Here is a 115,343-nt window from a genome sequence, read left to right on the forward strand (position 1 = left end):
GGACGGCACGGCGACCGCACCGGCCGACTACCAGGCGGCGAGCGGTGACGTGACCTTCGCGCCCGGCGAGACGAGCAAGCCGGTGACCGTGCTGGTCAACCCGGACACCGTCGACGAGCCGGACGAGACGTTCACCGTGACGCTCTCGAACCCGGCAGGCGCCGGGCTGGTCGACCCGACCGGCGTCGGCACGATCGTCGACGACGACCGCGACGGCGTCTTCTCCTGCACCGGCACCGCCGCGAACGTCATCGGCATCACCGCGGCCGTGGCGAACCCGGCGAACCTGCCCTGCGCCGACGACAGCAAGAGCGTCCTCGACGCGACGCTCAACGCCGGCCTGATCAAGGTGCAGACGCACGCGCTGACCGCCTCGACCGACCTGGCCCCCGACGACCAGTCGGCGGCTCCGGCGGCCGGTGACCACGCGCAGGCGGCGGCCAGGATCGACAAGACGGTGATCAGCACGGTCGGGCTGACCATCGAGCTGGGCGTGATCCAGTCGCAGGCGGCGGCGACCTGCCAGCCGGGCCCGGGCGGGCTCGCCCCGGTGCTGACCGGCAGTTCGACCATCGCGTCCCTGAAGATCAACGGCGCCTCGGTCACGGTGGGCTCGGCGCCGCTGACGATCGCGCTGGTCATCGGCTCGCTGAAGCTCAACGGCCAGACCATCGTGAACGGCGTCGTGAAGCAGCAGGCGGTCGCGCTGGAAACCCCGCTGGCGAAGATCGTGCTGGCGGAGTCCCAGGCCGACGTGCACGGCACCGCCGCGCACCCGGCGGGCAACCCCTGCAAGCGCTGATCCGGTGAACCACCCGGGGCGGGCGGCCACCGCCCGCCCCGGCGTCTGCCGCGGCCGGTCGTGAGTGGTAAGGCGGGTTAGAACCCGCCTTACCACTCACGACCCCGGGCGTCACAGCTCGTGGGAGGTCGTGTCGTCGGTGGTGACCAGCAGGGCGCTCCAGGCCGCGGCCGGGCTGATGTTGAGCAGCACCGCCCGGCCGTCGAACTCGCCGGTCTCCCGGGCGGTGGAAAGGTTGAAGAAGACGTCGTTGGGCCCCAGGTGGCCGCAGCGGGCCAGGTTTTCGGAGCACGCCTTGGCGATCGGGACGCCGAGCGCCTCCGACCAGTTCCGGAACGCGGCCGTCGACAGGTTCTGCGTGAGGTAGCAGGGGACGTCCGCCGGGGTCAGGCCGTTGCGGCCGAGGAGCCGGGCGACCAGGTCCCGCAGCCGGTTGCGGGTCTCCACGGCCAGCCGGAACGAATAGCCCGCGGGATCGGTGCACTCCTCCCGCCAGCGCGCGAACTCCTCGTCGCGGTACTCGACGCGGAACAGGTCCGCGTAGGCGCCGTTCGTCTCCAGCAGGATGTCCCGGATCCGGAGTTCTCCCCGGCGGCGCACCAGAAGCGCGCCGCCGCTGTCGCCGTTGACCGTGACGGGGTGGCGGTAGCGGCCGGGGGTCGCGGGTTTGCTCCCGTGCAGCACGAGCACGTTCGCCAGGTCCGGATCGGCGTGCAGCAGCCCCCTGGCCGCGAGCAGCGCCGGGGTGAGCGACGCACAGCCGAGGCCGCCGACCGAGAACGCCATCGCCCGGTCCGCGCCGAGCACCGCCTGCAGCCGGGTGGCTTCCGAGCTGACCAGCGTCTGCGGCGCCCGCGGCTCCACGGTCAGCACGACGTCGACGTCGGCGGCGTCGAGGCCCGCGGTGGCCAGGGCGCGGCGGCCCGCCCGGGCGGCCAGGTCGGCCGCGGTGAGCGTGTCGTCGGCCGGGACCCGGTCGACGCCCAAGGCCGCGCAGGTCGCGTGTTCGGTCTCGGACAGCGTGGCCAGTTCGGGCAGCTCGGCCACGTTCACCGACGTCTCGGGCAGGTACCAGGCCGACGCGGCGAGCGCGATCACGGCAGTTCGGTGAAAGCGCGCACGATTTCGTCGGCGAGCGTGTCCAGGCGGGCCTCGCCGACCCCGCCCGCCACGGCCAGCCGCAGCGCGCCGTCCCGCACCGCGCTCGTCACGACCAGCGGGAACCACGACGCGACCGCGCGTTTCAGGTTCACCGACAGGTCCCAGCGGGTCCGCAGGAGGCGGACGCCGGAGTCGAACGCGGAGGTGTCGCTCGGCCCGTGGAGCACGAGGACCTCCGGTTCGGGCAGGGCCCGCAGCTGCGCGGTGCCGGGCGAGTCCGGCGACAGGTGGCGCAGCATGCCGTAGCCGACGCCGTCGTTCGGCACCGACCGCGCGCGGTCGGTGATCTCCGGCAGGCACGCGCGGGCCGCGGTGCCGGGCTCGACCGGCAGCACCAGCGGGTGCAGCGTGGTGAACCAGCCCACCGACGGGCCGCGCCCGGCCAGCCGGAACGGGTTCGGGGTGGCCTCCCCCTCGGTCATCACGAACGCGCTCGGCGCGTCCTGCCACCGGGCCAGGCCGCACGACACCGCGCACAGCGCCGCTTCCCGGCCTTCCGCGCCGCCGGCCGAGAGCAGCGTCGCCACCGCCGGGTCGTCGAGGGTCCGGACGGTGATGCCGTCGCCGGGCGAACCGCCGATCGTCCCGGCTGCCGCACCCGCCCGCAGGGTCGCCGTCCAGTACGTCAGCTCGGCCGACAGCTCGTCGGAAGCCGCCATCGCCTGCAGGTGCCCGGCCCATTCGCGCCACCGCGGCGGCCGGGGCGCGAGCGACGGCGTGCGGCCCGCCGTGAGGTCGCCGAGCAGGACGTCGAGGTCGTCGAGGACGACCACAGTGGACATGTTGTCGAAGACGAAGTGGTTGACCAGCAGCACGAGCAGGCCGCCGCGGGCGCGGCCGCGGTCGTAGTGGCGGACGCGGAACAGCGGCCCACGCGCGGGATCCATCTCCGCCTTCATCGCCTGGCAGTCGTCCGCGACGATCCCGAGTTCCTCTTCGGCGCCCAGCGGCGGGAGCACCTTCGTGTCGAACACGTCCGCCGCGGTGAGGTCCGCGACCTCGAGGCGGGCGCCCAGTGCGTTGCGCCGCAACCGGTAGCGCAGTGGCTCGTGCAGGGCCAGCAGGTGCGAGATCGCCGTCCGGATCGCGGCCGGGGCGACCTCGGGCGTGGTTTCCACCGTGTGCACGTCGACGAAGTCCCCGACGTCGTCGGGCATCCGGTGCAGGAAGCTGTGCATGATCGGCGTCGGCGGGATCCCCCGGAGCGGCTCCGGGACCGGCGCTTCGGACGGCGTGGCGGCGGGACCGTCGACGACCGCGGCCCGGGCCAGCTCGGCGAGCGTGCGGCACTGCAGCAGCTGCTGCGGGGTGAAGTGGACGCCCTCTTTCGCCGCCCGCGCGGCCACCCGCACGCCGAGGACCGAGTCGCCGCCGAGGTCGAAGAAGTTGTCCTTCGGCGAGACCGGGCCGCCGGGCAGCAGGTCCGCGCAGATCGCGGTGAGGACGTGCTCGGCGCGGGCGATCGGTTCACTGTCCACAAAGGAGGTTACGGTCATGGCGGGCTCACTGCTCCGGTGGGTGGGGGCGGGTTCCGGCTCGCCGTCGACGGCCGGGAGGTCGCCGAGCGGGCGGCCGGGGTCGCGCAGCACGGCGTCGAGCAGGCCGGGCAGCAGCCGGGCGAGCGCTTCGGCCGTTTTGCGGTCGAACAACGCCGTCGCGTATTCGAAGTAGCCGTCCATCGGGCCGTCCTGCTGGTCGATGACGCCGACGGTCAGGTCGAACTTCGCCGTGCCGGGCGCGATCCCGGCGATCGTGCCGCCTTCGGAAAACCGCGAGCAGCCGAGGCCGCCCAGCTCGGCGGTGTCCTGCGGGACGTTCTGGTAGGTGTAGGCGACGTCGAACAGCGGCTGGCGGCCGGGCTCGCGGGGGCCGCACACCGCGGAAACGATCTTCTCCAGGGGGATTTCCTCGTGGTCGAGCACCTGCGCGACGGTGTCCGCGCAGCGCCGCACCAGCGCGGTGAACGACAGCGAGCCCTCGACCGGGGTGCGGAACGGCGGCAGGTTGTTGAAGTACCCCATGAGGTCGTGCGTGCCCGGGTGCGTCCGGCCGGAGGTGGCCACCGCGACGACGACGTCGGTGAACCCGGCCCACCGGTGCAGCAGCGCGTCGACCAGGGCGAGCATGGTGACGAACGTCGTCACGCCGTGTTCGCGGCTGAACGCCCGCGCGGCCTCGGCCGCCGGTTCGGCCACGGTGAACTCCACGAGGTCGCCGTCGAAGGTCTGGGCGAGCGGGCGCGGCCGGTCCAGCGGCAGCTGCGCGGAAGGCGGCCCGGCCAGCCGGGTGCGCCAGAACCGCAGGCCGCGTTCGAGGGTCTCCCCCGTCAGGCGGTCCCGTTGCCAGGCCGCGAAGTCGGCGAACTGGAAGGGCAGGTCCGGCAGGTCGGGCGCGCGGCCGGCCAGCCGCGCCCGGTAGAGCTCGGTGAAGTCGCGGAAGAACACCGTCGGGGACCAGCCGTCGAAGACGATGTGGTGGTAGGTCCACAGCAGGACGTGGTCGTCGGCGGCCAGGCGCACCAGGGTGATCCGGACCAGCGGGCCGGTGGCCAGGTCGAACGGGCGCACGGCTTCGGCGTCGGCCAGTTCGTGCGCGTGCCGCTCGGCTTCGGGGAGCGCGCTCAGGTCGTGCACGACCAAGCGTGGCGAGGTTGGGGCGAGCCGGACGAAGGGAACGCCGTCGTCGTCGGGGATGCAGGTGCGCAGGATCTCGTGCCGGTCGACGAGGTCCTGCACGGCCCCGGCGAGCGCGCCTTCGTCCAACGGCCCGGACAGGCGGAGGTCGTGCGGGATGTTGTAGAGCGCGGTGCCGGGGTTCAGCCGGTCCAGGTACCACAGCTGTTCCTGGCCGAACGACAGCGGCAGCGGCCCGCCGCGCGGGAGCACCCGCACGGCGGGGACGGCCCCGGACCGGCCGCCCTCGGCCCGGACCGCCTCGACGCGGGCGGCGAAGGCCCGCACGGTCGGGTGGGCGTACAGGTCGGCGAAGGTCAGCTCGACGCCGAAGTCGCGTTCCAGGGTGCGCAGCGCGGTGATCGCGGCGATCGACGTCCCGCCGTGGGCGAAGTAGTCCGAAGCCGGGCCGAGCCCAGCCTCGCCGAGGGCGCGGGCCCAGACTTCGGCGACCCGGCGTTCGGTGTCCACATCGGACACCGCGGCGGGCGGGGCTGCCGGGGCCCGCGTCTCGACGGGCGGCGCGCCCGGCGGGCGGCACCAGCAGCGGACGCTTTCGAGCGGGTAGGCCGGTGCCTCGATCCGCGGTACGACGGCCCCGGCGTAGTGGCGGTCCCAGTCGAGCCGGACGCCGAGCCGGTAGAGCGTCGCCAGCTGCCGCAGCACCGCCCGCCGCCCGCCGCCGGCAACCAGCTCGACGCAGCCGAGCTCGGGCGCGAGGCGGCGCATCGTCCGCGACAGCACCCCGCTCGTGCCCAGCTCGACCAGCACCGCGCCGTCCCGGACGAACCCGCGGACCGCTTCGGCCAGCCGGGCGGCGTCGAGTTCGGGGCCGACGGGCCGGTCCGCGGCCGCCGCCAGTCCGTCCACAAGGGACAGTTCACCGCGGGCGATCCGGACCGACAGGTTGCCCGCACCGGACCCGACGAGGTGGGTGTCCGGGATGCCCAGCGACCGGGCCAGCCGGTGCAGGGCGTGCTGGACGGCGACCAGCCGCGGCGCCGGCTCGGCGGGCAGCGGCTCGTCGCCGAGGACTGGCCACGCCGCGCACAGCTCCCGCCAGACCTCCGGCTCGACCCCGCCGTCGCCGGAGAAGAGCAGCACCACCGGCGGGTCGTCCGCGACCGGCGCGTCCGGGACGGCGGCCGACCGCAGCGCCGCCGCGAGGCCGGCGGGCTCGGCGGCGACCACGGCGATCCGGAACGGGTGGTCGTCGCGGCCGCGGTTCATGGCGTGGCCGATGGTGCGGACGCCGTGCCCGCTCTCTTCGGCGAAGGCGGCGAGCCGGTCGCGGTAGGCGGCGAGGGCGGACGCCGTCTTCGCCGACACCGTGACCAGGTGGCCGGTCTCGGCCGGTGCTTCGGGCACCGCCTGCGGTGGGGCCTGCTCGACGACGGCGTGCACGTTGGTCCCGGTCAGGCCGAACGAACTCAGCCCCGCGCGCCGCGGCCCGTCGCCGTCCCACGGGCCGAACGCGGGGTTCACCCGCACCGGGCCGCCGAAGTCGATCAGCGGGTTGGGCGTCTCGAAGTGCGCGGTCGGGTACCGGACGCCGCGCCGCACGCTGAGCAGCACCTTGACCAGCCCGGCGACCCCGGCGGCGTTGTCCAGGTGCCCGATGTTGCCCTTGATCGAGCCGATCGCGCAGTGCGGGGCCGTCACGCCGGCGTCGAGGAACGCCTGGCGCAGCGCTTCGACCTCGACGACGTCGCCGAGCGGGGTGGCCGAGCCGTGGCACTCGACGTACCCGACGGTGGCCGCGTCGACCCCGGCGTCGCGCCAGGCCGCGGTGATCACCTCGGTCTGGGCCTGCCGGCTCGGCGCGCTCATGCTGGCCATCCGGTAGCCGTTGTGGTTGACGGCGATGCCCTTCAGCACCGCGTGCACGTGGTCGCCGTCGGCGAGCGCGGCGGGCAGCGGCTTGAGCACGACGATCCCGCCGCCTTCGCCGCCGACCGCGCCGGTGGCCCGCTCGTCGAACGGGCGGCACCGCCCCTCGGGCGACTCGACGCCGCGGACCGGGACGTGCCCGGCCTCGCGGATCGGCACCGGCCGCACGCTGATGCCGCCCGCCAGCGCCAGCTCGGCGGCCCCGCTGCGCAGCAGGGCGACGGCGTGGGCGATCGCGACCAGGCTGCCGCTGCACGCGGTGTCGAGGACGAGCGCGGGCCCGGTGAAGTCGTGGCGGTAGCTGATCCGCGCCGCCAGCGCCGCCCCGATGATGCCGAGGATCTGCTGCGGATCCTCCTCGTCGAAGAGGTCCTCGTAGTCGCTTCGCGAACTCCCGAGCACGACGGCGGTCCGGGATCCGCGCAGGGATCGTGGCGCGTAGCAGGCGTTCTCGAGGGCTTCGTGGGCCAGTTGCAGGATCAGCCGCTGGTGCGGGTCCATCCACGCGGCCTCGGCCGGCGGGACGCCGAAGAACCGGTGGTCGAACCGGTCGATCCGGTCGAGGTAGCCCATCGGCAGGTAGCCGGGGCCGGCCGCGAAACCGTTGTCCCGCAGCCGGTCCGGGTCGGGCTGCCCGGTCACGTCCCGGCCCGCGGCGAGCAGGTCGTGCACGGCGTCCAGCCCGTGGGCGCCCGGGAGCAGGGCGGACACCCCGATGATCGCCACGTCGTCGTTGCGCACCGGCTCCGGCCTCCTAGAGCTCGTAGTCCTGCGGCGGGTTCAGGCCCCGGTCCACCGCCCGGCCCAGTGCTCCGACCGTGGGGTGCTCCAGCAGCAGGGCCAGCGCCCCGACCGTGGGGTTGTCGAACAGCGCCCGCGGGGGCAGCGCCGCGCCGAAGTCCGCGCGCAGGCGGGCGGTGACGCGCAGGCACAACAGCGAATCCCCGCCGAGGGCGAAGAAGTCGTCGTCGACGCCGACGTCCTCGACGGCGAGCACCTCGGCCCAGATCCGGCTCAGGGTCCGCTCGGTGGCGGTGCGGGGCGCGAGGTAGGCGGCTTCGGTTCGCGCCGGGGCGGGCGGCGGGAGCGGGCGCGGCCGGGGCGGGGCGGCCGGCCGGGTGGGTTCCCGCAGCAGGTCGGCGAGTTCGCCGGCGAGGGCTTCGGCCGTGCTCGCGTCGAACAGCGCGGGGTCGTAGCCCAGCGACAGGGACAGGGGTTCGTCGGCGCGTGCGCTGCCGTGGGCGACGAGGGCCAGGGGGTAGTTGGTGATCTCGACGGCGGCCAGGTCGGCCACGTGCAGGCCGTGCGCGGCGAGTGCGTCCCGGTCGAAGGGGTAGTTCTCGAAGACGACGATGCTGTCGAAGAGGCCGGTGGCCGCGGGCAGCCCGCTCCAGCGGCGCAGCGTGGCGAGCGAGACGTGGCCGAAGCGGCGGGCCTCGGCCTGGTCGGCCTGCAGGCGCCGGAACCAGCCGGGCCGGTCGGCGCCCTCGGCGACGGTGACGCGGACCGGCACGGTGTTGACGAACATGCCGACGATCGCGTCCACGCCGGGCAGCTCGGCGGGCCGGCCGGACACGACGGCGCCGAAGCAGACGTCGGGGTCGCCGCCGTGCCGGGCGAGCAGCCGCGCCCACGAGCCCTGCACGACGGCGTTGACGGTCAGCCGGTGCCGCCGGGCGAAGGCGGCCAGGTCCCGGGATTCCGCAGTGGACAGTCGACGCTCCACTGTGGACCGCGAGCGGGTCCGGTGGGCCCGGCCGGGCGGGCGGTCGTACGGCAGCCGGGTCGGGGTGAGTCCGGAAAGGACCTTCCGCCAGTGTGTCTCGGCCGCGGTGGCGTCCTGCCGGGCGAGCCAGGCCAGGTGGTCGGAGAACGGGCGGCGGGGCTTGGCGGGCTGCCCGGAGAGGTGCGCGAGGACGTCGGTGAGCACCTCGAAGACGCTCCAGCCGTCGAGGACGACGTGGTGGAAGGTCCAGAGCACCCGGATCCGGGCACCGGGCAGCCGGATCAGCGTGACGCGCAGCAGCGGCGGCACGGCCGGGTCCAGCCCGGCGTCCCGGTCGGCGGCGAGCAGCGCGGCTTCGCTGCCCTGCTGCGATCGCCAGTCGTGCACGGTCACCGGCAGCGGCACGGCCCGGTGCACCACCTGGACCGGTTCGCGCACGCCGGTCCAGCGGACGGCGGTGCGCAGGGCCGGGATCTCGCCGACGACCCGCCGCCAGGCGGCTTCGAGGGCCGCCGGGTCGTCGGTGCCGGTCAGGGTGAAGCAGAGCTGTTCGAGGTAGGTGCCGGGTTCGGACAGGCTGTGGAACAGCATGCCCGCCTGCATCGGGGTCAGCGGGTAGACGTCCTCGACGTTGCGGCCGTCGCCGAGGAGCCGGTCGAGTTCGGCCTGGTCGGCGGCGGCGAGCGGGAAGTCGGACGGCGTCCCGCCCCCGGCGGCGGGATCGGCGCAGTGGGCGACGATGTCCGTCAGCGCGGCCAGGACATCGGCGGCGAGGCGGGCGACGGTGGGCTCGTCGTGCACGTCCGGGGAGTAGGTCCATTCGCATTCGAGTTCGCCGCCGGCGGTGACGGCCGCGGTGATGTCGAGCCGGGCGGTGCCGGTGACGTGCGGGGCGCGGGTGAGGCCGATCGCGGAGGGGGCGGAGCGGAACAGGTCGCTTTCCTCCTCGCCCAGGTCGAAGCGGCCGAGGTAGTTGAACGCCGCCACCGGCCGCGGCGCGGGGACCTCCGCGTCGCCCAGGTACCGCAGCACCCCGTACCCCAGGCCGCGGTCCGGGGCCGCGCGCAACGCCTCCTTCACCCCCTTCAGCACCGCGCCCCAGCCACCCTCGCGCGGGACCTCCACCGCGCACGGGTACAGCGTCGTGAACCAGCCGACCGTGCGGGACAGGTCCAGGTCGTCGAAGACGTCCTCGCGGCCGTGTCCTTCCAGTTCCAGCACCACCCGCTCGTGGCCGGTCCACTCCGCGAGCACCCGGGCGAGGGCGCTCACCAGCAGGTCGTCGATGCGGGTGCGGTACGCGGCCGGGGTTTCGCGCAGCAACGCCGCCGTCTCCCCCGCGCCGAGCCGGACGGTCACCGCGCGCTGCGGGCGCGGGTCACCGTCGGGCCAGGCACCGGCCCCTTCGGCCGCCCGGCGCCAGAACGAAAGCTGGCTTTCGACCGCGGCCGCATGCCCGGCCAGCCGGCGCGCCCAGTCGCCGAACGAAGTCGTCCGGGGCGGCAGCTCCACCGGCCGTCCCGCGCGCGCCGCCCGGTAGGCCGTGCGCAGGTCGGCGAGGAGGATCCGCCACGAGACGCCGTCCACGACCAGGTGGTGGGCGGCCAGGAGCAGACGCGAGCCGTCCAGGACGGCCGTGAACAACGCCCCGCCGTCCAGGTCGAAGAAGTCCATTGTGGACACCGAACCGGTGCGGAAGGCCGGCACCGGGTCCGTGTACTCCTGCCGCCACTCGCCGCCCACCCGGCGGAAGCGCAGCCGGAGCGCATCGTGGTGGCCGACCAGCGCCTCGACCGCCGTGCGCAGCGCCGTGCGGTCGGCGTCGGCGGCGAGCTCGGCCGACACCCACTGGCTGAAGTGGCCGGGCCGCTCGGTGATCGTCTCGAAGAACCAGTGCTGGATGGGCGACAGCGGCACCGGGCCCGAAGGCGGCGGCACCTCGCGCACCGCCGGTTCCGCCCACACGCCGGCCGCGGCCAGTGCCGCCGGGGTCTGGCGGAGGAAGACGTCCTTCGCGCTCAGGCGCAGCCCGAGTTGCCGGGCCCGCGCCACCACCTGGATGCCGAGGATGGAATCGCCGCCCAGCTCGAAGAAGTTGTCCGCCGTCCCGACGCGTTCCACGCCGAGAACTTCGGCCCACACCCGCGTCACCAGTTCCTCGGCGGGCCCGCGCGGGGCGGTGTGGGCGCGGGCGGCCCGCGTCCGCGGCGCGGGCAGCGCACGGCGGTCGATCTTGCCCTGCGGGGTCAGCGGGAACCGGTCGAGCAGCACCAGCGCGCCGGGGACGAGGTGCCCGGGCAGGCTCTTGGCGAGGAATTCGCGCAGCGCACCGGGCTCGATCGGGCGCCGCGGCACCACGTACCCGGCCAGCCGCTTGTGGCCCGGGGTGTCCTCGCGCGCCAGCACGACGGCCTCGCCGACGTCCGGGTGCCGCCGCAGCGCCGCCTCGACCTCGCCCGCCTCGATCCGGAAGCCGCGGATCTTGACCTGGTCGTCGGACCGGCCGAGGAAGTCCAGCACCCACTCCTCGCCGGCCCGCCAGCGCACGACGTCCCCGGTGCGGTACAGCCGGGTGCCGCACCCGAACGGGTCGGCCACGAACCGGTCGGCGGTCAGGCCGGGCCGGTCCAGGTACCCGCGGGCCAGTCCGCTGCCGCCGACGTACAGCTCGCCGGGCACCCCGGCCGGCACCGGATCGAGGTGGCGGTCCAGCACCAGGCAGGACGTCCCGGTGATCGGCCGCCCGATCGGCACCGGACGGCCGGCGTCGCGGTCGCGGACGCGGTGGCAGGTGGTGAACGTGGTGTTCTCGGTGGGCCCGTAGCCGTTGACCAGCTCCAGGTGCGGCCACCGCCGCAGGACCCGGGCGCACTGCTGCGGCGAAAGGACGTCCCCGCCGGACACCAGCCGCCGCAGCCCGGCGAACACCCCGGGGTCGGCCGCGGCCACCTCGTGGAACATCCCCGCGGTCAGCCAGAGCGAGGTGACGCCTTCGGCGCGGAGAAAGGCACCGAGGGCCTCGACCGACGGCACGTCGTCGGTGTCGACGGCCAGCCGCGCCCCGGACAGCAGCGCACCCCAGATCTCCAGCGTCGAGGCGTCGAACGACAGCGGTGCGTACTGCGTCGCGACGTCGTCCGGGCCGAGCCGGGCGTACGGGTCGGCGCACAGCCGGGTCACCGCGCGGTGCTCGATCAGCACGCCCTTCGGCCGGCCCGACGACCCGGAGGTGTAGAGCACGCAGGCCAGGTTCGCCGGCCGGGACCGGCGCTCCGGGGCGTCATCAGGCCGTCCCGTGTCCCACCCGTCGGCCAGGACCAGCACGGGGATCCCGGCGGGGACGCGGTCGCGCGCCGCCCGGGTCGTGAGCACGATCGCGGCGCCGGAGTCCTCGAGCAGCCAGGCCAGCCGTTCGTCCGGGTACCGCGGGTCGAGCGGGACGTAGGCGGCGCCGGCCTTCAGGACGGCCAGCATCCCGGCGACCGCCTCGGCGCCCCGGGGCACGCACAGGCCGATCCGGGCGTCCGGCCGGGCGCCGCGGGCGATCAGGTCGTGCGCGAGCCGGTTCGCCCGGGTGTCGAGCTCGCGGTAGGTCAGGGCCGCGCCGGCGCAGGTCACCGCGACCGCGTCCGGGCGCTCGCGGACGCGCTCGGCGAAGACGTCCAGCACGCTCAGGCCGGGTCCGTCCGCGCTCGATCGGCCTGCTTCGAGGAGCTCACGGCGCTGGGCCGCGGCCGGCCACGGCAGCCGGGACAGCGGCCGCCCGGGGTCTTCGGCGATGCCTTCGAGCAGGGCCAGGAGGTTCTCGGCCAGCCGCCGGATCGTCTCGGCGTCGAACAGGTCGGTGCGGTATTCGAAGGTGGAGCGCAGGCCGCCGTCGCGCGGCTCGAACTCGAGCGTGAGGTCGAACGGCGCCGACCGCCGGGGCAGGTCGAGCTCCTCGACCGCCAGCCCGTTGAGCTGCGGGGTGGCCGACGGCGCGTTCTGCAGCACCACCATGACGTTCACCAGCGGCGACCGGCTCGCGTCGCGGTCCGGGGCGAGCAGCTCGACCAGGCGGCCGAACGGGACGTCGTCGTGGGCCATCGCGTCGAGCACCGTCGAGCGGACGCCGGTGAGGAAGGCGGCGAACGACGGGTCGCCGTCGAGGCGGGAGCGGAGCACGACGGTGTTGACGAAGAAGCCGACGAGCCCGGCGAGTTCGTCCCACGAGCGCCCGGCGGTGACCGTGCCGAGCGCGATGTCGCGCTGGCCGGTGTAGCGGGCGAAGAGCACTTGCGCCGCCGCGATCAGCGTCATGAACAGCGTGGCGCCGCGCTCCCGGCCGAGGCCGGCCAGCCGGGCGGTGACGTCCGCGGGCACGGTGCACCGGTGCGTCGCGCCCGCCGTCCCGCGGACCGCCGGCCGCGGCCGGTCGGTGGGCAGCTCCAGCACCGGCACCCCGGCCAGCTGCCGCTCCCAGTAGGCGATCCGGTCGTCGAGGCCGGGACCGGCGAGCTGTTCGCGTTGCCAGGCGGCGAAGTCGGCGTAGCGCAACGGCAGCGGCGGCAGCCCGGCCGCCGTCCCGCCGACCGCGGCGGAGTACAGCCGGCCGAGCTCGTCCGCGAGCACCCCCATCGACCAGCCGTCGGTGACGATGTGGTGCAGCACCAGCACGAGCAGGTGGTGGTCCTCCCCCAGAGTCCACAGCGTCGCCCGGAACACCGGGCCGCCGGCGAGGTCGAAGGGCCGCTGCACCTCGGCGAGCAGCTCCCGCCCGAGGTCTTCGGGAACGCGGACGTCCGGCCGGACCGCCACCGGCGGCCCGACGACCTGGACACCCCGGCCGCGAACGGCCGGGAACGTGGTCCGCAGCGGCTCGTGGCGCTCGGCCAGCGCGGTGAGGGCGCTCGCCAGCGCACCGGGGGACAGCGGCCCGCGCAGCCGGAACCCGGCGCTGGTGTTGTACTCGGCGCCGCCGGGGCCGAGCTGGTCGAGGAACCACAGCCGCTGCTGGCCGGACGACAACGGCAGCGCGGTCGCCGCCGCGGTGGGGGCGGGTGCGGGCCCGGCGTGCGCGGCGGGGATCGCCGCCGCGGTGGGGGCGGGTGCGGGCCCGGCGTGCGCGGCGGGGATCGCCGCCGTGGTGGGGGCGGGTGCGTGCGCGGCGGGGATCGTTGGTGCGGTGCGGGCGGGTGCGTGCCCGGCGGGAGTCGCCGCCGCGGCGGGGGCAGGCGCGTGTCCGGCCTGCGCGGCGGGGATCGCCGCCGCGAGTCCGGCGATCGTGCGGTGCTCGAACACCGCCCGGGCGGACAGGGCCGTGCCCAGGCGCCGGTTGAGCGTGCCGGCCACCCGCATCGCGAGGATCGAGTCGCCGCCCAGCTCGACGAAGTCGTCCTGGACGCCGACGTGCGGCAGGCCGAGCGCGGCGCGCCAGATCCCGGCGACCAGCTCCTCGGTGGCGTCCCGCGGTGCGGCCTCGCCGGGGTGGTGGCCCGGTTCGGGCAGGGCCCGGCGGTCCACCTTGCCGGCGGCGGTCGACGGCAGCGCGGCCAGCTCGACGAACCGCGCGGGCACGAGGTGGTCCGGCACCCGGTCGCGCAGGAACGCCCGCAGCCGCGCGGGCGGCGGCGCCGGCGCGGTCACCGGCACGACGTAGGCGACCAGGTGGTCGGCGTCGCGCCCGTCCCGCCGCGCGACGACGGCCGCGGCGGCCAGTTCGGGGTGGCCGGCCAGGACGGATTCGGCTTCGGCGGGATCGACGCGGATGCCGCGGATCTTGACCTGGTCGTCGGTGCGGCCGAGGAAGTCGAGCAGCCCGTCGTCCCGGCGGCGCACCCGGTCGCCGGTGCGGTACATCCGCGAGCCGGGCGGCCCGGCGGGGTCGGCGACGAACGCGGCCGCGGTCGCCCCGGGTGCGCCGAGGTAGCCGCGGGTGAGGCCGTCGCCGGAGAGCCAGAGCTCCCCCTCGGGCGCCGGCCGGAGACCGGCGTCGAGCACCTGCGCCCGCGTCCCGGCGACGGGCTGTCCGACCACGACGTGCCCGCTTTCCGCGGCCGGGCACACGAGACTGTCCACAGTGGTCTCGGTGGTGCCGTAGGCGTTGTGGACGGTGACCCCGGCGGCCGCGAGGGCGACCCCGAGGTCCGGCTCGACGGGCTCCCCGCCGGTGAGGACGACCCGCGGCCGCGCGGGACCGTCGAGGAGCCCGGCGAGCAGCAGCATCCGCAGGTGCGACGGGGTTTCGTCGAGCACGTCGACCCGCGCGGCGGCGAGGGCGGCGACCGTGGCGCGCGGATCGAGCCGGTCGAGCACGTGCAGTTCGTGGCCGGCCAGCAGCCAGAGCAGCGGAACCCAGGACGCGTCGAAGGAGAGCGGAGCGGTGTGGGCCACGCGAAGCCGCCGGCCGGCGGCCCGGGCGGCGGGGTCGAAGATCCGCGCGCGGTGGGAGGCGAAGAGGCGCAGCAGGCCGCGGTGGGTGCCGAGGACGCCGCGAGGGCGGCCGGTGGAACCGGAGGTGTAGAGGACGTAGGCGAGGTTGTCGGGCCGGATCCGCGGCCGGGACAGCCTCGACGCGGCCGTTCCGCCACCATCGCCGAGCGCACGCGCCATCGGCCAGGTGCTGTCGCCGTCCCACCCGGGCGCCGCCACGAACACCGGCTCGCAGCCGTCCGGCAGCTCCCCCGCCCGCTCCGGGTGGGTCACCACCAGCCTCACACCCGCGTCGGCCAGCAGGGCCGCCCGGTGGCGCCGGGGGTGGCCCGGCTCGACCGGCACGTACGCGGCGCCTGCCTCGAGCACCGCGAACACCGCCACCACCAGGTCAACTCCGCGTCCCACCAGCAGCCCGACCCGGCTCTCCGGGCCCGCGCCGCGCTCCGTCAGGCGGGCCGCCAGCTCGCCGGTCCGGGCCGCCAGTTCCGCGTAGCTCACCCGGCTCCGGCCGCTGACCACCGCGGTCGCGCCGGGGTCACGGGATGCCTGCTGCGCGAGCAGTTCACCCACTGTTCCCGTCGTGGCAGTCATCTCCGGTTGTCCCCAGTGCTCGATGCGCGATGCCGGAACGTTTTCCCGCTTTTCCGGCGAGCGATCTTCCGGATACTTCCAGCGGCCGACCGGCAGCGGCAAGCCGCCGAACGAGGGATCGGGTCATTATTACGCGTAACCACAACAGAATTGATCGTCCACAATGGATAGACAAATCCGGCGAGCAAGGGATTACGCCGTTCGGCGCCGTCGGGCGCGCCGCCGGGCGTGTTAGCTTCGGGTGGGGGAATTCGGCGAGGGAGGGTGCGTGGCAGGCCAGCAGCCCGTGGGCGCGGAACCCACGGCCGAAGCGATCCTGGCGGAACTGTCCGGTTTCTTCGCCACCGCGACGGCCGGTCACGCCCCCGGACCCGACGAAGACTACTTCGCCCTCGGGCTGGTGAACTCGCTGCTGGCCCTGGAACTGGTGGCGCACGTCGAACGCCGGTACGGGATCGCCGTCGATGTCGAAGATCTCGACCTCGACAATTTCCGGACCCTGAACCGGGTCACCGGATTCGTGCTGCGAAAAAGATCGGCCGGGATTCGGTGACCACAGTGGACTCCGCCGCGTTCGCGGATTCGGTGCGGCCGGACGCGGCGGACTGGGACGCGCGCGGTGCGGTTCCGGCGGAGGTCGTCAAAGCCGTGGCGCACGCCGGTTTCCTGGCCGCCGACCTGCCCGCGTCCGCCGGGGGCGCCGGCCGCACCCCGGCCGAACTCGGCGAGCTGTGCGCCGATTTCGGCGGCGTCTGCAGCTCGCTGCGGGCCCTGGTCACCGTTCAGGGCATGGTCGCCGCCGCCGTGCTCCGCTGGGGCACCGACGGCCAGCGCGCCCGGTGGCTGCCCGCGCTCGCGCGCGGGGACGTGCTGGCCGGGTTCGCCGCCACCGAACCCGGCGCCGGCAGCGACCTGTCCGCGGTGACCACGTCCGCGGTGCGCGAGGCCGGGCGGGTGCGCGTCCGCGGGCGCAAGCTGTGGGTCACCTTCGGGGAGGTGGCCGACGTCTTCCTGGTGCTCGCCGCGTGCGCGGGCCGTCCCGTCACCGTGCTGGTCGAGGCCGGGCGGCCGGGCACCACCGTCGAGCCGGTGCGGGGCCAGCTCGGGATGCGCGCGGCCCGGCTCGCGCACGTCCGGTTCGACGACGTGACCGTCCCGGCCGAGAACCTGCTCGCCCCGCCGGGCTTCGGGCTGTCCCACGTCGTGGCGACGGCACTGGACCACGGGCGGTTCACCGTCGCCTGGGGCTGCGCCGGCCTGGCGGAGACCTGCCTGCGCACCGCCGCCGGGCACGCCGCGGACCGCGTCCAGGGCGGCACGCGGCTCGCCGATCTCCAGGCGGTGCGCGCCCTGCTCGGCCGCAGCCTCGCCGACGTCACGGCCGCGCGCGAGCTGTGCGCCCGCGCGGCCGCCTTGCGCGAAAACGGCGATCCGGAAGCCGTCGCCGGGACCGTGCTGGCCAAGTACGTGGCGGCCACGACCGCCGCCGCCGTCGCCGACCGGGCCGGGCAGGTCCTCGGCGCGGCCGGCTGCGCCGGGGACAGCCCGGTGGGCCGTTTCTTCCGCGACGCCAAGGTCATGCGGATCATCGAAGGCGCCGACGAGGTCGCCGAACAGCAGCTCGGCGAGTACGCCCTGCGGTGGCGGCCGTGAAGACGGTCAAGTGCCTGGTCTGGGACCTGGACGACACGCTCTGGGACGGCGTCGTGCTCGAAGGCGACCGGCCGCGCCCCTTCCCCGCCGCGCTCGAAGCCCTGCACACGCTGGACCGCCGGGGGATCCTGCACGCCGTGGCGGGCCGCGGGGAGCTCGCGCGCGCCACCGGGCACCTCGCCGAACACGGCCTGACGGACCTGTTCTGCGCGTTCGAGGTCGGCTGGGGCGAGAAGTCCGCGTCGATCCGGCGGATCGCCGCGGACCTGAACATCGGCCTGGACACCATCGCCTTCGCCGACAACGACCCGGCCGAGCGCGCCGAGGTCGCCGCCGCGCTGCCGATGGTGCGCTGCTACCCCGCCGAGCGCGTCGGCGACCTCGTGCAGCTGGCCGAGTTCCGGCCGGCGCAGGTCACCGACGAGGCGCGCCACCGGCGGCACCGGTACCTCGCCGAACGGGACCGCGCCGCGGCGGAACGCGCGTTCCCCGGCCCGCCGCCGGCGTTCCTCGCCTCGCTCGGGCTCACGATGACCGTGCGGGCCGCGACCGAGGCCGACTTCGCCCGCGCGCACGAACTAACCCTCCGCACCCACCAGCTCAACACCACGGGCCGCACCCTCGACGCCGCGCAGCTGCGCGGCCTGTGCGCGTCGGCGGACCACGAGGTGCTCGTCGCGGACGTGGCCGACCGGTTCGGCGCGCACGGCACCGTCGGGCTCGCCGTGCTGCGCGAGGTCGGTTCCGACGTCGTCCTGGAGCTGCTGCTGACGTCGTGCCGGGTGCTCAACCGCGGCATCGGCACCGTCTTGCTCGGTCACCTCGTGCGGGACGTCCTCGCGCGCGGACGGCGGCCGGTCGCCCGGTTCGTCCCGACGGCCGCCAACCGGATCATGCTGGTGACGCTGCGGTTCGCCGGGTTCGGGCCCGGCGCGGACGGCGAGCTGGTCTTCGACCCGCGACGCCCGCCGCCCGCCCCGCCCGGGCACGTCCGGATCGTGGACGGGAGGAGCCGGTGAAGATCGGGGTGGTGGGCGCGGGCGTGATGGGCACCGGGGTCGCCCAGTGTTTCGCCGCGGCCGGGCACGACGTCGTGGTCGCCGACCGCGACCCGGGGGCGCTGGCGGCCGGCCCGGACCGCGTCCGCGCCGGCCTGCGGCTGGCCGCGCTGCTGGGTGGCGCCCGCCCGCCGGCCGGGGTCGCCGGCCGGATCCGCTGGACCGGACGGCTCGGCGACCTCGGCGGCAGCGGGTTCGTCGTGGAGTGCGCCGCGGAACGGCTGCCCGTCAAGGAAAGCCTGTTCGGCGAGCTGGACCGGGTGTGTCCCGCCGGGACGGTCCTCGCCTCCTGCACGTCCGCGGTCCCGATCGGCAGGCTCGCCACCGCCACCGCCCGCGCGGACCGGGTGATCGGCACCCACTTCATGAACCCGGCCCCGCTGAAGGACACGGTGGAGGTGGTCCGCGCGGCGGCGACCGGCGACGACACCCTCCGCACGACGACGGACCTGCTGACGGCGATCGGCAAACGCGCGATCGTGGTCGCCGACGGCCCCGGCTTCGTCGCCAACCGGGTGCTGATGGCGACGATCAACGAGGCGATCGCCACGGTCGGCGACGGCATCGCCGACGCCGTCACGGTCGACCGCGTCTTCGAGAACTGCTTCGGCCACGCGATGGGCCCGCTGCGCACGGCCGATCTCATCGGCCTCGACGTCATCCTGGACACGCTGGTGGTGCTGCTGGAGTGCACCGGCAACCCGATGTACCGCCCGTGCCCGCTGCTGGCCGAGCTCGTCGGCGCCGGCAGGCTGGGCCGCAAGACCGGCCACGGCCTGCACGCCTACCCGGCGGGGTGAACCGGCAGCAGCTCCAGCGTCCCGGCGGCCAGCGCGGCCGCCCCGTCGCGCAGGTCTTCGTCCAGCTTCCGGAACACCGTCTCCGCCTGGATGGCCGGCCAGTCCCGCGGCAGGTGCCCGGCCGGCAGGTGCGGGTCCCGCCGGACCACGTGCAGCCAGTCCGTGTGCAGCATCAGCTGGCGCGTCAGGTCGTCCGGGAACGACGGCCTCCCCGCGTCCCACTTCTCCAGGAAGTCCTGGTAGCGCGAGGCGATCGTCTCGGTGTCGAACGCCTTGGCGACCAGCGAAGCCGCTTCCGTCGGCTCGGCCGGCTGCGCCGAGAAGACCGTGACGTGCCCGTCGAGGCCGAGCTGCTCGACGATCGCCGTGACGTCCCGGGCGCCCGGGGCGACCCACAACCCGTTCTGCAGCAGGCCGAAACCCGCCCACGTCAGCTGGCGGCGGAGGTCGTGGCGGTCGCCGCGGCGGGTGTCCGGGAGGGAGAACGCGACCAGGGTCCAGCCGCCGTTAGCCGACCGGTTGACCGCGCCGGTTTCCCAGATGCGCCGCCGGCCGTCCTCGAGCACCGCGGCGAGGCGCTCGCTCAGTCCGAAGTAGACCTTCCGCCCGTGCCGGTGCCGCGTCAGCAGCCCGGTGCCCGCCATCCGGGTCAGCGTCGAGCGGACCGCCTCTTCCGACACACCGACCCTGGCGAACACGTCGATCACGCTGCCCGAGTAGATCGCCACCGGACGGCCGAGCAGGTGGATGCCCAGGAAGGTGAGCATGACGGACTTCGGGCGGGGCCCGGAGCCGGTTTCGTCGAGGAGCGGCACGAGCGTCAGCGTAACCCGGGGGCCGCCCACTTGATGTTGTGCAGAATATTGACGGCCGTCATAGCTCTGACTAACGTTGGGGCCCGGTCCCCCGTCGTCCGCCCCGGACGAACCTGATCCCGCCGCACCGCCCCCATCGACGAGGGTGAGCCCCATGAGCACTCAGCTCCGCAGAGCGGTCGCGTCCAGCTTCCTGGGCAGCCTGATCGAGTACTACGACTTCCTCCTCTACGCCACGGCCAGCGCGGTGGTCTTCGGCAAGGTCTTCTTCGCCGACCTCGATCCGGCGCTGGCCACGGTCGCCAGCTTCGGCACGTTCACCACCGGTTACCTCGCCCGCCCGCTCGGCGGCCTGCTCTTCGGCCACTTCGGGGACCGCTTGGGCCGCAAGCGGATGCTCGTGCTGACCATGACCCTGATGGGCGTCGCGAGCTTCCTCATCGGCCTGCTCCCCGGCTACGACCAGATCGGCGCGGTCGCCCCGATCGGCCTGGTCCTGCTCCGCGTCGTCCAGGGCATCGCGGTCGGCGGCGAGTGGGGCGGCGCGGTGCTGATGTCCGCCGAGCACGCGCGGACGCGCCGCGGCCTGTGGGCCGGGTTCACCAACGCCGGCGCGCCGAGCGGCATGGTCCTTTCCACGCTCGTCATGTCCGGTACCGCCGCGGTCACCTCGGAGGCCGACTTCCTCGCGTGGGGCTGGCGGATCCCGTTCCTGCTCAGCATCGTCCTGCTCGCGGTCGGCCTGTTCGTGCGGTCCCGCGTCGAGGAGACGCCGGCGTTCCTGGCCGCCCGCACGGAAGCACGCCGCCGGATCCCCCTCGTCGCCGTGCTGCGCGACCACCCGCGGGTGCTGCTGCTCGGCATCGGTGTCGGGTTCGCCGCGTTCGTCGTCCAGGCCACCCTGACGACGTTCGTGCTCGCCTACGGCGTCCAGCACGGCCACCCGCGGCAGGAGGTGCTGAACGCGCTCACCCTGTCGTCGGCCTGTGCGGTGGCGGGCATCCTGCTGTGGTCCGCGCTGTCCGACCGGATCGGCCGCCGCCCGGTCGTCCTGGCCGGTGCGCTCGCGATGGCGGTGTTCGGCTTCGCGCTGTTCCCCATGGTGCGCAACGGAAGCGGCCTGCTGCTCGTGCTCGCGCTGGTGATCGGCCAGGGCGTGATCCACCCGATGATGTACGGCCCGCTCGCCGCCTTGTACTCGGAGCTGTTCAGCACCGGGAACCGGTACACCGGCGCGTCGCTGGGGTACCAGCTCGCCGGGCTCGGGGCCGGGTTCGCCCCGCTGATCTTCGCCGAGCTGCAGCGCGCCAACGGCCCGTCGACCACCCCCGTGTCCTGGACGATCGCCGCGTTCTGCCTCCTGTCCGCGGTCTGCGTCCTGGCCCTGCGGGAAACCCACCGCCGCGACCTGACCCCGGACGTGACGGCCCCCGAACCCGCGCGGCAGGAAGGAAACCGGGCATGACGCTCCGCCGCCTCGGCGTGTTCTTCGCGGCGACCCTGACCGCGTTCGGCCTCACCACCGCCGTCCCGGCGCACGCCGCCACCCCCGCGCACCACACCGGGCAGCTGCCGGACGGCGCGAGCTGGGTGGCGGACGTCCCGCCGGACTGGAACGGGACCGTCATCCTCTACAGCCACGGCTTCGGCCCGCTCGCGGCGCAGGACGCCCCGGACGCCGCGACCGGGCAGGCGCTGCTCGACGCCGGGTACGCGCTGGTCGGCTCGTCCTACAGCGGTCCTTCGTGGTGGGCGCTCAGCTCGGCCGTGCGCGACCAGTTCGCCTCGCTCGACGCGCTCGTGCAGCGGATCGGCGAGCCTCGCCGCACCATCGCGTGGGGCACGTCGATGGGCGGGCTGGTCAGCGCGCTCGAGGCGGAGTCCGGACACCGGCGGCTCGACGGCGCGCTCACCACCTGCGGCTTGGTCGCCGGCGCGCTGGACCTGAACGACTACCAGCTCGACGGCGAGTACGCGCTGTCCCGCCTGCTCGCCCCCGCGCAGCCGGTGAAGCTCGTCCGGTACGCGAACGCCGACGAGGCGTCCGCGGCGGGCGCGTCGCTGACGAAGATCGTCGCCGACGCCCAGGGCACCGCGGCCGGCCGGGCCCGGACCGCGCTCGGGGCCGCGCTGCTGAACACGCCGCCGTGGCTGACCGGCGCCACGCCGCCCGGCCCCGCCGACTACGCGGGCCAGGAGCAGCAACAGCAGCTGGCGCTGACGCAGTTCGTGCTCGGCTTCGTCATGTCCGGCCGCTACCAGGTCGAGCTCGCCGCCGGCGGCAACAGCGCGGCCAACGCGGGCGTCGACTACCGCGCGCTGCTGGCCGGCAGCCCGCAGGCCCGGCAGGTCCGGGCGCTGTACCGGGCGGCTGGGCTGGACCTCGGCGCCGACCTCGCCGAGCTGACCCGCCACGCGGACGTCACGGCCGACCCCGGTGCCACCCGCACGCTCGCCCGCACCTCGGTGCCGACCGGGCGGCTGCGCGTTCCCGAACTCACCGTCCACACGACCGCGGACCACCTGGTCCCGGTCGAACAGGAGAACCGGTACGCCCACCGGGTCCGCGCCGCGGGCCGGGAACCGTTGCTGCGCCAGGTTTTCGTCGACGCGGCCGGGCACTGCGCGTTCCAGCCGCCGGAGACCGTGGCCGCCCTGCACGCCCTCGAATCCCGGATCGGCACCGGCCACTGGCCCGACCTGCGGCCCGAGCGGCTCAACGCGGCGGCGGCCGCGCTCGGCGCCCCCGGGCGCTACCTGCGGTACACCCCGGCGCCGCTGACCGGCGCCCGCCACTGAGCCCGTGGCCGCGGTGCCCCGCCACCGGCACCGCGGCCACTTGCGTTGCGGTAAACCATCCCTTGCCGAGAAGGCATTTGAAGTCAACCGGCGGCGTCCCTAGCGTGGCCGGTATGCACCTCACGATTCTCGCGGCGGCCGGCCGGACCGGCCTCGCCCTGACCCGGAAAGCGGTGCAGCGCGGGCACACCGTGACCGCGATCGCCCGCGACCCCGGGCGCATCGACGTCCCGGACGCTCCCCTGCTGCACCGCGTGGCGGGTGACGTCGAAGACCCGGCGAGCCTCGCGGCCGTCATCGGCCCGGACTCGGTGGTCCTGTCCGCGCTGGGCACGGACCGGGCCGGCGTCCTGCTGGCCGGGGCCGAGGCCGTCGTCGCCGCCGGGCCCCGGCGGATCCTCTGGCTCGGGGCCTACGGGACCGGCCCGTCCGCGAGCTCTGCCTCCGAAGTGCTCGCGAAGGCGCTGGGCGACCGGCTGGGCGACAAGGTCGACGCGGACGGCACCATCCTCGCGGCGGGCGGCACGGTGTTCCACGCCGGGATGCTCGCCGACGGGCCGGAAAGCCCGCACCGGCGCACGGTGGGCCTCGACGCGGCGCCTCCCTTCGACCTCTCGGCGTCGATCAGCCGGGACACCGTCGCCGCGGCGATGCTCGACGAGGCCGAATCGCCCCGCTTCACCGGCGCGGTGGCCGTGCCGCTGGCCGGCTAACCGGCGGTGACTTCGTCGAAGGCGGCCCGCACCTGCTCGCGGAGCCAGGCGTGCGCGGGGTCGGAGTCGTACCGCTGGTGCCAGGTGCAGCAGATCTCCCCCGCCGGGGACGCGGCCGGCAGCGGCCGGGTGATCAGGCCGAACGCGTCGACGAGCGGGCGGCCGAGGACCTCGGTGCAGCTGACCAGGACGTCGCTGCGGGCCGCCAGCTGCAGGGCGGTGGCGACGGTCGCCACCGCCGCGACCACCCGGCGGCGCAGGCCCTCGGCGGCCAGCACGTCGTCGATCGGCGCGGTCAGCCGGCCGCGGCGGGAGACCAGCACGTGCGGCGCCGCGGCGTAGGACCGCAGGTCGAGCCCGGTGGCGCACGGGTGCCCCGGCCGCATGGCCACGACGAGCGGGTCGTGCCCGAGCACCGCCGACCGGAACTCGGGCAGGTGCGGCCGGCTCCCGCCGAGTTCCAGGTCGATGCGGCCCTGCCGCAGGTCGTCCGTGTCGGCGGAGTGTTCGGCCAGCACCCGCAGCCGCACGCCGGGCGCCCGGTCCTGGAGCCGGCCGACCAGCACCGGGACGACCGACGCGGTGAGGGCGTCGTGGCACTGGATCGTGAAGGTGCGGTCCAGTTCGGCGAGGTCCAGCTCGCGGGCCGGCCGCAGCACCGCGCGGGCCTGCCGCACCAGCCGGTGGACGTCCTCGCGGACGGAAAGGGCGTACGGCGTCGGGACCATCGTGTGCCCGGTGCGGACCAGGATGTCGTCGCCGGTGACCGCGCGCAGCCGGCCCAGGGTGCGGCTGACCGCGGGTGAGGACAGGTGCAGCCGCTCGGCCGCGCCCATCACGCTGCCCTCCTCGAGGAGGGCGTCGAGCACGGTGAGCAGGTTCAGGTCGAGTTGCACGAACGCAAGACAACCACAGGAGGATCGATGAACCAGGACCTGCTCGCCGCCACGACCGCCGCCGTCCGCGACGCCGGCGCCCGGATGCTGGCGCGCTACTCCCCCGGGTCCCGCCAGCCGGGGCTGCCGGAGTTGCTGGACAGCCTGCACGCCAACGACTCCGCCGTCGCCGAGGTACTGCGCCCGGCGCTGGCCGCGATCCAGCCGCAGGCGCAGTGGCTCGACGACGAACACGGCTCGGGCCCGCTGCCGCCGGGCGAGTGGTGGCTGATCGACCCGGTCGGCGGCAACGTCAACGCCGTGCACGGGATGCCGGACTGGAACATCGGCGTGAGCCTCGTCCGCGACGGGCGCCCGGTGCTGGCCGTGCTGCACTTCCCCGTGCTCGGCGAGGTGTTCACCGCCCGCGAAGGCGGCGGGGCCTTCCTCGGCGGCGAACGGCTGCGGGTGTCCGCCAAGACGTCGCTGGCCGGCGCGCTGACGGGCACCGGCCAGGCCCAGCCCGGCCACGACGCCGAGCTGCTGGAGCGGATGGGCACGTCGTTCACGGCGATGGCGAAGGCCGCGCTCCACGTGCGGATCTCGGTGCCGGTGACCCACCAGCTCGCCCAGGTCGCGGCGGGCCGGATGGACCTGCACTGGCAGTTCGACAACGTCCGCTCGCACGCGGCGGGCGTGCTGCTGGTCCAGGAGGCGGGCGGGGTCGTGACCGGCCTGGACGGCGAGCCGTGGGACCTGGCCGGCCACGGCTACCTCGCCGCGGCCCCCGGCGTGCACGCGGCCGCGCTGGAAGTCCTCGCCACGGTTGCGCGGCGCGTTTCGAGCTGACGTGGCCGGGTCGCGGGGAACACTATCCGAAAGCGCTTTTCGCCTTTTCCGCTCACCGGTTTCCGGCGCTTCCAGATAGTGGTCCGCGACCGGTCAGGACAGCCCAAAGAAAGCGATGGCCACGGCGGCCATCCCGCCCGCGGGCAGGCTGTGCCCGGCACCCTGGATGCTGTAGGCCTCCACCCGGACACTGCCGGCACCGTCGGCGTAGCGGCGCCGGTTCCAGCCGGCCTGCGGGCTGTCGGTGGACGTCGGTGCCTGGCTCAGCCCGGCCACGGTGGTCCACTGCTCGATTTCCTCCTGCAGCAGCGAATACGGCACGAGCGTGTCCGCCGTGCCGTGCCACAGCTGGACGCGCGGGCGGGGACCGGTGTAGCCGGGGTACGCCTGCCGGACCGCGTCACCCCACTGCTGCGGCGTGCGGTTCGCGCCGCCGTTGCCGGTGCACTTACTCGACCACGGCGGGAAGTCCGCGGCGTTCGCGAAGCAGCCGAACGGCACGCCCATGAACGCCGCGCCCGCCTTGAACACGTCCGGGTAGAGGGCCAGCATTTCGTTGGTCATCATGCCGCCGGAGGAGGAACCGGTGGCGAAGACGCGGTTCGGGTCGCCGCCGTAGTGCTGCTCGGCGTAGGTCACCATCGACGCGATCGACACCGGATCGCTGCCGCCGCCGCGGCGTTTCGCCGCGTCGGACCAGGTGTCGAAGCAGTTGCCGAACCCGGCCTGCTGCTGGGCACTGGGGTAGATGACGAGGAAACCGTAGCGGTTGGCCAGCGAGGCGAATTCGCTGCCGGAGTAGAAGCCCGGTCCCGAACCGCCGCAACCGTGCATGGCGACCACGATCGCGGGATTGGCCGGCCGGGTGTCCGGCACGTAGATGTGCATGCGCATCCCGCCCGGGTTGTTCCCGAAGCCGGTCACCTCCACCAGTGACGCGGCCGCCGCCGTCGACGGGACGGCCACTCCGGTCACCGCGGCCAGCAAACCGGCCGCCAATGCCACGAACGCCGTTCTGAATCCACTCATCGGTGACCTCCGGTCGGCGATCCCCCTCCCCGGCGACGTTAGGCAGACTGGCGACGACCGTCAACGAAACATCTGCTATTTACGCGGTTCAGCCCAGTCGTGGAAACGAAACTTTCGCGCGGCGGACCATTCCTTCGACAGATTCCCGGCGATCGGCGGCCGGATGACGAACGCGCCGCCGGGGGTTAGGTTGGCTCCGGCGAGGAGGTGGCGGATGGCCGGTGCGGACGGCGAAGGCACGCCCGGCGTGCGGCCGGAGACCCTGTTGCTCACCCTGCTCGGCGACCACGTGCTGGACCGCGGGATCGCGGTGTCCACCGGCGGCGTCCTCGCCGCGCTGGACCGCCTCGGCGTCGGCGAACACGCGACGCGGGCGACGCTGGGCCGGATGATCCGCCGCGACCTGCTGCACACCGTCCGCCGGGGCCGCCAGGCGTTCCTCGGCCTGACCGGGCACGGCGCCGCGGTGCTGCGCGACGGGCAGCGCAAGCTCGACGGCGACATCGTCGACCGGCACTGGGACGGCCGGTGGACGCTGCTGACGTTTTCGGTGCCGGAGAGCAGGCGCGCGGACCGGCACGCCCTGCGCACCCGGCTGGACTGGTTCGGGTTCGGGCTGCTGCGCAGCGGCCTGTGGGTCTCGACGTCGGCCGCCGACATCGGGCCGGCGCTGGCCGAACTCGACCTGCTCGACCACGCCGAGGTGTTCCGCGCCGAACCGTTCATGTGGACCGATCCCGCGCGGATCGCCCGGGAGGCGTGGGACCTCCCCCGGCTCGCGGCCGGGTACGAGCAGTTCCTCGGCCGCTGGACCGGCGGCGCCCACGGCGAGCTCGACGAGCTGTCCCGCAGCATCCGGCTGGGCGCGGAGTGGCTGCTGCTCATCCGCCGCGACCCGGTGCTGCCCCCGGCCCTGCTGCCGCCGGGCTGGCCGGGCACCCGCGCCGCGGCGTTGTTCCGCAGCCTGCGCCGCCGCTGGGCCCGGCCCGCGGGCAAGCTGGCCGCCGAACTGCTCGAGTCGCTCGTCGACGCGTGACCGCCTGGCGGTTGCAACGTGGCATGCCACGTTGCAAGCTTGGTCACGGCCCGATCCGTCCCCACCCCGGAGGTCACCGGTGACCGATATCGATCGACGCGACGTGCTGCGTGCCCTCACCGCGCTGGGGGTGACCGGCGTGACGGCGAGCCTGTTCGGCGGCACCGCCGAAGCGGCCGGCGAGGACCCGCTGGACCTGAAGTTCTCGATCACGCGGCAGTTCCGGCCGTTCGACCTGATCGCGCCGAAGTTCGTCCAGGTCGACACCACGGCCCGCGCCGGCGCGCTCGTCGAGACCGGCGTCCGGCCGAAAGCGCCGTACGGGACGGTGACCGTCGAGGTGCTCGACGCGGGCGCCCCGGTCGTCGCCGGGCTGGCCGGCCACGGGGTCTCGGTGCTCGGCACCTACGACCCCGCCGCGGGACAGGCCGCCATCGAGATCACCACGGCGGCCGGCACCACGGTGGTCAAGACCGCCCCGGCCGACCTGCGGGCGCCGTTCGGCTTCGCCGTGGTGGTCAACGAAAACGCCGTGACGGTGCTGGCCGACCACGGCACCGGCTGGCGGCCGCTGCTGACCGCGCGCGACGAGGTCCGCGCGCGGATCGACCTGCGCGACCCCGCGGTGCTCGGGAAGCTCGGCTACGCCTACGGCCGCCGCGGCCCGGCGCGGCTGGGGAAGGTCCGGGCCGGCTACTTCGGCCAGGCCGGCGTCCGCGACCCGCACGTCGTGCAGTACGCCGACGGCCGGCCCTACATCCGCCACGGCAAGCTCTACCTGACGATGACGAACGCCGGCCTCGGGTTCTTCCAGCAGGCGCACTGGGCGGTGTGGACGCTCGACCTGGCCGATCCGGCCAAGCTCGACCAGGTGGCGACGCTGTTCTTCGCCCGCGACGGCGTCGTGCTCGGCGACCACGCCGGCCAGATCGTCGTCGACGACGACCGGTTCGTCCTGCTGATGAGCTCCTGGGGCGACTTCGCCTTCACCGGCGTGCACGTGCGGCACACCGTCACCCGCGAGAACGTGCTTTCGGGCGTGCACGTGCTGCCGACCGAGCAGCTGGCGCTGCCCACGACGGTCAGTTCGTGGGACCCGGCCCTGACGAAGATCGACGGCCGGTGGCACATCGCGTTCGTCGAAAGCCCGGCCCAGCAACCGGCTTTCGTGTTCCACCCGGCACTGGCGGCCGCGCCGCGCGGCGCGGACTACGACCATGGCCTGACGCTGCTGGGCGCCGACCGGTCGGTCACCCAGACCGAGGGCACCATCCTGCAGCGGGTGGGCGGCCGGTGGTACCTGTTCGCCAGCGACGGCAACGCCCGCGAGTACCCGGTGTACGACCTGCGGCTGCGGAAGCTCGGGACGCTGAACGCGCCGTACGGCACCAACATCCCGCACCCGATGCTGGTCCGGATCGGCGATCGGTGGTGGCTGCCCACGTTCGACGGCACGCAGTACGCCGAAGACGTCCTCGGCTACGGCGGGCACGGGGACTTCATCCTGATGCAGTCGTCGTGACCCAGGTCACACGCTGAGCGTGTCAACCTCGCCCGGCCGCTCCCCGTCCCTTCGGGTCATGAAGGTTCTCGTCGCGGGAGCGACCGGCGTGGTCGGCCGCCGCGTCGTCCCGCCGCTGGTCGCCGCCGGCCACGAGGTGCTGGCGCTGGCCCGCCCGGGCCGGGCCCGGCGGGTGGCGCCCGGCGCGGAGGTCCTGGTGGCCGACGCGCTCGACCGCGACGGCGTGCGCGCCGCCGTCCGGCAGGCGGCGCCGGACACCGTGGTCAACCTGCTGACGGCGATCCCCGCCGAACCCGACCCGAAGCACCTGGCCCGGGACCTGGCGGTCACCAACCGGCTGCGCACCGAGGGCACCCGCAACCTGCTGGCGGCGGCCGGCGACGCGCGCGTGATCAGCCAGGGGCTGGCGTACGGCTACCAGCCGGACGCCGGGCCCGCGGGCGAAGACGCGCCGCTGTGGCGGGCGGGCCCGCCGCCGCAGTTCGTGCCGGTGCTGGCGGCCCTGATGGAGCTGGAGCGCCTGACCACCCGGGCCGGCGGCCTCGTCCTGCGCCTCGGTCACCTGTACGGCCCCGGCACGACCTTCGCCGGGGACGGGCGGTTCACCCGCCAGGTCCGGGCCGGGCGGGTGCCGCTGGCGGGTGGCGGCCACGCGGTGTTCTCCTTCACCCACGCGGACGACGCGGCGGCCGCCGTCACCGCGGCGGTCGACCGCGACGTGGTGACCGGCGTGCTGAACATCGTCGACGACGAGCCGGCCCCGGTGCACGACTGGCTGCCGGACCTGGCCCGCCTGCTGGGCGCCCCGGCGCCGCGGAAGGTGCCGGCCGCGGTCGCCCGGCTGGCGGTGGGCAGCTGGGGCGTGGCGTTCCTGAACCGGCTGCGCGGCGCGGACAACGCACGGGCCCGGTTGCGCCTGGGCTGGCGGCCACGGTTTTCGTCGGTGGCCGAAGGGTTCGCGGCCGAATTCGGCACCGGCGTCGGCCGGGCCTACTCGCAATCGGGATAAGGATTCAGGACACCTCCAGGCCCCGGTCTTCCGCGCGATCCCGCCAGAACGCGTTCCCCGCGAACCGCGCTTCCCAGCCGTAGACCTCGCGCCGCACCGCCCGGTACTCGGCCGCCGCCGAACCCACGAAGGCCCGGTAGCCCGCTTCCGATCCGGCGGCCGCCCGCCGCCCCGACTCGATGGCGAACGCCGCGCCACCGGAGGACAGCGGGTCCACCGCCAGTGCCGCGTCGCCGACCGCGACCCAGCCCGGGCCCGACACCGGTGCCAGGCGGTGGCTCGCCGCACTCACCACCCGGAGCGGCCCGATCGGCGTCCCGGCGGCCAGGTCCCGGGTCTTCGCGGTCGACGCCAGCGCCGCCGCCCAGCCCGGTGCGGTCGCCAGCCCGGCGGCCGCCACGAACCGCGCGTCGGCGAACCGGGCCAGCAGCCGCCGGTCCGCCGGCAGGGGCGAGGCGTACCACCAGCCGTCCGGGACCGCCTCCAGGAACGTGTCGCCCGGCGGGGTGCCCGGCGGCAGGGCGAACACCCGCGCGACGCAGACCAGCCGGTCGAGCCGTTCGCGGCGGGCGCCCAGCGCCCGGGCGATCCGGGCCGGCCGCCCGGTCGCGTCGACCACCAGGTCCGCCCGCGCCGGCGCGTCGGCGTCCACCGCGAAGCCACCCGGCACCCGCCGCACCCCGCGGACCGCCACCCCGCGCCGGACGTCGGCGCCCGCCTCGGCCGCGGCGTCCGCCAGCAGCCGGTCGAACCGGGCGCGATCGGTGTGCCAGCCGTGGCCGTGCGGGCTGAACACGAACGACCGCTCGGCCACCTCGGGCCCGCCCCAGGCGCTGGCCGTCTGGTACGACGGGACCGGCCCGGACGCCACGAACCGGTCCCACACCCCCAGCGCGCGCAGCAGCGGGTTCACCGCGGGCGGCAGGGTCTCCCCCATCCGCAGCCCGCCGTAGCCCGACCGCTCGAACAGGACCACCTCGGCGCCGCGGCGGGCCAGTTCGAGGGCGGCGACGGCGCCGGCCGGGCCGCCGCCGACCACCACGGCGTCAGCCCGCATCGCCGACCGTCCGCCGCAGTTCGGCCACCAGCCGGCGGACTTCGCCGGACGCGCCGGCGTCCGGCGAGGTGTCGCCGCACAGCGCCTCGACGCACTTCAGGAACTCCTTCGGGTCCACCCCGTACTCGGCCCACCGCCGCATCAGCCGGTCGTTGCCCGCCAGGGTGAGCAGGACGCAGCGCAGCAGCGCGCACCACCGGCGGTCGTGCTCGGCCAGCGCCCCGCCGACGTCGCCGGGGCCGCCGGGCGGCGGGGTGTCGCCGCCGCGCCAGACCCCGGCCCAGAGCGTGCGTTCGCGGGTGAAGAGGTGGCCGCGGCCGGTGCGCCCGCCGGCCCGGGCACGGATCCGGTAGTCGCCGATGGTGTGCGCCACGAAGGATCCGGTGAACTCGTCGCCGTCGGGGGTCAGTGCCAGTGTGCTGACCGCGCCGCCGGGCCGGGTGATCTCCGCCCAGACGGTCGCCTCCGCGGTCAGCGGGATGCCGGAGTCGGCCAGCGCGGCCACCACCGTCACGGTCGCGCCCGGCTGGTGGCTGCTCTGCTGGGCCGACGCCGTGAACGAGACGTCCGACCACGCGTGCACGATCACCGAGTAGCGCTGGAACCGGGCGGCGGCCGGGTCCTGGCCGCCGTGGTCGTCCTGGCCGCCGCGCCGGTCGTAGGACAGCACCGCGTTCCACGTGCCCTCGTGGGCGGGCCGCCCGGGGTCGGCGAGCAGCGGCAGCGGCAGGCGGTAGTACGACACCTGGTCGGTGGCCACGAACGACCCGCCCAGCGAGCGGGCCAGCGCCGGGTCGACCAGCCTGCCGTAGGGCGTCTCCAGCAGGAACGTCAGGCCGCGGCGGTTTTCCGCGGTCAGGATCACGTCCACCAGGTTGTCGGCGTCGCAGACGGAGAACGGCACCCGCAGCGCCTGCCGGTAGCCGATGTGGCCGGCCGGGTCGAGCACCACCTCGGCGTTGCTCACGCCGGCGAGTATCTGCAGGAAGTACTTCTTGAGCAGGAACTGGTTGTCCCCGCCGAGCGCCGGGCCGGTGATCAGCAGGGTGCCACCGTGGTTGCCCGACACCGTCTGCAGCGCGGCGGCGCTGGTGTTCGCGGCCGTGCCGAGCCCCACCGAGTACGTGGTTTCGTCGATTTCCGCGGCCACGTCGGCGATCCACCGCGGGCGGTTCTCGACGCCGTCGGTGAGCACGACCAGCGACCGGACGTCGGTCGCGGCGCCGGAGAGGGTGCCCCGGCCGGTGAAGATGCCGTCCCCGATCGAGGTGTTGCCGCCGGGGTTGAAGCCGGCGCCGTAGATCGCGCTGCGCAGGTCGCTGCGCGTGGTGTCGAACGGGTCGTCCGCGGCACCGAGGGTGGTCAGGCCGCGCACCACCGCGGCGTCGTCGTCGAAGGCCGTGAGCGACAGCGCGTCGCCGGGCAGCATCACGTCCAGGAACGTGCTCGCCGCTTCGCGCAGGCTCTGGGCCTTGCTGCCCAGCCCGTCGCCGCGGTCCTCGCTCATGCTGCCGGACTTGTCGAGCACCAGCGCGGCGGCCGCGGTCTTGCGCGGCACCGAGTTCGCGTTGACCGGGATGGTCCACGTCTGGCCGGTTTCGGCGCACGACGCGGTCAGGCTGTCGGTGACGCTGTGCGCGGTGTTCGGGGCGGCGTAGACGATCCACAGCCGCACGGTGGTGATCGCGGACCCGGTGGGCGGCACGGTGACCGGCGTCGGGGTGTAGCGCGACAGGCTCGGGTCGGCGGGGCCGGCGGTGAAGGTCAGGGTCACCGGCACCGGCGACCGGACCTCGAACACCACCGCGCGGGCCGCCTTGCGGGTGGTGCCGCCGGGCCCCTGCGGCACGTCGCGGAAGGTCAGCGACGGCGTCACCAGGTTGACCACGGTGTCGGCGCCGTCGCACCGGTCGGTCTCCACGAGGGCGGTGCCCTGGCGGGTCACGAACCCCATCTTGGCCCACTGGCCCGCCACGAAGGCCGCGGAGCCGGGGACCGACCGGGCCCAGTCCTTGCTGCCGGCCCCGGCGACGTCGACCTGGTTCGGCCGCGGCGCCGGCCACCAGTACGTGCTGCACGCGTAGAAGTCCGACTGCCACGGCACGGCTATCCGCGCGGTGACGGCGCCGGGGGCCACCTTCGCGTGGTCCAGCCGGAACGACGGGACGCCGTCGTTGCTCACCACCGGCAGGTACTTCGCGGTGTCGGTCAGGATGACCCCGCCCTCGATGCCGGGGAAGAACGCGCCGCCGACGCAGTTCTCCAGCGCCGCCTTGTCGAGCCCGCCCGGGGTGATGTCCGCGTCCGGCGGCGGGCGCTGCCCCCACGCCGGGTCCCAGTCGGCAGTCACCGTGCCGGCCACCCACTTCTGCACGAACGCGAGCTGGGTGCCGGTCAGGTTCTGGTCCCACTGCCCGCTGTTCGACACCGAATACTGCCGGGGCATGTGGGCCGGGCCGGGTGGCGCGGTCAGCCGGTCGTACACCCACTGCGCGCCGGCCATCGGGTGGCTGAACCCGTGGTGGCCCTTGGCGTCGGAGTTCACCGCGGCCGAGTCGGCGGCCGACTGCAGCACCGGGTAGATGTCGTCGGTGTAGGACGGGGTCGCGGGCGGGGTCAGCAGCCCGGCCGCGGCGTGCGCGTCGTAGACCGCGTCCCACAGCCGGATGGTGTTGTCGACCGGCGGCGCGAACTTCGGCGGCGCGACGACCACCCACGAGCCGAGCGCGGTGAACGTCTGCCCGCCGATCGTGACCGTCGCGGTCACCGGCCCGTCGGCCACGTCGTCGTGCCAGCCGTTGTTGTCGGCGAAGTGCTGGAGCGCGGTGCCGCCCGGCGCCCCGGAGTTCCCGAGCCCGCCCAGCACCAGCAGGTGCCCGTCGTCGTCGGTGCGGACCTCGCCCAGCGGCACGGTGACCGGCGCGCTGCCGGGCACCTCGAACGTGCCGGAATCCAGCACCACGCGCTGGTCCGGGCCGGTGAGCGTCCGCGCGCCGGGGTCGATCACCAGCTTGTCCCGCGCGGCGCCGGTCACCCCGCTGTTGCGCGGTCCCGGCTGGTCGAAGCCGTCGGCGGCGGCCTTGCGGTTGACCAGGTGCACGGTCCACTCGATGGTCGCGTCGGCCGCGGTCAGCTCTGTCGGCACGCCGTTGTCGTAGCCGAAGACCCGGAACCGGGCGGCCTGCCGCTTGATCCGGCACTGCGCGTCCTTGTACCCGCCCGGCGGCGCCGACCGGTCCCACCGCCGCTCCGGCCCGACGAAGAACTCCGTGTCGCTGTTGCCGACCCGCGCGATGCCGATCGCCGGGTGGATGCGGACTTCCGTGATCGCCATGGGCGGCCCTTCCCTCGGTGTGCGTGCCTGGCGGTGAAGGGCGGCCCGGTCGCCGCCGGATACGTCCGCGCGCATTTGCCGACCCGCATTCGGCAATGAAAACATTTGGCACACAAAAGGCATTCGACAATGGTTGATCACCGTTTTCCGCGTCTTTGCACCGCTTGGGTGAGTGCGATTACTGCGTCTGACAACCGTGTTATTCTCGATACCGAGCCGGGCTTTACCGCTTCGTGACCGGGGGTTCGTATCTGGCGGGGCGCGCGCCGACCTTCCCGGAGTGGCAGCGGCTTCGGCAGCAGGCCGGCCGCACCGGCTCGAGGGAGCGACGCATGGTGGTCCGATTCGATCCGCCGGAAGGACGCCGGGACGACGACCTGGGCTCGCCCGGGTTCGTGCCCGCGATTTCCCCGGAACTGCTGGACCGGCACGGCGGCCGGGTGCTCGATCCCGGCCAGGACGTCGTCGAGGGGTGGCCGGCACCGGGGGCCCGGTACCGGCCCACGGTCTACCGGCCGGGCGTCCTGCTGATCCCCCTCGAAATCTGGATCGCGAAACAGGGTGTGCTCGACGGCCTGCTCGGGCAGATCGAACTGCGCGCGGAACCCCCGGCGAACCTGCCGGCGCGGGCACCCGTGCGGATCACGCTCCGGCCGCGGGAAACCGGGCTCGCCGTGCGCATCGATTCGTGGCGCGCCCTGCAGCACCTGCGGGCTTCGGTTCCCCCGCCCGACGTCGAAGGCGGCCGGTACGAAACCGCCGCCGACGACGGCTCCGTGCTCACCTACGCCGAGGTGGCGCGGATCTCGCTGGAACACCTGATCGCCACCACCGACGACCTGGTGCTGAAACCGTGGGCGATCAGCGACACGCCGGGTGCCGGTTCGATGCGGTCCTCGTTCCGCGGGCGGGTCCCGGCGGTCCTGCCGGGCGAGCCGCCGCGCCGGAAATCCGCCGCCCGCCGTCCGGTGATCGCCGTCGTGGACAGCGGCCACGCCGCCCACCCCCTGCTGGACCTCTACGAAGCCGGCTCGGCCACCCCGTTCGCCGACGAGTTCGTCACCGTGTCCCCCGCCATCCAGGCGGAGATCGTGCAGAACCGCCCCGCCGGCGGGGCACCGGCCTTCCAGCTCATCGACGGGTACACCGACGCGCCGCAGTCCACCGAACCGCTCGTCGGCGCGCTCGAGGACGCCTACGGGCACGGCACGTTCATCGCCGGCCTCATCCGCCAGGCGGCGCCCCGCGCCCGGGTGCTCGCCATCCGCGCGGTGCACAGCGACAAGATCGGCTACTCGGGCGACGCGCTGACGGCGTTGACCGAAATCCTGCACCAGGTGACCGAGGCGCAGGAGAACGGCTGCCCGGAGAAGATGATCGACATCGTGTCGTTCTCGGCCGGCTACTACGACGAATGGGACGAGGGCTCCGAGTTCGCCGGGGTGATCGAAGATCTCGTTGCCCGCGGGGTCGTCTTCGTCGCCGCCGCGGGCAACGAGTCGACCGCGCGGCCGTTCCACCCCGCCTGGCTGGCCACCCGGGCCGGCGCCAAGAACAGCGGCCCGCGGGTGATCGCGGTCGGCGCGCTGAACCCGGACGGCAGCAAAGCCCTGTTCTCCAACGAGAACCGGGCGGTGCGGGTGTGGGCCAGCGGCGTCAACGTGGTGAGCACCTTCCCGGTGGCCGACGGTTCGGAGACGGCGGAACGCGTCGTCCCGGCCCGGAACCGGGCCTCCTTGGACCCCGACAAGTTCACCGGCGACTACGCGGTGTGGAGCGGCACGTCGTTCGCGACGCCGCTGGTCGCCGCCGAAGTGGCGAACCGGCTCCTGCGCATCGGGGAGAAGCAGGCGAAGCTGGCACTGACCAAAGTGGACTCGAAGACCACCGTCAACCGCGCCCGCGCGGCGCTTCCGGAGTTGCCATGAGCACAACCGAGGCCGGCCGGTCGCCGGCGCACCCCCTCGACCACGACCGGGTGGCCGCGGTCTTCACCGCCGCCCGTGCCGGGGACCAGGAGGCGTTCGACGAACTGATCGGCCTGCTGACCCCGCTGCTGTGGCACGTCGCCCGCGCGCAGGGGATCGACCGCGAGCGCAGCGGCGACGTCGTCCAGACGGTGTGGCTGCGCCTGCTCGGCTCGCTCGAGGAGATCCACTCCCCCGTCGCCCTGACCAGCTGGCTGGTCACCGTGACCAAGCGCCAGGCGTGGCGGGCGCAGGCGCAGTACCGGGCCGAGCAGCCGGTCGACGAGAAGTGGTTCCCCGCCTTGGCCGACCCCGCACCCGGCCCGGAACACCACGTGCTGACCGACGACCGCCGGGCGGCGCTGTGGGAGGCGGTCGGCCGGCTGCCCGAGCGGTGCCGCCGGCTCCTGCGCATCGTCGCCTTCGTGCCGCGGCCGGACTACGACCAGGTCAGCGCGGCGCTCGGGATGAAGAAGGGCAGCATCGGCCCGACCAGGGGCCGGTGCCTGAGCCGGCTGCGGTCCCTGCTCGCGGACGGGGAGTGGCCGTGACCGGGCGTGCGCGCCCGGCCGGCGCGGACGACCGCGAACTGCTGGCCGAGCTGCGGCAGCTGTGGACGGACGCCGATCCCGTACCGCCGTCGCTGGCCGGCCGGGTCCGCTTCGCGGTGCGGCTGGCGAACCTGGAGGCCGAGCTGACGTCGCTGCCCGTCCTGCTCGAAGCCGTCTCCGCCCGCGGCGAAGGGGCCAGCCGCGTGCTGACGTTCGAACGGGACGGGTTCGCGGTGCTGGTCAACCTGACCGCCGCCGGGACCGGCACGGTCCGGGTGGACGGCTGGCTCGCCCCGCCGGCCGCCCACGACGTCGAGCTCCTGACGACGGCCGGGCCGCGGACCACGCGGTGCGACGGCGAAGGGCGCTTCGTGATCGAAGACGCCCGCCCCGGGCCCGCCCGGCTGGCGGTCCGGCCCGCCGGGACCGGGCCGCCGGTGACGACCCCGGTCATCGAGCTGTGACGGCCGAAGCGGTCCCGGAGCTCGGCGAGCAGATCCGGGCGCTGCAGCAGCGGGCGGTCGAGGCGACCAACAACGGGCAGCCGCTGGCCGGGCGGCGGCTGCTGCACACCGCGTTGCGGCTGCTCGGGTGGTCGTCGCCCGACGGGCCGCCGGGGCCCGGCCCGGACCGGCTGGCGGTCCGGGTGCTGACCAGCCTGGCCGGCGTGGAGGTCGTGCTCGGCAACAGCGAGCACGGCTTCCACCTGCTCGACACGGCCGAGGCCGCGGTGGCGCCGGAGGACCGCGGGGTCCTGCTGCAGCAGCGGGGCCTGCTGCTGGTGCTCGTCGGCCGGATGGGCGAAGCGCTGCCCTACCTCGACGAGGCCATCCCGCTGCTGCGCCGCGGCGGCGAAGAGGTCGTCCTGGCGAGATCGCTGCTGAACCGGGCGCTGCTGCACCAGATCGCCGGGCGGGTGCGGCCGGCGATGGCCGACCTCGACCAGTGCGCGGAGCTCGGCAGCCGGTACGCCTCCGAACGCGCGCTCGTCGCCAAGGCGTGGCACGGCCGTGGCCAGTGCCGCGTCCTCACCGGGGACGTCCCGGGCGCCCTGCGGGACTTCGACGCGGCCGGCGCCGTCTACGCCGAGCTGTGCGCGGAGATGCTGGGCCCGCTGGGCGTCGACAAGGCGCGGGCGTTGCTCGCCGCCGGGCTCCCGAGCGAAGCCGCCATCGAACTCGACGCGGCGCTCGGCCTGTTCGCCGTCTCCCGGCTCGACCAGGAGCACGCCGAAGCGGAGCTCACGCGGGCGCGCGCGGCGCTGGCGACCGGGCGGGCCGCGGAGGCGCGGGAGTGGGCGGCGCGGGCGCGGGCGCACTTCCGGCGGCGGGGCAACGAAACCTGGGCCGCGGTGGCCACGCTCACCGTCCTGCGGGCGGACTTCGCGGCCGGGCGCCGGATGGCCGCGGTGGCGGCGGCCACCGAGGCCCTCGCCGACCGGCTGACCGCGCTGGGGCTGCGCAACGACGCCGAAGCCGCGACGCTGCTGTCGGCGCGGGCGAACATCGCCCGGCACGAGGTCGGCCGCGCCGGGGACCAGCTGGCGAAACGGCTCGGCGCCGGGGCCCCGCTGACGTCCCACCTGGTGCGCAGCCTGGCGCGGGCCGAGCTGGCGCTGGCCACCGGCGACCGCCGGGGCGCGTTCGCGAACGCGCGCGCCGGGCTGGACCGCCTGGACGCGCACCGCGTCCGGTTCGGCAGCTTCGACCTGCAGACCGGCGCGGCCTCGCTCGGCGACGAGCTCGCCAGGACCGGGCTCGCCGCGGCGCTGGACACGGCGGACCCCGAGGTCGTCTTCCGGTGGCTGGAGCGGTCGCGGGCCCGGGCGTTCCAGGTCCCGGCCGTGCGCGCGCCGACCGACGAGCGCACCCTCGACGCCGTCGCCGAGCTCCGCCACCTCGCCCACGAGGCACGCACGGCCGAGCTGGCCGGACGCCCGGCGACGCAGGCCCGGCGGCGGTGCCTGGCGCTGGAACGGGTGATCCGGGCGCGGGACTGGCAGACCGGCGGCGGGGACGGCTACCACGCGGGCGCGTCGTTCGCGGACGTCGCCGCCGAGCTGGACCGGGCCGGCAGCGTCCTGCTGAGCTTCCTGACCGACCGGACCGGCTTCAAGGCGCTGGTGCTCGCCCGCGGGCGGCCGTCGCTGGTCGCGCTCGGCGACCCGGCCACGGTCGCCGAAGCACTGGCCCGCCTGCACAGCGACCTCGACACGCTGTGCGGGCGCCGGCTGCCGCACACCATCGACCAGGTCGTGCGGACGTCCCTGCGGCGGCAGCTCGCCGTGCTGACCGAGCAGCTGCTGGCCCCGCTCACGGACGAGATCGGCGACGCGGACGTCGTCATCGTGCCGACCGCGCCGCTGTCGACGGTGCCGTGGGGCCTGCTGCCGCCGCTGCGGGGCAGGCCGGTGACGGTGAGCCCGTCGCCGTCGGCCTGGTACGCGGCCCGCCGCGGCGCGGACGGCACCGCCGCCGGCCGCGTCCTGGTCGTCGCGGGCCCCGCCCTCGACCACGCCCCCGCCGAAGCGAGCCGGATTTCCGCGGTGTACCCGGAAGGCACCCTCCTGACGGGCTCCCGGGCGACCGTGGCGGCCACCCTCGGCGCCCTCGGCACCGCGACGATCGTGCACTTCGCCGCGCACGGCCACCACGAACCCGAGAACGTCCTGTTCTCCCGCCTGGACCTGGCGGACGGCCCGCTGATGGCCTACGACGTCCACCAGCTCGAAACGGCACCGCGGCACGTGGTGCTGTCGGCCTGCGACGTCGGCCGTTCGGTGGTCCGCCCGGGCGACGAGTTCCTCGGGTTCACCGCGGCGCTGCTGTATTCGGGCAGCCACACGGTGGTGTCGAGCGTGGCCCGCGTCGACGACCAGGCGGCGGTCGAGGTGATGGCCGCCTACCACCGCGCGCTGGTTCGCGGGGTGCGGCCACCCCGCGCCCTGGCCGACGCCACCCGGGGCGAGCCGCTGACGCCGTTCGTGTGCTTCGGCGGCGCGTGACGGTATCTCCGGGCTCGCCGGGGCCTCTTCTTCTGTGTGCGGGGAGAGTCTTCGGGTGGTCGTCCTGGTCGCGGCGGGTGCCGCGGCGCCGAGCTTCCGGTCCTCAGCGGACGGATCGCCCGCGCCCGGGCCGGGCGCGGGCGGCCGTGTCCTCAGGAAAGGGAGGCGATGAAATAGATGACGATGCCGATCAGGGCGAGCACCTCGGTCAGCACGAACGTCGAGTACCCGATCGTCTGCAGTTTCCCGCTCGCTTCCGGCTGGCGCGCACTTCCGTTGATGACGGCCGCGAAGATCAGGCCGACGCCGATTCCCGGGCCGATCGCGCCCAGTCCGTAGCCGATGGCCGCGAGGCCCGGGTTGAGGTTGGCCGCCTGGGCCAGAATGGCGTCACTCATGGACATTCCCCTTCACATCGGTCCACGCGCACGCTCGCGTGGAGCAGCGGTTCTGTGGTCACACCGGACAAGGGATCAGGGCTGGGCGAAGGCGTCGGAAACCGGCGGCTGTCGTCGAAGCGGGCAGATCTCGTCGGGCAGGGGAGGCGACCGGTGGTGATTCCCGGCAATCGGGAGGTCCGGTCAAACCCAGGATATCACGTCGAATCCTTCGCCGCCGGAGAATTCGCGCGGGCGGCCCACCCCGTCGGCCGGAGCCGGACCCGGCGGCCTCGACTGTGTCCACTGTGGTCGGTCACGGCGACCCGCTTGGCGGTCACACCGCGGCGGCGAACTCACACGCGAGACCGCGGGCCGATCACCGCCATGCGCGCGGGCACGTGTCGCGATCGTCCGTGCGCTCGCCGTGACGGGCCGGCCGGACAGAATCCCGGCGGACGCTCGACCTCTCGCCTTTGCCGGAGTGCCTGCAGTTCTGCTTCCCGGCGGCGGCGGAGCCGAATGCCGTCAAGTCCCCGCAGCCACTCGGATGAGCGCCCGACAATAGCAAACCTGAATCTTTTTCAGGCTAATAACGGCGCCTATACCACGCGCCCCGCTTTTACCCGGAACCCACTCCGAATGCCGTTTCCGGCATCGAATGCCCACCCCGGCGGCGGGCTCCGGCGCGGCCGCGCGCGCCGGGCCGTCCGCGAGCGCAACCAGGTGATCACCCTGCGCCCACGGCGTAATGCCACCTCACCAGGCCGTGCAAGCCCGTCGCCGCGCTACCTGCGTAGATCACAACTCGCTGTCGGAGTGCTGGCACCACCATTAATGGTGGAGCTAACACCACCACGCCCGGCGATGTCCGAATACATCCATACCCAGGCCGTCCACCTGGTGAAACTACTCACGGGTTCGGCGATTCACTGGTCCGAACGGAGGTACCTAAGCCACCAGCCCTCTGCCACTATCTCCGAAAAATACATCGTCGGGTGATCCGGCCAAGAGATAAAGGCATCGGATCAACCGAATCTGGGGGTAGGTCTGAGTGCAAATCGAACTGCTAGGCGCCTTGGAAATAAGATCGGGTGGGAGAATTCACGCAATACGCGCCAAAAAAGTTCGGACATTACTGGCGATGCTGGCGCTGTCGCCGGGACGTCCGGTGTCCTACGAGCAGCTGGCGGACGAACTGTGGGGCCCGCGGTCGCTCGCCAACTCGCGCAACGCGCTGCAGGCGAACATCGCGCGGCTGCGGCGGCTGTTCAAGCCGATCACGGACGCGAACGGGGAGGAGCTCGTCCGGACCACCTACAGCGGCTACCAGCTCGAGGTGCCGGCCGAGTCGATCGACTCGCACCGGTTCCTCGAACTCGCGCGGCGCGGCACCGCCCTGGTGGGCTCCGCTCCGCACGAAGCCGTCGGCATCCTCCGCGAGGCCCTGATGCAGTGGCGGGGGCCGGCCCTGATGGACGTCCAGGAGGGGGTGCGGTGCCGGGCGGCGGCCACCCACCTCAACGAGCGGCGCCTCGCGGTCCAGGAGGACCTCATCGCCGCCCGGCTGGCCGTCGGCGAGCAGCACGACATCGTGCACGAGCTGCGGCTGCTGGCGACCGAAAACCCCGGCCGGGAACGGCTCAGCGAGCTGCTGATGCTCGCGCTGTACCGCTCCGGGCAGCAGAGCGAGGCGCTGTCGGTCTTCCACCACACCAGCAAGTGGCTCGGCAACGAGCTCGGCCTCTCACCCGGCCGGGCGCTGAAACAGCTGTACCAGGCCATCCTGGTCCAGGACTGCATGCTCGACTGAACCGCAGGGACGGCACCTCCACCGGCCGTCCCTGCCGTCGTCCCGCCCTGGTTCGGTCCCGTTCCGGGCGCATCCGCCTCCTTTCCCCGCCGTGGTTTTCGTGATCACCGGTCGTGATCATGACGCACCGGGATGACCGACCGCTGACAGCTCGCAGACACGGGCCTTCGTCAGCGTTCGGTCAGAGGGCGGTCATCTCCCCCGGCTAGTTTCCGGCGAGGCCGAAGTTCGCCCGAAACCCAGGAGTCATCATGACAGCGGCAGTGTCCGAGCGCAGGGAACAGATCCGCGCGATCGTCCGCGAGCACCTCGAACTCGAGGACAGCGAGCTTTCCGAGACGAGCAACTTCATCGAGGACCACGAAGCCGACTCGCTCACGCTGATGGACGTGCTCGCGGCGCTGGAGAAGAAGTTCGGCGTCACGATCGACCAGGCGCAGTTCCGCCGGATGACCGATCTGAACAGCGCCTACGACGTCGTCGCGGAATCCGCGGGCTGGTAGGGAAATCCGATGAGCGAACAGTCTGCCGCACCCGGGCGCCGGGTGGTGATCACCGGCTGCGGGGTGGTGTCCAGCCTCGGCACGGGCGTCGACGAGTTCACCGCGGCCCTGCGCGCCGGGCGCAGCAACGTCCGGCCGATCAGCGTCTTCGACACGACCGGCTTCGAGCACGACAACGGCTGCGAGGTCGTCGGGTTCGAGCCCGAACGCTGGATCCGGAACGTCGACATCGAGTCGCTCGGCCGCGCGAGCCGGTTCTCCACCGCCGCCGCCCGGCTCGCGGTCGCGGACTCCGGCATCGACCTCGACGTGCTGCGGGAGGCGCGCTGCCTGCTGTCGGTCGGCACGACCGACGGCGAGTCGCACGAGCTCGACAGCATGGTCTCGCTGGAGATCGCGGCCGGCCCGGAGGCGATGAGCCCGCGGCTGGCCCGGCGGACGTCGGCCGGCCGGCTCGCCACCTCGATCGCCCACGAGCTGCAGCTGTCCGATGTGGAGGTCGGCAGCATCGCGACGGCCTGCTCGGCCGGCAACTACGCGATCGGCCACTCGTTCGACGCGATCCGGCTCGGGGAAGCCGACTTCGCGTTGTGCGGTGGCGCGGACGCCGTCTGCCGCAAGACGTTCACCTCCTTCTACCGGCTGCGCAGCATCGCACCGGACTACTGCCGCCCGTTCGACAAGAACCGGCTGGGCATCCTGACCGGCGAGGGCGCCGGCATCCTGATGCTGGAGAGCCTGGAGTCGGCGACCGCGCGCGGTGCCCGGATCTACGGCGAAGTGCTCGGCTACGGCCTGTCCTGCGACGCCCACCACCCGGTGGCCCCGCACCGGGGCGGCATCGCCCGCTGCATGGAGCTGGCGCTGGAGAACGCCGGCGTCAAGCCCGCGGAGGTCGACCTGATCTCGGCGCACGGCACCGGCACGCACGCCAACGACAAGACCGAGGCCGCGGCGATCCGCGAGCTCTTCGGCGAGGACACCCCGCGCGTGGTGTCGATGAAGTCGATGCTCGGGCACTCGATGGGCGCGGCGAGCGCGCTGGCCGCGATCGGCTGCTCGGTCGCCATCACCGAGGGCTTCATCCCGCCGACGATCAACCACGTCGAGACCGACCCCGAGTGCGCCGTCGACTGCGTGCCCAACGTGGCGGTCGAGGCGGACCTGCGGATCGTGCAGAACAACGGCTGGGCGTTCGGCGGCAACAACTCGGTCGTGCTGATCGGCCGCTACGACGGACCGCGGGAGGCGGTGGCATGAGTACCGCGACCCCGGCCGCTCCGGTGATTTCGGCCTGGACGGCGATCTCGCCGTTCGGCCACGACCGCGGCTCCTTCGCCGACGGAATCCGCACGCGGACGTCGCCGGTGTCCACACTGGACACCGAGCGCTGGACCCGCGGGCCCGGCGAAACGGCGGCCACCGTGCCCGGCTTCGAGCCGCGGGAGTTCCTCGGCTCGAAGGGCACCCGGGCGATGAACCGCGTCAGCGGGCTGGCCGTCGCCGCGGCGAAGCACCTGCTCGCCGACATCGGCGTCGAACCGGGCGACGAGCGCGACGACATCGGGTTCGTGCTGGGCACCACGACCGGCAGCGTCCAGAGCATGATGGACCTGACCCGGGCGTCGCTCACCGGCGACAAGCCCGACCACGTCGAACCGGCCGCGGTGCCCGGCTGCGTGATGAACTGCGCCGCCGGGCAGGCCGCGATCTGGCACGGGCTCAAGGGCCCGAACGCGACGATCGCCGCGGGCCGGACCACCGGCCCGCACGCGCTGAACTACGCGCGGCGGCTGCTGCGGACCGGCCGGGCCACCCGGGTGCTCTGCGGCGCCGCCGAGGAGTACTCCCCCGCCCGCGCCTGGGTCGAGCACCACCGCCGCGGCGGGGGCGACCCGGTCGTCATCGGCGAAGGCTGCGCGATGTTCCTGCTGGAACCCGCGGAGCTGCGGCCGCCCGGCCGCCGGGTGCTGGGCACCCTGGAGGGGTTCGAATCCCGGGTGTGCCTCGACGGCGACCTCGCCGGGACGGTCACCGTCGCGGTGCGGAAGCTGCTCGCCGCCGCCGGGGTGGCGCCCGAGCAGGTGTGGGCCGCCACCGGCAGCGGCTTCACGGACTCCCGCGGCGAACCCGTCGAGACGGTGGCGCTGCGGAGTCTCTTCGGCGACGCGGCCGTCGACCGGGTGCCGCCGGCGGACCTGCTCGGGGACACCGCGTCGGCGAGCGCGATGTTCCAGCTCGCCGCCGTCCTCAGCGTCGCCGGATCCGCCGGGCGGGCCGGTGCCGGCCACACGGTCGTCACCACCTGCGACGACGACGGCTCGGTGGCGTGCACGCTGCTGCGGCTCGGCGAGCCGGCATGAGCGCCCCCAAGGTCGCGCTGGTCAGCGGCGGCTCGCGCGGCATCGGCCGCGCGGTCGTGCTGAGCCTCGCCGAAAGCGGCCACGACATCGCCTTCTGCTACCGCTCGGACGAGCAGTCCGCCGACGTGCTCGCCAAGGAGGTGCACGACCTCGGGCGGCGGGCGGTCGCGACACAGGTCGACGTCACCGACCGGGAAGCCGCCGCCGAGTGGGTGGCCGCCACGGCCGCCGGCCTCGGCGTCCCGGACACCGTGGTGACGTCGGCGGGCATCACCCGCGACGGCGCGTTCGTGACGATGACCGAGGACCGCTGGACCGACGTGCTGCGGACCAACCTCGACGGCGTCTACAACGTCTGCCAGCCGGCCGTGTTCCTCATGCTCAAGCAGCGCCGGGGCAGTGTCGTCACGCTGTCCTCGGTGTCCGGCGTATACGGCAACCCGACGCAGGTCAACTACTCGGCGTCCAAGAGCGGCGTGATCGGCTTCGCCAAGGCGCTGGCCAAGGAGGTCGGCCGGTTCGGCATCCGGGTCAACGCGGTCGCGCCCGGCCTGATCGAGACCGACATGACCGCCCAGATGACGGACAAGGCCCGCGAGAAGCTGCGCGCGGCCATCCCGCTGGGCCGGTTCGGCACCGCCGGGGAGGTCGCCGGCCTGGTGGCCTACCTGGCGTCCGACCGCGCCGCCTACATCACCGGAAGCGTCTTCGAGATCGACGGCGGCCTGGTCGTCTGAGGGGGAGATCCACAGTGGACACCGATAGCCCGAACTTCATCGCGCGGCTGAAGACGGCCGCGCTCGGCTCGGCCGAGCACCCGCTGGTCTTCCTCGGCAACTTCGAGGTCGAGGAACTGTGGGCGGCCGACGAGCTCGGCCTGCCGCGGGTGTCCGCCGCGGGCAGCACCGCGGTGGTCAACAGCATGGACGAGTTCGCGCTGCTGCTGGGCGGCAAGGGCGACCACGTCGTACTGAAGCACGCGCCCGATCCGGACTACCACCGCTACCTGCTCGACCTCGGCTTCGAGCTGCCCGAGGTGCACGTCGTGGCGGCACCGGACCCGGGGCGCAACGTCACCCAGGACGCACTCGCCGACCCCGCGCTCGTCGCGGCGCTGGCGGAGCTGGCCACGGACGGGGCGCACCTGCTCCCCCACGGCGCCTCGGCGGTCGAGGAAGAGCTGGCGGCCCGCACGGGCGTGCCGCTCGCCACCCCGCCCGCCGCGCTCTGCAAGGCCGTCAACAGCAAGGTCTACAGCAGGCAGCTGGCCGACGAGCTCGGGCTGCGGCAGCCACCCGGCTGGATCTGCGACACCCCCGCCCAGCTGGCCGACGCGGTGCCGGAGGCGGCCAAGGTGCTCGCCGAGGGCGGCACGGTGGTGGTGAAGGAGGCGTTCGGCGTCTCGGGCAAGGGCATCTCCGTCGTCACCAGCGAGCAGCGGCTGCTGCGCCTGCAGCGGATGATCGAGCGGTCCGCGCAGAAGGCGGGCCGTGACCGGATCGCGCTGGTCACCGAGACCTGGGTCGCCAAGCGCGCCGACCTGAACTACCAGTTCACGGTGGGCCGGGGCGGCTCGGTGCGGTTCGACTTCGTCAAGGAGGCCATCACCGAGAACGGCGTCCACAAGGGACACCGGATGCCGCCGCGCCTCGACGAGGCCCAGCACAAGGTGATCCGCGACGCGGCGGACGCGCTCGGGGCCCGGCTCGCGCAGGACGGCTACTACGGCGTCGTCGGCGTCGACGCGCTGGTCGAGCCGGACGGCGGGATCTTCCCGGTGCTGGAGATCAACGCGCGCAACAACATGTCGACCTACCAGGTGCCGCTGCAGGAGCGGTTCGTGCCCGCCGGTGCGGTCGCGATGGCGCGGCACTACCCGGTGCGCCTGGCCGCTCCCCTGCCCTTCGCGCGGCTGCGCGAGACGCTCGGCGACCTGCTGTTCGCCGGGTCCGGGACCGGGCTGCTCGTCAACAACTTCGCCACGGTCAACGCCGGCGCCGGTCTCGCGGCCGCGGGCGAAGCGTTCGCCGGGCGCCTGTACGGCGTCCTCATCGGCCCGTCGGCGGAGCCGCTGGACGAGCTGGACCGCCGCATCACCGACCGCCTCGCCACCCTCGCCGCGGAACAACTCCCGACCCCGTCGTGAGTGGTAAGGCGCGTTCTAACTCGCCTTGCCACTCACGACCACCCACGTCTCAGGAGACCACCAGCATGAGCACCAGCACGTCCGTCCCGGCGTTCGCCGTCATTTCCGGGGCGCAGGTCAACGACGTCCTCAGTGGACAGGAAAAGCTCGTCATCGACCTGATCGAGTCGGCCTACCGCCTGCACGGCGCCGGCGACACGGTGAACCCGCCGTCGTACTTCCTGCGCTTCCCCGACCGGCCGTCCTCGCGGATCATCGCGCTGCCGGCGTCGGTCGGCGGGGACATCGCGGTCGACGGGCTCAAGTGGATCTCGAGCTTCCCGGAGAACGTCGCGAGCGGGCTGCCGCGGGCGTCGGCGATCCTCGTCCTCAACGACCGGGAGACCGGCTATCCGCTGGCCTGCCTGGAAAGCTCCATCATCAGTGCCACCCGCACGGCCGCGTCGGCCGCGCTCGCCGCCGACTGGCTGACCCGCGACCGGGCCCGGCCCGCCCGCCTCGGCATCGTCGGCACCGGCCTGATCGCCCGCTACATCCACACCTACCTCGCCGCCGGCGGCTGGGACTTCGACGACGTCGGCGTGTTCGACCTGAGCACCGCGCACGCCGAAGGGTTCCGCGGCTACCTGACCGCCGCCGGGCAGGCGTCGGTCACCGTGCACGAGTCCGCCGAGGACCTGATCCGCGGCAGCGACCTGGTCGTGTTCGCGACGGTCGCCGGGGAGCCGCACGTGCACGACCCGGCGTGGTTCGCCCACCACCCGCTGGTCCTGCACGTCTCGCTGCGCGACCTCTCGCCGGAGGTGGTCCTGGCCTCGACCAACGTCGTCGACGACGTCGAGCACTGCCTGAAGGCGAACACGTCGGTGCACCTGGCCGAGCAGCGGACCGGCGGCCGGGAGTTCCTCTCCGGGACGCTGCACGACGTGATGACCGGGAAGGCCACCCTCCCGGAGGACCGGCCACTGGTCTTCTCCCCGTTCGGGCTCGGGGTGCTCGACCTCGCCGTGGGCAAGCACGTCTACGACCAGCTGCGTGCTTCCGGCGAGCTGCGGACCGTCGACGGGTTCTTCCACGAACTCGACCGGTACGGCAAGCGCTGAGGAGGGCCCGGCGTGCCGATCATCACCGCCCCGCAGGACTTCAACACCGACGACCTGTTCGTCGACCTCCGCCGGTTCGCCGGCCGTCCGCTGTTCCTCAAGTGCGAGGGCTTCAACTTCGCCGGGTCGATCAAGGTGAAGGCCGCCCGGTCGATGGTCGCCGCGGCCGAGCGCCGCGGCGACCTGCGGCCCGGCTCGACGCTCGTGGAGAGCTCGTCCGGCAACCTCGGCGTCGCGCTGAGCCTCGTCGCCGCCAGCTCCGGCTACCGGTTCGTCTGCGTCACCGACTCGCGGTGCACGCTCGGCGCCCGGCAGCTGATGGAAACGCTCGGCGCCGAGGTCCGCATCGTCACCGAACCGCACCCGGAGCACGGGCTGCTCGGCGCGCGCATCGAGCTCGTGCGGCGGCTGTGCGCCGAGCGCGGGTACGTCTGGCTCAACCAGTACGAAAACGCCGGGAACTGGCGCGCCCACTACGAAACGACCGGGCCGCAGATCGCCGCGGCCTTCCCGGACGCCGCCGTCGTCTTCGTCGGCGCCGGGACCACCGGAACGCTCATGGGGTGCGCCCGGTACCTGCACGAGCACCGGCCCGGCACCCGGGTGGTCGCGGTCGACACGGTCGGCTCGGTGACCTTCGGGACGCCACCGGCGCGCCGGATGATCCCCGGGCTGGGCACCGGGATCCGGCCGCCGATGCTCGACCTCGCCCACGTCGACGACGTCGTGCACGTCGAAGAGGCGGACACCGTGCGCACCTGCCGGGCGCTCACCCGGGAGGGGTTCTGCTTCGGCGGCTCGACCGGAACCGTCGTGAGCGGCGCCCTGTCGTGGCTGGCCGCGCACGGGGAAACCGGGACGGCGGTGGCGATCGCGCCCGACCTCGGCGACCGCTACCTCGACACCGTCTACCACGACCAGTGGGTGGCCGACCTCTACGGCGAGGACCTCATCGAGGACGAGCGCCGAGTCCACGCTCTGTGATCCACCACACACGGCCTAGCACCACCGCGGATCCGGGACTCACACCCCGTGAACGAACGGTCACGGTTCACTAGACTCGAACACATGCGCGGATAGGAACGACCGCGAACGCCGCATGCCCATCGGGTCGAACGGGGACGATCGTGAAGCCTTCGCTGGCCGTCCGCGCCTCCTGCTGGTCCGCCGACCACGCCGGCGCGGTCGTCGCCCTCTGGCTGGTGTTCGTGGCCGTCACCGAGCTGCCGGGGCTCGCCGGCGGGCACCGGCTGGGCGACGGCTCCCTCGCCGACCCGGACGTGGCGGCGACCTGGTGGCCGCTGGTCGCCGCGCCCGTCGCGGTGCTGCTGAGCGCGCCGTTCTCCCGGCTGCTGCTCGTGTCCGCGCTGTTCACCACCGTGGTCACGACGGTGTCGGCGGCGCTGCTGGACACGGTTTCCGAGTCCGTCGCGGTGGTGCCGCGCACCGGCGACGCGGCGCTGCTGGTCGTCGTCACGGTTTCGGTCCAGCACATGCTGTTCGCCTTCCACCGCCGCCGGGAGGCGCTGGCCGGCGGGAACGACGCGGCGCGAGCCGCGCGGATCGTCGCGAGCACGGCGGGCAACGCCGCCCTCGTCTCCGGCAGCGGCGTGGCCGCATCGCTGGCCGCGCTGGCGCTCGCCGGCACCGCGGAGCTGAGGCCGCTCGCCACCGCGGTGCTCGTGACCGTGCTGGTGTCGGCCGTCGCCGCGCTGAGCCTGCTGCCCGCGCTGAACGACCTCGTGCTCAGCGCACCGAAGCCCCTTCCGCGGCAGCCGCCGTCGCAGTGGAAGGTCGGCGCCCCGCCCCGGTTCGTGCGGCCCGCGATGATCGCGGCCGGCGTCCTCGTCCTCGGCGCCGCCGCGGTGCACGGCTCGCTGCGGATCTTCGCCCCCGGCCACCCGGGCTCCCGCCCGCTGGCCGAGGACGTGGACGCGGGCGGTGTGGTGGTGTTGCTGCTCATGCTGGGCGTGGCCACCCTCGTCGTCTACCGGCGGCCGGTGGTGGCGCTGTCGACGCTCCTGCTGAACGGCGTGGCCGCGCTCGCCGGGCTGGGCATGCTGGCCCTGCTCGTCGACCCGCTGCCCGGCTGGGCACCGATGGTCCTGGTGGTCGTGCTGCTCGTGCCGGCCAACCACCTGCAGGTGTACCTGCTGCACCGGCTGCGGAGTGAAACCCTGGCCGGCATGTCCCGGCGCAACACGGTGGCAGACGCGTGCCGCCGGGCCTGGTCGGCATCCGGCGGCGCGCTGCTGGTGACGGTGGTGATGTGGCTGGTCTGGGGCCTGACCGAAAGCGGTGACGTCCGCGAGTTCGCCCTGGCGACCGCGGCGATCCTGGTCGTCGACACCTTCGTCGTCCGGTTCTACCTGCTGCCGCGGCTGGCGGTGCTGGGCGGCCGGACGAACTGGTGGCGGATCAGGGGCCCGAAGGACGCCCGGTGAGGTCGAGGAACACTTCGTCGAGCGTCGGGCGCCGCAACGCGAAGTCGGTGTACTCGACACCCGCGTCGCGCAGGGCCGCGGCCGCGGCCGCGATACCGCCGGCGGTGTCGGGCAGCTCGACCGCGATGCTCCGCTTGCGTTCGTCGACGGACACCGCCGAGGCCGAAACGCGCGACAGCGCCGACACCGCGGGCTGGAGCCACTTCGGGTCGGCGACCGCGACCTCGAGCCGCTCCGCGCCGATCTTGCGCTTCAGCTCGTCCGCCGTTCCCTCGGCGATCACCCGGCCGTGGTCGATCACCACGATGTGGTCGGCGAGGTAGTCCGCTTCCTCGAGGTACTGCGTCGTGAGCAGGACCGTGACGCCTTCGTCGACCAGGCCCCGCACGATCCCCCACAGCGTGCTGCGGCTCGCCGGGTCCAGGCCGGTGGTCGGCTCGTCGAGGAACAACACCGACGGGCGGCCGATCAGGCAGGTCGCCAGGTCGAGCCGCCGCCGCATGCCGCCCGAGTACGTCCCGACCGCGCGGTCGGCCGCCGCGGTCAGGTCGAAGCGCTCGAGCAGCTCGGCGGCCCGCTTCCGGGCTCCGCGCCGTCCGAGGTGCAGCAGCGTGCCGAGCAGCTGGAGGTTCTGCCGCCCGGTGAGCAGCTCGTCGACCGCGGCGTACTGGCCGACCAGGCCGATCCGGCGCTGCACCTCCTTCACCTGCGTGGCGACGTCGAAGCCGGCGACCCGCGCGGTGCCGCCGTCCGGGCGCAGCAGCGTCGCGAGGATCCGGACGGTGGTGGTCTTGCCCGCGCCGTTGGGGCCGAGCAGGCCCAGCACCGAACCCGCGGGCACCCGCAGGTCGATGCCGGCCAGTGCCTCGTGACTGCCGAACCCCTTGCGCAGCCCGGTGACTTCGATGGCCGCTTCGCGGTCGAGCTCGCCGGTCGCCATCAGCCGGCGTCCCGCAGGCTCTTCGGGCGCAGGTCGGTCCACGTCGCTTCGACGTGGGCGAGCGCCTCCGCACGGGAACTCTCCCCCTGCGCCACCGTCCAGCCCGCCGGCACCGCGGCGAACACCGGCCAGAGGCTGCGTTCTTCCTCGGCGTTGACCAGCACGAGGAACCGGCCGTTCTCATCGTCGAAAGGACTCGTCACTGCACATCTCCGTTGTCTCGGTCGGCTTGCTGTCATGGTGTTCGGCTCGGCTGACGGCCCGCTGACCGCCACCTGACTACGCGATGGTCCGGTACTTGCGGAAGCTCAGCCCGCCCGCGACGGCCAGGGTGACGACCAGGGTGATCGCCACGACCACGCCGGGGTGCTGGGCCGGGAACCCGGTCTCGTCGACCGGGGTGCCCCACAGCCGGCGGACCGCGGTGGTCACCGAGCTGACCGGGTTCCACTCCGCGACCGGCCGCAGCCACCCCGGCAGCCGGTCGGTCGACATGAAGGCGTTGGAGAGGAAGGAAAGGCCGAGCGTCGCCACCGCGCCGATGCCGTCGATCGCCTCCGGGTTCCGCAGCGAGAGGCCGAGCAGGATGCCGACCCAGATCATCGCGTAGAGGAACACGACGAGCAGGGCGAGCCCGCCGAGCAGCGGCAGCACCCCGGTGTGCACCCGGCCGCCGACGAGCAGGCCGGACGCCACGGTGACGGCGAGGGCGATCAGGCCGACCACGAAGTCGCCGAGGGAGTGCCCGATCAGCACGGCGGGCCGGGTGATCGGCAGCGAGCGGAAGCGGTCGGTCAGGCCGCCGTTGAGGTCGGTGGCCACGGCGATCGCGGTGGGCGCGATGCCGGCCAGCCCGACCTGCATCAGCGCGGCCGGGAACAGGAACTCCGGGTAGCTGCCGCTGCCCGGCACGATCACCGCGTCCTTGAACACGTACCCGATGGCCAGCATGGTGATCAGCGGGTTCAGCGTGACCGCGAGCAGGCGGCCCGGGACGTTGCGCAGGTGGGTGAGGCGGCGCCCGGCGAGCGCCAGCACCTCGACCACGGCGCCGGAAACCCGCCCGGTCCGCGCCGGGGCAGTCACAGTCATTCGTCCTCCTCGGAAGAGCCGTCCAGAGCGGCGGCGACGATCCGGCCGATGGCGGCCTGGGCTTGCGGGTGCATCATGAATTCGTGCCCGCAGTCGATGCGGTGCGTCTCGATCTCGCCGTCGACGTACGGCGACCACTGGCCCGGCCGCGCGGCGAGGTCGTCCTCGGTGCGGCCCTCGGCCGCCAGGAACAGCCGCAGCCGCCCCGAGAAGCGGGCGGGCTCGTACCGGAGCGCGAGTTCGCCGTTGTTGCTCATCACGTCGAGCACGCGCGCCATCCGCTCCTCGCCGATCCCGGCCAGCCGCGACCCGCCGCGGCCCAGGACGCCTAGGACGTCCGCCGGGGACAGCGCGGCGCCGGCGTCCGCGTCGAAACCGAGGTGCTCGAGGAAGCTGACGAGCAGTTCCTGCTTCGTCGGCGGCGTCTGGTCGGCCGGGCCCGCCGGGAAGCTGTCCAGCACGAACAGGCTGTCCACCCGCTCGCCCGCTTCCTGCAGCTGCACGGCGATCTCGTGCGCGAGCAGCCCGCCGAACGACCAGCCGAGCAGGTGGTACGGGCCGGCCGGCTGGATTTCGCGGATCCGGGCGGCGTACTCCTCGGCGACGTCCTCGACGCTGACCGGCAGCTCGCCGCCGGAGCCGACGTTCGGCGACTGCAGCCCGTACAGCGGACGGCCGGGATCGAGGTGCTGGACGAGCCCGAGGTACGGCAGGCTCAGCCCGAGCCCGGCGTGCACGCAGAACAGCGGCGCGCGGTCGCCGGCCGGCCGGATCGGCAGCACCGGGGCGAACGGGTCGAGCACCTCGCCGGTGTCGTCGCCGGACGCGGCCAGCGCCGCCAGGTGTTCGACGGTCCCGTGCGTCAGGACGTCCGCGACGGTGAACCGCAGGCCGGCGTTGCGGGCCAGCGCGACCAGCCGCACCGAGAGCAGGCTGTTGCCGCCCAGTGCGAAGAAGTCGGCGTCGACGTCGACCGAGGGCAGGCCGAGCGTCTCGGCGAAGGCCAGCCGCAGGACCTCTTCGGCGGGCGTCCGGCCGTCCGCCTTGGTCCTCGGTGCGGGCAGCTGCGCGTGGTCGAGCTCGCCCGCCGCGGTGAGCGGGACGGCGGGGAGCTCGACGATCGCCGACGGCACCGCGAAGTCCGGCAGTTCCCGCGTCAGGTGCTCACGCAGGTCTCCGGTGCCGCCGCGGGGCACGACGTAGGCGACGAGCTGGTCGTCGCGGACCACGACCTCGGCCGCGGCGACGCCCGCGTGCCGCAGCAGCGCGGTCTCGACCTCGGCCGGCCGCACGGCGAACCCGCGCGCCCGCACGGTTCCGGCGGCCGGCTCCAGGGTGCCGTCGAGGCGGCGGCGGACCAGCTCGCCGGTGCGGTACATCCGGGCGCCCGGGGTGAACGGGTCCGCGACGAACCGCGCCGCCGTGCGGCCGGGTTCTCCCGCGTAGCCGCGGGCGAGGGCCGGGCCGGCGAGCCAGAGTTCGCCGTGGGCGCCCGGGGGAACCGGCCGGAGCGTCTCGTCGAGGACGTAGGCGTGGTGCGGGTGGGGCAGGCTGTGCACCTCCGCTCCGGCGCGGGACAGCCGTTCGGTGAGCGGGGCGGGAAGCGGTTCACCGTCGACGATCAGCCGGACGCCGGCGAGGGTGTGCTCGTGCCGGGCGGCCAGGGCCCGGACCTGGTGGCCGGTGGCGAACAGCACCGCGGGCAGTTCGCCTTCGAGCAGCTTCGCGAGGGCGGCGGTGTCGCCGGTTCCGGCCTCGACGAGGTGCACCGAGCCGCCCGCGGCCAGCGCGGCGAGGACAGCCGGAATCATGTCGGCCGGCCCGGGGACGATGACGCGGCTGCCGTCCGGAATGGACTTCCGGAGGGCGGCGACGGACTCGGCGAGGGCGCGGCGGGAGAGGATGGTGCCGTCGGTGCGGTGCACGGCCGCGTGTGCGGGCGCCACGGCACGGCCGGTTTCGTCCTCCGGGCGGGCGACCTCGATCACCACGCCGGGCTCCTCCGCCGGGTCCGCCAGCCGGTAGGCCGCCCCCGCCGCCAGCGCCGCCAGCACGTGGACCACCCGATCCACCGGCGATTCCGCCGCGACGGTCACCGTCCACTCCGGACCGGCTCCGCCGTCCGCCAGCTTGCGTGCCTCCGTCGTCACGCGGCGGCGCAGCTGGGCGTGGCTGAGCCGGCCGGCCTTCGAGATCAGTGCCGGGCCGCGGGTGTTCCGCAGCGCCGGCAGCTCCGCCGGTTCCCCGGAAAGCACCGGCAGCCCGGCCTCCGAATCCAGCTCGATCCCGCTCAACGGCAGCTGCGGGTCCTCCGCGACCGCCGCCAGCAGCCGGTTCAGCCGGTCCGCCAGCAGGGCCGCCGTCTCCGGGGTGAACAGGTCCGCGCTGTACTCGATGCTTCCCTCCAGCCCGCCGTCGCCGGGGCGTTCGCCGAGCTGGAACGTCAGGTCGAACTTGAACTTCGCGCCGGTCGGCGGCAGGATCTCCGGCCGCACGCGCAGCCCGCCGATCTCGAACCGCGGGTCCGGGACCTCGTAGTAGGACAGCATCACCTGGAACAGCGGCTGCCGGGACAGGGAACGGGCGGGCCGCGCCCGTTCGAGCAGCAGCTCGAACGGCAGGTCCTGGTGCGCGTACGCCTCGAGGTCGGTGTCGCGCACCCGGGCGACGAGCTCGGCGAACGTCGGGTTGCGGCTCGTGTCGGTGCGCAGCACCAGGGTGTTCACGAAGAACCCGACGAGGTCGTTCGTCACCTCCTCCGAGCGGCCCGCCACGAGGCTGCCCAGCGGGATGTCCGTGCCCGCGCCGTGCTTGGTGAGCAGCGCGGCCACCGCCGCCTGCACCACCATGAAGACGCTGGCGCCGGACCGGCGGGCCAGCGCGGTCAGTCCCTTGTGGACCGACGCGGGGACGTCGAAGCCGGCCGAGCCACCGCGGAAGGCGGTGGCGCCCCGGCGCGGGAGGTCCGCGGGCAGCCGCAGCTCGTCGGGGACGCCGTCGAGCGCGTCGCGCCAGTACGCCCACTGCCGGTCCGCCGCCTGCCGGTCGTCGAGCAGCTCGCGCTGCCAGACCGCGTAGTCGGCGTACTGCGCGGGCAGCTCCGCCCAGCCGGGGGCGGCTCCCCGCACCCGGGCGTCGTACGCGGTGGCCAGGTCGCGGGCCAGCACGTCGACGGACCAGCCGTCACCGGCGATGTGGTGCAGGACGAGCAGCAGCACGTGCTCGTCCCCGACGGCGTACAGGGTGGCACGCAGCGGACGGTCGGCGGCGAGGTCGAAGCCCCGGCTCGCCGCGGCTTCGAGCGTCGCGGTGAGCTCGGCCTCGGTGACCGCCGCCGTGCCCAGCAGGCCCGGGGCGGGCGGGAGCACCTGCTGGTACGGGACGCCGTCGACGTCGGGGAAGACCGTGCGCAGGATTTCGTGCCGTTCGGCGACGTCGTCGAGCGCGGCCGCCAGCGCGGCCGGGTCGAGGTCCCCGCCGAGCCGGACGGCCAGCGGGATGTTGTAGCCGGCGCCTTCGAGCCGGTTCAGGAACCACATCCGCGTCTGCGCGTGGGACAGCGGGATCCGCTCCGGCCGCTCCAGCTTCCGGAAGCCGGCGCCCGCCTGGCCCGCGGAGACGAGCCGCCCGGCGAGCCTGCTGACCGTCCGCGCCTCGAACAGGTCCCGGATGGACAGTTCGGCGTCCAATGCGGACCGGACCCGGCTGACGACCGAGTTGGCCAGCAGGGAGTGCCCGCCGATGACGAAGAAGTCGTCGTCGATGCCGACTTCGGCCACGCCGAGCACGTCGGCCCAGATGGCGCAGAGCGTCGCTTCGACCGGGGTGCGCGGCCCGCGGACAGCGGTGCCGGCGTGCTGTTCCGGGGCCGGCAGGGCCTTGCGGTCGATCTTGCCGTGCGCGGTCAGCGGGAAGCGGTCGAGGGCGAGGTAGGCGCCCGGGACCATGTACGCCGGCAGCTGCGCGGTCGCGTGCGTGCGCAGTTCCTCGGCGGTGGCGGAACCGGTGACGTAGGCGACGAGCCGCTTGTCGTTGCCCGTGCCCTGGACGGTGACGACCGCCTCGCCGACCGCGGGGTGCGCGGCGAGGCAGGCTTCGATTTCGCCGAGTTCGATGCGGTGCCCGCGGATCTTGACCTGGAAGTCGCGGCGCTCGACGAACTCCAGCTGACCGTCCGCGCGCATCCGGACCCGGTCGCCGGTGCGGTACATCCGCGTCCCCGGCTCGCCGAAGGGATCCGCGACGAACACGGCCGCGGTCTTGGCGGGGTCGCCGACGTATCCGCGGCCGACCACCAGGCCGCCGACGAACAGCTCGCCGATGGCCCCCGCAGGCGCCGGGCGCAGTTCGTCGCCCAGCACGTACAGCCGGGAGTTGCGCACCGCACGGCCGATCGGCACCACGTCGACGCCGGACCGGATCACCGCGTGCGTGACGTCGTCCGAACACTCGGTCGGGCCGTAGGCGTTCACCAGCGGCACGTCCGGGAACCGCGCGAACCAGCGCGCGCACAGGTCCGGCGGCAGCGCCTCACCCGTCACGACCAGCCACCGCAAGCCCGTGACATCCGGCTGCTCGGCGAGGTCCCAGGAATCCAGGGCGGCCCGCAGCAACGACGGCACGACCTCCAGCACCGAGACACCTTCGGCGGGGATCAACCCGAACAGCGCGTCCGGATCCGCCGCCACGACCCGCGACACCACCCGGACCCGGCCGCCGACCAGCAGCGGTGCCAGCATCTGCCACACCGAAACGTCGAACGTCACCGGCGCGTTCTGCACCACCACATCGGAGGACGCCAGGCCCAGATCGTCCACTTTGGCCAGCAGGTGGTTGACCATCCCGCGGCGGTGGACCATCGCCCCCTTCGGGCGGCCGGTCGAGCCCGACGTGAAGATGACGTAGGCCAGGTCCAGACCGGCGTCGCCATCGGAAACCGGGGCCCACTCGACGTCTTCGGCGTCGTCCAGCACCACGATCCCGGTGCCGTCGCCGGCGACCTCGGCCGCCAGGTCCGCGAAGCCCGCACCGACCACAATGGACGCGGCGCCGGAGTCGGCCAGCAGCCCGGCCAGCCGGGCCACCGGCAGCGTCGGGTCCAGCGGCACGTAGGCCGACCCCGACCACAACACACCCAGCACGGCCGTCACGAACCCCACCCCGGGATCGGCCAGGATCCCGACGACGCCACCACCCAGCCGGCGGGACAACGCACTCGCCCGGCCGGCCAGCGACGCGTAGGACACCCACGCGCCACCGTCGGACACGGCAGGCGCGTCGGGGGAAGACAGCGCGAATTCGCGCACCCGCGACACCACATCCGGGCCGATCGGCCCGGTGACACCGGCGCCGCGCTCCAGTTCGCCCTCGGGTACCACGTCGATCGCGCCCAGCGGCACCGAAGGATCGGCGAGCGCGGTGTCGAGCAGGTGCCGGAACATGCGGGTGATCAGGCCGACGCGCCCGGCGTCGAACGCCTCGGGCGCGTAGTCGAAGCGGAAGGCCAGTTCCCGGCCCGGGTTGACGACCAGGCTGAGCGGGTAGTGGCGGGAGTCCTCGGTGACCGCGTCGAGCACGCGCACGTCGTCGCCCAGGAGCACCTCGGTGCCCTGGTCGTCCGCGGGCACGTTCTCGAAGACGATGGCGGTGTCGAACAGCTCGCCGGTGCCGGCCAGGGCAGGCACGTCGTGCTGCACCTCGGCGAGGCCGACGTGCTGGTAGGCCGACATCGTGGCCTGCTGGTCGCGCAGGGAGACCAGGAGCTCGCCGAGGGTGCCCGCCGGGTCGAGACCGGCCCGGACCGGCACGGTGTTGATGAACATCCCGACCATGGTCTCCACGCCCGGCAGCTCCGCCGGGCGCCCGGACGTGACCGACCCGAACACGACGTCCCGCCGTCCGGTGAGCCGTCCGGCCATGATCGCCCAGCAGGCCTGCACGACGGTGTTCAGGGTGAGCTCGTGCCGGCGCGCCCAAGCCACCAGTTCGGCGGTCTCGTCCCGGGTCAGCACCAGTTCGGCCGACGCCGGCACCGCCGTCAGGTGGCCGTCGAGCTCGGGCGCCACCTTCGTGGGCTCGGTGAGGCCGTCGAGCACCTCGCGCCAGGCCCGGCGGGCTTCCTGCTCGTCCTGGCGGCCGAGCCAGGCCAGGTAGTTCCGGAACGGGGCGACCGCCGGCAGCGCCGCGTCCGGGCCGTGCGTGTACAGCGTGGCCAGCTCGCGGATGAGGATCGGCACCGACCAGCCGTCGGTGGCGATGTGGTGGGCGGTCCAGAGGAACCGGTACCGTCCGGCCGCGACCTTGATCAGGGTGAACCGGACCAGCGGCGGGTGCGCGAGGTCGAACCGGCGCGCCCGGTCTTCGGCCGCCAGCCGGCCCAGCCGTTCCTCGCGCTCGGCCTCGGGCAGCACGGACAGGTCGATTTCGGTCCACGGCAGGGCGACCTCGGCGGCGATCAGCTGCACGGCGTCGCCGCCGCGGCGGTGCCGGAAGTAGGCGCGCAGGGTCGCGTACCGGCGCAGCAGGGCGGCGCACGCCCGGCGCAGCGCTTCGACGTCGAGCGGGCCGGCGAGGTCCGCGGTGGCCTGCACGGTGTAGACGTCGACGCCGTCGGGGTCGAACTCGGAGTGGAACAGCAAGCCCTGCTGCAGCGCGGAAAGCGGCCAGGCGTCTTCGATGCGGCCGCCCGCCGGGGCCAGCTCGCGCAGTTCCTCGTCGGTCAGCGTCACCAGCGGGCCGTCCGGCACCGCGACCACGTCGGCCGCCGGCTCGCGCACGGTGACCTGCTCGGCGATGGCGGCCGGCGTCCGGCGCTCGAGGATGTCGCGCGGGGTGAGCTCGATGCCCGCCGTGCGGGCGCGGCCGGCCACCTGGATCGCGCTGATGCTGTCGCCGCCGAGGGCGAAGAAGTTGTCGTCGATGTACACCCGCGGCACGGACAGCACCTCGGCGAGGATGTCGCAGACGACGGTCTCGACGGTGTTGCGGGGACGGCGCCCGACGACCTCGGCCCGGAAGTCCGGGGCGGGCAGCGCCGCGCGGTCGACCTTGCCGTGTTCGGTGAGCGGCAGCTCGTCGAGCACGACCAGCGCCGAAGGCACCATGTAGTCCGGCAGCAGCTGCTGGGCGGTGCTGCGCACGGCGCCGGCGTCGATCGGGCCTTCGCCGTCGACGCCGACGAGGTAACCGGCCAGGCGTTTGCCGCCGTCGGCGTCGGTGAGCACCCGCACGACGGCGTCCAGCACCCCGGGCACCGACCGCAGGACGCTCTCGATCTCGCCGAGCTCGATGCGGTGCCCGCGGATCTTCACCTGGAAGTCGCGGCGCTCGACGAACTCCAGCTGACCGTCCTCCCGCATCCGGACCCGGTCGCCGGTGCGGTACATCCGCGCACCCCGGCCACCGAAGGGATCCGCGACGAACACCGCTGCCGTCCGGGCCGGGTCGCCGACGTAGCCGCGGCCGACCACCAGGCCGCCGACGAACAGCTCGCCGATCGCCCCCGCGGGCACCGGACGCAGTTCATCGCCCAGCACGTACAACCGGGAATTCCGCACCGCACGGCCGATCGGCACCACCTCGACACCGGACCGGATCACCGCGTGCGTGACGTCGTCCGAACACTCCGTCGGACCGTAGGCGTTCACCAGCGGCACCTCCGGGAACCGCGCGGACCACCGCGCGCACAGATCCGGCGGCAACGCCTCACCGGTCACCACGAGCCACCGCAGACCCGAGACGTCCGGCGGCTCGGCCAGGTCCCAGGAATCCAGTGCCGCCCGCAGCAGCGACGGCACGACCTCCAGCACCGACACGCCTTCGGCGCGGATCAGGCCGAACAGCGCGTCCGGGTCGGCCGCAACCGTGCGGGAGACCACCCGGACCCGGCCGCCGACCAGCAAGGGGGCCAGCATCTGCCACACCGAGACGTCGAACGTCACCGGAGCGTTCTGCACCACCACATCGGAGGACGCCAGGCCCAGGTCCTCCACCTTGGCCAGGAGGTGGTTGACCATGCCCCGGCGGTGCACCATCGCGCCCTTCGGGCGGCCGGTCGAACCCGACGTGAAGATCACATAGCCCAGGTCCGGACCGGCATCGCCGCGGGGAACCGGGGCCCACTCGCGGTCTTCGGCGTCGTCCAGCGCGACGACCTCCGCGCCGCTGCCGGCCGCCGCCACCACGGAAGCCGCCAGCTCCTCGAACCCGGCGCCCACCACCACGGCGTCCGCGCCCGCGTCGGCGAGCAGCCCGGCCAGGCGGGCCACCGGCATCCCGGCGTCCAGCGGCACGTAGGCCGCTCCCGACCACAACACGCCCAGCACGGCCGTCACGAACCCGACGCCCGGCTCGGCCAGCACGCCCACGACCCCGCGGGACGGAAGCCTGCGGGACAGCGCACTCGCCCGGCCGGCCAGGGCCGCGTAGGAAACCCAGTCCTCGCCGTCGGCCACCGCGGGCGCGTCCGGCGAGGCCAGCGCGATGTCGCGCACCCGCGACACCACATCGGCCCCGACCTCCCCGGCGTCCCCGACCCCGGCCGCCAGCAGCTCGCCGAGCTCGTCCGCCGACACGACGTCGACCGAGCCCAGTACCGCCGAAGCGTCGGCCTCGGCGAGCCGGCCGACGAACCCGGCCAGCCGCTCGAGGTGGGCCGTGACGCCGTCGGCGTCGTACAGGTCGGGGTTGCCGTTGAGGTGGATCTCGATGATGTCCTCGGTGACGTCGAGGACGGTCAGCGACAGGTCGTTGGTGATCCCGGTCGACAGGTTCATCACGCGCGTGTGGCACGCGCCGAGCCGCAGGCCGGGCTCGGGCGGCAGCACGTTGACGAACGGGCCGCCGAACGGGCGGCGCTCGTCGCTGCGCACGCCGATGTCCCGGCGGATCTGGTTCACGTGGTAGCGCTGGTGCTTCAGCGTCGCGGCGAGCTCGCCCGACGCCTGGGCCAGCAGCTCGGCGATCGTCGTCTGCGGCTCGACGACCATCCGCAGCGGGAGGTAGTTCGCGACCATGCCCGGGGTCGCCCGCGAGCGCACGCCCGCGCGCGCCGCGACCGGGACGGTCAGCAGCAGGTCCTTGATGCCGGACAGGCGTTGCGTGTAGGCCGCCATCGCGGCGATGAAGAACGTCGGCAGCGTCACCTTCGCGCCCGCGGCCGCCTCGCGCACGGCCTTCGCCGTCTCCGCGGGCAGGGTCATCGTGCGGCGCAGGAAGCCGCGGGCCGGCGCCGGTTCCTTGCCGGACAGGCTGACCAGGTCGGGGGTCGTGTCGAAGTGCCTGCTCCAGAACGCCTTGTCGCGCAACCGGTGCGGGGAGTCCTGGTAGGCCAGGTCGGCGTCCAGCAACAGCCGGAACGGCGGCAGCGCGGTGCGCCCGGGGTCGTCCCCGGTCAGCAGCGCGTTGTAGAGCTCGCCCAGCCGGCGCTGGCAGATGGCCGCGCTGAAGCCGTCGCCGATGAGGTGGTGCGTCGTGAGGTACCAGAAGTGCCGCTGCTCCCCCACCTTGATCAGGGCGCCGCGGAACAGCGGGAAGTCTTCGAGCGAGAAGGGGTGCCGCATGTCTTCGTGCATCCAGTCGAGCGCGGCGGCTTCCGGGTCGGCTTCCCCGGTCACGTCCGGGTAGCGGATCGGCAGCTCGGCCAGCGGCTCGATGAGCTGCCGCGGTTCGCCCTCGACCTCGACGAACCGGGCGCGGAAGCATTCGGCTTCGTCGGCCAGCGCGCGCAGGGCCGCGCCGAACACCTCGACGTCCAGCGGGCCGGTGATGTCCAGGTAGTCCGCCATGGCGTAGGCGAGGCCGCCGCCGGAGAGCTGTTCGTCGTACCAGACGTCGGTCTGTGCGGTGGACAGGGGCAGGAACGCGTCGACCGCGGTCATCAGGGCACCTCGAAGAGTGTTTTGGCGTACGGGAATTCGTGGTCGGCGCCGTCGAGCAGCGCTTCGGGGCCGTAGTTGTCCTTGACCCACTGGTCCTGGTAGATCGTGTCCAGGTAGCGGTCACCGAGGTCGGGCGAGATCACCACCGCCGTGTCCGCGTCGTTCTCCTCCAGCCAGCCCAGCGCGCCCGCCAGCACCATGCCGGAGCCGCCGCCGAGCAGGAAGCCGCTCAGCGCGAGCCGCCGGCACGCGCGGATCGCGGCCGACTCGTCGACCCGCACCAAATCGTCCACCAGGGACATGTCGATGACCGGGAACCGGACGCTGGTGCGCACCGCCGAGCTGCGCCGGGCGGCCCGCGGCCCGGGGCCGACGCACTCGACGGCCACGATCCGCACCTGCGGCCGCACCTGGCGCAGGTAGCGGGCGCAGCCGGTCAGCGTGCCGGCCGAGCCGACACCGACGAAGAGCACGTCCAGGTCGGGCACGGTGCGCAGGATGTCCGGGCCGGTGGACCGGAAGTGGGCCATCCAGTTGCCGGCGTTGGCGTACTGGTCCAGCCAGGTGTGGCCGTCGTTCTCCGCGCACAGGCGGCGGACGAGCCGCAGGCCGGCGGCCGGGTCGGGGGCGACCAGCACCTCGGTGCCGAGGTTCTGCATCAGCTGCCGGGTGAGCAGCGTGCTGCGCGGGTCGGTGACGCAGACGAACCGGTACCCGCGGCTGGCGGCGACCAGGCTCAGCGCCACGCCGAGGTTGCCCGACGACATCTCGACGATGGTCGAGCCCGGGCGCAGCACGCCCGCGCGTTCGGCCAGTGTCACCATTTCCAGCGCCGGCTTGAGCTTGCTCGACCGCGCGAAGTTGAAGCCCTCGCACTTCATCAGGACCCGCCGGCCCACGATGCGTTCGAGGTCGACGTACAGGTCCGTGACGTCGAACTCCTCCGGCCTGGTGATCACCTGCACGACGCACCTCCGGTCGGTGTTTTCGCCTGGTGGGCGGGAAAGGGCTCGCCGCGCCCGACCTTTCCGGCGAGCAGGCCCTGGAAGAGGGTGAGCTTCTGGATGTTGCCGGCGCCTTCCATGAACTCGACCCCCCGCGCGTCCCGGACGAGCTTGTCGAGCACGGCGTGGTCCCAGCGGGCGCGCGGCCCGAAGAAGCTGCAGGCGGCCAGGGTGGCTTCCTCGGCCAGGCGGCACGCTTCGGCCTTGGCCGCCGAGGCGAGGTGGCCGCGGGAGCCGTCGGCGTCGACCTCGATGGCCGACAGGTGCACGAGGTGCCGCACGCTCGCGATGCGCTGGGCGAGGGCTTCGAGCCGGTCGCGCTCGGCCCGGTCGAGCCGCAGCCGGCCGGCGAGCACGGCGTCGTGGGCGGCCTCGGCGATGCCGACCGCGATCGCGGCGACGCCGGGACGCAGCCGGTTGAAGGTCTGCACGCAGGCCCACATCCCGCGCCGGGCGGGCGAGCGGTCCCGGCCGAGCACGCGTTCGGCGGGTACCGCCACCCCGTCCAGCGTCACCTCGCAGATCCGCGCGGCGCGCAGCCCCAGTGTCTCGATCGGCTCGGCGCGGTACCCGGGATCCGCCGTGTCGACCAGGACCGCGGTGACGCCCAGCGGGCCGGGCCCGGTCCGGGCGAACACCACACCCAGCGCGGCCCGTGCGGCGTTGCCGACGTACTTCTTGCGGCCGTCGAGCCGGTGAACCTCCTCTGCCGCCGGGGAAAGCGCCGTTTCCAGGGCGGCGGCGTCGGACCCGCGGCCGGGTTCGGTGAGCGCGAAGAACGTCCACGTGGGACGCTCCAGGAGCCGTCCGTAGAACCATTCCTTCTGCTCGCGGTCGGCCAGCACGTCGACGAGCACGCCGGACATCGACGCGCCGGGGCTGGCGAGCATCAGGCCGGCGTCGCCGCGGGCGAGCTCTTCGAGCACGACCACCCGTTCGATCGCCGTCATGCCGTGGAAGCGGTGCCCGCCGAGGCGCAGACCCGCGCCGCCGTACTCCGCCGGGATCAGCATGCTCGCGAGGCAGCGGACCCCGGCCAGGTCCAGGTGTGCGCCGACGCCGTCGGGGTCGAGGTCGAGGGCGGCGCCCGCGGTGCGGAACTCCGCGCCCCACTCGCGGGCCGCGTCCCGCAGCGCCCGCAGCCGGTCGTCCAGCACCGTCGCCGTCACGCCGCGGCCTCCGGGGTGTAGGCGCCGGCGAGCAGCTCGGACACGTCCGCGACCTCGCCCGCGCCGCCCCGGGCGAACCCCGCCGCGCCCAGCAGGCGCAGCAGGACCCGGTCGGTCTCGGTGAGCCGGGTGTGCAAATAGGACAGTGCCGCCGGGGCCGGGGTGTCCGCGGTCAGCGCCGCACGCACCTGGAGCTGCCCGGTCAACGCTTCCGCGACCGCGCCCTGGACCAGCTGGCGGCGCAGCAGCGTCGTGTCGCCGCTCTGCCGCCCGCCGAGGTAGTCCAGGGCCGCGTCGAGCAGGGCACCGGACAGGCCCAGCCGCAGCCACACCGACCCGATCGCCAGGACCGGGCCGGTGGGGCCGGCGGCCCGGCCGGTGCGCGCGAGGACCACGGTGCCGCCCGGCAGCTCCGCGGTCCGGACCACGAGCACGTCGCCGTCCACCGGCCCGGCCGGGAGCACCGCGACACCGCCGGTGCCGAACACCGGCGCCCCCGCCGGCAGCGCGGCGTGCAGCACCGCCAGCGCCGGGCCCATCCCTTCCGCGCGCGCGGTGTCGTGGCACCGCAGCCAGGTCGCCGTGATCGGCGGCGAGATCGTGGTCATCGCTCAGGCGGCCATTTCCGCCGAGACGAACCGGGCCAGCGACCCCACCGACTCGAAGTGGCTCATTTCCAGGTTCTCCGCGTCGAATTCGATGCCCAGCGCCTCTTCCAGCTGCATCAGCAGCTCCAGCACCCCGGTGGAGTCGAGGCCGGCGTCCGCGAGCCGGGTCTCCGGGCCGAGGTCGGGCACCTCCGTCTCCAGCACGGACTCGAGTGCGGCGCAGATGCCCGCGACGACCCGGTCGTCCAGGACCTCCGCCGAAGCAGCCACGGTTTCCGTCACAGTGCTCACCATTCCCTTCGTCAAGACAGCAGTCGTTACCCACGAGCCCAGTACCGGGCTCGAGTTCTTCTTCGGGGTATTGCGTTCTTCAGCCCGCCACGACCCGGTCCAGCAGGGCGAGGCCGCGCGCTTCGCGCCGCCGCAGTCCCCGGGACGTGCGCAGCGGGTCCCAGCCCGGCTCGCGGTCCGGGAGCAGCTCGGGATTCCCGGCCGGGCCCTCCGCGAGGACCGGGCGGCCGAGGATCGTCGACGCACACTGCGCGCCCCCGGTGGCGCAGCCGACGATGCCGCCCCCGTGCAAGATGCTCTGGCCGGTCAGGTAGAGACCGTCGACCCCCGAACCGATATCGGGTCGTTGCCCGACGCGGCCCCAGGTCTGCAGGCCGTACGCCGTGCCCCCGGTCGAAAGCGTGTAGCGCTCTTGGGTCAGCGGCGTCGACGTCTCGACGTGCACCATGTTCGCGCGGAACGGCCCGATCGCCGCCTCGGCCAGGTCCAGCATCTGCTCGGTCAGCCGGTCCTTGGCGCCGACGTAGGCCGGCTCGCGCCGGTAGCGGGCCCCGTGCGCCGGGCCGTCGGTGAGGCCCCACGGCGCGTACCCGGGCGGGCAGGCGGTCATGATCTGGAAGTTCGTGTGCCCCGGCGGGCACGCCGCGCCCGGCACCGGATCCTTGAGGGAAGCGAAGGACAGGAACGCGAACGGCAGTTCGTCGAGGCTGCCCGACTCCACCTTCGCGTAGGCGGCGTCGACGTCTTCGCCCGGCCAGTACCAGATGTTCGCGCTGGGCAACGGAAGTTCCCGGTCGAGCGCGACGTAGCAGACCGCCAGCGGCAGGCGCATGGTCGCCGTCTCGGCGCGGGACACCACCGGCTCGGGCAGGTTTTCCCGGCCACCGCACAGTTCCAGGACCGTGCGGCAGTAGTCCGCATTGGACACGACGATCGGCGCGCGGTGGACCGTGCCGTCGGTCAGCCGGACCCCGGCGGCCGTGCCGCCTTCGATCAGGATCCGGTCGACCCGGGTGCGGGTCAGCAGCGTGCCGCCGTGGGACTCCAGCAGCTCGACGAAGGACGCGGCGAGCACCTGGCCGCCGCCCTCCGGGTAGTAGGCGCCGCGCAGGTAGTCGTCGAGCATCATCGTGTGCGCGACGACGAGCGTGCTCGCCGGGGCCGAGCCGTAGTTGCCGGACTGGGCGGCCAGCACCGTGCGCGCCCGGGCCGACAGGCCGCAGTGGTCGAACAGCTGGGCCAGCGTCCGGCGGCTCCAGCGCAGCATCACGGCCGGCACCTTCGCGCCCGGGCCCGCCGCGAAGGCGGACTGGCGGCACGCCTGCGCGACGGCGGCGCAGATCCCGATGTAGCGGGTGATGCCCTCGGCCTCCGCGGGCAGCGCGGCCCGCAGCCGGTCGGCGTAGCGGTCCCACCCCGCCGGCACGTCCACCGTGACGCTCGGCAGCACGATCCGGTCGAACCCGTCGGGGTCCATCGGGTGGAAGCGCACCCGGTCGCCGAGGCCGAGCCCGGACAGCACCCGCGGCAGCAGGCCGTCCGGCCCGCAGTCGCCGAGGTAGTGCACCCCGACGTCGAACTGGTAGGCCCGCCGCCGCCGGAACACGTGGCTGTTGCCGCCCGCGACGTCGTGCTGCTCCAGCACGAGCACCCGCATCCCGGCGGCGACCAGGTACCCGGCGCACACGAGGCCGCCGATCCCGGATCCCACCACGATGGCGTCCCAGCGACCGGCGGCCTTCTCTTCGGTGTCCACGCCCCGACGCTATGCCGGAGCGGTGACCTCGGGCTGACCGCGCGCTGACAATCCGGGGGAGAGCTCGTCAGCGCGTCACTGGGGTACCCGGCCCGCCCGAGGTCACCTATTCAGGGGCGAGCGTCGAAGGCGACGGCCTGGTGCGCAACGTGAACCAGGCCGTCGCACAGGTGGCCACCACCGTCAGCACGACGGCCAGCCCGAGTATCACCAGGTATATCCACAACGGACCGGACGGGACGGGGCTGTCCGACACCGCCGCGCTGAACGGCACCAGCATCGACGCCGCGACCAGGGTGCCGAGGAAAACCCCGATGGCGGCCACGATCCCGGCCTCCACGGCCATCATGCGCAGCACCTGGCCGCGGGTCGACCCGATGAGCCGCTGCAGCCCGAACTCCCGCCGCCGGTCCGCCGTCGCCATCACCAGGGTGTTCACCGTGGAAATGGCGGCGTACACGAGCAGGAGCCCGACGATCAGGTAGTTGACCCAGGCATTGGCCTGGACCTCCGCGACGAACGCCTTGGTGAGCGCCTCCCGGCCGGCCACCTGCACCCCGTCCGCTCCCCCGACCTGGCTGCGCAACCCCGCGAGCAGCTCGGCTTCCCCGGTACCCGGCTTCGCCATGACGAGGATCCGGTCGGGTGCGCCCGCCGCGGTGTGCGGGGCCAGGGTTTCGGCGGGCATCAGCGCGGAGGCCGACGCCGCCGTAGTTCGCAGCGTCGCGACAACGTCCAGGGTCGCCAGGGAGCCGTCGCCCAGCCGCATCACGATCTTGGCGCCCACGCCGACCCCGAGCCGCTGCGCGAGGTCGGCCGGCAGGGCGATCGTGGTGCCGTGCAGGTCGTCGAGCTTCCCGGTGGCGACGATGCTCCCCCACGCCTGCGCGATGCCGTCCGCGGTGACGCCGGTGAGGTCCACACCGTCCTCGTCCTGCGTCGAGTCCGACGGCTTTTCGTTGTACCCCTTGCTCGTCACGAACGCCGTCGCCCCGCCGACCCCGGGGGCCTGCTGCACCTTGGCGACCAGATCCGGGGGCAGGTCGCCGGTCGCCGACGTCACCACGGCGTCGGCCAGCAGCGAGTCGGAGTACTGCTTCTCCGCGACCGCCACCTCGGTGGTCTGGAAGTACAGCATGAAGATCGCCAGGCCGGTGGCGAGCATGATCGGCGTGACGGCACCGGCCATCGGCATCCAGCGGGCCCGCGCGTTCAGCGAGGCCAGGTAGCCGGGCAGGCCGCCGAGGGCGCGGATCGGCCGGCGCACCACCCCGACCAGCAGGCGGGTGAGGCCGGGGGCGAACAGCGCCACCGCGGTCGCCACCAGCGTCACGGCCGGGCCGGCCGTGCTCGCCGCGAGCGGGCCGTCGACCACCGTGATCGTCAGGTAGGCCAGGGCCACCGCGCCGATCAGGCTCGACACGCCGAGCCACAACCGCGTCGGCGTCAGCCAGCGGGTGGGGATCGCCGTCTCCCGCATGGCTTCCACGGGCCGGGTGCGGCCGGCGTACCGGGCGGCGACGAACGCGGCACCCCACGCCGAGCTCAGGCCGACGACCGCGGCCGCGACGACCGGGTAGAAGCCCTGCTCGAACTTGAGCACCGGCTGGATCACGCCGAACCCGGTCAGCCGCCCGAAGAGCCAGTCGCCGAGCAGCATGCCGGGGACGATCGCCAGCGCGGTGCCCAGCGCGCCGATGATCATCGACTCGCCGGTGATCATCCGGCTCAGCTGGCGCGGGGTCGCGCCGATCGCCCGCAGCATCGCCACTTCGCGGCGGCGCTGCTGCACCGAAAGCGTCAGCGTGCTCGCGACGACGAACATGGCGACCTGCGCGGCGAGGCCGCCGAACACGGCGGCGAGGATGATCAGCAGCTCGCCGTCGCCTGCCGCCCTGGCGAACTCGGCGGAGCCGCGGGCGTCTCCGGTCAGCGTCACCGCGTGCCGGTCGTGCACCGCGGTCGCGATCTGCGCGCTGACGGCGGTCACGTCGGCGCCGGGCGCGAGCTGCACGCCGAAGGCGTCGACCTGCCCGGCCGCGGAACGCAGCCCGCCGGCCTCGGCCGGTGAGAAGAACACCGCGTCGCCCGCCATCCGGCGGCCGGCGTCGGCGATGCCGGTGACCAGGTAGGAGTGGACGCCGCCGCGGACGGCGATGTCGGTCTTGCTGCCGGCGTGCGCGCCGATCCGCCCGGCGGTGGCACTGTCGAGCACCACTTCGCCTTCGCGGATCGGGGCCACGCCGTCGGTCAGCCGGTAGGGCGCCAGTTCCGCGGAAACCCAGCTGTGGCCGGCCTGCGTGCCGGGCACGGACGACCCGCCGGTGTCGGCGAGCACGTCGGCGTGGAAGGAGACGTCCGGGACCACGTGGGCGACGCCGGGGACCCCGCTGATCGTGGCCGCCAGGCCTTCGTCGAGCCGGACGCGTTCGGACAGGGTCGCGGTTTCGTGGTCGGCGTCTTCGCCGTGGCCGACCGCAGGCAGGTCGTAGGACTGGTTGCCGGCCACCACGATCGGCGCGGCGGCCAGCCGCTGCGGCGGGATCACGGTCCGGATGCCGGTTTCCATCAGGCCGCCGCAGGCGAGCATGACGGCGGTGCCGACGAACACCGAGACGAGGGTGGCGATGAAACCGCCGGTGCGGTAGCGCAGGGTGCGCAGGACGAGGGCCAGCATCAGCGCGTCAGCTCACTCAGCCAGGGTCCCTCCGGGGACCGTTGTTCGGTACGGGCGACCAGCGCGGTCATCCGGCGGGCCACCTCGTCGGGGTTCGGCTGCCGCAGCTCGTCGACGACACGGCCGTCGGCGAGGAACAGCACGCGGTCGGCGTAGGAGGCGGCGACCGGGTCGTGGGTGACCATCACGATGGTCTGCCGGGACACGTTCGTCGCGTCCCGCAGCAGGGAAAGGACTTCCTGCGCGGACCGGGTGTCCAGGGCCCCGGTCGGCTCGTCGGCGAAGATGACCTCGGGGTGGGTGACCAGCGCCCGGGCGATCGCCACCCGCTGCTGCTGCCCGCCGGACAGTTCCGACGGGCGGTGGTGGCGCCGCTTGCCGAGCCCGACTTGCTCGATGACGCGGCGCACGAACGCCGGGTCGGCCCGCCGTCCCGCCAGCCGCAGCGGCAGCGTCACGTTCTGCTCGACGTCGAGCGCGGGCAGCAGGTTGAAGGCCTGGAACACGAACCCGATCCGGTCGCGCCGCAGCTTGGTCAGCTCGACCTCGCGCATCACGCTCAGGTCCGTGCCGCCGAGGGTGACCGTGCCGGACGTCGGCTTGTCGAGCCCGGCCGCGCAGTGCAGCAGCGTGCTCTTGCCCGACCCCGACGGCCCCATCACGGCGGTGAACGTGCCGCGGGCGAAACCCGCCGTCACGTCGTCGAGGGCGAGGACCTGGGCCCGGTCCTTGCCGTACGCCTTGCGTACGGACAGCAGCCGCACGACTTCGACCGTGTCGCCTTGCTGGTACATCTGCGGCTCCCCTGGCGTGCCTTCGCGTTCTCGGTGCTTTTACGGCGACCACGTTACGAAGCCGCGGCGCGGTTTCCGAGGGTGCTAGGGAGCGGACTTATGCGGGGGTTAGCACTACCGCGGAGAACGGGCCTGCCTGCGCATAATGGGCGCCATGACTAGCGGAAGCCCGGTGGCCGGCATGGCGCGGTCGCTGGTGCGCGACGGCGGACTGGCGACCCTGCGAGGCGGCGCGCTCGCCGTGGTGGCGGTGACCGAACTGGTGATGTTCGTCGTCGTGGTCACCGCCGGTTCGCTGCTCGGCGTGGGTGTCGGGCTGTTCGTGCTGCCCCCGGCCGTGCTGCTGATGCGGCACCTGACCAACGGCGTGCGTTCGTCCGCCCACGTGTGGTCGGGCGTGCGCATCCCGGAGCCGTACCTGCCGGAACCGGCCGGCGGCAGCTCGCCGCTGCGCCGCTGCCACCACCTGCTCGGCGACCGCGCGAACTGGCGGGACGTGCTGTGGCTGCTGGTGGACAGCTGCCTCGGCATGCTGCTCACCCTCACGCCGCTGCTGCTGGTCCTGCACGGCCTGCGCGGGCTCGCGATGCCGTTCCTGGTCGGTACCGACGCGGCCGACTGGCTGGGCAGCTGGTACGTCGTGCTCCCGGTGGACGACCAGCCGACGGCCTGGTTCGCGGCCATCCTCGGCCTCGCCCACTTCCCGCTCGCCCTGTGGAGCGCGCCCCACCTGCTGCGGCTGCACGCGAAGCTGGCGGCCACGCTGCTGTCGCCGACCGAGGTGACCCGGCTGACGAACCGCGTGCAGCACCTGGCGGAGAGCCGCGACGACGCGGTGGGTTCCCAGGCGAGCGAGCTGCGCCGCATCGAGCGCGACCTGCACGACGGTGCGCAGACCCACCTCGTGGCGATGGGGATGACGCTCGACGCCGCGATGCGCGTGCTAGATTCCCACCCCGAAGCCGCGCGGTCCTTGATGGACGAAGCGAAGAACAGCTCGGCGAAAGCGTTGCAGCAGTTGCGCGACCTGGTCCGCGGCATCCAGCCCCCGGTGCTGGTCGACCGCGGCATCGCGGACGCGATCCGCACGCTGGCGCTGGAAAACCCGCTGCAGATCGCGACCACGATCGACCTGCCCGGCCGCCCGTCGCTGGCGGTCGAGACGGCGGCGTACTTTGCGGTGTCCGAGGTGCTGAACAACGCGATGAAGCACTCGGGAGCCCAGACGGGCGAGATCAACGTCCACCACGAGTCCGGCCGGCTGGTGATCAACGTCAGCGACAACGGCTGCGGCGGCGCGAACACGGAGAACGGCACGGGCCTGCGCGGCATCGAAAAGCGGCTGGCCCCGCTCGACGGGTTCATCACGATCCTCAGCCCGCTGGGCGGGCCGACGATGGTGACGATCGAGATCCCCTGCGCCCTCGAGCGCTGAGCTACCGCCGCTTCCCCCACCGCTCGTCAGCGGGTTCCTCGCCCCGCCGCACCGCCTCGAGGTAGGCCCGATCGGTCGCGAAGCGGGCCGCCACCTCGGGGCCCCGGGCCACCGCACCGTGACCCGGAACGAGGACATCCGCCTGCCGGGCCGCCTCTTCCAGCCGGTCGAGGGCCGCCGGATACGCCTCTTCCTGCCCGTCACGGCGGGGGTCCAGCAGCGGGATCAGGACGTCGGAAAGCATGTCGCCGACGATCAGCACACCCCGGTCCGCCAGCAGGATCGCCGCGTGGCCGACGGCGTGCGCGTCGTGCTCGATGAGCTCGCCCGGCAACGGTCCGCCGTCCGCCGGCAGCGGGGTGACGAGCGCGACCAGGTCGCGCGGGACGTCCGGGGCGGTCTCCACCGCCATCGCCTGCGCACGCTCACGGGCTTCCGTGGCCACCGCCGCACAGGCCGCCGTCGCGTAGCGGGGGACGTCGCCGAATCGGGGGTGCCAGAGCAGGTGGTCGAAGTGCGGGTGGGTCGAGAAGCCGGCCACCACGGGGATCCCGAGCCGGTCGACGTCGTCGGCGAGCCGGTCGAGCTCGGCGCCGGTGATCCCGGGATCCACCAGGACCAGCCCGGCGTCCGCGCGCACGACGATGCTGTTGCTCCAGACCCACTCGCTCTGCCGGACCCAAACGCCGTCGGCCACCTCGTTCAGCATCGGGACACCCTAATGCTTGAGGTAGGCCAGCACCGCCAGTACACGCCGGTTCGCGTCTTCGGACTGCGGCAGGTTCAGCTTCGCCAGGATGTTGTTGATGTGCTTGGAAACGGCCTTCTCCGAAACCACCAGCACGCCCGCGATGTTGCTGTTGGACCGGCCCTCCGCCATCAGCTTGAGCACCTCGCGCTCGCGGGCGGTCAGCCGCTCCAGGCGGTCGTCGCGGGTGTTGTGGGTCAGCAGGCGGGTCACCACGTCCGGGTCCATCACCGTGCCGCCCGCCGCGACCTGGCGGACCGCGTCGACGAACTGGTCGCCGTGGAACACGCGGTCCTTCAGGAGGTAGCCCACCGAGCCCTCGCCGTCGGCGAGGAGTTCGTCGGCGTACAGGCGTTCCACGTACTGCGAAAGGACCAGCACCGGGAAGCCCTGCCGCCGGCGCCGGGCTTCGATCGCCGCGCGCAGGCCCTCGTCGGTGAACGACGGGGGCAGGCGGATGTCCACGATCGCGATGTCCGGCCGCTCGCGCAGCATCGCCTCCAGCAGGTCCGGTCCGTTGTCCACGGCCGCGCTGACCTCGAAGTCGTGCGCCTCGAGCAGCCGCACCAGCCCGTCGCGGAGCAGGAACTGGTCCTCGCCGATGACCACGCGCACTTGTCCGTCCCCCGCCCTGAGCCCGTTGACGACCACCATCATAGGGCCCGGTCAGGCGGGCCCGGCCACCACGCAGACACCCAGCGCGCGGTGGTGCGGGTCGTAGTCGGCCAGCAGGAGCGGGCCCGCGGTGCCGCCGGCGAGCGGCGCCCACAGTCCCGTGCACGGGTACTCCGCCGGCGCGACGGCCGCGCCCGGCCACGCCCCCGTGCGGGCGAGCCCGTGGCCGACGACGGCGGTGCCCGGCGCCCGGAACCCGGCCACCGCCGCGGGCGCCACCCCCGGCACGACACCGGCGCGGACCGGGCGGTCGCCGCCGGGCTCGAAGAGCAGCGCCGTGGCGGCGTCGCCGAGGTGTTCCGGGGTGTCGTACGGCGTGCCGCCCTGGTCCATGCTCAGGACGAGCACGCGCCGGAAACCGTGCCGCTGCACGTAGGAAGCCGCGATCCGCAGGGCGCTGAACGGCGCCAGGGCACCCTGCCCGGACACGGCGAACACCAGCGGCCCGCCGGGGAGCACGGCCGTGAGGTTCACCGGCGCCGACAGCCGCGGGTCGAACTCGGGCGCCGCGTGCGCGACGATCGCGAGGTCGATCGGCTCGCCGGACAGCTGCCCGGCGAGCAGGTCCCGCGCCATCGCGAGGAAGGTGTTGCCCCGGGCCCGCGTCACCCGGCTGGGGCGGAAGCCGATGTCGTGCCCGCGGCTGAGGTCGGCGAAGTAGTGGTGCAGCTCGGGGACGTCGATTTCCCGGTCCCCCGGCCCGAACTCGCGCCGGAGCGCCAGCGCCAGCGGCAGCGGGAACGGCGGCAGCCCGGCCGGTGGCGCGGCGGCCGGGACCGGTGCGGCGGCACGGTACATCGCCTAGCGCTCCGCGCCCGCTGCGGCCAGCGGGGCGAACTCGTGCAGGTGCTGGCGGCGCAGCAGGTCCGCCGGCTCGTCGCGGTCGCTGACCAGGTGCGCCCGCCCGCCGTAGACCAGCACTTCGGCCGGGTAGCCGTGGCTGAGGAACAGCACCGGGGACGCCGTCGGCCCGTACGCACCGGACCGGGTGACGCCGATGAGGTCGCCACTGCGCACCGGCGGCAGCGCGGCCTTCTTGGCGAGCACGTCGTTGGGCGTGCACAGCGGCCCGGTCACCTGCCAGGTTTCGGTGGCGGGCTCGCCGATCCGGTTGAGCAGCCGGATCGGGAAGTCGCGCTTGACGTAGGACCCGATGCCGACCGCCGCCATGTGGTGGTTGGTCCCGCCGTCGGCGACGGCGAAGTTCTGCCCCATCGAGGTCTTGGTGTACCGGACGCGGACGACGTAGGTACCGGACGTGGCAGTGAGGTACCGGCCGAGTTCCATCACCAGCCGGGTCGCCGGGTGCCGCTGCGCGAACTCGTCGATCACCGGGTTGAGCATCGCGGCCAGCCGGTCCCGGTCGAGGTCGGTCTCGCCGTCGAAGTACGCGACGCCGAGGCCGCCGCCGACGTCGACCATTTCGAGCGGGAACCCGATCTGCCGCGAAACCCGTTCGGCGAGCTCGAAGATCCGCCGCGTGTTCTCGACGATCGGTTCCTCGTCGAGGATCCGCGTTCCCATGTAGACCTGCACGCCCATCAGCCGCAGGTTCGGGTGCTGCTCGACGAGCCCGGCCGACGCGAGCAGCTGCTCTTCGTCGATCCCGAACTGGCGTGGCTTGCCGCCCATGGTGAGTCCCGAACCCTTGACCGCGAAACTCGGGTTCACGCGCAGCGCGACCCGCGCTTCGACGCCCCGCTCGCGCGCGAGGTCGTCGAGGAGCCGGAGTTCGCCGAACGATTCGCAGACGACGGTGTAGACCCCCTCGTCGAGGCAGGCCGCCAGTTCCGACGCGCTCTTGCCCGGCCCCAGGAAGATGATGTCGCTGCCGGCGACCCCGGCGCGGCGGGCGGTGATCAGCTCGGCCATCGACGAGACCTCGGCCCGCGCGCCGTGGGCGTGCAGCAGGCCGCAGACCGAGATGTTCGGATTGGACTTGAGGCTGTAGAAGATCTCCAGCCGCGGGTGCAGCCGCTCGCGCAGCGCGGTCAGCCGGCCGCCCAGCTCGTCGCCGTCGTAGACGAACAGCGGTGTGCCGTAACGCTCCGCGAGTTCGGTGATGCCGATACCCTGGATCTCGAACTCGACACTCATGAAGCGCTCCTCATTTCCGGAAGACCATGGCGGAAAAGGTCGACCCGAGGCCGACCGAAATCATCAAGTAGCAGGACCCGGGCGCCAGCAGGCCCAAGCCGTTCGCGGTGTGGTGGTTGAGGAACGGGTCGGCGCAGAAGCTGTGCCCGGTCGTCCCGACGTTGTCGAGGAAGATGCGGCTGCGCGGGATGCCCAGCGCCCCGCTCGCGCGGACCCACGAGATCTTGTTGACGTTGTGCGGCAGCACCATCGCGATGTCGTCGACGGTCAGCCCGGCCACCGCGATGGCTTCACGCGCGACGTCCGCCACCGCGCCGGGGTAGATGCGCCGGAACTCCGCGGCCTGCTCGTCGTCGAGGATGACCTCGCCGCCCGGGCCGCCGAGCGTGGTGGTGGCGTAGCCGAGCATCGTGTCCTGCCCGGCGCCCGGTCCGACGAGGACCGCCGCCGTCGCCTCGCCCATGATCGCGACGTCGGGGATCACCTGCGCGGAGTGCGTGAACGCCTTTTCGCCGGTGAGGACCAGCGCGAGCGCGTCGGGATCGCCGTCGGCGGCCAGCAGCGTGCCGCACAGGTCGATCGCGAGCAGCCCGGAGGCGCAGGCGTGGTCGGTGACGGTGAACATCGTCGCGTGGTCGAGGCCGAGTGCCGCCCGCACCCCGAGCATGGGGTTCACGGGGTACGGGCTGGCGGCCGGCATCGTCTTGGCGCGCACAACGTAGCGGACGCGTTCCTCTTGGCCGGCCAGGAAGTCGAGCTTGCTGACCGCGCCGAGCAGCATGTCCGCTTCGGACTCGTTCGACCGGCAGACCTCGGACAGGCCGTACATCCGGCGGAAGCGCCGCAGCTGCGTGGCCGACAGCCCCAGCTCGTCCTGCAGCGATTCGATCGGGACGGTCGTGGGCACGTAGGCGGACACCGCCACCAGCGAAGTCATCGCGCCGTCACCCTCCCGGTTCTCCCCGATCGTGCTTGCCCGGCAAGAATCGCGGCGGACGCTGACGGCGCACTGACGACCTGCTGACCCGGTGCTCAGACCTCGGCGTTGAGCCGGTTGCGGGGCACCGACGTCTCCGCCAGCGCGGCCAGCGCTTCGGCCTCGGCGGCGTCGTCTTCGAGGTCACGCGCCAGCTTCACGGCTCGCCCGTGGTGGACCACGGCTGCCTCGTGGTGGCCGAGCGCGGCGTGCACCCGGCCCAACGCCGTGGTGGCCATGCGTTCCCACCAGCGGTCACCGGTTTCCTGCGTCAGCGTGACGGCCTGGCGGAGGCAGTTCGCCGCCTCCGCCAGGTCGCCTTCGGCGTGGCGGACCATGCCGAGCCCGGTCAGCGCCATGCTTTCGCCCCAGCGGTCGCCCGCCGCGCGGGCGTATTCCAGGCCGCGTTCGAGGTGGCGGCGCGCGTGCCGGGGCGCGCTCGAAAAGCCCAGCCCGATGGCGGCGAGCGCTTCGCCCCAGCGGTCGCCGACCCGGTGGGCCAGGTCCAGGCCGCGCTGGAAGTCCGCGGCGCTCTCGGCCCGGCGGCCGGCGTGGTAGTGCAGGTCGCCGAGACCGACCAGCGCCCGGGCTTCGCCGCAGGGGTCGCCGGCCGCGCGGTACAGCTCGACCGCGCGGCGGTGGTGTTCGAGGGCTTCCTCGTGGCGGCCGCCGCGGGCGTGGATGAAGCCGAGGTGGTTGTGGGTCTTGGCCTGGCCCCACTCGTCGCCGTTCGCGCGGTCGAGGGCGAGGGCGTGGTGGTGCTGGCCGACCGCCTCGGCGAAGTCGCCGCTGCGCCAGTGGCCGAGGCCCAGGTTCTTGCGGATCTCCGCTTCCGCCGCCGGGTCGCCCAGCGCCCGGACGACCCGCAGGGCGAGCCGGTGGGTCCGGAGCCAGTCGTCGACGTGCCCGCGGACGAAGTAGAACCGCCACAGGGTCTGGACCAGCTGCCAGCAGTGCCGCGGGCGGTCCCGGTCCGCGGCCGCCGCGGCGACGGCGGCGAGGTTCGCCCGCTCGGCCGCCAGCCAGGCGAGCGCCTCGGCCTCGGTGGCGAACCGCGGCGGCGCCGCCGGGGGTGTCCCGGCGAGCGGAAACCGCTTTCTGGTCGGTTCCAGCGCATCCGCGGCCTGCCCGGCGACGTGCAGGTAGTAGTCGAACATCCGGCTCGCCGCCGCTTCCCGTGGCGCGGCGGCGCCGGTGCGGCCGGTGGCGCGGGCGTGGTCGCGGATCAGGTCGTGGAAGCGGTAGCGCCCGAGCGCCGGTTGCGCGAGCAGGTGGACGTCGACGAGGTCTTCGAGCAGCCGCTCGGTGCCGTGCGGGTCGCGGCCGGCGATCGCCGCGGCGGCGAAGGCGTCGACGTCGGTGCCGGGGAATTCGCCGAGCAGCCGGAACAGCCGCTGCTGCGGCTCGGTGAGCTGGCGGTAGGACAGCGTGAACGCCGCGCCGACGCTGCGGTCGCCGGTGCTCAGCTCGGCCAGCCGCCGGTGTTCGTCGCGCAGCAGGCCGGCCAGGTGCCGGACTGTCCACAGCGGACGGTCGCGGAGCCGGGCGGCGGCGATGCGCAGCGCGAGCGGCAGGTGGCCGCACAGGCCGGCGATCTCGCCGAGCGCCCGGTCCTGCCCGGCGGTGCGGTCCGGGCCGGCGACCCGGGTGAGCAGCTGCGCGGCCTCGGCCGGCGCGAGGACGTCCAGCGACAGCGTGGTGACCGTGTCGATGCTCGTCAGCCGGGTCCGGCTGGTGATCAGCACGAGCGAGCCGGGGCCGCCGGGCAGCAGCGGGCGGACCTGGGCGGCGCCGGCCGCGTCGTCGAGCACCACCAGGGCGGTGCGGCCGACCAGCAGCGACCGCCAGAGCGCGGCGCGCTGGTCGAGCCGGTCCGGGATCCGGGCGCCGTCCACGCCGAGCTGCCGCAGCAGCGAGTCGAGCGCGGCCGCCGGGGCCAGCGGGCCTTCCGCGCCGTGGGCGTGCAGGTCGGCGAACAGCTGCCCGTCCGGGAACCGGTCGGCGAACCGGTGGCCGAGGTGGACGGCCAGCGCGGTCTTGCCGACCCCGGCCATCCCGCAGATCCCGTAGACGGCGGTCCCGCCGGTCAGCCGGACGGTCTCGGCCACGCGGCCGACGAAGTGGTCGACGTCGCGCGGCAGGTAGTTGCTGCTGCCGAAGGGCTGCCCCGCGGCGGGCACCTCCTGGCGCAGGACGTGCAGCTGGGCCGCGCGGACCTCGGGCCCGGGTTCGATGCCGAGTTCGGTGGCCAGGCGCGAGTGCAGGGCGTCGAACAGCGCGAGCGCGTCGGCCTGCCTGCCGCTGCCGGCGAGCGCGACCATCAGCCGCGCGTGCAGTCCCTCGTGCATCGGCTCGTCGTCGCGCACGGTCTCCAGCTGCGCGACGACCTCCTCGTGCCGGCCGAGGGAAATCCCCGCGTCGGCGAAGGCGAGGGCGGCCGAGAGCCGTCGGCGCGAGAGGGCGGCCACGGCGGGGTGGTGGTGCAGCGCGCTGTGGTCGGCGAGCACCGGGCCGCGCCAGCAGGCCATCGCCTCGCCGAGCGCGCGGAAGGCGTGCTCGCGGTCGCCCGCCGCCCTGGCCTCCTCGACGAGCGTGTCGAAGCGCAGGACGTCGAGCTGCTCCGGCACGCCTTCGAGCCGGTAGCCGCCGTGCCCGGTGGCCGTCAGCCGCAGCTGCGGGTGCAGCAGCGCGCGCAACCGGCGCACCGAGCTGCCGATCAGGTCGAGGTGCGACCGCGGCGGACGGCTGCCCCAGAGGACGTCGACGATGTCGTCCACGCCGACCGGCCGGTTCGGCTGCAGGGCGAGCAGCCCGAGCAGGCGCGCCCACCGGGTGTCGCCGAGGTGCTGCTGTTCGCCGCCGGCTTCGACGAGCAGCGGCCCGAGGACACCGACCCGGGTGGTGGCCGGGGCCGGCGCACCCGGTCCCGGTTCGAGGGCGGCGACCAGCTGGCGGACCGACGCCGTCCGCGGCTTCCGGATCCGGCCCTGTTCGAGGTAGCGCACGGCACGCACGCTGACGCCCGCCCGCCGCGCGAGCTCGGCCTGCGTCAGGCCCAGCTCGGCCCGGCGGCGGCGGAGCAGCGCCGGAAACGGCTCCCCCGCCGCAGCGGTGTGATCGGTGTGCGGATGGCCTCCCCTGCCGGTGTCCACGCTTCGATTCTGCCAGCGCCGGAGCGCGCCCGCTGGCGATCCTCCCGGCGTCAGGCTTCGCCGAACGCCTTCAGCAGCAGGCGGTGCAGGGTCTCCTGTTCGCCCGGGCTCAGCCGGCCGAGCAGCTCACCGGTGACCGCGCTCGAGACCTCTTCGACGTGCTCGACCGTCGCCCGCCCGGCTCCGGTCAGCGTGAGCAGGTGCCGGCGGCGGTCCTCGGTGTCCCGTTCGCGCAGCACCCAGCCGGCGGCTTCGAGCCGGTCGAGCACCTTGACCAGGTCGCTGCGGTCCAGGCCGAGCCGGTCGGCGACGCGCTGCTGGGACAGCGGGCCGGATTCGCCGATGCAGACCAGGACGTAGAACTCGCGCAGGGACACCCCGGACCCGGCCAGCGCCGCGTCGATCCGGCCCACGCCGCTGCGGTGCAGGTGCCCCATCAGGTACGTGGGCCAGCGCAGCAGCGCGCGCGGGCGGTCGGGCGGCGGAACGGCCATGCCGGTGATCCTAGGTCAGGCACCGCGGGTTGGCACAATTGTAGGAGTCACCTACAGTATGAGGCATGAACGAAATTGCCCTCGTCACCGGAGCGAGCCGAGCCCAAGGTCTCGGGTTCGCCGTCGCCCGCGAGTTCGCCACCCGCGGCCACCACGTCGTCCTCGCCGGCCGCGACCTCGCCCGCACGCGCGCACTGGCCGAACAGCTCACCGCCGAAGGACTCCCGGCCGACGCCGTCCGGCTCGACGTCACCGTGGCGGCGGACATCGCGGCCGGCGCCGAATTCCTCCACACCCGCTTCGGCCGGCTCGACGTGCTGGTGAACAACGCCTCGACCATGCCGGACTTCACCGCGCTGTCCCTGCTCGACGCCGACCGGGCCGAAGCCCGCGCCGCCTACGACGTCGACGTCCTCGGCACACTGGCGCTCGTGCAGGCGTGCCTGCCGCTGCTGCGGGCCGCGCCCGCCGCGCGGATCGTCAACGTCTCCAGCGCCGCCGCCGGCCAGCTCACCGCCGGGACCGGCGGCGTCCGGGCGCCCGGCCACTCGCTGGCGAAGTACGCCCTCGACGCGCTCACCACGGCCCTCGCCGCCGAACTGCGCGAGAGCGGCATCGCGGTCACCGGCGTCGATCCCGGTTCGGTCGCCACCCACCCGGAGCGCGGCGACGACGCCGACGACCGCTCCCCCGCGGAAGCGGCCCTCGACGTCGTCGAAGCGGCCGGCGTCCCGATCAGTGCCGCCGGCCGAGCGCCTCTCGCTTGACGAACCCGATCACCCCGGTGGCGACGAACAGCACCGCGCCCACGATGATCAGCCAGAACAAGCCCTTCACCACGATGCCGAGCACGACGAGCACGGCCCACACGACGAGCAGGGCGACGAGGATTCCCATGGCGTTTCCCTTCCGGAACGGTCCGGCCGGGGAGTACCCCGCAGCCAGGCCGGCTACTCCGGCCGATCAGCGAACCCGCCGGTAGTCGCGCTCGCTCTCGACGTCGCCCTCGGGGGTGTGGACGACGTGGCTGACCCGGCGCTTCTTCGCCGCCTGGCGGCCCGCGAGGACGGCGTCGACGCGCCGCGGAGACGTGTTGGAGGCACGGGTGCCCCCTTCGACCCGGTTCTTCCACACGCCGCTTTCGTAGACGGTGTGCACGTCTCCCTCGGCCACCTTGCTCCTTCCCGCTTGCGCCGTTCGAGTACCGGCGGTTTGCCGTTCCCGCCCCCGGGTACTTCTCCGGGATGCGGCGTGAGGAGGCACGCGTGGACCACAAGCGGCACGCGCTGTGGTCGGCGGAACTCGTCCGCACCGGGGAGCACCTGGTCGTCGTGGTGACCGGCGAGCTGGACCTGAGCGCGCACCCCGCCTTCGGGGACCGGCTGCTGGAGCTGACCGCCGGAGTCGCGGACCCGGTCGTCGACCTCAGCGGGGTCCGCCTGCTCGCCGCGGCCGGCGTCCGGCAGCTGTACGTCGTGGCCGACGCCCTCGCGCAAACCGGACGGCGCCTGCGCGTGGTCACCGGCACCGGCCTCGTGCTGCGGGTCCTCCGGGCCGCGCAGGCGACGGACGTCCTCGAGACGTACGTGACCCTGGCCGCGGCCGGCGGCGCCGCGCGGCCGGGGCCCGCCGGACCCAGCGGCCTGCCCGAGCTCGAGCAGCTGCGCCTCGAGGTCACGGCCCTGCGGGCGAAGCTGGCCAGCCGGCCGGCGATCGCCCGCGCGCTCGGCGTGATCGAGGAGCGCTACCGGCTGAACGACATGGAGGAAGCCTTCCGGCTGCTGCGGTCGGCCTCCCAGGTGCACAACATCAAACTGGTGGTGCTGGCGAAAACCCTGGTGACGCTCCCCCGCCCGCACAGCCGGGCCTGGCTGATCGCCGCGCTCCAGCGCCCGGCACCGCGGCTGAGCTTCGCCGCCACCGACCGGCCGGGTACGACGCCCGCCACGATCCTGGAGCGCCTGGTCCGCCGGGCGCTGGCGGTCACCGGGGCGACGGCGGGGTACGCGCAGCTGCCGAACGAAACCGGCCTCCGCCTGGCCGCCCACCACGGGCTCGACAAGCTGTTCACCGGCGTGTTCGCCCGGATCGACGGCGAGCAGTCGACGTGCACCGCCGCGCTGGCCACCGGGGTCGCCGTGACGAGCACGAACATCGCCCTGGACCCGCTGTTCTCCCGCCCCGACACCCGCCGCGCGCTGCTCGGCGCCGGGTTCACCACGGCCAGGAGCGTTCCGCTCGCGTCGCCCGCGGTGGACTGCGTCGGCGTGCTGACCGTGTTGTCCCGGCAGGCGTTTCCGGCCCAGGTGCCGGAGGAGCTGGACTGCCTGTGCCGGGAGGCCGGCGCCTGGCTGCAGTGGCACCGCCACCACCAGGTGCTGACGGCGCTGCAGCACCTCCACGCCCAGGCGACCACCGCAACACCCGGGTGATTCGGCACGCAGGCGCCCGCCTGCGGTCGCGATCATCGAGACAGTCATCGTTCTCCCCGGGTCGGCGGTGCACCACCGACCCGGGGAAACGCTTTCCCCGGACGGCGGTGCGGCGCGAGAACGCGCCCGCAGCAACGACCGCCCGGCCGAAGCCGGGCGGGCGGCACGTCCGGAGAGCTGAAGACGAACCGGGCTGCGGTTACCCCGTCGTCGCGTCACCCAAACGCCGGGCAGTCCCTCAGTGCGTCTCGGTGCTGAAGCCGCCGTCGATGGTGAGCGTGGCGCCGGTGATGTTGCCCGCCACCCGGTCGCTCGCCAGGAACGCCACCAGGTTCGCCACCTCCGCCGGCCGGGTGAAGCGGCCGGTCGCCGCGTGGGCGGCCGCTTCGCCCGCGATGGCCTCCGGGTCCGCGCCCGTCGCGGCGGCCAGGGTTTCCGCCACGCCGCCCGCGCCGAGCCACAGGTCCGTCGCGACCGGGCCCGGGCTGATCGCGTTGGCGCGGATGCCGCGGGGCCCGAACTCCTTCGACACCGACTTCGTGAAGTTGACCAGCGCCGCCTTCGCCGCGCTGTAGTCGATGACGCCGGGGTCGGGCAGGTGCGCGTTGACCGAGGCGATCGTGACGATGCTCCCCCGGCCCGCGGTGACCATCGTCGGCAGCACCGCGCGCGTGGCGCGGACCGCGCTCAGCAGGTTCGAGGTCACCGACCGCTGCCACTCGTCGTCGGTGACCAGCAGGAAGCCGTTCGGCCGCGGGGTCACCGCGCCGACGTTGTTGACCAGGATGTCGATCCGGCCCAGCTCGGCCAGCGCGAGCTCGGCGAGCCGGCCCGGGCCGTCGGCGGTGCCGAGGTCGACCGCCAGTGCGTGCGCCTTGCCCGCCCGCACCAGCGCTTCCAGGTCCGGCCCCGGCGTGCGGGCGCCCGCCACGACGTGCGCGCCCTCGGCGATCAGGGCTTCGGTGACGGCCAGGCCGATGCCCCGGCCGGCTCCGGTGACGACGGCGACCGCGCCGTCCAGGCCGAGGTCCACGTCAGCTGATCCCCTGCTCGCGCAGCCAGCCGAGCACGGCGTCGGCGACTTCGCGCCAGCCGTGGTCGATGGTGAGCGAGTGGCCGCGGCCTTCGAACTGCTTCAGCTCGGTGACCGCGGTCGAGTCGCGGTACTGCTTGAACGTCGAGCGGGTGACCACGTCCGGGACGGTGTGGTCCGCGGTCCCGGAGATCAGCAGCAGCGGGCCGCGGTCCGCGCGGCGGGTGTCCACCGCCGCCTGCGAGTGCAGCACGAAGTTGGCGGCCGCGGCCTGGAACAGCGGGCGGGCCGGGGACGGGATCGTCCAGCGCCGGTGCAGCTCCGCCGACTCCTCGTCGCTCAGCGCGTTGCCGAAGCCGAACCGGAACTCCTTCTCCGTCAGCGAAACCGAGCGGTGGAGGTTCGCCGGGTTGCCCAGCGCGGGCAGGCCGGCGCGCAGCTGCGCCAGCGGCAGCGGCAGGACGCCCTTGATCTGGGCCGGGTCGATGGCGACCCCGGCCAGGCCGATCCCCTGCCCCAGCAGCTTCTCGGTGATCAGGCCGCCGAAGGAGTGCCCGACGAGCACCGGCGGCCGCCCGAGGCCTTCGACGATCGAGGCGAAGTGGGCGGTGGCGTCGTCGATGCCGATGTCGGCGACCGCGTCGGGGTTCGCCCTGGCCAGCTCGACGGTCTCGGGCTCGTGCGGCCAGCCGGGCGCGACCGGGGCGTACCCGGCCGCCCGGAAGTGCTCGATCCAGGGGTTCCACGAGGTGGCGTGCAGCCACAGACCGTGGACGAACACCACGGGTGTGCCCTCGTCGGCCATCGGATCCTCCAGTGCGTGAGGGGGCTTTCCCCGGAAGCCAACCCGATGCGCGGCCACGGCGTCCATGACCTGTTGCGCGCGCATCGATAGCCGTGGTGGCATCGTCGGTGACCGGCTCCACCCCTGCGCGCGGGAAGGCCCGCATGGACCTCGACCTCCGGCTGGTGCGGTACTTCGTCACCGTCGCCGACGAACTGCACTTCGGCCGGGCCGCCGCCAAGCTGTTCATCAGCCAGCCGGCGCTGTCGAAGCAGATCCGCAGGCTCGAGGCCGACGTCGGCGGGCCCCTGCTGGTGCGCGACAGCCGCCACGTCGCGCTGACCCCGCGCGGCGAGCGGTTCCTGCACCTCGCCCGGCAGCTGCTGGCCACCGCGGACCGGATGCTGCGCGAACCGGCGCCGCATCACCTCCGGATCGCCCACATCTTCGAACTGGACACCAGCCGGGTCGTCGCCGACGCCTTCCTCGCCGCCCACCCCGGCATCCGGCTCGTGCAGAGCCAGATGGACAGCGGCCGCCAGCTCGCCGCGCTGCTCGCGGACCAGCTGGACGTGGCGATCCTGCGCGTCACCGGCGCGATGCAGGCCGCCCACCCGGCCGGGTGGCAGCACGCGTTGCTGCGGCTGGAGCCGTTCTGGCTGGTCGGCAGGCCCGGCGACCCGGTACGGGCGGCCGCGTCGGTGCACGAGCGTCCGCTGGAGGTCTTCGCCGACGCCCCCGGCACGGCGTTGTACAACGTGCACGGCCGGTACCTCAGCTCGCTGGAGCGGCACACCGGCCTGGCGCTGAACTGGCTCGGCAACCCCGGCACGTTCGGCACTTGCCACGCGGCGCTCACCCGCGCACCGGGCCGTGCGTACCTGCTGGAGTTCGACAGCTACGCCCGCCGGTACACGGCGTCGGGCGTCCCGGCCTGCCGTCCGCAGGAACTGCAGCCGGTCTACCCCTGGTCGCTGGCCTGGCGCGACGGTGAACAGCCGGAAGCCGTCCAGGCGTTCCTCGAGATCGCGCACGAAACCGCCGCCCGCCACCACTGGCTGCACCCCGAGCGCGCCGGCGCCGCCACGCTGTGGGCGCCGCCCGAGGACCTCACCGTCGCGACCGCGTGATCGCCGCCGGTGCCCGGACGACGTAGCCTTCGCTGGTGGCGTGGCCCGCCGAGGCCGCGCGGGAACGAGCAGAGGAGTTCGCATGCAGGGAGTCGACCCGTCGGTGCCGCCCAGCGGCACGGGCTGCGCGGAGTGCGACGCCGCCGACCCGCAGGGCTGGTGGTTCCACCTGCGGCGCTGCGCCGGCTGCGGGCACATCGGCTGCTGCGACTCCTCGCCCGGCCAGCACGCCAGTGCCCACGCCGCGGCCACCGGCCACCGGTTCGTGCGCAGCTTCGAGCCCGGCGAAGAGTGGTTCTGGGACTACGACGAGCAGGTCATGTTCGAATCCGGCCCGGCACTCGCCGAGCCCGCGCACCGGCCGCTCACCCAGACCGCACCCGGGCCGGCCGGGCGCGTGCCGGAGGACTGGAACCGCCGCCTGCACCGGTGACCGCGCCCGGGGATGCGGTTGAATGACCGTCGTGACGCTCGACGACTGGCTGGCTCACCTCGCTTCGGCGGCCGGCGACCGGGTCACCCTCGACACCGCGCTCGTCGCCGAACTCGCCGGAGCGCTCGGGGTGGACGAGACCGAACTGCTGGCGACCGTGCAGGACCTGCTCGATTTCCACGCCGGAAGCGCAGTCGACCTCCGCAGCGGCCCGGCTAAGGTGGCCGCGCCGGTGGCCCGCGCCACGGTGTTCGGGTCGATCGCCACGACGGTCCTGCGGCACCTCGGGGCCGGTGACGTTCCGGCCGGCACCGCGAACCTGCTGTTCCCGGTGGAGCGAGCGGAATTCACGACGGGCGAGCTCGTGCTGCACGTCCGCCCGCCCGGCGCGGTGCCGTCCGGTTCCGGCGCGGCGGGCGTCCCGGCCCTGCTGGACCGGGCGAGGCGCGCCGGCGAGGTCGTGCTGGGGCGGCGGATCCGCCTGGTGACCGGGCCGAAGGTGTTCATCTCCTACGCGCACGACGACGACGGCCACAAGGAAACCGTCCGGGCGCTGGCAGAACTGCTGGTGCGCAACGGGATCGACGCCGACCTCGACCAGTGGGCCGGTGCCGGGCGCCAGGACTGGCAGGCGTGGGCGACGAGCCTGATCTCGAGGGCCGGGTTCGTGCTCGTCGTGGCATCGCCCGCCTACCGGCGCGTCGGCGACGGTTTCGCGAAGACGAACGACAACCGGGGCGCGCAGGCCGAGTCGGCGACCATCCGCGACCTGCTGCACCGCGACCGGCACACGTGGACGGCGAAGCTGCTGCCCGTGGTGCTGCCCGGCCGCTCGATCGACGACATCCCGCTGTTCCTCCAGCCCTACTGCGCCGACCGGTACCACGTCACCGAACTGTCCGACACCGGCATCGAAGACCTGCTGCGCGCGCTGACCGGGCAGCCGCGGTACGTGCGACCCGCCCTCGGCGCCGTACCGCACCTGCCGCCCCGCTCGCTCCCGCGCCCGCCGGGACGGCACTGACCCGGCGGACCGCCGCCGGTCCGAACCTGGTCCGGCCTTGGTCCACGCGACGCCGGAGGGCCGCCGCGGCCCCTACGTTCGAGCCCCGAACGGCACCCCCGAACGAAAGGACCGCCCGTGTCGACATCCCGGTCGCTCAGGATCCTGCTCACCACCGGACTGTTCGCCGCGCTCACGGTGAGCTCGTCCGTGTTCGCCACCACCGCGGAGGCGGCGAACACGTGCGTGAACCACCCGGTGGACGGCTTCAACTTCGGCGTGTGCGTCAACCAGCTGCAGACGACCTTCGACGCGCGCGCCGAGCTGTACGTCAACGCCACCAACCCGAACGCCCTCCGCGGGTGTTCCGTCGAGCTGGAGCTCTGGGACGAGAACGGCGGTGGCCGGCTGGAGGACACCGTCCGCGACTGCACGACCCGGTTCCAGTACGGGCAGACCTACGCCAACGGCTGCTCGACGCACGTCGTGCACGCGGACGCCTACCTGCACGCGGCGAACGGCGGGTTCCGGGTCGGCCCGAGCGCGTCGGTGACGATCCGCCCGCACCCCGAGTGCTGAGGGAACCGGCCGGGGCGGTGCTGCCCGCCCCGGCCCACCGGCACCGGAGCGAACGGCGGAACCGGCTGCCCCGGTCGTGCGCGAGCCGGCCGGACGGCGTGACACGCTCGCGGCGCCCCGGATAAAGTCCCTCCCCGTGATCCGACAGGGAGGTCCGGGCCACGGTGGCGATACCAGGTGTGCACAGCGAATCCGCGCAGGTGCTCGGGGCCCGGATCCGGGAACGGCGGATGGCGCGGGGGCTTTCCCTGCGAGCGGTGGCCCAGCGGGTCGGGCTGGCCGGGCACGGCACGCTCGTCGACTACGAACACGGCCGCCGGATCCCGCCGGACGACCTCGTCGCCGCCCTGGAGAAGGTCCTGGAGATCGACGACGGTTCCCTGCGCGACCTGCGCGCGAAAGCGCTCGCCGAACGGGCGCTCCGGGAGTCGGCCGCGCTGCTCGGCCCACGCGCCGCGGCGGAGCGTCCCCGGCCGTGGCGGCGCCGGCTCGCCGTCACCGGGATCGCCGTCGCGCTGGTCGCGCTCGTCGCGGGGTGGCTGGTCTGGCGGTCGGCCCCGGCGGTCGCCCCGACCGGCGCGCCGGCGCGCATGGGCTTCGAAACCGACGCGGTCCGCTGGTGGGTGCTCTACGGCGCCCAGGTCGCCCACGTGGAAACCACGTCGAGCCTCGCCGCGGAAGGCAAGCGCTCCCTGCTGGTCACGGTGACCGGCGCCTCGGCGGCGAAGGGCTATTCGGCGGTCGGCATCTCCCACGACGTCGGCTCGGTCAAACCGGGCATGCAGGTGCACGCGGCCATCTGGGTGCCGGGGCCCGAACGCGGCGGGATCAGCTTCCTCGTCCACGATTCCCGCGGGAAGAACCACTGGTCGGTGGAGAACCGGTCGGCGGGCGACCAGCAGACCGAAACCCCGCTGCCCGACCACGCGGGCTGGACGCCGTTCAGCTGGACCGTTCCCCCAGTGGACGAAGTGACGACCATCGGCATCCAGTTCTGGAGCGAGTCCGACCAGCCGCTCCTCGTCGGGATCGACGCCGTCACCTGGTGACGGCTCCGCGGTTGCCCCGGCCGGCAACCCGTTGTTCCCTGGTACCGGATCGGGTGGTGGCGGTGCTGGGGTTCCGGACGGTTCCCCACGGACGGGTGGACGCGATGACCGGAGACAGGCAGTCCGACGGCGAGGTCACCGAGGCGGAGGCCGGACGCCCGGGCGTCGCGGAACGGGCGTGGCTCAGCGCAACGGACCGGCACGCGGACGCGGCCGACCGCCGCACCCGGGCCGAGCTCATCCTCCGCCAGACAGCGGACCGGCTGGCCCGGTCCCGGACCATCACCGGGCAAGCCGCCCCGGACAGCGAACCCGATCCCGGCCCCGGCTGACCCACACCGCTCAGCGGTCGATTTCCGACCGGCGGTCCGCCAGCGTCTTCGCGAGGTCGACGAGCTTCACGTTCAAGTCCTGGGACGTCTTCCGCAGCAGGTCGAACGCCGCCTCGGCGGTGATGCCCTGGCGTTGCATCAGGATGCCCTTGGCCTGGCCGATGACGTCGCGGGAGCTCACCGCGCGCCGCAGGTTCAGGCGCTCGAGGGCGGCCAGTTCGGCCGTCTGCGCGTGGGCGATGGCCAGGGAGGCGTGGGTGGCCAGGAGCAGGGCGCTGTGCCGGTCCGCCACGTCCAGGCCGCCGGGCTCCCGCGAGTAGAGGTTCAGCGCCCCGCCCACCACGCCGCCGCCGTCCGCGGGCTGCAGGGCCGTCGAGATGATCGACCGCAGGCCGTGGCCGGTGGCGGCGGTGGCGAACGACGGCCAGCGGTCGTCGTCGCGGAGGTCTTCGCTGATCACGTAGCCGGGGCCCGAAGGCAACGCCGCCGACAGGCACGGGCCCTGGCCGCTGCGGTACTGCACCTGGTCCAGCACGTTCGCCACCGGCGTCGTTTCGACCGGGGTGAAGAACGAGCCGTCGGCGGCCAGGAGCGTGATGCTCACCAGGTCCGCGCCCGCCACCACGTGCACCGCGGCGTCGACGATGTGCCGCAGCGCGTCCGCCACCGTCGTGTCGCCCAGCAGGGTGCGGGTCAGCGTCTCGAACCCGGCGAAGGCCGGTTCGAGCTCGCCGGCGGGGCGCCGGCCGGCCACCGCCGCTTCGAGGTCGTCGAACCACGCCATCCCGGCCAGGTCCAGCACCCGGGCGACCGCGCTCGCCGGCCGGGCCACGAGCCGGACGCGGCCGCCGCCCCCGAGCACGAACGCGGCCAGCGTCCGCGCGGCCCGGGCGGAGAGCAGGTCGAGGTCCCGCGCGTCGAGCACGACACCGCCCGGCGACGCGGCCACGGCGGCGTGCAGGGACTGCACGACCCCCGCCGTGGCGGCCGCGTCCAAGCTGCCTTCCGCCCGCAGCACGAGCGTCTCCCGCAGCGCCACCGGCTCGACGTCGAGTTCGTCCACCGTGTGCACCTCTCCGCCGTCGTCCCCTCTTGCGTACCCGGACGGGCCCGGTTTCATGCGGGGTCAGGACCGCCCGGTCACCAGCGTGGTCACCGTGTCGCCCGCCTCGGCCAGGCGCAGTACCCCGCCGAGCCGGCACGCCTCGACCGCGCGCCGGACCACAGGTGACGGCAGGAGCACGAAGTCCGCTCCGCGGTCGGCGCACGCTTCGCTCACGAGCAGCAGGGCCCGCAGGCCGGAGCTGCCGCAGAAGGTGACCTCGCCGAAGTCGGCGATCATCAACGTCGTTTCCGGCAGCGCCGAGGACAGCGTTTCGAACAACGAGTCGCCGTTCGAGCTGTCGATTTCCCCGGCCACGGAGACCACGGTCACCGAATCCGCGATCCGGCGGACGGCAATGCCGATTCCGAGCGAACCACCGCAGTCCACCCGCCACTGTCGCATCGAACTCACCCCTGATCATGGTTCAGTGCGGTAGGAGGGACAATTTAGACCGCGCGGCTCCGGCGGGGCAACCGGACGCTGCCGAATCCCGCTTTCGTGGCTTCTGCGGCGGGATTTCCGGTTCACCGGGACGGTGATTTCCGAACCGTTTTCACGGCCGGGTTTCCCCGCGGACGGCGGCCGCGCAGCAGGTGGACACCGGCCGCGGACCGGAACTCGACCGCGCGAGCCCGGCGACGGTCCCGATGTCCAGTTCCCCGGGTCGTCAGTGCGGCTCATGACCACGAGCAATACCCCTCCACATGATCGAATAGCGCGTTTCCGGTTGTCCGCGGCCCCGCCGGGTACGCGGCCCGGATGACCGGCAACCGAGATCCGTCGCTCCCGTCGGACAGTTCAGTCCGGCGGTTCACCGACGACCTGGTCGGCGCCGCGTTGGCGGGCGGCTACGACGACGTCGCCGAGGCGCTGGGCGTGCTGGCCCGCGCGGAATCGGCGCGGGTCGCCGCCGCCGTCGTCGGTGAGCTGGTGAGCCGCTGCACCGGCGCGGTGCGCGCGCACCAGCGCACGCAGGCCGACGCGCTGTTCACCGTCGTGGTCGAGAACGAGCAGGGCGAGTCCGCTTCGGTGGAACGGCTGCCGCGCGGGCCGCGGGCGGCGTTGCGCGCGGTGCTCGCGGCCCTCAACGACGACGAGGCGAGCCGCGACATCCACGTCGGGCTGGCCGCGGGCGGCAGCCCGGCGGACCTCGTGGGCGTGCTCAGCCACCTGCTCGTGTGGCTCGTCGAGCTGTCGGCCACCTCGGCCGCGGAGTTCCCGCTGTTGAGCTGTTTCGCCGACTGACGCGCCGGTGGGTCCGGCGCCGTCAGCCGGCGAGCGCGGCCAGCCGTTCCTGCACCCGCGCGTGGCGGAACTGGTAGACGCCGCCGGCCTGCCGGAGGACGCCGCGGCGGTGGGCGTCGTCGAGGAAGTGCATCAGGCGCCAGGGCAGGCGGCCGGTCGCGGCGAGCCAGACGTGGTGGACGAAGTAGGTGCCCCACGCCCGGGTCACCAGGACCGCCAGGCCGATGCCGCCCCCGAAGCACACGCCGACCACGAACGGCAGCACCGGATTCGTCGCCGGCGGGAACACCTGGCCGCCGGCGATGGCGCCCGCGAGGCCGTAGCACACGGCGGCGACGCCCCGGGCCATGAAGAACCCGAACAGCGCCCCCGCCAGGCCACCCGCGAAGGCGAGCGCCAGGTCGTACCGGCCGCCCAGCACCGGCAGGAACCGCGTCTGCGCGGTGAACGCGAACGCCATCCCGTCGAACAGCCCCAGTGACACCAGGAACGAGACGGACAGGGCGATCGCACCGGTCCGTTCGTTGCGCAGGATCGTGCCGGGACTGGCCACGCGGCTGGCGTCGACCGGTTTCGCCAGCCACACGTGCACCGCGAACACCAGGCCGAACACGAGCGCCAGCAGGACCACCAGGCCGGTGGCGAGCGACCAGCCCAGCCCGAGCAGGACACCCACGACGGCGCCGAGGGCGAACCGGCCGGCGAACTTCGCCGCGGCGCCGGCGAAGCGCAGTTCGGTGCGCAGCGGCTCCGGCGCGCGCCCGAAGCGGTGGGTCAGGTAGGCGGCGGCGCCGAACGAGAGGCCGTAGATCGCGGCCAGCCCCGGGCCTTCGTCGACCCAGCCGGTGGCGGCGAAGAACACCGCGATCAGGACGCCGACGAGACCCGACCGGGTCCGGACGGGAACCGCCCGGTACAGCTGCCACCAGGCCAGGTCGCGGGTGCGCGTCTGCTCGAGGTGCCGGGCCAGGAACCCCAGCCAGTGCGCCGCCTGCGCCGCGGTGTACCGCCCGGACGGGCTGGTCTTCGGGTTCCGGCCCGGCGGCTGCGGCACCTGTGCGTAGGCGTTTGGGACGAAGGAGTCGAGCAGCCGTCCTTCGAGGACTTCGGCGTCTTCGGCGTCGAGCAGCTCCGCGGGATCGGCGCCGGGACGGCCGTAGGCGATCCGGGCGAGGTCGACCATCAACGGCGTCCGCAGCACCCGGCCCAGCGGCGCGCCCGGCTCGCGGCCCAGCCGCTCGGCCACCGGGCGCCAGCGGTCCCGGCCGGTGCCCTGCCGCGCGGCCAGGTAGGCCAGCGCTTCCTGCCGGGCGACGGGTTCGAGGCGCACCACGGTGGCGCCGCTGAAGACCGGCCCGGATTCACGCCGGACCTGCTCGTACTCGGCCGAGCGGCTGGTGAGCACCACCGACCGGCCCACCGCCATCGTCTGGTCCAGTGCGTCGAGCGCGGCCACGCGCAGGTCGGGCGGCAGCTCGTCGAGGCCGTCCAGCACCGGGAGCACGTGGCCGCCGAGGACGAGCCGGGTGGGCGCGTCCCGGCCGTACTCCCGCGGGTTGAGCAGCGCCGGGTGGTTCTCGGCGAGCCGGCCCGCCAGCCACCGGTCGAGGTGTTCCCGCCGCGGATCCCAGGAGGCCAGCGAAAGCAGCACCGGGACCGGCGCGCCCGGCGCGCGGACGCGCAGCAGCTCCAGCGTCAGCACCAGAGCGAGCACCGACTTGCCGGAACCGGGCTCGCCGAGCACGACCAGCTGCGGCAGCGGCAACGCTGCGAAGGCACCGGCGATGTCGTCGAGGTCGCCCCGCCGCACCGGCCTTCCCGGCCGCGCGACGGCCGACCAGCGCAGCGCGATCGGCTGCGGCCGGTGCAGGGACCGCAGCTCGGCTTCGGCGCGCCACTGCCACGTGACGGCTTCGGCCAGCTCGGTGACCGCGCGGTCGAAGTGGTGCTCCGGCGCGGGTTCCGGGACCGCGGCGGCCGGCTCGGCGGGGGCGGCCTCGGCGAGGATCCGGTCGTGCAGCCGCCGCAGCTCGGGGTTCGGGTCGACGCCGAGCTCGTCGGCCAGCCGGCCGCGCAGGCCGTGGAACAGTGTCGACGCCTCGGCGTACCGGCCCTCCTCGGCGAGGGCGCGCATCAGGAGCAGGTGGGACAGTTCGCGGATCGGGTGCTCGCCGCAGAACTCGGTCAGCGTGCGGACGACCTCCTCGGTTTCGCCGAGCCGCAGCTGCCAGCCGGCGCGGAGTTCCACGGCTTCGGCGCGCTGTTCGTCGAGCACAGCGGCCCGGCCGGCGAGCGTGGTGGTCCGCAGCCCGTCGAGCGCCGGGCCGCGCCACAGCGCGAGCGCGGCGCCGGCCTCCTCGACGGCGTCGGCGAGTTTCGCCTGCCCGGCAAGCCCGCGGGCGGCCGCGACGTGCCGCCGGAACCGGAGGGCGTCGAGGTCTTCGGCGTCGGCCAGCAGGCGGTACCCGGGGCCGTCGGTGACGATCGACGCGCCGGCCTCGCCGAGCCGGCTGCGCAGCGCGGAAACGGAGTTGCGCACCTGCTTGGCGGCCGTCACGGGCGGCTCGTCCTCCCAGAGCGCGTCGATCATGCGCTCGACCGGGACGACGGAGTTGGCGTTGAGCAGCAGGGCGGCGAGCGCGCGCTGCTGGCGCGGGCTGGCGAGGGTGATCCGGTCCTCGTGGGCGCGCACTTCCAGCGTCCCGAGAATCCGGAACCTCATCGATCTCCCCCTCGCCTCGAGCCCGTCGCCCGCCTCCGGGGTCCGGAACACGCAGGTGGAGCCGCGCGAGGACGAAACGAGGACGGCGTCGGAAACCCTAGGGCCACGGCGGAAGAGGGGGAATGCCGGGGCGACCCGGTGGCGGGCGCGTCGTTGGGGGTCGCGCCCTCCACCGGGACCGCTCGTGCCCGGATCCGGGGACTGGACAGAAGCCGGACAATCCGCGTCGCGGGCGGCCGCGGCGCGATTCCTGGGGTTCAATCGGTGCCCACCGCACCGAGGAGCCCGAGGAAAGACCGGATGAGCATCGGAGAACACCCGCGGGTCTTCATCAGCTACGCGCACGATTCGGCCGGGCACCAGGACCTCGTCCGGCAGTTCGCCACCTTCCTGCAGGCCCAGCTGGGGGTCGAGGTGTTCTTCGACCAGTGGGTCGACGGCCACCGGCTCGACTGGTCGCTGTGGGCGTCCCAGCACCTCACCAAGGCCGACTTCGTGCTGGCCATCGCCTCGCCCGCCTACAAGCGCCGGGCCGAGGGCGACGAGGTTCCCGACGTCGGCCGCGGTTCCCAGTTCGAGGCGGCGATGATCCGGGACAACCTGACCCGGGACCTGCCGCGCGGAACGCGGCGGATCCTCCCCGTGGTGCTGCCCGGGCGGAGCGTCGACGAGATCCCCTCGTTCCTCAACGCCCATTCCACCACCCGGTACGAGATCGCCGAATTCACCCTCGAAGGGACCGCGAGCCTGCTGGCCGCGTTCACCGGCGTCCCGCGGTTCGCGCCGCCGAGGATCGGTGAGTGGGTGGGCGCGCGGCAGGCGAGCCGGCCGGCGCCGGGCGCCCGGCTGCTCACCACGGTGCTCCAGCCGGTCGCGAGCACGTCGGACATCCGGTTCGCCGGCGCCGAGATCGACGGGATGCACCGCGGTACCAGCATCGTCTACCGGCCGCAGCTGTTCGCCAACGACCCGCGCGGCGTCGTCGAGTTCAACCTGGGCCGGCGGTACCGGCGCTTCGAGTCGGTCGCCGGGGTGCTCGACGACGCCGACGAAGCCGACCAGGTGGGCTACTTCCAGGTGTTCCTGGACAACGTGCCGCAGGGCCAGTTCGAAGCGCGCCTCGGGAAGCCGGCGTGGATCCAGTGCGACGTCGTCAACGTGCTGCGGATGAAGCTCGTCGCGTGGCGGCCCGGGATGACCCTGCACCCGCTGGCCGCCGGCGCGGCCATGGCCGTCGGCCGGTCGAACCAGCTGCCTTCGCTGGGCTGGGGCGACCCCACCCTGGTCGAATAGCGGCGAGGGGCCCGGCACGGATTCGCGCCGGGCCCCTCGTCCGCCGTGGTCAGCTCGTCGTCGTCGGTGTCGGCGCTTCTCCCGGCAGGCCGAGCAGCTTCGCCTCGCCCAGGTCGAAGGCGTCGTTCCCGCCACTGCTGTGGCAGGCCGGGTTGGCGACCTGCCAGGACAGGCGCAGCCGGAGCACGCCGCTCAGGTCGACGTCGACGGGACTCGGCTTGCCCAGCTCCAGCATGACGGACGTCAGTTTGCGGCCGTCGCCGAACACCTCGAACTGCACCTTCAGGCCGGAGTCCCCGGAGTTGTCGTCGATGCCCGCCGTCGTGACGAACCGCCGGTACCCCTTCGACACGTTGTACTCGATCGCGCCCGTGTCGGAGCAGGGGTAGACCCCCTTCGAAACGGTGTGCAGGTAGCTCTTCCCCGCGATGCTCCCGGGCTGGCTGTCGTTCGACCAGGAGCCGCCGCCGACCGGCCGCAGGTCGGCCAGGTACACCTCGACCGCGGACTGGGCCACGGTCAGCTTGATGTGCCCGGTCAGTGCGGCACCGGCCTTCGGGTCCTGGCCGATCACCGTGCCCGGGGCCGCGGTCTGCTCGATGGAGTCGACCGTCTCGATCTGGATGCCGTTGCCCAGCAGGTCCTGCGCCTCCGACAGCTTCTTGCCGACGAGGTCGGGCGCGACGGACGGAGCGGCCGAGGTGGTGGTCGTGGCGACGTCCGAGGACGTGGCCGCCGCCGAAGCCGACGACGGCGAAGGCACGGCCACCGGCGACACCGCGGGTGGCGAGGACGCGGAGCCGATGCTGAGCGCCGTGATCGTCCCGGCGACCGCCAGCGCCCCGACGACCAGGACGGGCACCAGCTTCCGCTTCCGCCGCCGCGGGGGTGGCGGCCCGGTGAGGGGCGTCTCGAACACCGTGTCTCCGATCCCCGGCATCGCGCCGGTCCTGTTCTGCTGCCCGTAGGTCGGCAGCGGCGGCCGCGCCAGCCGCGGCCCGACCGGGCTGTTCGCCAGGTCCGGCACCATCGCTTCGAGCACCGCACCGATCCGGCCGGCGGCCGGGCGCATCGCCGGGTCCACCGCGAGCAGCAACCGCACGACTTCCCAGAGCGGGTCCGGCATCTCGCCCGGCCGGCCGGGTTCCTCGTCCTGGCGCCGGACGTACCCGCCGGGGAAGGGCACCACGCCGCAGTAGAGCTCGTAGACCACGACCCCGAGCGCGTAGACGTCCGCGGCCTCGGCCGGCTCGCCGCCGCCCACGACCTCCGGTGCGAGGTACTTCGACGCGTCCCGCATCGAAGTTCCCGGTTCCGGCACGGTGATGCGGAACAACCCGGCGCCGGTGAGCTTCGGGACCCGGACCGGTCCGGAGTCGTCCATCAGCACGTTCTCCGGGCGCAGGTCGCCGTGGACGACGCCGGCGCCGTGGATCGCGTCCAGTGCGGCGGCGACGCCGGCGGCGATGCGCGCGATCTCCTTCGGCAGCAGCGTTCCCGACGCGTCGAGCCGGTCGCGCAGCGAACCGCCGCGCACCGGGTCCAGCACGAGGGTCACCACGTCCCCCTCGGTGAGCAGGTCGTGCACCGTCACGAGGTTCGGGGCGGTGAGTCCCAAGAGGACGGACTGCTCCCGCATGAACGCCGACCGGCCCTCGGCCCGGCCGACCGGCAGCCGGCGGCACACGACCTCCCGGCCGTCCGGGTCCACCGCCGCCCGGAACGTCCCGCCCGGCCCTCGCGCCAGTTCCGCACCGAGCCGGTAGCGCCCGGCGAACTCAGGCTCCATTCTTTTCCACCCTTCGACCGCAGTTGCCCATCCGCCCGATCACACCCGGCGTCATGGCACAACAGTCGGACACGACAGCACGGCCGCTACCGGAAAACGAGAGCCGCCCGGTAAGTGTCCTGGTTCTGACCATTTTCACGGCGGAAATCGCCACGGAAAACGACACCGCCGTGGAACGGCCACATCACATTCCCGAGACGCCGGCGAGCAGCGCCGTAACGGCCCGGAACACCGGGGCGACTGCCCGGAGCAAATCCGGTCGAACAGCCGGATCACGGCACGAGGAGCGAGAAATGACCACCGGACAGCAACCCGTCCCCACCCGCCCGGCAACCCCCTACAGCCAGGGGAAGCGCGCGTTCTACGGGCTCACGTGGACGTTCTGGACGATCGCCCTGATCGCCGCGGCGTTCACGATGTTCACCACCGACCTGGTCGGCCAGGGGCTGCTCGCGCTGGCGGTGTCCGGCGCGACCGGGTACTACGCCTACCGGATCTGGACCTGGCAGGCGCGGCGGCTCATCTTCTTCATCATCTTCTGAGGGCCGGTCCGCTGCGCTACCGCACCGCCATGCCGGGAATGCGAGCCCGGATGGCATCCAATCCGGCTTCGTCCGAAATTCCCTGGAAATCGTAGCGCGGCGTGTACGGCGCTTCCAGTTCGCGGACCTCGGCGTCGGTCAGGACGAGGTCCAAGGAGGCGACCGCTTCGTCGAGCTGGCGCACCGAACCCGCGCCGACGAGCGGGGCGGTGACCACCGGCCGGCGGTGCAGCCACGCCAGGGCGATCTGCGCGCGGCTCACCCCGCGGGCCTCCGCGATCCGGCCCACCGCGTCGGCGATCGCGCGGTTGGACGCCTCCTCCGCCGGCGAGTAGAGCAGGTCGGCGAAGGCACCGTCCGTTGTGGACCGGGCCGTCGCCTTGGCGTCGTCCCAGGCGCGGGCGAGCCTGCCGCGGGCGAGCGGGCTCCAGACGATCGTGCCGACCCCCTCGTCCAGGCACAGCGGGATCATCTCGCGCTCTTCCTCGCGGGCCAGCAGGTTGTAGTGGTCCTGCATGGTCGCGAACCGCGCCCAGCCGTGCCGGTCCTGCAGGTGCAGGGCCTTCGCGAACTCCCAGGCCGGCATGGACGACGCACCGAGGTACCGCACCTTGCCGGCCTTGACCAGGTCGCTGAGGGCTTCGAGGGTTTCCGCCAGCGGTGTCGCGTGGTCGTTGCGGTGGATCTGGTAGAGGTCGATGTAGTCGGTGCCGAGGCGGCGCAGCGAGTGGTCGATTTCGGTCATGATCGCCTTGCGCGACAGGCCGCGGCCGTTGGGGCCGGGCCGCATCGGGTGCCGCAGCTTGGTCGCGATCACCACCTCGTCGCGCACCGCGAAGTCCTTGAGGGCGCGGCCGAGGATCTCCTCGCTCGACCCGTTCGAGTACATGTTCGCGGTGTCGAAGAAGGTGATGCCCACGTCCAGGGCGTGCTTGATCAGCGGGCGCGCCTCGTCCTCGCCGAGCGACCAGACGGGGTGGCCGCGGTCGGGTTCGCCGTAGCTCATCGCGCCGACCGCGACGGGCGAGACGTCCAGGCCGGTGGTGCCGAGCTTCACGTAACGCATGGGGATCTCCTGGGGACGGAAACTCGCGGAGGATCCTCCGCGAGTGACCGCCAAACTAGCGGAGGATTCTCCGCACGTCAAAGATGAGGCATGATCGGGACATGACCGACGGGACGTACGGCACCCAGCGCAAGGCCGCCGCGCGCAACCGCATCGCGATCATCGAGGCGGCCCACGAGCTGTTCGCGCGGAACCCGCTGGTGCCGCTGAGCGAGGTCGCCAAGCGCGCCGGCGTCGGCGCGGGCACGCTCTACCGCCACTTCCCCACCCGCGAAGACCTGATCCTGGCGGCCTACCAGCACGACATCGAGCGCCTGACCACCACGGCCGACGAGGTGCTGGCGCGCCACACGTCGGCGAAAGCCGCCTTCGTCGAGTGGTTCGAGACGCTGTCCGCCTACATCCGCATCAAGCACGGCCTCGGCGACGCACTGCACAGCGCGGCGGCCCAGGACATGATCCAGGCCGCCTGGGCCCCCACCACGGCGGCGGTGGCGAAGCTCGTCAAGGCGTGCGTGGCCGAGGGCACGATCGCCCCCGGGCACGACCCGGCCGACATCATCATGCTGATGAGCTTCCTGTGGCGCGTCGCGAACGACGAGGAAGGCGCCGCACAGGGGCGGCGCCTGATCGCCGCGGTGTTTTCGGGCCTGCAGACGCCCCCTCAGCCGGCCTGAGCGACGCGGCGGCTTCGCGTCCCCAGCCGCAGCGCGGAGACGAGGAAGAAGACGCCGCCCAGCGTCGCGTAGCCGGCCAGCGCCGCCAGCGAGGCACCGTCCTTTGTGGCCTGGAAGAGGAAGGAAGCCCCGGCCAGCACGGAAATCCCGCCGCTGAGGATCATCGCCCACTGCCCGCCGAGCCCCCGCCGGGCGACACCGGCGACGAGCTGGACCGCACCGGCCACGACGGCCCAGATCCCCCAGACCCGCAGGACACCGGGAATCCCGGACGCGGCGGCCACGGCCAGGCCGGCCGCGGCGAGCAGGCTGATCACGACGTTCACGTACAGCGTCCCCGCCTTCGACGTGCGCGCGTCGATCACCGCGGCGGCCACGTCGAACAGCGGGTACAGCACCAGCAGCGCGACGCTGACCGGCCCCAGGCTCGACGCCGTCGCGAACAGCAGGGCCGCCCAGACCAGGGCGAAGGCGAAGCGGACGAAGTAGAGCCGTCGCAGGGTCGGCGCGATTCCGGTGTCCATGGGTCCTCCGGTAGATAGAACGATCTGTCTCGTCGCCGACTATGGCAGCGGATCGCCGTGGTCGTCAAGACCGACCGTTCTATCTGCTAAACTTCGGCCGTACCGACGTCGAAGCGGGAGAACTGTGTCCGAAGCCCGAGCCCGGCTGCTCGCCTCGGCGAGCCGGCTGTTCTACACCGAGGGACTGCACTCGGTCGGCATCGACCGGGTGATCGCCGACGCCGGCGTCACCCGCGCCACGCTGTACCGGCACTTCCCCAGCAAGGACGACCTGCTGGTGGCGTACCTGTCGGAAGCCGACAAAGCGATCCGCGCCCAGGTGGCGGCGGCCCGGTCGGCAGGCGGCGAACCGGCGGACATCGTCCGCGCGGTGGCGGCCACGATCGCCGACGGCATCCGGTCACCCGGCTTCCGCGGCTGCGCGTTCCTCAACGCCGCGGCCGAGTACCCGGACCCGGACCACCCGGTGCACCAGGCGGTGCTGGCCCACCGCCGGTGGTTCCTGACCACGGTGACGGAGGTGCTCTCGGCCACGGGCGAAACGGCCCCGGAGCCGGCGGCCCGCCACTTCGTGCTGCTCCGCGACGGCGCGATGGCGGCCGGCTGCCTGACCGACCCGGCGCCGGTGTGCGAGACGTTCCTTTCCGGCGTGGAAGGGATTCTGCGATACCGGGACGTCCCGATCGTGACCGAGGCTTAGCCCTACGGCGACGCGAACGTCGTCGGCGCCGGTTCGTAGCCCAGGCGGTCGATCGCCGCCGTGATGTCCAGGGTTCGCTCCATGGCGAACGGGCTGCTCACGTACCGGCCCACCCGGCCGCGGGGGAACACCCGCGCCACCGGCGCCAGCCACGCCGCCGGAACGTACACCGGCCGGACCTCTGCGCCCGCCGAAGCCAGCAGGCCGCGCAACGCCCAGTCGACCGGGACCGGTTCGCTGTCCGCGATGTTGAACACACCCGCCGCCGGGCCGGCGGCCGCCAGCAGGCACGCGCGCGCCAGTGCGCCCACCGCCGTCATGCTGATCAGAACCCGGCCGTGGCCCGGGACCGGCAGGCGGCCGGCGCGGACGTTCCGCAGCAGCCGTGGCAGCAAGGTCGGGTCCCCCGGGCCGTACACCGCGTGCGGCCGCAGGACGACCGGACGGTCGGCCACGGCCAGCACCAGGCGTTCGGCCGCCGCCTTGGCCGCCGCGTACGCGCTGAGGTAACGGCTGACCGGGGCTTCGTGCTCCTTCGCCCGCACCGTCGGCCGGAACGGGTCGTACACGCTCGCGCTGCTCACGTGGACGATGCGGCTGTCCGGGAACGACACCAGCACGTGGTGGGTCCCGAGCAGGCTCGTCCGCCACACCTCGGCCGCGACGCCGGTGCCGGTCGGCGACGCGGCGCAGTGCACCACCGCGTCGACGTCGGGCGGGTCGGCCAGTTTGGCCGCCCCGACGTCCCACGACCGGTAGGCCGCGCCGCCGAGGTGGCGGTCGTCGGCCGCCGCGCGCCGGCCGAACGCCGTGACCTGCCAGCCCGCCGCCGTGGCCGCCCGGCAGACCGCGCCGCCGACGAAGCCGGTCGCGCCCGTCACCGCCAGTCTCCTGACCGGCTCGATGTCGCCGGAACCGCTCACGGGTCACCTCACAGGCGTTCGGGGCAGAGCTACTGGGCAGGAGGCTGGCAACGGGCGCTGACCGACAGCTGACCGGCAGCCCCGATTCCGGGTCCGTTGTGCGCCGGGCACAGGCAATCCGCGGCACCGGCCCAGCCCGCGGGGCTAGGGTCGGCGGATGCCGGGGCAGCCGCACGCACCGAGGAGGGTCATCCGCGAGGTGGCCGCGGCCGTCCTCACCGAGCTGCCGGCGTTCGCCGACCGGCTGACCGAGCGGGGTGCCGCCGAAGAGCAGGCGTTCTACGCGCGCGGCGACCGGGTCGCGCCCGCGGACATGCGGCAGTCGTTCATGGACAACGCCCGCAGCGCGCTGGTCCTGATGACCGAGGGGTTCGGCACGCGGGCGGACTGGATCGCGGCCCCGCTGGCCACCGGCCGCCGCCGCGCCGAGCAGGGCGTCCCCCTGGAAGCGGTGCTGCACCTGTTCCGGCTGGGCACCGAGCTGCTGTGGGAGATGCTGCTGGCCGCGGCCCGCCGCCGGTCACCGGACGAGCTGGCCGAGTTCGTCGACAGCGTGATGGTGCTGTGGCAGGCGACCGACCGCGTCTCGACGGCGATGGTCGAGGGGTACCGGTCGCGGGAGAGCCGGCTGCAGGCGCAGGCGAACCGGCGCCGGGAGCGGCTGGTCCGGGCGCTCGTCGAGGGCCGGGGCGCCGACCCGGCGGTGGCCGCCGAAGCCGAGGCCGAACTGGGCCTGCCCGCGCACGGCCGGTACGCCGTGGTCCTCGTCGGCTGCGACCTGGCGGAGGACGTGGGGCCCGTGCCCGGCCTGGCGGCGCTCGGCGTGCGCGTGGTCGCGGCGCCCTACCGGGACCGGGTCGTGTGGCTGGCCGAGCTGGGCGGTGTCACCGCCGGCCGGCTGGCCGAGCTGCTGGCGCCGCACCTGCAGCACCGCGCGGGCCTGTCCGGCGAGGTCGACGGGCTGGCCGAGCTCGGGATCGCCTACCGGCTGGCGGAACTCGCGCTCCACACGCAGGCCCCGGACGCGCCCGGGCCCGCCCTGCTGGACGACCGGCTGCCCGAGGCGCTGGTCGTCGCCAGCCCGCGGCTGGCCCACCGGCTGGCCGCCCGGACTCTGGGCCGCGTCCTGGATCTCGAAGACGAGGAGCGCCGGGTGCTGCTGGACACGCTGCGGGCCTGGTTCCGCGCGGACCGCTCCCCCACCCGCGCGGGCGAACTGCTGTACTGCCACCGCAACACGGTGCTCAACCGGCTGCGCAAACTCGAACAGCTCACCGGGGCGTCCCTCGAGGACGATCGCCACCAGCTGTGCTGCCGCCTGGCCCTGATGGCCCACGACCACCTACGCCGCACCTGACCCGTCGTGAGTGGTAAGGCGAGTTAGAACTCGCCTTACCACTCACGACCGCGGTCGGTCAGGAGGTGCTGCAGCTGACGCTGGGCCAGGTCCAGTTCCCGTTGGTCATGATGGTGACACCCCAGTTGTTGCCGTTGCCGTTGGGTGTCGCGATGAGCACCTGGCTGCTCGGCCAGGTGGCGTTGATGTTCCAGGTGGCACTGATCCGCTCGGGGCTGGGCACGTTCATCGTGACCGTCCACGACGAAGCCCCGCTGACCGAGACGTTGAGGTTGTACCGGTCACCCCAGGACTGCCCGGCCGAAAGCGTGGCCGTGCAACTGCCCCCGCCCGGGGTCGTGGGCGTGGTCGTCGGGGTCGTGGGCGTGGTCGTGGGACCCGTCGGGGTGGTCGTGGGGGTCGTCGGTGTCGTGGTCGGGCCGGGACCGGCGGCGTTGAGGGCGTTCAGCACCGACGTGTAGGCGGCCTTCTTGTTGCCGTTGCCGTCGAACAGGAGCGGGCTCTCGCTCGACCGCCACGAGTCGCTGTCCCGCACACCCCACACGGTGATGCCGACGCAGCGGGCGACGTTCATGCACGCCTGGGTCAGCGCCGAGTACTGCGAGGTGTTCGCGTTCGTGACGTCGACCTCGGTCAGCGCCACGTCGACGCCGAGCGCCGCGAAGCTCGAGATCGTCTGCTGGAAGTTGCCGGGGACCGAGCTGCCGCCGGTGAAGTGGGCCTGCAGGCCCACGCAGTCGATCGGCACGCCGCGGGACTTGAAGTCCTGGATCATGCGGTAGACGCCCTGGGTCTTGCCGTAGCTCCAGTTGTCGATGTTGTAGTCGTTGTAGCAGAGCTTGACCGACGGGTCGGCCGCGCGCGCGGTCCGGAACGCGACCTCGATCCAGTCGTTGCCGGTGCTCTGCAGGTTCGACGACCGGCGGCTGCCGTCCTCGTTGAACGCCTCGTTCACCACGTCCCAGTAGGCGAGTTTGCCCTGGTAGTGGGCCATAACCTTCTGGATGTGGTTGATCATCGCGCTGCGCAGCGCGCTGCCGCCCATGCTCTGCATCCAGCCGGGTTGCTGCGCGTGCCAGGCCAGCGTGTGCCCGCGGACCCGGGACCCGTGGCTGACCGCCCAGTTGTAGACCTGGTCGCCCGCCGAGAAGTTGAACTGGTTCTGGTTGGGCTCGGTCGCGTCCGGCTTCATCTCGTTCTCGGGCGTCACCATGTTGAACTCGCGCGCCGCGATCGTGGTGTAGGCCGAGTTGCTGAGCCGGCCCGCGGCGATCGCGGTGCCGAAGTAGCGGCCCGACTGGGCGGCCGCGGCGCCGAGCGTGCTCGCCGCGGCGTCCGCACCGGGCGCGGTCACCAGCACGGCCGCGGTCGCGGCGACGGTGGTCACCCCCGCCAGCACTCGGGTGGCCGGCGACCGCCACCACCGCCGCCGGCGGCGCGGGTCCGGGGAACTTTCTGCCATCCGTGGTCTCCTTCCGGGCTGAAAGGCCAGCACAGCACGGCATTCCGCGGCCACGCAAAAAGTTTCGGCCAACTTTCGAAAGGCGTGAAATTTACCTGCAACCGATCACCGGGTCCCGGCGATGTCTCCGGCGTAGGAATCCGACTGGGAGGTTGCATGAGCTGGAGACATCCTGTCGCCGCCGTCCTCGCCGTGGTGCTCGCGACGAGCGGCACCACCGCGGGGGCCGCGGCCGGCGCCGCCGCACCGAATCCCGCGCCCACCCGCACGGTCACCCTCGTCACCGGTGACCGGGTGGTGCTCGCCGGGCCGCGCGTGATCTCCGTCCAACCCGGCGAGGGCCGGTCGCAGCTGGCTTTCGAGCAGCGCACCGACGTCACCGGCGACGTGCACGTCACGCCGTCGGACGCGCTGCCCGCCGTGCGGTCCGGCCGGCTGGACCCGCTGCTGTTCGACGTCACCGCGCTCGCCGCGTTCGGCTACGACGACCAGACCCGCGGCGACCTGCCGCTCATCGTCGGCGGCGGGGCGGCCGCGGCCCGCACCGAAGGACTGCAGGCGGTGCGGGAGCTGACGAGCATCGGGGCGACCGCCGTGCGCGCGGTCAAGGGCCGCAACGCGCTGGCGCAGCACCTGCGGGCCGCGGCGCCGCGGATCTGGCTGGACACCCCGGTCCGCGGCACGCTGGACCGGAGCGTGCCGCAGATCGGCGCGCCCGCCGCGTGGCAGGCCGGGCTGACCGGCAGCGGTGTCACGGTCGCCGTGCTCGACAGCGGCATCGACACCGCGAACCCCGACCTGGCCGGCGTCGTCGCCGACGCGAAGGACTTCAGCGGCAGCGCCACCGGCACCGCCGACCGGTGGGGGCACGGCACGCACGTGGCGTCCATCGTCACCGGCCGCGACGCGAAGTACCGCGGCGTCGCCCCGGGCGTGCGGCTGCTCAACGGGAAGGTGCTCGGGGACAACGGTTCCGGACTGGAGTCGGGCATCATCGCCGGGATGGAGTGGGCGGCGGGTGCCGGTGCCAAGGTGGTGAACCTGAGCCTGGGGACCCGGTTCCCCAGCGACGGCACGGACGCGCTGTCGCAGGCCGTCGACCGGCTCACCGAGCAGACCGGCACGCTCTTCGTCGCCGCGGCCGGCAACGACGGCTACCTCGTGACGAGCCCTGGCGCGGCGAGCGGCGCACTGACCGTCGGGGCCGTGGACCGCGACGAGACGCTCGCGCCGTTCTCCAACCGCGGGCCCCGCCCCGGCGACGGGGCGATCAAGCCGGACCTCACCGCGCCCGGCGTCGGCATCGCGGCCGCCAAGGCCCACGACAGCGTTCTGGGGGCGACGGAGCCTTCGGTGGACGAGAACCACATGCGGCTGTCCGGCACGTCGATGGCGGCCCCGCACGTGGCGGGCGCGGCGGCGATCCTCGCCCAGCAGCACCCGGACTGGAAAGCGCCCGAGCTGAAGGCCGCGCTCATGGGCACCGCGAAACCGGGCACCGGGCTGTCGGTGTTCCAGCAGGGCGCGGGCCGGGTGGACGTGGCGAAGGCCGTGGCCACGCCGGTGGTCGCCGCGCCGGCGAGCGTGAGCCTGGGGACCGCGCGGTGGCCGCACGACGACGACCGGCCGCTGGTCACCACGATGACCTACCGCAACACCGGTCCGGCGCCGGTCACCCTGGCCCTCACCACCGACGTGCGGGACCCGGCCGGGGCGGCCGCGCCGGCCGGGATGTTCACCGTCACGCCCGGCTCGCTGACGATCCCGGCGGGCGGCACCGCGCAGGCGACGGTCACCGCGGACACCCGGGTGACCGGGCCGGACGGCGGTTACCAGGGGGTGGTGCTCGCCGGGGACGTGCGGACGCCGATCGCGGTCACCCGCGAAGCCGAGAGCTACGACGTCGCCCTGGACTTCCTCGACGAGCAGGGCAACCCGACGGAGAACTTCTCCTACGGCTTCACCGACATCGAGCACCCTCGCAGCTTCAGCGGTGATACGGCGACCGCCCGCGTGCCGAAGGGGAAGTACTACTTCCAGGCGACGACGTGGACCGACGACCGGCACTACCTGTTCACCGTCGAGCCGGAGTTCGTCGTGGCCGGTGCCGCCCGGCTGACCGTCGACGCCCGCACCGGCGTCGCACCCGGCGTGCGGTTCGCCGACCGGCCGGCGGCGAAGATCGGCCGGGCGGCCCTCGGCTTCGAACGGGACGCGAGCTGGGGCCGGCTCAGCACCTGGGACTACATCCCCGACTTCGGCGACTTCCACGTCCGCCCGTCGACGACGTCGGCGAGCAGTTTCGACCTCGCCGTCGAGGCCCAGGCGGCGGAGCCGGACGGCCAGGGCGGCTTCAGCACCAGCGGTTACCTGTACAACGTGCGGAACCACTTCACCGGGTCCGTTCCCGCGGATCCCGGCTTCACCGTGCGGGACAAGGAAATGGCGCGGGTGCGGTCGGAGGAAGCGGTCACGAAACCCGGTTCGACCGGGACCCGGGAAGGGATCATCACGCGGCCGCTCCCCTACGGCCTGGACGAGTTCTACAGCCCGGATCAGGAGTGGTACCCGCTGTTCTCCGAGGACGGCGTGAGCCTGCTGCTGGACGCGGTGCCGCGCAGCTACCGGCTCGGCCACCCGGCGCTCGAACGCTGGAACGCGGCCGTGTTCGGCCCGGCGTTCCCCGCCGGGCCGCGCAACCGGGCCGTGCGGCAGGGGGACACGATCGCGGTGGCCGTGCCGCTGTTCACCGACCAGCACGCGGGCCGGATCGCCGACGGCGCCGCCGTCATCGGCGCGCACACGACGTTGTCCCGCGACGGCAGGGAAATCGGCGCTTCGGCGACGCCCGGGACGGGCACGTTCACGGTGCCGCCGGACACCGGGCTGTACGTCCTGCACGTCGACGCGACCCGGGACAACGCCCTGTCGTCGACGGTCGTGGCGGACTGGACGTTCACGTCCGGCACGGTGCCGGGCGCGACCCCGGTGGCCCTGCCGTTGCCGGCGGTCCGGTACGCCCCCGTCGTCGACGCGTGGAACCGCGTCCCCGGCCGGCTTCCGACGTACCTGCCGATCACGGTCGACGACAACGCCGGCGCCGCGGGGAAGCTCACCGCGTTGAGCGTTTCCTACGACCGGGGCGCCACTTGGTGCGCGGTGCCGTTCACGGACACGGGCGCGCTCCTGGTGCACCCGGCCGGCGCCGCGTCGGCGTCGTTGCGGGCGACCGCGATCGACGCGGCGGGCACCAGGGTGGACCAGACCGTCATCGACGCTTTCCTGTTCACCGCAGGCTGAAACCGCGGCCGGCCGGGGCCATCGTCTCCGGCCGGCCCGGTCCCGGTCAGCCGGTGCGCACGATCCGCCACCGGGTGGCGGCGGCGCCGCTGTCGGGGCCCTGCACGGCGTAGGCACCGGCGGCGGTCGAGTTGTTCTCGATGGTCAGCAGCTTGCCGCTGTTGACGTTGCGGATCTTCACCGTGCCGTCGCCCTGGTCGGCGACGGTCCACCGGTGGTCGGCGGTGCCGTTGTCCGCCCACTGCAGGACCTGGGCGTTGTCGGCGGCCGACATGTCACGCACGCCGAGCACCTTGCCGCTGTTGGCGTTGCGGAACCGGACGGCGGTCCCGTCGGTGACGATTTCCCAGTTGTGGTCGGCGGTGCCGTTGTCCGACCACTGCAGTGCCCGGCCGCCGTCGGCGGTGGACATGTTCTCGATCCCCAGCAGCAGCCCGCTGCCCACGTTGACCAGCCGGGACGTCGTCGCGCCGGACCCGCTGGTGTTCCAGTAGACCGTGTAGTTGAAGCCCTGGGCGTCGTGGAAGGGCACCAGGTTGACCGTCGAGCCGTTGGCCTTGGCGCTGAAGGCGAGCGCGCTGCTGCTGGTGCGGGTGATCGAGTTCCGGTCGAGGGACGGCAGCGCGCTGAGCGTGCTGGTGCCGTAGTTGCCGGCCAGGACCACCGGGCCGTAGGTGATCGCCGCGACGTTCGCGTTGTCGTTGGCGGGCCGCAGGACGGCCTGCATCGGCAGCCGCACGGTGACCGCGTCACCGGAGGTCCAGGAGCGGGTCAGGGTGGCGTAGCTGCCCGGCGTGGTGGTGACGTTCTGCGCGACGCCGTTGACGCTGATCGTGGCCCCGGCGGCCCAGCTCGGGATGCGGACGCGCAGGGCCCAGCTGCCGCTCACGTTCCCGGTGAACGTCAGGGTCGTCGTGTCGCTCGCCGGGTAGGACGTGGTCTGGGTGACGGTGATGCCGCGCTGGGTCCAGGTGAGCACCGAGGGCAGGAACAGGTTCACGATCAGCGTCGTGTCGGTGTGGAAGTAGATCGAGTCCGCGAGCTTCGTCTGGGTTTCCAGGCCGCTGCCCTGGCAGCACCAGAACGAGGCGTAGTCGGTGCTCCACGTGCCGCCGCCCCACGCCGGGCCGAGGCCGCGGCGGCCGCCCGGGTTGAGCGAGCTGAAGTAGGTGATGTGCCCGTGGCTGTCGGCCGGGTTCTGCTGGCCGATCATCTGGTTGAGCAGCGCCCGCTCGTAGTACTCGGCGAGGTCGGCGCGGTCCGGGTAGAGGGTGAACAGCTCCCGGGTCAGCTTGAGCATGTTGTAGGTGTTGCAGCTTTCGCAGGTGTCCTGGTTGAGGTACGCGGCGATGGCGTTGGGCGCGCGGAAGTGCTCGGCCTGGCTGTTGCCGCCGATGACGTAGGTGTGCGCGCCGACGGTGATGTTCCACGCGTTGGTGGCGATGTCCCGGTAGCGGGTGGTGCCGGTGGCCTTGTACTCCCGGGCCGCGCCGATCCACTTGGGCACCTGCGTGTTGGCGTGCAGGCCGTTGAGCTGGTCCCGGTTCGCCGCCAGCGGGTCGAACACGGCGGCGTGGTCGAACCGCTGCGCGACGGTCAGCCAGCGCGCGTCGCCGGTGTACTGGTAGAGGTCGGTCAGCACCGCGTTCATGCCGCCGAATTCGGTGTTCAGCACGGACTGCATCTGGCTGTAGGTCAGTCTGCCGGTGCGGCGGTCGACCCAGCCGGCGAGGTTCAGCAGCACGTCACGGGCCTGCGTGCTGTCGGCGTAGCGCCAGACGTCGAGCAGCCCGGCCATGGTCTTGTGGATGCAGTAGTACGGCACGTTGCCGTTCGACAGGTTCCCGGCCTCGAGGGCGCTGAAGTCCGATTCGGGGAAGCCGGACAGGTACCCGGCCCCGAACCCGGCGGCGCCGTCGTTGGCCTGGCACTTGGCCAGTTCGGCGACCATGTAGGTGGCTTTGTCCCGGCAGGTCGTGTCCCCGGCGACGGCCCACAGCTGCGCCCACGCGGTCAGGAAGTGGCCCTGGACGTGGCTGCGGAAGGGGAAGTTCGGGGCGTCCCAGCCGCCGTTGGTGGCGGCGCCGCCGGTCGAAAGCCGGTGGTTGGCCCGGAAGTTGTACAGCAGCCGGTCGACGTCGACGAACCGCAGGTAGTTCTGCGTCCGGTTCTGGTTGTCCAGCCACCGGCTCGCGGTCAGCCGCACCTGCCCGAGGTCGAACGGGACCGCGGCCACCCCGACCTCCGACCGGACGGGATCGGTGGCCGCCCGGGCGGGCGAGCCCCCGAGGACGGGACCGGCGGCCGAGGCGAGGGCGGTGGCACCGGCGGCCTGCAGCAGCCGCCGCCGGGAGAAGGAGGAGTTCACCGGGTTCTCCGTTCGTCGCTGAAGTGGAGGACGCGGTGGAACGTTAGCGCTAACATTCGCCGCTGTCACGACCCGGGCGCGAGCGAGGGGGAAGGCCGGGCGCGTGAGCAGGGGGTGTGGCGCAGGAAAGTTTCGCGGTTCCGTTCCGGCGGGCGCTGGCATCGGCGCGGCTGGGGACCGGGGCTGCGCGCACTTGCCTGCCCGCTCGCGCGGGAGCGTTTCGCCGCTTTCGACAACTTGCCGCCGGACGCTTGCCGCAGCCGCAGCCGCAGCCGCAGCCATGGGCCGCAGGCACCGCCCGGCACGCAACCGCAGCCGCCTCAACGCAACCGGAGCCGCCTCAACGCAACCGCCGCAGTCGCCGCAGCCGATGCCACAGGCACCACCCGGCTCCTAGCGCAGCCGCCGCCAGGCTTCGCGGCGCCGTCGCTGGGCCTCCGGGTCCGCAACCGGGGCCGCCGACAACAGCCGCTGCGTGTACGCGTGCGCCGGGGCCGTCAGGACCTCCTTCGCCGGGCCCTGCTCGACCACCTTCCCCCGGTGCATCACCGCGACCCGGTCCGCGAGCTGCTCGATCACCGCCAGGTCGTGGCTGATGAACAGGCACGCGAAGCCGAACTCGTGCTGCAGCTCGCGCAGCAGGTCCAGGACGCGGGCCTGGATGGTCACGTCGAGCGCGCTCGTCGGCTCGTCGGCCACCAGCAGGTCCGGGCGCAGCGCCAGGGCCCGCGCGATGCACGCGCGCTGGCGCTGGCCGCCCGACAGCTCGTGCGGGTAGCGGCCGGCCAGTGCCGGGGACAGCCGGACCGCGTCGAGGAGGGCAGCCACCCGGCCGTCCACTTCGGACTCCGGGGCCGCGCGGTGCAGCCGTAGCGGGGTCGCCACGCTCTCCCCCACCGTCGTCCGCGGGTTCAGCGACGACAGCGGGTCCTGGAACACCACGCCGATCCGGCGCCGCAGGGCCTTCGCCGCCCGGCCGCGGGCGCGCGTGATGTCCGCGTCCCCGATGCGCACGAAGCCCGCCGTGGGCGCGAGCAGGCCGGTGACCGCCCTGGCCACCGTGCTCTTGCCCGAGCCCGACTCCCCCACCAGGCCGAGCACCTCGCCCGGCTCGACGTGCAGGTTCACCCCCGCCGCGGCGTGCACCGCCAGTGCGCGGAACCGGCCGCGGTAGGTGACCGCCAGGTCCGTCACGCGCAGCAGCGGCGCCACGGCGGGGACGTCCGGGACCGACGCCGCCGCCGGGTGCTCCGCCGCCGCGACGTGGCCCGGACCGGCCGGGACCTCCGTGGTCGCCGCGCGTTCGAGCCCGGACGTCGCCGCCGTGCTCAGCGAGACCACCGAGCCGAGCAGCTGCCGCGTGTAGTCCTCGGCCGGTGCGGTGAAGATCCGCTCCACCGGCCCTTGCTCGACCACGCGGCCGTCGTGCATCACGACGACCCGGTCGGCGAGGTCGGCGACCACGCCCATGTCGTGCGTGATCAGCAGGATCGCCGTCCCCAGCCGCGCGCGGAGGTCGCGCAGCAGCTCGAGGATCTCCGCCTGCACGGTGACGTCCAGCGCGGTGGTCGGCTCGTCGGCGATCAGCAGCTCCGGCTCGTTCGCCACCGCCATCGCGATGACGACCCGCTGCAGCTGGCCGCCCGACAGCTCGTGCGGGTACGACCGGAACCGCTCGCCCGGGTCCGGCAGCCCGACCAGGCCGAGCAGCTCGATCGCCCGGTCCCGCGCGGCGGGGGCCGCGAGCGGCTGGTGCGTGCGGATCGCTTCGACGAGCTGGTCCCCGACGGTGAACACCGGGTTCAGCGCGCTCATCGGCTCCTGGAACACCATGCCGACCGCGCCGCCGCGGACCGCCCGCAGCTCGGCCGCCGGCATCGCGTAGAGGTCCCGCCCGGCCAGCTCCGCGCGCCCCGACACCTTCGCCGCAGGCGGGAGCAGGCCGAGCAGGGACATCGCGGTGACCGTCTTGCCGGAGCCGGACTCCCCGACCACCGCGACGACTTCGCCCGCGCGGACCTCATAGCCGACCCCGCGGACGGCTTCGACGTCGCCGAACGAGACCGCCACGTCGTGCAGCCGCAGGAGCCCGGCACCGGTCACTGGACGAGCCCGAACTTGCGGTAGTCGACGTAGGCCGGGAACCGGCCGATCTGGACGCCGCCCACCTGCGAACCGTGCAGGAACGAGTTGCGCGTGTAGATCAGCGGCACGACCGGCGAGTCGGCGAGGATCTTCTTGTCCAGCGCCGCCCACTTCTTCCCGGCCTCGGCCGGGTCCACCGTGGCCTGTGCCTCGGCGATCAGCCGGTCGGCCTCGGGGTTGCTGTAGCGCGACTCGTTGTACCCGCCGTTGCCGATCTCGGTGGACTGGAACAGCGGCTGGATGTTCGCGTTGGCCGACGGGATGTCCGGCTGCCACGAGGTGAGCGTCAGGTCGAAGTCCGACAGCCCCTTGGTGTCCACTTCGGACGTGTAGGTGTCGTCGTCGAGGGGCTTGATGGTGACCTTGATGTTCGCCCTGGCCAATGCGGCCTGGATCGCCGCCGCCTTCTCCGGGTAGCCGTTTTCGTTGTGGGTGGCCAGGACCAGCCCCTCGATGCCGTTCGGGAAGCCCGCCTCGGCGAGCAGCTGCTTGGCCTTGGCCGGGTCGCCGGACGGCGGCGCCGGGTACAGGTCGTACTGCTCGCGGCCTTGCAGGCCGGGCGTGATCAGCGTCGTGGCGACGTCGCCGGCCAGCTGGGCGCTGCCCGCGCTGGCGACCTGGTAGGCGGCCTTGTCGACGGCGTACTGGAACGCCTGGCGCACCTTCGGGTTCGTCAGGTTCCCGCGCTGGGTGTTCAGCGAAAGGTAGGCCAGCGCGCCGGATTCCGACGTCACCAGCCGGGACTTCGCCGACGCGTTGCCCTGGATCTGGGCCAGCTGGGCCGGCGAGGCGAACGACATGCCGAAGCCGGCGCGGTCCTTGCCGGTGTCGTCGATGAGCCGCTTGGAGATGACGCTGGTGTCCTGGCCGAGCTCGAAGTCCACGGTGTCGGCGTAGGCCAGCCGCGTCTTGTCCTCGTCGCGGCTCCAGTTCGGGTTGCGCACCAGCTTCGCCGACTTGCCCCGCTGGTAGCTCTGCAGCTGGTAGGGGCCGGACGCGACCGGGTGGTCACCGTAGTTCGCTTCGGCGCCCTTGCCCTTCGGCACCGGGGAGAACGCCGGTGTGCTGGCGACCCAGTTGAAGTCGCCGTACGCGCGGGCGAGGTGGAAGACGATCGTCTTCGCGTCCGGCGTCTGGATGGTGTCGAGCTCCTTGCCCTCGAACGGGCCCTTGTACGCCAGGCCCGGCGAGAGCAGGTCCTTGTGGTAGGCCAGGCCGCCGGAGAACGCGGGCGCGAACGACCGCTCGAGGCCCCACTTGACGTCCTCGCTCCTGATCGGCGTGCCGTCGGCGTACTTCAGGCCGTCCTTGAGGGTGAACGTCCAGGTCTTGCCGCCGTCGCTGGGCCGCCCGGTGTCGGTGGCCAGGTCGGGCACGATCGTGGTGTCCTTGCCCGGCGCGACGTCCCACGACGTCAGCCGCCGGTGGATCAGCCCGAGCGTGGTGACGACCAGGTTCGAGCTCTTCGCCGGGTCCCACGTGATCGAGGGTGCGTCGTTGAGCAGGAGGAGGGTCCCGCCGGGTTTGACGGTGCCGCCCTGCCCCGCCGGTGTGTCGTTGGCGCCGCACGCCGTCAGCAGCGTGACGGCGGCCAGCACCCCGGCGGCGAGTTGGAGTCCCCGTTTCATCGTGTCCCCTTCAGACGAGGCGGGCCCGCGGATCGAGCGCGCCGTAGCAGAGATCGACCAGGAAGTTCAGGACGGTGACCAGCAGGGCGGAGAACAGCGTCACGCCCAGCAGCACCGGCAGGTTGAGCGAGGCGATGGCGTCGACGAGCAGCCGCCCCACGCCGGCCATGCCGAAGATCCGTTCGGTGATCACCGTGCCGGCCAGCAGCGCACCGAGGTCGACGCCGAACACGGTGACCACCGGCAGCAGGACGTTGCGCAACGCGTGCCGTCCCACCACCTTCCGCTCGGTGAGCCCCTTCGCCCGCGCGGTGCGGATGTAGTCCTCGCCGAGGGTTTCCAGCATCTGGCCGCGGGTCAGCCGCGCGTAGATGGCGGCGTGCAGGAAGGCCAGCACGAACCACGGCAGCACGAGGTGCCACGCCCACTGCGCCGGGTTCTCGGTCAGCGGCACGTACCCGGACTTCGGGACGACGTCGAGGGCGAAGGCGAAGATCGTGATGCCGATCATCCCGGCCAGGTAGGCGGGCATGGAGACGCCGGCCATCGCGGCGGCCATCGTGATCCGGTCGGCCGCACTGCCGCGGCGCAGCGCCGAAAGCACGCCGAGGCCGACGCCGGCGACGATCCAGATCGCGGCCGCGCCCAGCGCCACCGAGAAGCTGACCTCGATCCGGCCGCCGATCTCGCTCAGCACGTCGACGTTGTTCTGGAAGTCCCAGCCGAAGCACGGCGCGGTGCAGTGGATCGCCGCGGCGCCGGTGCCGAACGTGCGGCCGCCGAAGATGCCGCCGAGGAAGTCGAGGAACTGCCGGTACCAGGGGACGTCGTAGCCCATGAACTCCCGGGCGAGCTGCAGGCCCTCGGGCGAGCACGGGCGGCCGCACGCCATCCGCGCCGGGTCGGCGGGCAGGACGTAGAACACCACGAACGTCACGAAGGCGACGACGAACAGGACCAGCAGCATCCCGGCGAACCGGGTGGCGGCGAACCGGGCGGTGCGCATCAGGCCGCACCTCCCGAGCGCGGGTCGAGCGCGTCGCGGAGGGCGTCGCCGACGACGTTGAAGGCCAGGGTGATCAGGAACAGCAGCAGGCCGGGGAAGACCAGGTACATCGGGTCGGTTTCGAAGAAGTCGATGGCGGCGCTGATCGTGCGGCCCCAGCTGGGGGTGGGCGGCAGGACGCCGACCCCGAGGAACGACAGCGCGGCCTCGTTGCCGATCATCGACGGCACGGTCAGGCTGGCGACGACGATGATCGGCGCCCACAGGTTGGGCAGCAGCTCCTTCGTGAACACGTGCCACGGCCCGGCGCCCACCACCCGGGCCGCGGCGACGAAGTCGCGCTTGGCCAGGCTCAGCGTCTGGGCGCGGACGATCCGGGCCACCCGCGGCCAGCCGAAGAGCCCGAGGACGACGATCAGCGTCACCTGGCGCGGGAAGTCCACCGGCAGGACCGCGCCGAGCGCGATCATGAAGATCAGGTACGGGAAGCCGAGGATGACGTCGGCGGTCCACGTCACCACGCGGTCCCACCAGCCGCCGAGGTAGCCGGCGCTGACCCCGGCCACGACGCCGAGCACGGTGCCCAGCGCGGTGGCACCGAGCCCGACCAGCAGTGACGTCCGCGCGCCGTGCGCGACCAGCGCGAACAGGTCGACGCCGGTCAGCGGCTCGACGCCGAACCAGTGCGCGCCGCTCAGCCCGCCCAGCGTCCCGGCCGGCAGGCCGGTGGGGCCGAGGGTGCCGATGTCCGGGGTCAGGCTCTGCCCCTCGGCCAGGACGAAGAGGTCGGCCGCGGCCGCGAGCAGCACGATGGCGACGATCAGGACCGCGCAGACGGACGTCCACCGCCCGGA

85 protein-coding genes (2 of these 85 only partly in view) are annotated in these 115,343 nt (G+C 73.7%); 41 read left to right on the forward strand and 44 right to left on the reverse strand.

Annotated elements, in window-relative coordinates; translation table 11 throughout:
- Positions 1–802: the 3' end of a Calx-beta domain-containing protein gene (locus OO60_RS27365; protein ID WP_033262371.1), read on the forward strand. 1,073 nt of this gene lie to the left of the window's left edge; the window shows 802 of its 1,875 coding nt (coding positions 1,074–1,875); the start codon falls outside the window, past its left edge; its stop codon occupies positions 800–802.
- Positions 803–913: 111 nt separating this feature from the next.
- Here OO60_RS27365 and OO60_RS27370 read toward each other — a convergent pair whose 3' ends face one another.
- The 3 genes from OO60_RS27370 to OO60_RS44670 are packed head-to-tail and all read right to left on the reverse strand — an operon-like array spanning position 914 to position 15,256.
- Positions 914–1,900 (reverse strand): 3-oxoacyl-ACP synthase III, encoded by a 987-nt coding sequence (locus OO60_RS27370; protein WP_004562491.1) that lies wholly within the window; start codon positions 1,898–1,900, stop codon positions 914–916.
- Positions 1,897–7,266, reverse strand: a complete 5,370-nt coding sequence (locus OO60_RS27375; RefSeq protein WP_033262372.1) for a condensation domain-containing protein — start codon at positions 7,264–7,266, stop codon at positions 1,897–1,899. Before OO60_RS27375 ends, OO60_RS27370 begins: the two co-directional genes overlap by 4 nt.
- Positions 7,267–7,279: 13 nt before the next feature.
- A complete protein-coding gene (locus tag OO60_RS44670) occupies positions 7,280–15,256 on the reverse strand; it encodes a non-ribosomal peptide synthetase (protein WP_037329490.1) in 7,977 nt (2,658 codons plus the stop codon).
- Positions 15,257–15,524: 268 nt separating this feature from the next.
- Between OO60_RS44670 and OO60_RS27385 the strand changes: the two genes are divergently transcribed.
- From OO60_RS27385 to OO60_RS27400, 4 genes are read left to right on the forward strand one after another with little or no spacing between them, the layout of a single operon-like run.
- On the forward strand, positions 15,525–15,809 hold the full coding sequence (locus OO60_RS27385) for an acyl carrier protein (RefSeq protein WP_051767788.1): 285 nt from the start codon (positions 15,525–15,527) through the stop codon (positions 15,807–15,809).
- Positions 15,806–16,909 (forward strand): acyl-CoA dehydrogenase family protein, encoded by a 1,104-nt coding sequence (locus OO60_RS27390; protein ID WP_244885587.1) that lies wholly within the window; start codon positions 15,806–15,808, stop codon positions 16,907–16,909. Before OO60_RS27385 ends, OO60_RS27390 begins: the two co-directional genes overlap by 4 nt.
- Positions 16,906–17,928 carry an HAD-IIIC family phosphatase gene (locus OO60_RS27395; protein ID WP_244885588.1) on the forward strand — a complete coding sequence of 341 codons (1,023 nt, stop codon included), beginning with the start codon at positions 16,906–16,908 and terminating at the stop codon, positions 17,926–17,928. Before OO60_RS27390 ends, OO60_RS27395 begins: the two co-directional genes overlap by 4 nt.
- Positions 17,925–18,767 carry a 3-hydroxyacyl-CoA dehydrogenase family protein gene (locus OO60_RS27400; RefSeq protein ID WP_033262375.1) on the forward strand — a complete coding sequence of 281 codons (843 nt, stop codon included), beginning with the start codon at positions 17,925–17,927 and terminating at the stop codon, positions 18,765–18,767. Before OO60_RS27395 ends, OO60_RS27400 begins: the two co-directional genes overlap by 4 nt.
- On the opposite strand, the gene OO60_RS27405 is transcribed toward OO60_RS27400, so the two are convergent.
- Positions 18,752–19,582 carry a PaaX family transcriptional regulator gene (locus OO60_RS27405; protein WP_033262376.1) on the reverse strand — a complete coding sequence of 277 codons (831 nt, stop codon included), beginning with the start codon at positions 19,580–19,582 and terminating at the stop codon, positions 18,752–18,754. The genes OO60_RS27400 and OO60_RS27405 overlap by 16 nt on opposite strands.
- Positions 19,583–19,736: 154 nt before the next feature.
- Between OO60_RS27405 and OO60_RS27410 the strand changes: the two genes are divergently transcribed.
- The 3 genes from OO60_RS27410 (at position 19,737) to OO60_RS27420 (ending at position 23,094) form a co-directional block, all read left to right on the forward strand.
- Positions 19,737–21,047, forward strand: a complete 1,311-nt coding sequence (locus OO60_RS27410; RefSeq protein WP_003062907.1) for an MFS transporter — start codon at positions 19,737–19,739, stop codon at positions 21,045–21,047.
- Positions 21,044–22,381: an alpha/beta hydrolase gene (locus tag OO60_RS27415; RefSeq protein WP_003062902.1), complete on the forward strand. Its 1,338-nt coding sequence runs from the start codon at positions 21,044–21,046 to the stop codon at positions 22,379–22,381. Before OO60_RS27410 ends, OO60_RS27415 begins: the two co-directional genes overlap by 4 nt.
- A gap of 113 nt (positions 22,382–22,494) precedes the next feature.
- Positions 22,495–23,094, forward strand: coding sequence for an NAD(P)-dependent oxidoreductase (locus OO60_RS27420; RefSeq protein WP_003062899.1), 600 nt, complete (start codon positions 22,495–22,497; stop codon positions 23,092–23,094).
- Here the strand turns inward: OO60_RS27420 and OO60_RS27425 are convergent.
- Positions 23,091–23,990, reverse strand: coding sequence for a LysR family transcriptional regulator (locus tag OO60_RS27425; RefSeq protein WP_003062895.1), 900 nt, complete (start codon positions 23,988–23,990; stop codon positions 23,091–23,093). The genes OO60_RS27420 and OO60_RS27425 overlap by 4 nt on opposite strands.
- A gap of 27 nt (positions 23,991–24,017) precedes the next feature.
- Between OO60_RS27425 and OO60_RS27430 the strand changes: the two genes are divergently transcribed.
- Complete coding sequence (locus OO60_RS27430) at positions 24,018–24,818, forward strand: inositol monophosphatase family protein (RefSeq protein ID WP_003062893.1); 801 nt, start codon at positions 24,018–24,020, stop codon at positions 24,816–24,818.
- A gap of 93 nt (positions 24,819–24,911) precedes the next feature.
- Here OO60_RS27430 and OO60_RS27435 read toward each other — a convergent pair whose 3' ends face one another.
- On the reverse strand, positions 24,912–25,847 hold the full coding sequence (locus OO60_RS27435) for an extracellular catalytic domain type 1 short-chain-length polyhydroxyalkanoate depolymerase (RefSeq protein WP_033262378.1): 936 nt from the start codon (positions 25,845–25,847) through the stop codon (positions 24,912–24,914).
- A 214-nt stretch (positions 25,848–26,061) separates the two neighbouring features.
- Here OO60_RS27435 and OO60_RS27440 point away from each other — a divergent pair, with 214 nt between their 5' ends.
- The 3 genes from OO60_RS27440 (at position 26,062) to OO60_RS27450 (ending at position 29,414) form a co-directional block, all read left to right on the forward strand.
- Entirely contained in the window at positions 26,062–26,883 is an 822-nt protein-coding gene (locus OO60_RS27440; protein ID WP_162186956.1) for a PaaX family transcriptional regulator, read from the forward strand.
- A gap of 79 nt (positions 26,884–26,962) precedes the next feature.
- Complete coding sequence (locus tag OO60_RS27445) at positions 26,963–28,405, forward strand: twin-arginine translocation signal domain-containing protein (RefSeq protein WP_003094988.1); 1,443 nt, start codon at positions 26,963–26,965, stop codon at positions 28,403–28,405.
- A gap of 58 nt (positions 28,406–28,463) precedes the next feature.
- Positions 28,464–29,414 (forward strand): NAD-dependent epimerase/dehydratase family protein, encoded by a 951-nt coding sequence (locus tag OO60_RS27450; RefSeq protein WP_033262379.1) that lies wholly within the window; start codon positions 28,464–28,466, stop codon positions 29,412–29,414.
- Positions 29,415–29,418: 4 nt separating this feature from the next.
- On the opposite strand, the gene OO60_RS27455 is transcribed toward OO60_RS27450, so the two are convergent.
- On the reverse strand, positions 29,419–30,471 hold the full coding sequence (locus OO60_RS27455; protein ID WP_051767790.1) for an FAD-dependent oxidoreductase: 1,053 nt from the start codon (positions 30,469–30,471) through the stop codon (positions 29,419–29,421).
- Positions 30,461–33,805 carry a LodA/GoxA family CTQ-dependent oxidase gene (locus OO60_RS27460; RefSeq protein WP_003098337.1) on the reverse strand — a complete coding sequence of 1,115 codons (3,345 nt, stop codon included), beginning with the start codon at positions 33,803–33,805 and terminating at the stop codon, positions 30,461–30,463. Before OO60_RS27460 ends, OO60_RS27455 begins: the two co-directional genes overlap by 11 nt.
- 332 nt (positions 33,806–34,137) lie before the next feature.
- Between OO60_RS27460 and OO60_RS27465 the strand changes: the two genes are divergently transcribed.
- Genes OO60_RS27465 through OO60_RS27480 form a run of 4 tightly spaced genes read left to right on the forward strand, consistent with a single transcriptional unit; the run spans position 34,138 to position 39,327 of the window.
- Positions 34,138–35,733, forward strand: a complete 1,596-nt coding sequence (locus tag OO60_RS27465; protein ID WP_033262380.1) for a S8 family serine peptidase — start codon at positions 34,138–34,140, stop codon at positions 35,731–35,733.
- On the forward strand, positions 35,730–36,323 hold the full coding sequence (locus OO60_RS27470; protein WP_003098338.1) for an RNA polymerase sigma factor: 594 nt from the start codon (positions 35,730–35,732) through the stop codon (positions 36,321–36,323). The genes OO60_RS27465 and OO60_RS27470 overlap by 4 nt, the downstream gene beginning before the upstream one ends.
- Entirely contained in the window at positions 36,320–36,787 is a 468-nt protein-coding gene (locus OO60_RS27475; protein WP_033262429.1) for a hypothetical protein, read from the forward strand. The genes OO60_RS27470 and OO60_RS27475 overlap by 4 nt, the downstream gene beginning before the upstream one ends.
- Positions 36,784–39,327 (forward strand): CHAT domain-containing protein, encoded by a 2,544-nt coding sequence (locus tag OO60_RS27480; protein WP_033262381.1) that lies wholly within the window; start codon positions 36,784–36,786, stop codon positions 39,325–39,327. The genes OO60_RS27475 and OO60_RS27480 overlap by 4 nt, the downstream gene beginning before the upstream one ends.
- A gap of 152 nt (positions 39,328–39,479) precedes the next feature.
- Here the strand turns inward: OO60_RS27480 and OO60_RS27485 are convergent, their stop codons facing one another.
- Positions 39,480–39,725: an ATP synthase subunit c family protein gene (locus tag OO60_RS27485; RefSeq protein WP_004559863.1), complete on the reverse strand. Its 246-nt coding sequence runs from the start codon at positions 39,723–39,725 to the stop codon at positions 39,480–39,482.
- A gap of 1,033 nt (positions 39,726–40,758) precedes the next feature.
- Here OO60_RS27485 and OO60_RS27490 point away from each other — a divergent pair.
- From OO60_RS27490 to OO60_RS27530, 9 genes are all read left to right on the forward strand, one after another.
- Positions 40,759–41,517, forward strand: a complete 759-nt coding sequence (locus tag OO60_RS27490; protein ID WP_167346739.1) for an AfsR/SARP family transcriptional regulator — start codon at positions 40,759–40,761, stop codon at positions 41,515–41,517.
- Between the two features lie 251 nt (positions 41,518–41,768).
- The gene (locus OO60_RS27495) at positions 41,769–42,020 is read left to right on the forward strand and encodes an acyl carrier protein (RefSeq protein WP_033262382.1); all 252 of its coding nucleotides are present in this window, start codon (positions 41,769–41,771) and stop codon (positions 42,018–42,020) included.
- Between the two features lie 9 nt (positions 42,021–42,029).
- Positions 42,030–43,280: a beta-ketoacyl-[acyl-carrier-protein] synthase family protein gene (locus tag OO60_RS27500; RefSeq protein WP_033262383.1), complete on the forward strand. Its 1,251-nt coding sequence runs from the start codon at positions 42,030–42,032 to the stop codon at positions 43,278–43,280.
- Positions 43,277–44,383, forward strand: coding sequence for a beta-ketoacyl synthase N-terminal-like domain-containing protein (locus tag OO60_RS27505; protein WP_004559858.1), 1,107 nt, complete (start codon positions 43,277–43,279; stop codon positions 44,381–44,383). Before OO60_RS27500 ends, OO60_RS27505 begins: the two co-directional genes overlap by 4 nt.
- On the forward strand, positions 44,380–45,120 hold the full coding sequence (gene fabG / locus OO60_RS27510) for a 3-oxoacyl-ACP reductase FabG (RefSeq protein WP_004559857.1): 741 nt from the start codon (positions 44,380–44,382) through the stop codon (positions 45,118–45,120). The genes OO60_RS27505 and fabG overlap by 4 nt, the downstream gene beginning before the upstream one ends.
- A gap of 14 nt (positions 45,121–45,134) precedes the next feature.
- Positions 45,135–46,529: a preATP grasp domain-containing protein gene (locus tag OO60_RS27515; protein ID WP_004559855.1), complete on the forward strand. Its 1,395-nt coding sequence runs from the start codon at positions 45,135–45,137 to the stop codon at positions 46,527–46,529.
- A gap of 65 nt (positions 46,530–46,594) precedes the next feature.
- On the forward strand, positions 46,595–47,632 hold the full coding sequence (gene sbnB / locus OO60_RS27520) for a 2,3-diaminopropionate biosynthesis protein SbnB (RefSeq protein ID WP_004559853.1): 1,038 nt from the start codon (positions 46,595–46,597) through the stop codon (positions 47,630–47,632).
- A gap of 12 nt (positions 47,633–47,644) precedes the next feature.
- Positions 47,645–48,616, forward strand: a complete 972-nt coding sequence (gene sbnA, locus OO60_RS27525) for a 2,3-diaminopropionate biosynthesis protein SbnA (RefSeq protein WP_004559850.1) — start codon at positions 47,645–47,647, stop codon at positions 48,614–48,616.
- 143 nt (positions 48,617–48,759) lie between these two features.
- Positions 48,760–50,076, forward strand: a complete 1,317-nt coding sequence (locus OO60_RS27530; protein ID WP_033262384.1) for an MMPL family transporter — start codon at positions 48,760–48,762, stop codon at positions 50,074–50,076.
- Here the strand turns inward: OO60_RS27530 and OO60_RS27535 are convergent.
- The 11 genes from OO60_RS27535 to OO60_RS27585 all read right to left on the reverse strand — a co-directional run bounded on the left by OO60_RS27535 (position 50,051) and on the right by OO60_RS27585 (position 70,285).
- Entirely contained in the window at positions 50,051–51,016 is a 966-nt protein-coding gene (locus OO60_RS27535) for a daunorubicin resistance protein DrrA family ABC transporter ATP-binding protein (protein ID WP_004559425.1), read from the reverse strand. The genes OO60_RS27530 and OO60_RS27535 overlap by 26 nt on opposite strands.
- Entirely contained in the window at positions 51,016–51,219 is a 204-nt protein-coding gene (locus OO60_RS27540) for an MbtH family protein (protein WP_004559426.1), read from the reverse strand. Before OO60_RS27540 ends, OO60_RS27535 begins: the two co-directional genes overlap by 1 nt.
- Positions 51,220–51,295: 76 nt before the next feature.
- Entirely contained in the window at positions 51,296–52,108 is an 813-nt protein-coding gene (locus tag OO60_RS27545) for an ABC transporter permease (RefSeq protein ID WP_240490857.1), read from the reverse strand.
- Complete coding sequence (locus tag OO60_RS27550) at positions 52,105–61,986, reverse strand: non-ribosomal peptide synthetase (protein WP_033262385.1); 9,882 nt, start codon at positions 61,984–61,986, stop codon at positions 52,105–52,107. Before OO60_RS27550 ends, OO60_RS27545 begins: the two co-directional genes overlap by 4 nt.
- Positions 61,986–62,951, reverse strand: a complete 966-nt coding sequence (locus OO60_RS27555) for a pyridoxal-phosphate dependent enzyme (protein WP_003089499.1) — start codon at positions 62,949–62,951, stop codon at positions 61,986–61,988. Before OO60_RS27555 ends, OO60_RS27550 begins: the two co-directional genes overlap by 1 nt.
- The gene (locus tag OO60_RS27560; RefSeq protein WP_033262386.1) at positions 62,942–64,159 is read right to left on the reverse strand and encodes an acyl-CoA dehydrogenase family protein; all 1,218 of its coding nucleotides are present in this window, start codon (positions 64,157–64,159) and stop codon (positions 62,942–62,944) included. Before OO60_RS27560 ends, OO60_RS27555 begins: the two co-directional genes overlap by 10 nt.
- Positions 64,156–64,767 carry a hypothetical protein gene (locus OO60_RS27565; protein WP_033262387.1) on the reverse strand — a complete coding sequence of 204 codons (612 nt, stop codon included), beginning with the start codon at positions 64,765–64,767 and terminating at the stop codon, positions 64,156–64,158. Before OO60_RS27565 ends, OO60_RS27560 begins: the two co-directional genes overlap by 4 nt.
- A 3-nt stretch (positions 64,768–64,770) precedes the next feature.
- A complete protein-coding gene (locus OO60_RS27570; protein ID WP_240490748.1) occupies positions 64,771–65,049 on the reverse strand; it encodes an acyl carrier protein in 279 nt (92 codons plus the stop codon).
- An 88-nt stretch (positions 65,050–65,137) separates the two neighbouring features.
- Positions 65,138–66,814: a phytoene desaturase family protein gene (locus OO60_RS27575; protein ID WP_003095624.1), complete on the reverse strand. Its 1,677-nt coding sequence runs from the start codon at positions 66,812–66,814 to the stop codon at positions 65,138–65,140.
- Between the two features lie 106 nt (positions 66,815–66,920).
- Positions 66,921–69,491 carry an FtsX-like permease family protein gene (locus OO60_RS27580; protein ID WP_033262388.1) on the reverse strand — a complete coding sequence of 857 codons (2,571 nt, stop codon included), beginning with the start codon at positions 69,489–69,491 and terminating at the stop codon, positions 66,921–66,923.
- A complete protein-coding gene (locus OO60_RS27585) occupies positions 69,491–70,285 on the reverse strand; it encodes an ABC transporter ATP-binding protein (RefSeq protein ID WP_003095629.1) in 795 nt (264 codons plus the stop codon). Before OO60_RS27585 ends, OO60_RS27580 begins: the two co-directional genes overlap by 1 nt.
- A gap of 154 nt (positions 70,286–70,439) precedes the next feature.
- Between OO60_RS27585 and OO60_RS27590 the strand changes: the two genes are divergently transcribed.
- The gene (locus OO60_RS27590) at positions 70,440–71,720 is read left to right on the forward strand and encodes a sensor histidine kinase (protein ID WP_240490749.1); all 1,281 of its coding nucleotides are present in this window, start codon (positions 70,440–70,442) and stop codon (positions 71,718–71,720) included.
- 1 nt (position 71,721) lies between these two features.
- Here OO60_RS27590 and OO60_RS27595 read toward each other — a convergent pair whose 3' ends face one another.
- The 7 genes from OO60_RS27595 to OO60_RS27625 form a co-directional block, all read right to left on the reverse strand.
- A complete protein-coding gene (locus OO60_RS27595; RefSeq protein ID WP_003095633.1) occupies positions 71,722–72,429 on the reverse strand; it encodes an MBL fold metallo-hydrolase in 708 nt (235 codons plus the stop codon).
- A gap of 9 nt (positions 72,430–72,438) precedes the next feature.
- Positions 72,439–73,083 carry a LuxR C-terminal-related transcriptional regulator gene (locus OO60_RS27600; protein WP_003095635.1) on the reverse strand — a complete coding sequence of 215 codons (645 nt, stop codon included), beginning with the start codon at positions 73,081–73,083 and terminating at the stop codon, positions 72,439–72,441.
- Between the two features lie 51 nt (positions 73,084–73,134).
- On the reverse strand, positions 73,135–73,941 hold the full coding sequence (locus OO60_RS27605) for a hypothetical protein (RefSeq protein ID WP_033262389.1): 807 nt from the start codon (positions 73,939–73,941) through the stop codon (positions 73,135–73,137).
- 3 nt (positions 73,942–73,944) lie between these two features.
- Positions 73,945–75,240 carry a type III PLP-dependent enzyme gene (locus tag OO60_RS27610; protein ID WP_033262390.1) on the reverse strand — a complete coding sequence of 432 codons (1,296 nt, stop codon included), beginning with the start codon at positions 75,238–75,240 and terminating at the stop codon, positions 73,945–73,947.
- A 10-nt stretch (positions 75,241–75,250) separates the two neighbouring features.
- On the reverse strand, positions 75,251–76,177 hold the full coding sequence (locus OO60_RS27615; protein ID WP_033262391.1) for a 3-oxoacyl-[acyl-carrier-protein] synthase III C-terminal domain-containing protein: 927 nt from the start codon (positions 76,175–76,177) through the stop codon (positions 75,251–75,253).
- A gap of 95 nt (positions 76,178–76,272) precedes the next feature.
- Positions 76,273–79,368, reverse strand: a complete 3,096-nt coding sequence (locus tag OO60_RS27620) for a BTAD domain-containing putative transcriptional regulator (protein ID WP_033262392.1) — start codon at positions 79,366–79,368, stop codon at positions 76,273–76,275.
- 50 nt (positions 79,369–79,418) lie between these two features.
- On the reverse strand, positions 79,419–79,862 hold the full coding sequence (locus OO60_RS27625) for a MarR family winged helix-turn-helix transcriptional regulator (protein WP_003102307.1): 444 nt from the start codon (positions 79,860–79,862) through the stop codon (positions 79,419–79,421).
- A 65-nt stretch (positions 79,863–79,927) separates the two neighbouring features.
- On the opposite strand from OO60_RS27625, the gene OO60_RS27630 reads away from it, so the two are divergent.
- Positions 79,928–80,629 carry an SDR family NAD(P)-dependent oxidoreductase gene (locus OO60_RS27630; protein WP_003102308.1) on the forward strand — a complete coding sequence of 234 codons (702 nt, stop codon included), beginning with the start codon at positions 79,928–79,930 and terminating at the stop codon, positions 80,627–80,629.
- Here OO60_RS27630 and OO60_RS47220 read toward each other — a convergent pair.
- Together OO60_RS47220 and OO60_RS27640 are read right to left on the reverse strand one after the other, a co-directional pair.
- On the reverse strand, positions 80,598–80,759 hold the full coding sequence (locus OO60_RS47220) for a hypothetical protein (protein WP_003102310.1): 162 nt from the start codon (positions 80,757–80,759) through the stop codon (positions 80,598–80,600). The genes OO60_RS27630 and OO60_RS47220 overlap by 32 nt on opposite strands.
- Positions 80,760–80,825: 66 nt before the next feature.
- A complete protein-coding gene (locus OO60_RS27640; protein ID WP_003102312.1) occupies positions 80,826–81,035 on the reverse strand; it encodes a DUF2188 domain-containing protein in 210 nt (69 codons plus the stop codon).
- Positions 81,036–81,127: 92 nt separating this feature from the next.
- Here OO60_RS27640 and OO60_RS27645 point away from each other — a divergent pair, with 92 nt between their 5' ends.
- Positions 81,128–82,294 carry an ANTAR domain-containing protein gene (locus tag OO60_RS27645; protein ID WP_003102313.1) on the forward strand — a complete coding sequence of 389 codons (1,167 nt, stop codon included), beginning with the start codon at positions 81,128–81,130 and terminating at the stop codon, positions 82,292–82,294.
- A 238-nt stretch (positions 82,295–82,532) separates the two neighbouring features.
- Here the strand turns inward: OO60_RS27645 and OO60_RS27650 are convergent, their stop codons facing one another.
- Together OO60_RS27650 and OO60_RS27655 are read right to left on the reverse strand one after the other, a co-directional pair.
- Positions 82,533–83,327, reverse strand: coding sequence for an SDR family NAD(P)-dependent oxidoreductase (locus OO60_RS27650; protein WP_003102314.1), 795 nt, complete (start codon positions 83,325–83,327; stop codon positions 82,533–82,535).
- Position 83,328: 1 nt separating this feature from the next.
- A complete protein-coding gene (locus OO60_RS27655) occupies positions 83,329–84,132 on the reverse strand; it encodes an alpha/beta hydrolase (RefSeq protein WP_003102316.1) in 804 nt (267 codons plus the stop codon).
- A 143-nt stretch (positions 84,133–84,275) separates the two neighbouring features.
- Here OO60_RS27655 and OO60_RS27660 point away from each other — a divergent pair, with 143 nt between their 5' ends.
- From OO60_RS27660 to OO60_RS27685, 6 genes are all read left to right on the forward strand, one after another.
- The gene (locus OO60_RS27660) at positions 84,276–85,241 is read left to right on the forward strand and encodes a LysR family transcriptional regulator (RefSeq protein ID WP_003102318.1); all 966 of its coding nucleotides are present in this window, start codon (positions 84,276–84,278) and stop codon (positions 85,239–85,241) included.
- Between the two features lie 82 nt (positions 85,242–85,323).
- Positions 85,324–85,674, forward strand: a complete 351-nt coding sequence (locus OO60_RS27665) for a UBP-type zinc finger domain-containing protein (RefSeq protein ID WP_003102320.1) — start codon at positions 85,324–85,326, stop codon at positions 85,672–85,674.
- A 22-nt stretch (positions 85,675–85,696) separates the two neighbouring features.
- Positions 85,697–86,698 carry a toll/interleukin-1 receptor domain-containing protein gene (locus OO60_RS45065; RefSeq protein ID WP_003102322.1) on the forward strand — a complete coding sequence of 334 codons (1,002 nt, stop codon included), beginning with the start codon at positions 85,697–85,699 and terminating at the stop codon, positions 86,696–86,698.
- Between the two features lie 117 nt (positions 86,699–86,815).
- On the forward strand, positions 86,816–87,256 hold the full coding sequence (locus tag OO60_RS27675) for a hypothetical protein (protein WP_003102324.1): 441 nt from the start codon (positions 86,816–86,818) through the stop codon (positions 87,254–87,256).
- Positions 87,257–87,420: 164 nt separating this feature from the next.
- Positions 87,421–88,305, forward strand: a complete 885-nt coding sequence (locus OO60_RS27680) for a helix-turn-helix domain-containing protein (RefSeq protein WP_156081328.1) — start codon at positions 87,421–87,423, stop codon at positions 88,303–88,305.
- A 104-nt stretch (positions 88,306–88,409) separates the two neighbouring features.
- Positions 88,410–88,637 carry a hypothetical protein gene (locus OO60_RS27685; protein ID WP_155848974.1) on the forward strand — a complete coding sequence of 76 codons (228 nt, stop codon included), beginning with the start codon at positions 88,410–88,412 and terminating at the stop codon, positions 88,635–88,637.
- A 10-nt stretch (positions 88,638–88,647) separates the two neighbouring features.
- On the opposite strand, the gene OO60_RS27690 is transcribed toward OO60_RS27685, so the two are convergent.
- Complete coding sequence (locus tag OO60_RS27690) at positions 88,648–89,700, reverse strand: ANTAR domain-containing protein (protein ID WP_240490789.1); 1,053 nt, start codon at positions 89,698–89,700, stop codon at positions 88,648–88,650.
- A gap of 63 nt (positions 89,701–89,763) precedes the next feature.
- Positions 89,764–90,144 (reverse strand): STAS domain-containing protein, encoded by a 381-nt coding sequence (locus OO60_RS45070; RefSeq protein WP_081655954.1) that lies wholly within the window; start codon positions 90,142–90,144, stop codon positions 89,764–89,766.
- Positions 90,145–90,501: 357 nt separating this feature from the next.
- On the opposite strand from OO60_RS45070, the gene OO60_RS27700 reads away from it, so the two are divergent.
- Positions 90,502–90,987, forward strand: a complete 486-nt coding sequence (locus OO60_RS27700; RefSeq protein WP_003102333.1) for a hypothetical protein — start codon at positions 90,502–90,504, stop codon at positions 90,985–90,987.
- Positions 90,988–91,009: 22 nt separating this feature from the next.
- On the opposite strand, the gene OO60_RS48235 is transcribed toward OO60_RS27700, so the two are convergent.
- Positions 91,010–93,709, reverse strand: a complete 2,700-nt coding sequence (locus tag OO60_RS48235; RefSeq protein WP_033262395.1) for a BTAD domain-containing putative transcriptional regulator — start codon at positions 93,707–93,709, stop codon at positions 91,010–91,012.
- 300 nt (positions 93,710–94,009) lie between these two features.
- Here OO60_RS48235 and OO60_RS45075 point away from each other — a divergent pair, with 300 nt between their 5' ends.
- On the forward strand, positions 94,010–95,002 hold the full coding sequence (locus tag OO60_RS45075; RefSeq protein ID WP_003100488.1) for an SEFIR domain-containing protein: 993 nt from the start codon (positions 94,010–94,012) through the stop codon (positions 95,000–95,002).
- A gap of 49 nt (positions 95,003–95,051) precedes the next feature.
- Here OO60_RS45075 and OO60_RS45080 read toward each other — a convergent pair whose 3' ends face one another.
- Positions 95,052–96,791: a protein kinase domain-containing protein gene (locus OO60_RS45080; RefSeq protein ID WP_003100486.1), complete on the reverse strand. Its 1,740-nt coding sequence runs from the start codon at positions 96,789–96,791 to the stop codon at positions 95,052–95,054.
- Positions 96,792–97,084: 293 nt separating this feature from the next.
- Here OO60_RS45080 and OO60_RS27720 point away from each other — a divergent pair, with 293 nt between their 5' ends.
- Positions 97,085–97,333, forward strand: coding sequence for a hypothetical protein (locus tag OO60_RS27720; RefSeq protein ID WP_003100484.1), 249 nt, complete (start codon positions 97,085–97,087; stop codon positions 97,331–97,333).
- Between the two features lie 16 nt (positions 97,334–97,349).
- Here the strand turns inward: OO60_RS27720 and OO60_RS27725 are convergent, their stop codons facing one another.
- Positions 97,350–98,399 carry an aldo/keto reductase gene (locus OO60_RS27725; protein WP_003100482.1) on the reverse strand — a complete coding sequence of 350 codons (1,050 nt, stop codon included), beginning with the start codon at positions 98,397–98,399 and terminating at the stop codon, positions 97,350–97,352.
- Between the two features lie 101 nt (positions 98,400–98,500).
- Between OO60_RS27725 and OO60_RS27730 the strand changes: the two genes are divergently transcribed.
- Complete coding sequence (locus OO60_RS27730) at positions 98,501–99,076, forward strand: TetR/AcrR family transcriptional regulator (RefSeq protein ID WP_003100476.1); 576 nt, start codon at positions 98,501–98,503, stop codon at positions 99,074–99,076.
- Here OO60_RS27730 and OO60_RS27735 read toward each other — a convergent pair.
- On the reverse strand, positions 99,064–99,600 hold the full coding sequence (locus OO60_RS27735) for a hypothetical protein (RefSeq protein WP_003100475.1): 537 nt from the start codon (positions 99,598–99,600) through the stop codon (positions 99,064–99,066). The two genes, OO60_RS27730 and OO60_RS27735, sit on opposite strands and share 13 nt — an antisense overlap.
- Before the next feature lie 124 nt (positions 99,601–99,724).
- On the opposite strand from OO60_RS27735, the gene OO60_RS27740 reads away from it, so the two are divergent.
- Positions 99,725–100,300 carry a TetR/AcrR family transcriptional regulator gene (locus tag OO60_RS27740; protein ID WP_003100473.1) on the forward strand — a complete coding sequence of 192 codons (576 nt, stop codon included), beginning with the start codon at positions 99,725–99,727 and terminating at the stop codon, positions 100,298–100,300.
- A 2-nt stretch (positions 100,301–100,302) separates the two neighbouring features.
- Here OO60_RS27740 and OO60_RS27745 read toward each other — a convergent pair whose 3' ends face one another.
- Positions 100,303–101,223, reverse strand: coding sequence for an NAD-dependent epimerase/dehydratase family protein (locus OO60_RS27745; protein WP_003100471.1), 921 nt, complete (start codon positions 101,221–101,223; stop codon positions 100,303–100,305).
- Positions 101,224–101,380: 157 nt separating this feature from the next.
- On the opposite strand from OO60_RS27745, the gene OO60_RS27750 reads away from it, so the two are divergent.
- Positions 101,381–102,580, forward strand: coding sequence for a PucR family transcriptional regulator (locus OO60_RS27750; RefSeq protein WP_240490779.1), 1,200 nt, complete (start codon positions 101,381–101,383; stop codon positions 102,578–102,580).
- 58 nt (positions 102,581–102,638) lie between these two features.
- On the opposite strand, the gene OO60_RS27755 is transcribed toward OO60_RS27750, so the two are convergent.
- The gene (locus tag OO60_RS27755; protein ID WP_033262396.1) at positions 102,639–104,042 is read right to left on the reverse strand and encodes a glycoside hydrolase family 10 protein; all 1,404 of its coding nucleotides are present in this window, start codon (positions 104,040–104,042) and stop codon (positions 102,639–102,641) included.
- 156 nt (positions 104,043–104,198) lie between these two features.
- Between OO60_RS27755 and OO60_RS27760 the strand changes: the two genes are divergently transcribed.
- Complete coding sequence (locus OO60_RS27760; protein ID WP_033262397.1) at positions 104,199–107,342, forward strand: S8 family serine peptidase; 3,144 nt, start codon at positions 104,199–104,201, stop codon at positions 107,340–107,342.
- A gap of 46 nt (positions 107,343–107,388) precedes the next feature.
- Here OO60_RS27760 and OO60_RS27765 read toward each other — a convergent pair whose 3' ends face one another.
- The 5 genes from OO60_RS27765 to OO60_RS27785 form a co-directional block, all read right to left on the reverse strand.
- Positions 107,389–109,710 carry a beta-L-arabinofuranosidase domain-containing protein gene (locus tag OO60_RS27765; protein WP_003078509.1) on the reverse strand — a complete coding sequence of 774 codons (2,322 nt, stop codon included), beginning with the start codon at positions 109,708–109,710 and terminating at the stop codon, positions 107,389–107,391.
- 393 nt (positions 109,711–110,103) lie between these two features.
- Positions 110,104–111,813, reverse strand: a complete 1,710-nt coding sequence (locus OO60_RS27770) for an ABC transporter ATP-binding protein (RefSeq protein WP_003078506.1) — start codon at positions 111,811–111,813, stop codon at positions 110,104–110,106.
- Complete coding sequence (locus tag OO60_RS27775; RefSeq protein WP_033262398.1) at positions 111,810–113,483, reverse strand: ABC transporter substrate-binding protein; 1,674 nt, start codon at positions 113,481–113,483, stop codon at positions 111,810–111,812. Before OO60_RS27775 ends, OO60_RS27770 begins: the two co-directional genes overlap by 4 nt.
- 10 nt (positions 113,484–113,493) lie before the next feature.
- Positions 113,494–114,489: an ABC transporter permease gene (locus OO60_RS27780; RefSeq protein WP_003078501.1), complete on the reverse strand. Its 996-nt coding sequence runs from the start codon at positions 114,487–114,489 to the stop codon at positions 113,494–113,496.
- On the reverse strand, positions 114,489–115,343 hold the 3' portion of the coding sequence (locus OO60_RS27785; protein ID WP_003078498.1) for an ABC transporter permease. The gene runs 69 nt beyond the window's last position; only the last 855 of its 924 coding nucleotides appear in the window; its start codon lies off the right edge, out of view — the gene reads right to left on this strand; its stop codon occupies positions 114,489–114,491. The genes OO60_RS27780 and OO60_RS27785 overlap by 1 nt, the downstream gene beginning before the upstream one ends.

The organism is Amycolatopsis vancoresmycina (assembly GCF_000716785.1).
Classification (GTDB): domain Bacteria; phylum Actinomycetota; class Actinomycetes; order Mycobacteriales; family Pseudonocardiaceae; genus Amycolatopsis; species Amycolatopsis vancoresmycina.

Coding starts and splice junctions, on each gene's coding strand:
- OO60_RS27780 (WP_003078501.1), bottom strand. CDS start 114,489: ATGCGCACCGCCCGGTTCGCCGCCACCCGGTTCGCCGGGATGCTGCTG.
- OO60_RS27580 (WP_033262388.1), bottom strand. CDS start 69,491: ATGCTGGCCCTCGTCCTGCGCACCCTGCGCTACCGCACCGGCGGTTTC.
- OO60_RS27590 (WP_240490749.1), top strand. CDS start 70,440: ATGACTAGCGGAAGCCCGGTGGCCGGCATGGCGCGGTCGCTGGTGCGC.
- OO60_RS27440 (WP_162186956.1), top strand. CDS start 26,062: ATGGCCGGTGCGGACGGCGAAGGCACGCCCGGCGTGCGGCCGGAGACC.
- OO60_RS27545 (WP_240490857.1), bottom strand. CDS start 52,108: ATGACTGTGACTGCCCCGGCGCGGACCGGGCGGGTTTCCGGCGCCGTG.
- OO60_RS45080 (WP_003100486.1), bottom strand. CDS start 96,791: ATGGAGCCTGAGTTCGCCGGGCGCTACCGGCTCGGTGCGGAACTGGCG.
- OO60_RS27410 (WP_003062907.1), top strand. CDS start 19,737: ATGAGCACTCAGCTCCGCAGAGCGGTCGCGTCCAGCTTCCTGGGCAGC.
- OO60_RS27485 (WP_004559863.1), bottom strand. CDS start 39,725: ATGAGTGACGCCATTCTGGCCCAGGCGGCCAACCTCAACCCGGGCCTC.
- OO60_RS27615 (WP_033262391.1), bottom strand. CDS start 76,177: ATGACTTCGCTGGTGGCGGTGTCCGCCTACGTGCCCACGACCGTCCCG.
- OO60_RS27495 (WP_033262382.1), top strand. CDS start 41,769: ATGACAGCGGCAGTGTCCGAGCGCAGGGAACAGATCCGCGCGATCGTC.
- OO60_RS45070 (WP_081655954.1), bottom strand. CDS start 90,144: ATGCGACAGTGGCGGGTGGACTGCGGTGGTTCGCTCGGAATCGGCATT.
- OO60_RS44670 (WP_037329490.1), bottom strand. CDS start 15,256: ATGACTGCCACGACGGGAACAGTGGGTGAACTGCTCGCGCAGCAGGCA.
- OO60_RS27685 (WP_155848974.1), top strand. CDS start 88,410: ATGACCGGAGACAGGCAGTCCGACGGCGAGGTCACCGAGGCGGAGGCC.
- OO60_RS27565 (WP_033262387.1), bottom strand. CDS start 64,767: ATGACCACGATCTCGCCGCCGATCACGGCGACCTGGCTGCGGTGCCAC.
- OO60_RS27470 (WP_003098338.1), top strand. CDS start 35,730: ATGAGCACAACCGAGGCCGGCCGGTCGCCGGCGCACCCCCTCGACCAC.
- fabG (WP_004559857.1), top strand. CDS start 44,380: ATGAGCGCCCCCAAGGTCGCGCTGGTCAGCGGCGGCTCGCGCGGCATC.
- OO60_RS27730 (WP_003100476.1), top strand. CDS start 98,501: ATGACCGACGGGACGTACGGCACCCAGCGCAAGGCCGCCGCGCGCAAC.
- OO60_RS27550 (WP_033262385.1), bottom strand. CDS start 61,986: ATGACCGCGGTCGACGCGTTCCTGCCCCTGTCCACCGCACAGACCGAC.
- OO60_RS27720 (WP_003100484.1), top strand. CDS start 97,085: ATGACCACCGGACAGCAACCCGTCCCCACCCGCCCGGCAACCCCCTAC.
- OO60_RS27735 (WP_003100475.1), bottom strand. CDS start 99,600: ATGGACACCGGAATCGCGCCGACCCTGCGACGGCTCTACTTCGTCCGC.
- OO60_RS27420 (WP_003062899.1), top strand. CDS start 22,495: ATGCACCTCACGATTCTCGCGGCGGCCGGCCGGACCGGCCTCGCCCTG.
- OO60_RS48235 (WP_033262395.1), bottom strand. CDS start 93,709: ATGAGGTTCCGGATTCTCGGGACGCTGGAAGTGCGCGCCCACGAGGAC.
- OO60_RS45065 (WP_003102322.1), top strand. CDS start 85,697: ATGACCGTCGTGACGCTCGACGACTGGCTGGCTCACCTCGCTTCGGCG.
- OO60_RS27435 (WP_033262378.1), bottom strand. CDS start 25,847: ATGAGTGGATTCAGAACGGCGTTCGTGGCATTGGCGGCCGGTTTGCTG.
- OO60_RS27660 (WP_003102318.1), top strand. CDS start 84,276: ATGGACCTCGACCTCCGGCTGGTGCGGTACTTCGTCACCGTCGCCGAC.
- OO60_RS27755 (WP_033262396.1), bottom strand. CDS start 104,042: ATGGCAGAAAGTTCCCCGGACCCGCGCCGCCGGCGGCGGTGGTGGCGG.
- OO60_RS27760 (WP_033262397.1), top strand. CDS start 104,199: ATGAGCTGGAGACATCCTGTCGCCGCCGTCCTCGCCGTGGTGCTCGCG.
- OO60_RS27595 (WP_003095633.1), bottom strand. CDS start 72,429: ATGCTGAACGAGGTGGCCGACGGCGTTTGGGTCCGGCAGAGCGAGTGG.
- OO60_RS27630 (WP_003102308.1), top strand. CDS start 79,928: ATGAACGAAATTGCCCTCGTCACCGGAGCGAGCCGAGCCCAAGGTCTC.
- OO60_RS27605 (WP_033262389.1), bottom strand. CDS start 73,941: ATGTACCGTGCCGCCGCACCGGTCCCGGCCGCCGCGCCACCGGCCGGG.
- OO60_RS27415 (WP_003062902.1), top strand. CDS start 21,044: ATGACGCTCCGCCGCCTCGGCGTGTTCTTCGCGGCGACCCTGACCGCG.
- OO60_RS27455 (WP_051767790.1), bottom strand. CDS start 30,471: ATGCGGGCTGACGCCGTGGTGGTCGGCGGCGGCCCGGCCGGCGCCGTC.
- OO60_RS27430 (WP_003062893.1), top strand. CDS start 24,018: ATGAACCAGGACCTGCTCGCCGCCACGACCGCCGCCGTCCGCGACGCC.
- OO60_RS27610 (WP_033262390.1), bottom strand. CDS start 75,240: ATGAGTGTCGAGTTCGAGATCCAGGGTATCGGCATCACCGAACTCGCG.
- OO60_RS27775 (WP_033262398.1), bottom strand. CDS start 113,483: ATGAAACGGGGACTCCAACTCGCCGCCGGGGTGCTGGCCGCCGTCACG.
- OO60_RS27535 (WP_004559425.1), bottom strand. CDS start 51,016: ATGGCGACCGGCGAGCTCGACCGCGAAGCGGCCATCGAAGTCACCGGG.
- OO60_RS27585 (WP_003095629.1), bottom strand. CDS start 70,285: ATGTACCAGCAAGGCGACACGGTCGAAGTCGTGCGGCTGCTGTCCGTA.
- OO60_RS45075 (WP_003100488.1), top strand. CDS start 94,010: ATGAGCATCGGAGAACACCCGCGGGTCTTCATCAGCTACGCGCACGAT.
- OO60_RS27665 (WP_003102320.1), top strand. CDS start 85,324: ATGCAGGGAGTCGACCCGTCGGTGCCGCCCAGCGGCACGGGCTGCGCG.
- OO60_RS27700 (WP_003102333.1), top strand. CDS start 90,502: ATGACCGGCAACCGAGATCCGTCGCTCCCGTCGGACAGTTCAGTCCGG.
- OO60_RS27750 (WP_240490779.1), top strand. CDS start 101,381: ATGCCGGGGCAGCCGCACGCACCGAGGAGGGTCATCCGCGAGGTGGCC.
- OO60_RS27725 (WP_003100482.1), bottom strand. CDS start 98,399: ATGCGTTACGTGAAGCTCGGCACCACCGGCCTGGACGTCTCGCCCGTC.
- OO60_RS27505 (WP_004559858.1), top strand. CDS start 43,277: ATGAGTACCGCGACCCCGGCCGCTCCGGTGATTTCGGCCTGGACGGCG.
- OO60_RS47220 (WP_003102310.1), bottom strand. CDS start 80,759: ATGGGAATCCTCGTCGCCCTGCTCGTCGTGTGGGCCGTGCTCGTCGTG.
- OO60_RS27625 (WP_003102307.1), bottom strand. CDS start 79,862: ATGGCCGTTCCGCCGCCCGACCGCCCGCGCGCGCTGCTGCGCTGGCCC.
- sbnB (WP_004559853.1), top strand. CDS start 46,595: ATGAGCACCAGCACGTCCGTCCCGGCGTTCGCCGTCATTTCCGGGGCG.
- OO60_RS27655 (WP_003102316.1), bottom strand. CDS start 84,132: ATGGCCGACGAGGGCACACCCGTGGTGTTCGTCCACGGTCTGTGGCTG.
- OO60_RS27460 (WP_003098337.1), bottom strand. CDS start 33,805: ATGGCGATCACGGAAGTCCGCATCCACCCGGCGATCGGCATCGCGCGG.
- OO60_RS27465 (WP_033262380.1), top strand. CDS start 34,138: ATGGTGGTCCGATTCGATCCGCCGGAAGGACGCCGGGACGACGACCTG.
- OO60_RS27450 (WP_033262379.1), top strand. CDS start 28,464: ATGAAGGTTCTCGTCGCGGGAGCGACCGGCGTGGTCGGCCGCCGCGTC.
- OO60_RS27500 (WP_033262383.1), top strand. CDS start 42,030: ATGAGCGAACAGTCTGCCGCACCCGGGCGCCGGGTGGTGATCACCGGC.